Annotated in this window: 80 protein-coding genes, 1 tRNA gene and 2 pseudogenes (1 of these 83 running past the window's edge); 42 read left to right on the forward strand and 41 right to left on the reverse strand. The window is 71.4% G+C overall.

The genetic code is table 11. The features are described from left to right. Positions 1–411 precede the first annotated feature (411 nt). Genes ACIBU0_RS24405 through ACIBU0_RS24420 form a run of 4 tightly spaced genes read right to left on the reverse strand, consistent with a single transcriptional unit; the run spans position 412 to position 5474 of the window. Complete coding sequence (locus ACIBU0_RS24405) at positions 412–1638, reverse strand: MDR family MFS transporter (protein WP_398821762.1); 1227 nt, start codon at positions 1636–1638, stop codon at positions 412–414. Next, entirely contained in the window at positions 1635–3431 is a 1797-nt protein-coding gene (locus ACIBU0_RS24410) for an ABC transporter permease subunit (protein ID WP_398821764.1), read from the reverse strand. The genes ACIBU0_RS24405 and ACIBU0_RS24410 overlap by 4 nt, the downstream gene beginning before the upstream one ends. Before the next feature lie 3 nt (positions 3432–3434). After that, the gene (locus ACIBU0_RS24415; RefSeq protein WP_398821766.1) at positions 3435–4934 is read right to left on the reverse strand and encodes an ABC transporter substrate-binding protein; all 1500 of its coding nucleotides are present in this window, start codon (positions 4932–4934) and stop codon (positions 3435–3437) included. A 3-nt stretch (positions 4935–4937) separates the two neighbouring features. After that, entirely contained in the window at positions 4938–5474 is a 537-nt protein-coding gene (locus tag ACIBU0_RS24420; protein WP_398821768.1) for a GNAT family N-acetyltransferase, read from the reverse strand. Positions 5475–5644: 170 nt separating this feature from the next. Here ACIBU0_RS24420 and ACIBU0_RS24425 point away from each other — a divergent pair, with 170 nt between their 5' ends. From ACIBU0_RS24425 to ACIBU0_RS24440, 4 genes are all read left to right on the forward strand, one after another. Beyond that, positions 5645–6592: an ATP-binding protein gene (locus ACIBU0_RS24425; RefSeq protein ID WP_398821770.1), complete on the forward strand. Its 948-nt coding sequence runs from the start codon at positions 5645–5647 to the stop codon at positions 6590–6592. A gap of 64 nt (positions 6593–6656) precedes the next feature. Further along, a complete protein-coding gene (locus ACIBU0_RS24430) occupies positions 6657–7049 on the forward strand; it encodes an SCO5389 family protein (protein ID WP_398821772.1) in 393 nt (130 codons plus the stop codon). A gap of 63 nt (positions 7050–7112) precedes the next feature. Then, on the forward strand, positions 7113–7598 hold the full coding sequence (locus tag ACIBU0_RS24435; RefSeq protein ID WP_398821774.1) for a DUF3592 domain-containing protein: 486 nt from the start codon (positions 7113–7115) through the stop codon (positions 7596–7598). After that, positions 7595–8167 (forward strand): SMI1/KNR4 family protein, encoded by a 573-nt coding sequence (locus tag ACIBU0_RS24440; RefSeq protein ID WP_398821776.1) that lies wholly within the window; start codon positions 7595–7597, stop codon positions 8165–8167. The genes ACIBU0_RS24435 and ACIBU0_RS24440 overlap by 4 nt, the downstream gene beginning before the upstream one ends. A 76-nt stretch (positions 8168–8243) precedes the next feature. Here the strand turns inward: ACIBU0_RS24440 and ACIBU0_RS24445 are convergent, their stop codons facing one another. The 5 genes from ACIBU0_RS24445 to fusA all read right to left on the reverse strand — a co-directional run bounded on the left by ACIBU0_RS24445 (position 8244) and on the right by fusA (position 15028). Beyond that, positions 8244–9608 (reverse strand): GH1 family beta-glucosidase, encoded by a 1365-nt coding sequence (locus ACIBU0_RS24445; RefSeq protein WP_398821778.1) that lies wholly within the window; start codon positions 9606–9608, stop codon positions 8244–8246. Positions 9609–9655: 47 nt separating this feature from the next. After that, a complete protein-coding gene (locus tag ACIBU0_RS24450; RefSeq protein ID WP_398822753.1) occupies positions 9656–10495 on the reverse strand; it encodes a carbohydrate ABC transporter permease in 840 nt (279 codons plus the stop codon). Between the two features lie 7 nt (positions 10496–10502). Beyond that, positions 10503–11492: a carbohydrate ABC transporter permease gene (locus tag ACIBU0_RS24455; RefSeq protein ID WP_398821780.1), complete on the reverse strand. Its 990-nt coding sequence runs from the start codon at positions 11490–11492 to the stop codon at positions 10503–10505. A 5-nt stretch (positions 11493–11497) separates the two neighbouring features. Next, positions 11498–12817 carry an ABC transporter substrate-binding protein gene (locus ACIBU0_RS24460; protein ID WP_398821782.1) on the reverse strand — a complete coding sequence of 440 codons (1320 nt, stop codon included), beginning with the start codon at positions 12815–12817 and terminating at the stop codon, positions 11498–11500. Positions 12818–12961: 144 nt separating this feature from the next. After that, positions 12962–15028, reverse strand: a complete 2067-nt coding sequence (gene fusA / locus ACIBU0_RS24465; RefSeq protein WP_398821784.1) for an elongation factor G — start codon at positions 15026–15028, stop codon at positions 12962–12964. Between the two features lie 753 nt (positions 15029–15781). Between fusA and fabG the strand changes: the two genes are divergently transcribed. From fabG to ACIBU0_RS24555, 18 genes are all read left to right on the forward strand, one after another. Then, a complete protein-coding gene (gene fabG, locus ACIBU0_RS24470) occupies positions 15782–16528 on the forward strand; it encodes a 3-oxoacyl-[acyl-carrier-protein] reductase (RefSeq protein WP_398821786.1) in 747 nt (248 codons plus the stop codon). Further along, positions 16525–17292, forward strand: coding sequence for a thioesterase II family protein (locus tag ACIBU0_RS24475; protein WP_398821788.1), 768 nt, complete (start codon positions 16525–16527; stop codon positions 17290–17292). Before fabG ends, ACIBU0_RS24475 begins: the two co-directional genes overlap by 4 nt. Before the next feature lie 51 nt (positions 17293–17343). After that, positions 17344–18279 (forward strand): TauD/TfdA family dioxygenase, encoded by a 936-nt coding sequence (locus ACIBU0_RS24480; RefSeq protein WP_398821790.1) that lies wholly within the window; start codon positions 17344–17346, stop codon positions 18277–18279. 65 nt (positions 18280–18344) lie between these two features. Then, positions 18345–19319 carry a TauD/TfdA family dioxygenase gene (locus tag ACIBU0_RS24485; protein ID WP_398821792.1) on the forward strand — a complete coding sequence of 325 codons (975 nt, stop codon included), beginning with the start codon at positions 18345–18347 and terminating at the stop codon, positions 19317–19319. A 72-nt stretch (positions 19320–19391) separates the two neighbouring features. Further along, entirely contained in the window at positions 19392–20348 is a 957-nt protein-coding gene (locus tag ACIBU0_RS24490; protein ID WP_394729057.1) for a beta-ketoacyl-ACP synthase III, read from the forward strand. 88 nt (positions 20349–20436) lie between these two features. After that, positions 20437–20682 (forward strand): acyl carrier protein, encoded by a 246-nt coding sequence (locus tag ACIBU0_RS24495; protein WP_380861979.1) that lies wholly within the window; start codon positions 20437–20439, stop codon positions 20680–20682. Positions 20683–20685: 3 nt separating this feature from the next. Then, the gene (locus ACIBU0_RS24500) at positions 20686–22083 is read left to right on the forward strand and encodes a condensation domain-containing protein (RefSeq protein WP_398821795.1); all 1398 of its coding nucleotides are present in this window, start codon (positions 20686–20688) and stop codon (positions 22081–22083) included. Further along, the gene (gene sbnA, locus ACIBU0_RS24505; RefSeq protein ID WP_398821797.1) at positions 22080–23093 is read left to right on the forward strand and encodes a 2,3-diaminopropionate biosynthesis protein SbnA; all 1014 of its coding nucleotides are present in this window, start codon (positions 22080–22082) and stop codon (positions 23091–23093) included. Before ACIBU0_RS24500 ends, sbnA begins: the two co-directional genes overlap by 4 nt. Continuing rightward, positions 23087–24109, forward strand: a complete 1023-nt coding sequence (gene sbnB / locus ACIBU0_RS24510) for a 2,3-diaminopropionate biosynthesis protein SbnB (protein WP_398821799.1) — start codon at positions 23087–23089, stop codon at positions 24107–24109. Before sbnA ends, sbnB begins: the two co-directional genes overlap by 7 nt. Before the next feature lie 67 nt (positions 24110–24176). Continuing rightward, positions 24177–29045, forward strand: coding sequence for an amino acid adenylation domain-containing protein (locus tag ACIBU0_RS24515; protein ID WP_398821801.1), 4869 nt, complete (start codon positions 24177–24179; stop codon positions 29043–29045). 22 nt (positions 29046–29067) lie between these two features. Continuing rightward, the gene (locus ACIBU0_RS24520) at positions 29068–29985 is read left to right on the forward strand and encodes an ornithine carbamoyltransferase (protein ID WP_398821803.1); all 918 of its coding nucleotides are present in this window, start codon (positions 29068–29070) and stop codon (positions 29983–29985) included. After that, positions 29982–31382 (forward strand): MFS transporter, encoded by a 1401-nt coding sequence (locus ACIBU0_RS24525; RefSeq protein ID WP_398821805.1) that lies wholly within the window; start codon positions 29982–29984, stop codon positions 31380–31382. Before ACIBU0_RS24520 ends, ACIBU0_RS24525 begins: the two co-directional genes overlap by 4 nt. After that, complete coding sequence (locus ACIBU0_RS24530) at positions 31375–32136, forward strand: ABC transporter ATP-binding protein (protein ID WP_398821807.1); 762 nt, start codon at positions 31375–31377, stop codon at positions 32134–32136. The genes ACIBU0_RS24525 and ACIBU0_RS24530 overlap by 8 nt, the downstream gene beginning before the upstream one ends. After that, positions 32133–34622 (forward strand): FtsX-like permease family protein, encoded by a 2490-nt coding sequence (locus ACIBU0_RS24535; protein WP_398821809.1) that lies wholly within the window; start codon positions 32133–32135, stop codon positions 34620–34622. The genes ACIBU0_RS24530 and ACIBU0_RS24535 overlap by 4 nt, the downstream gene beginning before the upstream one ends. A 239-nt stretch (positions 34623–34861) precedes the next feature. Beyond that, complete coding sequence (locus tag ACIBU0_RS24540) at positions 34862–35077, forward strand: MbtH family protein (RefSeq protein ID WP_398821811.1); 216 nt, start codon at positions 34862–34864, stop codon at positions 35075–35077. Positions 35078–35192: 115 nt separating this feature from the next. Then, positions 35193–46136, forward strand: coding sequence for an amino acid adenylation domain-containing protein (locus ACIBU0_RS24545; RefSeq protein ID WP_398821813.1), 10944 nt, complete (start codon positions 35193–35195; stop codon positions 46134–46136). Beyond that, positions 46133–48976, forward strand: coding sequence for an amino acid adenylation domain-containing protein (locus ACIBU0_RS24550; protein WP_398821815.1), 2844 nt, complete (start codon positions 46133–46135; stop codon positions 48974–48976). The genes ACIBU0_RS24545 and ACIBU0_RS24550 overlap by 4 nt, the downstream gene beginning before the upstream one ends. A 165-nt stretch (positions 48977–49141) precedes the next feature. After that, a complete protein-coding gene (locus tag ACIBU0_RS24555) occupies positions 49142–50995 on the forward strand; it encodes a BTAD domain-containing putative transcriptional regulator (protein WP_398821816.1) in 1854 nt (617 codons plus the stop codon). Positions 50996–51240: 245 nt separating this feature from the next. Here ACIBU0_RS24555 and ACIBU0_RS24560 read toward each other — a convergent pair whose 3' ends face one another. The 5 genes from ACIBU0_RS24560 to sucC all read right to left on the reverse strand — a co-directional run bounded on the left by ACIBU0_RS24560 (position 51241) and on the right by sucC (position 58871). Continuing rightward, a complete protein-coding gene (locus tag ACIBU0_RS24560) occupies positions 51241–54207 on the reverse strand; it encodes an AfsR/SARP family transcriptional regulator (protein WP_398821818.1) in 2967 nt (988 codons plus the stop codon). Between the two features lie 620 nt (positions 54208–54827). Then, positions 54828–54912: transfer RNA gene (locus ACIBU0_RS24565), tRNA-Leu, on the reverse strand. A gap of 218 nt (positions 54913–55130) precedes the next feature. Beyond that, entirely contained in the window at positions 55131–56672 is a 1542-nt protein-coding gene (locus ACIBU0_RS24570) for an aldehyde dehydrogenase family protein (protein ID WP_398821820.1), read from the reverse strand. 166 nt (positions 56673–56838) lie between these two features. Next, positions 56839–57723: a succinate--CoA ligase subunit alpha gene (sucD, locus tag ACIBU0_RS24575; protein ID WP_398821822.1), complete on the reverse strand. Its 885-nt coding sequence runs from the start codon at positions 57721–57723 to the stop codon at positions 56839–56841. A 14-nt stretch (positions 57724–57737) separates the two neighbouring features. Further along, complete coding sequence (gene sucC / locus ACIBU0_RS24580) at positions 57738–58871, reverse strand: ADP-forming succinate--CoA ligase subunit beta (protein ID WP_398821824.1); 1134 nt, start codon at positions 58869–58871, stop codon at positions 57738–57740. A gap of 167 nt (positions 58872–59038) precedes the next feature. Between sucC and ACIBU0_RS24585 the strand changes: the two genes are divergently transcribed. The 5 genes from ACIBU0_RS24585 (at position 59039) to ACIBU0_RS24605 (ending at position 67054) form a co-directional block, all read left to right on the forward strand. Continuing rightward, positions 59039–60721, forward strand: a complete 1683-nt coding sequence (locus ACIBU0_RS24585) for a thiamine pyrophosphate-binding protein (RefSeq protein ID WP_398821826.1) — start codon at positions 59039–59041, stop codon at positions 60719–60721. A gap of 9 nt (positions 60722–60730) precedes the next feature. Next, complete coding sequence (gene frc / locus ACIBU0_RS24590) at positions 60731–62005, forward strand: formyl-CoA transferase (protein ID WP_398821828.1); 1275 nt, start codon at positions 60731–60733, stop codon at positions 62003–62005. A 4-nt stretch (positions 62006–62009) separates the two neighbouring features. Beyond that, positions 62010–64154, forward strand: coding sequence for an acetate--CoA ligase family protein (locus ACIBU0_RS24595; RefSeq protein WP_398822756.1), 2145 nt, complete (start codon positions 62010–62012; stop codon positions 64152–64154). A 121-nt stretch (positions 64155–64275) separates the two neighbouring features. Then, on the forward strand, positions 64276–65664 hold the full coding sequence (locus ACIBU0_RS24600) for an OFA family MFS transporter (protein WP_398821830.1): 1389 nt from the start codon (positions 64276–64278) through the stop codon (positions 65662–65664). A 1-nt stretch (position 65665) separates the two neighbouring features. Further along, positions 65666–67054: an OFA family MFS transporter gene (locus tag ACIBU0_RS24605; RefSeq protein ID WP_398821832.1), complete on the forward strand. Its 1389-nt coding sequence runs from the start codon at positions 65666–65668 to the stop codon at positions 67052–67054. 62 nt (positions 67055–67116) lie between these two features. On the opposite strand, the gene ACIBU0_RS24610 is transcribed toward ACIBU0_RS24605, so the two are convergent. From ACIBU0_RS24610 to ACIBU0_RS24685, 16 genes are all read right to left on the reverse strand, one after another. Next, entirely contained in the window at positions 67117–68175 is a 1059-nt protein-coding gene (locus ACIBU0_RS24610; RefSeq protein ID WP_398821834.1) for a sugar phosphate isomerase/epimerase family protein, read from the reverse strand. 115 nt (positions 68176–68290) lie between these two features. Beyond that, positions 68291–69763 carry a nucleotide pyrophosphatase/phosphodiesterase family protein gene (locus tag ACIBU0_RS24615; protein ID WP_398821836.1) on the reverse strand — a complete coding sequence of 491 codons (1473 nt, stop codon included), beginning with the start codon at positions 69761–69763 and terminating at the stop codon, positions 68291–68293. Continuing rightward, entirely contained in the window at positions 69760–70929 is a 1170-nt protein-coding gene (eboE, locus tag ACIBU0_RS24620; RefSeq protein ID WP_398821838.1) for a metabolite traffic protein EboE, read from the reverse strand. The genes ACIBU0_RS24615 and eboE overlap by 4 nt, the downstream gene beginning before the upstream one ends. 3 nt (positions 70930–70932) lie before the next feature. Further along, entirely contained in the window at positions 70933–71853 is a 921-nt protein-coding gene (locus ACIBU0_RS24625) for a TatD family hydrolase (RefSeq protein WP_398821840.1), read from the reverse strand. After that, the gene (locus ACIBU0_RS24630) at positions 71853–72593 is read right to left on the reverse strand and encodes an EboA domain-containing protein (protein ID WP_398821842.1); all 741 of its coding nucleotides are present in this window, start codon (positions 72591–72593) and stop codon (positions 71853–71855) included. Before ACIBU0_RS24630 ends, ACIBU0_RS24625 begins: the two co-directional genes overlap by 1 nt. Beyond that, positions 72590–73648, reverse strand: a complete 1059-nt coding sequence (locus ACIBU0_RS24635) for a sugar phosphate isomerase/epimerase family protein (RefSeq protein WP_398821844.1) — start codon at positions 73646–73648, stop codon at positions 72590–72592. Before ACIBU0_RS24635 ends, ACIBU0_RS24630 begins: the two co-directional genes overlap by 4 nt. Beyond that, positions 73645–74811, reverse strand: a complete 1167-nt coding sequence (locus ACIBU0_RS24640; RefSeq protein ID WP_398821846.1) for an SCO3242 family prenyltransferase — start codon at positions 74809–74811, stop codon at positions 73645–73647. The genes ACIBU0_RS24635 and ACIBU0_RS24640 overlap by 4 nt, the downstream gene beginning before the upstream one ends. Further along, positions 74808–75980 carry an inositol-3-phosphate synthase gene (locus ACIBU0_RS24645; protein WP_398821847.1) on the reverse strand — a complete coding sequence of 391 codons (1173 nt, stop codon included), beginning with the start codon at positions 75978–75980 and terminating at the stop codon, positions 74808–74810. The genes ACIBU0_RS24640 and ACIBU0_RS24645 overlap by 4 nt, the downstream gene beginning before the upstream one ends. An 89-nt stretch (positions 75981–76069) precedes the next feature. Beyond that, complete coding sequence (locus tag ACIBU0_RS24650) at positions 76070–77482, reverse strand: ThuA domain-containing protein (RefSeq protein ID WP_398821849.1); 1413 nt, start codon at positions 77480–77482, stop codon at positions 76070–76072. A 15-nt stretch (positions 77483–77497) separates the two neighbouring features. Next, positions 77498–79999, reverse strand: a complete 2502-nt coding sequence (locus ACIBU0_RS24655; protein WP_398821851.1) for a PQQ-dependent sugar dehydrogenase — start codon at positions 79997–79999, stop codon at positions 77498–77500. Positions 80000–80122: 123 nt separating this feature from the next. Continuing rightward, a complete protein-coding gene (locus ACIBU0_RS24660; RefSeq protein ID WP_398821853.1) occupies positions 80123–81121 on the reverse strand; it encodes a sugar phosphate isomerase/epimerase family protein in 999 nt (332 codons plus the stop codon). Positions 81122–81135: 14 nt separating this feature from the next. Continuing rightward, entirely contained in the window at positions 81136–82347 is a 1212-nt protein-coding gene (locus ACIBU0_RS24665) for a Gfo/Idh/MocA family protein (protein WP_398821855.1), read from the reverse strand. 55 nt (positions 82348–82402) lie between these two features. Then, complete coding sequence (locus ACIBU0_RS24670) at positions 82403–83440, reverse strand: substrate-binding domain-containing protein (protein WP_398821857.1); 1038 nt, start codon at positions 83438–83440, stop codon at positions 82403–82405. 17 nt (positions 83441–83457) lie between these two features. Then, on the reverse strand, positions 83458–84477 hold the full coding sequence (locus tag ACIBU0_RS24675) for an ABC transporter permease (protein ID WP_398821859.1): 1020 nt from the start codon (positions 84475–84477) through the stop codon (positions 83458–83460). After that, positions 84474–85994, reverse strand: coding sequence for a sugar ABC transporter ATP-binding protein (locus ACIBU0_RS24680; protein WP_398821864.1), 1521 nt, complete (start codon positions 85992–85994; stop codon positions 84474–84476). The genes ACIBU0_RS24675 and ACIBU0_RS24680 overlap by 4 nt, the downstream gene beginning before the upstream one ends. Positions 85995–86156: 162 nt before the next feature. After that, positions 86157–87338 carry an ROK family protein gene (locus tag ACIBU0_RS24685; protein ID WP_398822759.1) on the reverse strand — a complete coding sequence of 394 codons (1182 nt, stop codon included), beginning with the start codon at positions 87336–87338 and terminating at the stop codon, positions 86157–86159. 250 nt (positions 87339–87588) lie between these two features. On the opposite strand from ACIBU0_RS24685, the gene ACIBU0_RS24690 reads away from it, so the two are divergent. Next, a complete protein-coding gene (locus tag ACIBU0_RS24690; RefSeq protein ID WP_398821866.1) occupies positions 87589–88416 on the forward strand; it encodes an NAD(P)H-binding protein in 828 nt (275 codons plus the stop codon). Between the two features lie 73 nt (positions 88417–88489). Next, positions 88490–88726 (forward strand): annotated as a pseudogene (locus ACIBU0_RS24695) (PaaI family thioesterase); the annotation flags it as partial. A 14-nt stretch (positions 88727–88740) separates the two neighbouring features. Here the strand turns inward: ACIBU0_RS24695 and ACIBU0_RS24700 are convergent. From ACIBU0_RS24700 to ACIBU0_RS24715, 4 genes are all read right to left on the reverse strand, one after another. Further along, entirely contained in the window at positions 88741–89418 is a 678-nt protein-coding gene (locus ACIBU0_RS24700; protein ID WP_398821868.1) for a GntR family transcriptional regulator, read from the reverse strand. Positions 89419–89586: 168 nt separating this feature from the next. After that, positions 89587–90525: a beta-ketoacyl-ACP synthase III gene (locus tag ACIBU0_RS24705; protein ID WP_398821870.1), complete on the reverse strand. Its 939-nt coding sequence runs from the start codon at positions 90523–90525 to the stop codon at positions 89587–89589. Between the two features lie 151 nt (positions 90526–90676). After that, positions 90677–90811: a hypothetical protein gene (locus ACIBU0_RS24710; RefSeq protein ID WP_398821872.1), complete on the reverse strand. Its 135-nt coding sequence runs from the start codon at positions 90809–90811 to the stop codon at positions 90677–90679. After that, complete coding sequence (locus ACIBU0_RS24715) at positions 90792–92123, reverse strand: OFA family MFS transporter (RefSeq protein WP_398821874.1); 1332 nt, start codon at positions 92121–92123, stop codon at positions 90792–90794. The genes ACIBU0_RS24710 and ACIBU0_RS24715 overlap by 20 nt, the downstream gene beginning before the upstream one ends. A 231-nt stretch (positions 92124–92354) precedes the next feature. On the opposite strand from ACIBU0_RS24715, the gene ACIBU0_RS24720 reads away from it, so the two are divergent. The 5 genes from ACIBU0_RS24720 to fdhD are packed head-to-tail and all read left to right on the forward strand — an operon-like array spanning position 92355 to position 98828. After that, the gene (locus tag ACIBU0_RS24720; RefSeq protein WP_398821876.1) at positions 92355–93326 is read left to right on the forward strand and encodes a 2-dehydropantoate 2-reductase; all 972 of its coding nucleotides are present in this window, start codon (positions 92355–92357) and stop codon (positions 93324–93326) included. A 10-nt stretch (positions 93327–93336) separates the two neighbouring features. Beyond that, positions 93337–95262 (forward strand): molybdopterin oxidoreductase family protein, encoded by a 1926-nt coding sequence (locus ACIBU0_RS24725; RefSeq protein ID WP_398821878.1) that lies wholly within the window; start codon positions 93337–93339, stop codon positions 95260–95262. A gap of 5 nt (positions 95263–95267) precedes the next feature. After that, positions 95268–97091 carry an NADH-ubiquinone oxidoreductase-F iron-sulfur binding region domain-containing protein gene (locus ACIBU0_RS24730; protein WP_398822762.1) on the forward strand — a complete coding sequence of 608 codons (1824 nt, stop codon included), beginning with the start codon at positions 95268–95270 and terminating at the stop codon, positions 97089–97091. Beyond that, positions 97088–97948 (forward strand): 2Fe-2S iron-sulfur cluster-binding protein, encoded by an 861-nt coding sequence (locus tag ACIBU0_RS24735; protein WP_398821880.1) that lies wholly within the window; start codon positions 97088–97090, stop codon positions 97946–97948. The genes ACIBU0_RS24730 and ACIBU0_RS24735 overlap by 4 nt, the downstream gene beginning before the upstream one ends. A 16-nt stretch (positions 97949–97964) precedes the next feature. Beyond that, the gene (gene fdhD / locus ACIBU0_RS24740) at positions 97965–98828 is read left to right on the forward strand and encodes a formate dehydrogenase accessory sulfurtransferase FdhD (RefSeq protein ID WP_398821882.1); all 864 of its coding nucleotides are present in this window, start codon (positions 97965–97967) and stop codon (positions 98826–98828) included. Positions 98829–99058: 230 nt separating this feature from the next. On the opposite strand, the gene ACIBU0_RS24745 is transcribed toward fdhD, so the two are convergent. Continuing rightward, positions 99059–99586, reverse strand: a complete 528-nt coding sequence (locus ACIBU0_RS24745) for an isochorismatase family protein (protein WP_398821884.1) — start codon at positions 99584–99586, stop codon at positions 99059–99061. 19 nt (positions 99587–99605) lie between these two features. After that, a complete protein-coding gene (locus ACIBU0_RS24750) occupies positions 99606–100046 on the reverse strand; it encodes a MarR family winged helix-turn-helix transcriptional regulator (RefSeq protein WP_398821886.1) in 441 nt (146 codons plus the stop codon). A gap of 100 nt (positions 100047–100146) precedes the next feature. Here ACIBU0_RS24750 and ACIBU0_RS24755 point away from each other — a divergent pair, with 100 nt between their 5' ends. The 3 genes from ACIBU0_RS24755 to ACIBU0_RS24765 all read left to right on the forward strand — a co-directional run bounded on the left by ACIBU0_RS24755 (position 100147) and on the right by ACIBU0_RS24765 (position 104341). Next, positions 100147–101064: a zinc-binding alcohol dehydrogenase family protein gene (locus ACIBU0_RS24755; protein ID WP_398821888.1), complete on the forward strand. Its 918-nt coding sequence runs from the start codon at positions 100147–100149 to the stop codon at positions 101062–101064. Between the two features lie 132 nt (positions 101065–101196). Then, on the forward strand, positions 101197–103086 hold the full coding sequence (locus ACIBU0_RS24760; RefSeq protein ID WP_398821890.1) for an exo-alpha-sialidase: 1890 nt from the start codon (positions 101197–101199) through the stop codon (positions 103084–103086). Positions 103087–103105: 19 nt separating this feature from the next. Continuing rightward, positions 103106–104341 (forward strand): DUF4185 domain-containing protein, encoded by a 1236-nt coding sequence (locus tag ACIBU0_RS24765; protein WP_398821892.1) that lies wholly within the window; start codon positions 103106–103108, stop codon positions 104339–104341. On the opposite strand, the gene ACIBU0_RS24770 is transcribed toward ACIBU0_RS24765, so the two are convergent. Continuing rightward, positions 104277–105317, reverse strand: a complete 1041-nt coding sequence (locus tag ACIBU0_RS24770; protein ID WP_398821894.1) for a bile acid:sodium symporter family protein — start codon at positions 105315–105317, stop codon at positions 104277–104279. The genes ACIBU0_RS24765 and ACIBU0_RS24770 overlap by 65 nt on opposite strands. 192 nt (positions 105318–105509) lie before the next feature. On the opposite strand from ACIBU0_RS24770, the gene ACIBU0_RS24775 reads away from it, so the two are divergent. Continuing rightward, the gene (locus ACIBU0_RS24775) at positions 105510–106373 is read left to right on the forward strand and encodes a LysR substrate-binding domain-containing protein (RefSeq protein WP_398821896.1); all 864 of its coding nucleotides are present in this window, start codon (positions 105510–105512) and stop codon (positions 106371–106373) included. Positions 106374–106443: 70 nt separating this feature from the next. Here ACIBU0_RS24775 and ACIBU0_RS24780 read toward each other — a convergent pair whose 3' ends face one another. Next, a complete protein-coding gene (locus ACIBU0_RS24780; RefSeq protein ID WP_398821898.1) occupies positions 106444–107424 on the reverse strand; it encodes an Lrp/AsnC family transcriptional regulator in 981 nt (326 codons plus the stop codon). A gap of 113 nt (positions 107425–107537) precedes the next feature. On the opposite strand from ACIBU0_RS24780, the pseudogene ACIBU0_RS24785 reads away from it, so the two are divergent. The 3 genes and pseudogenes from ACIBU0_RS24785 (at position 107538) to ACIBU0_RS24795 (ending at position 112075) form a co-directional block, all read left to right on the forward strand. Next, positions 107538–109038 (forward strand): annotated as a pseudogene (locus ACIBU0_RS24785) (MFS transporter). A 247-nt stretch (positions 109039–109285) separates the two neighbouring features. Further along, entirely contained in the window at positions 109286–111112 is a 1827-nt protein-coding gene (locus ACIBU0_RS24790; RefSeq protein ID WP_398821900.1) for an AMP-dependent synthetase/ligase, read from the forward strand. Positions 111113–111238: 126 nt separating this feature from the next. Continuing rightward, positions 111239–112075 carry an aldo/keto reductase gene (locus ACIBU0_RS24795; protein ID WP_398821902.1) on the forward strand — a complete coding sequence of 279 codons (837 nt, stop codon included), beginning with the start codon at positions 111239–111241 and terminating at the stop codon, positions 112073–112075. Positions 112076–112146: 71 nt separating this feature from the next. Here ACIBU0_RS24795 and ACIBU0_RS24800 read toward each other — a convergent pair whose 3' ends face one another. Further along, a complete protein-coding gene (locus tag ACIBU0_RS24800; RefSeq protein WP_398821904.1) occupies positions 112147–112758 on the reverse strand; it encodes a hypothetical protein in 612 nt (203 codons plus the stop codon). A gap of 198 nt (positions 112759–112956) precedes the next feature. Between ACIBU0_RS24800 and ACIBU0_RS24805 the strand changes: the two genes are divergently transcribed. Beyond that, entirely contained in the window at positions 112957–113652 is a 696-nt protein-coding gene (locus ACIBU0_RS24805) for a glycoside hydrolase family 75 protein (RefSeq protein WP_398821906.1), read from the forward strand. 13 nt (positions 113653–113665) lie between these two features. On the opposite strand, the gene ACIBU0_RS24810 is transcribed toward ACIBU0_RS24805, so the two are convergent. Continuing rightward, positions 113666–114382, reverse strand: a complete 717-nt coding sequence (locus tag ACIBU0_RS24810) for an SDR family oxidoreductase (protein ID WP_398821908.1) — start codon at positions 114380–114382, stop codon at positions 113666–113668. A gap of 83 nt (positions 114383–114465) precedes the next feature. After that, a protein-coding gene (locus ACIBU0_RS24815; protein ID WP_398821910.1) for a class I SAM-dependent methyltransferase crosses the window boundary here: on the reverse strand, positions 114466–115343 show its 3' portion. 13 nt of this gene lie beyond the right edge of the window; the window shows 878 of its 891 coding nt (coding positions 14–891); its start codon lies beyond the right edge, outside the window — the gene reads right to left on this strand; it ends in the stop codon at positions 114466–114468.

Genomic DNA, 115343 nt, shown 5'->3' on the forward strand with positions numbered 1-115343 from the left:
GGGGGGGGGGGGGGGGGGGGGGGGGGGGGGGGGGGGGGGGGGGGGGGGGGGGGGGGGGGGGGGGGGGGGGGGGGGGGGGGGGGGGGGGGGGGGGCCCGCGCCGGGGGGTGTCCGTCCTCGGTCGGGCGGTTGCCGTTGGGCAGAGAGGTGCCGCGTGTTGACGCCCGCCGCTGCGGGCGGACATCCCCCGGCACGTCCCCTTCCCGCCGTGGGCGACTGCGGGCCCGTGGGGGCTCGCGCCCTGACGCGTGGTGAGCTCGCTTCTCGGCGCCGGGCAGGCAAATTCAGCCCGTCCGGCGTTTGAGGACGAGGCCCCTTCAGGGCCGAAAGCGGGGGTCTGGGGGCCGCAGGCCCCCCAGCAAGGGCCCGCGCCAACGCCGGAGCGCCGCAAAGGCGTGGCATGTCACCCCTTTATCTGCGCGGCAGCAGGGCTGTCGCCGCGAGCGGTACCGCGGCCAGGACCAGCCACGGCACCGCCGTGGGCAGGCCACTGTCGAGCAGGGTGCCCGTCGCTGAGGAGCCGAGCAGGACGATCAGGCCGGAGACCGAGGACAGCGCGCCGGTGTAGAGGCCGAGTCGGCCTTCCTCGGCGAGGTCGGGGATCCAGGCGCGGGCGACGGGTGCCACGAGCATCTGGCCGAGGGTGAGCAGGACGACGAAACCGGCCGCGGGCAGCAGACCTGCCGTACCGGTCCGGTCGGCGGGCCGAGCCGCGGCCACGACCGCGAAACCCGCTGCGATCAGCAGCAGTCCGGCCACCATGGACCGGCGCAGGGTGAGCCGCTCCCCCACCCAGCGCGTGACGGGGAGCTGCGTGGTGACCACCAGCAGCGAGGACAGGGCGAACAGCCAGGCCAGCGCCGACTGCGAGCCCGTGGCGCGCTCCACCTCGTCGGGGAGGGCCAGGTAGAGCTGGTTGTAGGCGAGCAGGTAGGCGCCGTACGCGCAGCACAGGGCGAGGAAGCGGCGGTTGCGCAGCAACGTTCCCGTGCCGCCGCGGAACCGGACGCCGCCACGTCCGGGGATGTGCTGCGGCAGCAGCCATGCGTGTCCGGCGAGGACGAGGACGAAGATTCCGGCGCCGGCCAGGCAGACCGTGCGGAAGTCCGCCGACAGGAGCAGGGCGCCGAGCAGCGGTCCCACGAACGCACCCGCCTGTCCTGCCACGGTGAGCAGCGCGAGGACGCGGGTGCGGGAACCGTTGCCCGACTCCTCCCACAGCACGGCCTGCCGGGCGACCTCCGACTCCACGGCGGGCGAGAACAGTGCGGCGGCGAACCCGATCAGCAGCACCGCTCCGACGACCGCCCAGGTCTCCTCCGCGTACCCGAGCCACGCGAACCCGGCGATCCGCAGCGCGCAGCCGGTGAGCACGACCGGCCGGATGCCGTACCGGTCGGCCAGCGCCCCGCCCACCACGAACAGCCCCTGCTGGCTGAAGGTCCTGAGCCCCAGCACGAAGCCGACCAGCCAGCCGGCCATGCCGATGGCCTGACCCAGGTGCTCGGCGAGGAAGGGCAGCACGGCGAAGAAGCCGATGTTGAAGGCGAGTTGGGTGAGGATGAGCAGCCGGAGGAGAGGGGAGAGACGGGGGCGGTCCGGTGCCCTGCGGAGGTCGCGTGACAGCAGCGACGTCATCCGGATTTCACCGACTTCCGGGTGGGTGACTGTGGTTCGGGCACGAGCGGGACGGGCCCGGCCGTCCCGTCCCGACGGCGGTTCCACCGCACTCCTCCTGCCGCTGTCACCGCCAGCGCACCCAGCAGGGCGAGTACGCCGGCGGGGGCGAGGACCGCCCAGGGGGCGCGTTCGGCGTACGGCTGGTTCTCGGCGAGGAGCAGGCCCCATTCCGGGGCGGGCGGCTGGGCGCCCAGGCCGAGGAAGGCGAGCGAGGCGAGCGCCAGGGCGATGCCGGGCAGGCGGAGCAGGGCGTGGCGGGTGACGGGTGGCACCACTGCGGGCAGCAGGCCGCGGCGGAGCAGGTACCAGGGGCCGGCGCCCAGGGCGCGGGTCGCGGTCAGATGGAGGGCGGCGCGTTCCTGGCGCAGCAGGGCCGAGGTGTGGGCCGCGAGTGGCGCCCAGGCGACGGCGGCCACGGCCAACGCGGGCGTGGCTGACCCGCTGCCGACGACCGCGGTGACGAGCAGGGCGACGAGGACCGGTGGCAGCGCGGTGACGGTGTCGACGAGCGGGCCGGACAGCCGGGGCAGCAGGCCGAGCGCCACTGCGGTGAACAGCGTGACGGCGGTGATCGCGAGGGCGAGCAGCAGGGTGTCGAGGGCGCCGTGCGCGACCCGGGCGAGGACGTCCCGGCCGAGGGCGTCGGTGCCGAACGGGTGCGCGGGGGACGGTGCCGCGAGCCGCTCGGTGGTGTCGAGGGCCAGGGGGTCGCGGGGCAGGCCGACGGCGATGACGGCGGTCAGCAGTCCGCCGTGTGCGAGAGGGAGCATCCTGCGGGCGGGCGGCTGCGGGCGGTGCAGGGACGGCAGTGCGCCGTCGCGCAGAGCCGGGCCGATCAGCAGGCGGGCGAGGAGGTGGGCGGCCCCGGCCGCGGTCGCGGCGAGCAGGACGAGGGCGAGCGTGCCGGCCTGCAGGACGGGCAGGTCCTGGGCGAGGGCTGCCTGGAGGGTGGTGCGGCCCAGGCCGGGGATGTCGAAGGTCTGCTCGACCGTGACCGATCCGCCGGTCATTCCTACGACGAACAGGCCGGTGTTGGGCAGGAGTCCGGGCAGGCAGCGGCGCAGGGCATGGCGGGCGACCGCGCGGCCGGGCAGTCCGCGTGCCGTGGCGGCAAGCGCCCAGGGTTCGGCGAACGCGCAGGGCAGCAGGTCGTCGAGGAGCCGGCCGAGCACGGCTCCGGCGGGCAGGCCGAGGGAGAGTGCGGGCAGGACCGTCCACTGGGGGCCGTACCAGCCGAGGGCCGGGAGCCAGCCGAGTTGGACGCCGACGACCGTGGCGAGTACGGAGGCGGTGAGGAACTCGGGCAGTGCGGCGAGCGCCGCCGCGGCGCTTCCGGCCGGTCGTCGCCTGGCGAGCTGCCGGTGTGCCCCGAGCCATAGGGTGCGGGCGCAGATCAGGGCGGCGGTGACGGCGGCCACCGCGAGGGCCGCCGCCATCAGCAGGAGGGACGCACCCAGGGCTTCGAGCACGGCGGGCGTGACCTCGCTGCCGGAGATCCAGGAACGGCCGGCGTCCCCGCGCCAGAGTCCGCCCAGCCAGTCACCGAGCAGGTGGAACGGGCCGTCGTCCAGGCCGAGTCGGGCGCGGATGTCCGCGAGCACCTCGGGGGTGGGGTCGCGGTCGGCCGAGCGGGCCTTGAGGACGGTGCGTGCCGGGTCGGTGTGCGAGAGCCAGGGGAGCAGCCCTGTGGCGGTGACGAGGGCGGCCGTGATCCCGGCCCGCCACAGGAAGGTGGCCGTGTGCTGCCGCACGGTTCAGCGCCGGGTGCCGGTGCCGACGAGGGTGCGCTCGTACGGGTCGAGGAGCGCGCCCCGGACGGAGGCCGCCACGCCGGTGATGATGCGCTGGTGGACCAGCGGTACGACGGCGTCCGTGCCGAGGATGCGGGCCTCGGCCGCCATGGCCGCGTCCTGCCGGTCGGCGGTGTCGGCGGCGTCCTCGGCCTCGGCCACGGCCCGGTCGACGTCCTTGTCGCACAGCTGGGCGATGTTGTAGCCGCCGTCGCAGGTGTAGTCACCGGCCAGGACGGAGACGGGGTCGCCGGTGTCGACGAGGGTGTTGCGGGCGAGGACGAACGCGTCGAACCTGCCGTCCAGTGCGTCGCTCTCCAGCCGTGAGTACTCGCGCACTTCCAGCGTGACCTCGAACCCGGCGTTCTCCAGCTGCTGCTTCAGCACCTGGGCGGCTTCCGGGAGTTCGGGGCGGTTGTCGTACGTGGCGAGCGTGATCCGGGCCCCGTCGGGCCTGCCCGCCTTCGCGCGCCCGGCCGGCTCGGTCCGCTTGCCGGCGGCCCAGGTGACGGCGGGGCCGTAGATGCCGGTGCCGGCGTCGGCGTATCCCTCGTAGACGCCCTTGGCGAACGCGGAGGTGTCGACGGCCTGTCGGGCGGCGGCCCGCAGCGCGGCGTCCTTGAAGGGGCCCTTCCGGGTGTTGAGGAGCAGGCTCGTGGTGCGGGTCGTGGCGGTCGCCTCGCGGGTGGCCGGGTCGAGGGTGGCGGCCTGGGCGACGGGGAGCGCCTCGGCGAGGTCGACCTGGTGCGTGCGCAGGGCGTTCGCGCGGGCGGTGCCGTCGGCGACGAACTTGACGTCGATGCCGCTCGCCTGGGCACGGCCGCCCCAGTAGTCGTCGTAGCGGTCGAGGGTGGCCGCGGTGGCGCCCATGACCTTGGTGAGCCGGAAGGGCCCGGTGGCGGTGCCCACCGGGTCGGCCATGCCCTTCGAGTCGTACGCCTTGGTGGCGAGGACGGCGAGGGAGGGGCTGGACAGGCGCTGCGGCAGGACGGGGTCGGGGTCCTGCGTGGTGATGCGGACGCCGGTGCGGCCCTCGGCCCTCGCGGTGAGGGTGACGCCGGTGAGGGCGGCGGGGACGGGCTCGGCCTGCGTGGCGTGGGTGAGGGCGGCGGTGACGGCGGCCGGGGTGACCTCGGAGCCGTCCTGGAAGGTGGCCTCGCGCAGGGTGAACAGCCAGGTGCGGTCGTTCACCCGACGCCAGGAGGTGGCGAGCGCGGGGGTGGCGGCGCCGTTGGCGTCGAGCGCGGTCAGGCCCTCGGTGACGCCGAGGCGGCTGAGGATGGTGGCGTCGGCGCCGTACGGCGAGAGGTCCTCGGCGGGCGGGAAGGCGAGGGCGACGCGCAGGCGGGAGCCGTCCTGGGCGCCGTCCGCGGCGTCGGTGCCGCCGCCGGAGGCGAAGCAGCCGACGAGGGCGGGGGCCAGCAGGAGGGCGAGGAGCGGGCGAAGTCGGTGTCGGCGTCGCACGGTCTATCGCTCCATCGGTATCTCGAAGTGGACGACGCCGCCTGCGCCGTCGGTGTCCTCGCGTTCGTCGTGCACGACCTTGCCGAGCGAGCGCCAGAAGCCCTCGGCGCCGGGCACCTCGGGGTCGGTGTGCAGATAGACGGCGCGGTAGCCGCCGTCCGCGGCCGCGAAGGCGAGCAGTTCCTCGACGAGGCGCCGGGCGAGGCCGCGCCTGCGGTGTGCGGGGCGGACGTAGACCCGGCGCAGCTGCGCGGTCTCGCCGGAGGGGTAGCGCTCGGCGAGGCGGCGCGGGTTCGGCGGGTGGGCCGGGCCGCGGGAGTCGAGGGCGGCCGTGGCCACGACAGCGTTGTCGCCCGGGTCGAGTGCGACGAGGAGGGTGTGGCGGGGCGGGGCGAGGTAGGCGGCGGCCGGGTCGATGATGTCCGCGTGCCAGCGGGGCACATAGCCGGTGCCGAAGTCGCGGTAGACGGTGTCGAGCATCAGGGCTCGCGCACCGTCCAGGTCGTCCGGGCTCGCCGCCCTGATGCTGTAGTCGTGCACTTGCACATCATATGCATTAAGGAAGGAGGGTGATCACGACAGCCCGTCCGCCCCTCACAACACTCCTACAGAGCAAGCGATTTGACAGTGATCGCGAGTCGCGGACACCCTAGCCACATGACATCCATTTTCAACAAGGGTATCCTGGCCGCGAAGGCGGGCGGCTGCTGATGCGTATCGCGTTCGTCGGCAAGGGCGGCAGCGGCAAGACGACCTTGTCGGCGCTCTTCTCCCGCCACCTGGCCCACTCCGGCGCGCCCGTGCTGGCCATCGACGGCGACATCAACCAGCACCTCGCCGAGGCGCTCGGCCACGACGGGGACACCCTGGGCGCGCCGCCGCTCGGCGCCCACCTGCGGGACATCAAGGAGTACCTGCGCGGCACCAACCCGCGCATCCCCTCGGCCGACGCCATGATGAAGACCACCCCGCCCGGCAGGGGCTCGCGCCTGCTGACCCTGCTCGGCGACGACGAACTGCACGCGCGGCACGTCCGGCGCGTGGGGGACGTGCCGCTGATGGTGACGGGTGAGTTCGACGAGAGCGACCTCGGGGTGGCCTGCTACCACTCCAAGCTCGGCGGGGTCGAGCTCTACCTCGGCCACCTGGTCGACGGCCCCGGCGAGTACGTGGTGGTCGACATGACGGCCGGCGCGGACGCCTTCGCGTCGGGCCTGTTCACCCGCTTCGACATGACCTTCCTGGTGGCGGAACCCACACGGAAGGGCGTCTCGGTGTACCGCCAGTACCGGGACCACGCCCGCGAGTTCGGCATCCGCATCGCGGTCGTCGGCAACATGGTGACGAGCGAGGACGACCTGCTCTTCCTCAAGGAGGAGGTGGGCGACGACCTCCTCACCCACCTGGTCCACTCCCCCTGGGTCCGCGCGGCCGAACAGGGCCGGGAGCAGGGTGAGTTGGAGTCCCACAACATCCACGCCCTGAACGTCCTGCGCGAGGCCGTGGACTCCCGCCCCAAGGACTGGCCCACGATGCACGCCCACGCCGTCGAGTTCCATCTGCGCAACGCCCGCGCGTGGGGCGACGAGCGGACGGGCCAGGACCTGGCCGCACAGGTGGACCCGGAGTTCGTGCCGGGACCGACGGCACCGGCCTGACGACCACGCACCGCATCCCCGCGGCTCGCCCGCATCACCCTCCTCTGAACAGGAACACACGCACATGTCTCTCGACGTCTCCCCGAAGCTCCTCGCCGAGGCCGAACACGGTGACATCCGCGAGGAGGACTTCGTGGACACGGTCCGCACCTCCCTGCCGTACGCCTACGACCTGATCGCCTCCCTCGCCGCCGAACTCCAGGGCGGCACCGCCGAGTTCACCGACAACCAGACCCCTCCCCCGTCCGAGCAGGAACGCGGCCAACTCCTGCGCGCCCTCGCGAGCGACGCGATCCGCACCAGCCTGGAGCGGCACTTCGGCATCACCCTCGCCTTCCAGAACTGCCACCGGGTGGCGGCGTTCCGGCCCGGGGCGCGGGGCGGGGAGACGTATGCGCGGTTCACCTCGGTGCGGTCGCAGGTGCTGAACCAGTCGCCGGAGTTCCGGGACTGCTGACCGAGGACGACCGGACCACCTGAGATAGCCTCCCTCTCACTCCGGACGAGTGAGAGGGACGTCGTGCAGGTTCAGGTACGTGGTGGGCGGGGTGCCCGCCGGTGGATCGCCTTCGGGTTGATGGCGTTCGGGGCGGTGTTCCTGGTCATCGGCTTGGTCCTGGCGGGACAGTCGGTCTCGTTCCTGACGGATGCGAAGCGTGCCCCGGGCACCGTGGTGGCGCTGGAGTGGCGGAACGACAGCAGCGGCGCATCCCGCAGGACGAGGCAGAGCGATCAGCCTGCGGCGTACCCGGTGGTGGAGTTCACGTCGGCGGACGGCACGGCCAGGACGTTCCGGAGCTCCACGGGTTCCAATCCGCCGTCGTACGACGAGGGCGACCGGGTGGAGGTGCTGTACCGCGCCGATTCCCCCGGGGACGCGCGGATCAACGGGTTCGCCTCGCTGTGGCTGTTGCCGCTGATCTTCGGTGGGATCGGGCTGGTGATCGCGGGGGTCGGGACTGTCGTCGCCCTGGTGGGACGGCGGCGTTCCCAGGCCCCGCGTTGAGCAGCCGGCTGCGAGGTGCGCAGGGCTGGGACGCGGCCGAGGTCCGCGCCCGGGTGCGGGAGATGGCGGCACGGGATCGGGAGCGGGCGCGCTTCGGGGCGGACACCCACCGGTATGAGCTGACGCCTGCGCTGCCGGAGGCGGAGATCGGGGCGTTCGAGGTGGAGCACGGCATCGATCTGCCCGCGGCGTACCGGTCCTTCGTCGCGGAGGTGAGCAGCGGTCCGGCCGGCCCCGGCTACGGGCTGATGCCGTTGACCGCCCCTCGGGCCGAGGCCGCAGAGGGCTGGGCCGTGGACGAGGAGTGGGCAGAGGACCGGCTGCCGGGCCGGCTCGCCGCCCCCTTCCCTCTCCTCGAACCCCGGCCGGGTCGAATCGGCCCGTCGAACGACGAACTGACCCGGGGCACGCTCATGCTGGCCGACGAAGGCTGCGGCATCCACCTCCGACTGATCCTGACGGGTCCGCGAGCGGGCGAGGTCTGGCGGATCGACCCGGACTGGGGGGGCTTCGTGCCGGTGAGTCCCGACTTCCGCGCCTGGTACACCGAGTGGCTGCAGTGCCCCTGACATCCGTCGGCGGTCTCCGGGCGGAGCAGGACGGTCCGGTCCGTGCCACACCTGGAGACCGCGTCGGCGAAGGGGATCAGGCGGCCCGTCGCGCCGCGTCCCCGTGGCTGCGGATGATCTCCGCGTAGCGTCGGCCCGTGCCCTTGATCGTGCGCAGCTGCGTCCCGTAGTCGACGTGGACCAGGCCGAAGCGCTTGGCATAGCCGTACGCCCACTCGAAGTTGTCGAGCAGCGACCACGCGAAGTACCCCGCCAGCGGGGCGCCCTTGCGGGCCGCGGAGGCGCAGGCGGCGAGGTGCCGGCTCAGGTAGTCCTGCCGCTCGGGGTCGTCGACGGTGCCGTCCGGGCGTACGACGTCCTGGTAGGCGGAGCCGTTCTCGGTGACGTACAGCTTGCGGGCGCCGTACTCGTCGGTCAGGCGGAGCAGCAGCGCCTCGATGCCGCTCGCGTCGACCTCCCAGTCCATGTGGGTGCGCGGGACGCCGGGGCGGCGGACGGCGCGGGCGTGCGGGGCGGGGCCCGTGGGGTCGTCGGCGACGGTCGCCGGGAAGTAGTAGTTCAGGCCGAGCCAGTCGAGGGGGGTCGCGATCGTCTCCATGTCGCCCGCTCGCTCGGGGAGTTCCACGCCGTACAGCTCGCGCATGTCCGAGGGGAAGCCGCGGCCGTGCACCGGGTCCAGCCACCAGCGGTTGGTGTGGCCGTCCATGCGGCGCGCGGCGGCCAGGTCCTCAGGGTGGTCGCTCGCGGGGTGGACGGTGGAGAGGTTGTTGACGATGCCCACCTGGGCGTCCGCCGCCGCGGAACGGATGGCCTGCGCGGCCAGACCGTGGCCGAGGAGCAGGTGGTGGGAAGCGCGGACCGCTGCCGTGAGGTCGGTGAGGCCGGGGGCCATCCTGCCCTCGAAGTGGCCGATCCACGCCGAGCACAGTGGTTCGTTGAGGGTCGCCCAGTGCTTGACGCGGTCCCCGAGGCGTTCGGCGACGGCCGAGGCGTACGCCGCGAAGTGCTCGGCGGTCGTCCGCTCGGGCCAGCCGCCGCGGTCCTGGAGCGTCTGTGGCAGGTCCCAGTGGTAGAGGGTGACGGAGGGGGTGATGCCCGCCGCCAGCAGACCGTCGATCAGCTCGTCGTAGAAGGCGAGGCCCTTCGGGTTCACCGGGCCGTCGCCGCCCGGCACGACGCGCGGCCACGCGATCGACAACCGGTAGGCGTTGGTGCCCAGTTGGCGCATCAGGCCGATGTCCTCGCGCCAGCGGTGGTAGTGGTCGCAGGCGACGTCGCCGTGGTCGTCGTTGTCGATCTTTCCTGGGGTGTGCGAGAAGGTGTCCCAGATCGAGGGGGAACGGCCGTCCTCCGCCACGGCTCCCTCGATCTGGTACGCCGATGTGGCCGTGCCCCACAGGAAGTCGTGCGGGAGTGCGGCGAGGTCGATGCGGTCGGACACAGAAATCCCTTCGGAACGGGGGGCGTGGGTCGGCCGACGAGGGCGGGTCACTTCACCGCGCCCGCCGTCAGGCCGGCGACCAGATAGCGCTGGAGGAGGAGGAAGCCCGCCACCACGGGCACGCTGACGACCAGCGAGGCGGCCATGATCTGGTTCCAGTACACGTCGTTGAGCGTGGAGTAGCCCTGGAGGCCGACGGCGAGGGTGCGGGTGGTGTCGTTGGTCATCACCGACGCGAACAGCACCTCGCCCCAGGCGGTCATGAAGGCGTAGACGGCGACCGCGACGATGCCGGGGATCGCGGCCGGCACGACCACCCGGAACAGCGCGCCGAGCGGGCCGCAGCCGTCGACCAGGGCCGCCTCGTCCAGATCGCGCGGCACCGAGTCGAAGTACCCGATCAGCATCCAGATCGAGAACGGCAGCGAGAAGGTCAGGTACGTCAGGATCAGGCCGCCGCGCGAGCCGAACAGGGCGATGCCGGTGGCGTTGCCGATGTTGACGTAGAGGAGGAAGAGCGGGAGCAGGAAGAGGATGCCCGGGAACATCTGCGTGGACAGGACGGTGACCGTGAAGACGCGTTTGCCGCGGAAGGAGTAGCGGCTGACCGCGTAGGCCGCGAAGACCGCGATCACCACCGAGCAGGCAGTCGCCGCAGTGGCCACGATGAGGGAGTTCACGAAGTACTTCGCGAGCGGCACCGTCGACCAGATGTCGATGTACGGGCGGATGGTCAGCTCGCTCGGCAGCCAGCGGAACGTGCCCGTGACGTCCGCGAGCGGCTTCAGCGAGCTGGAGACCATGACGTGGACGGGGACCAGGACGAAGCCGGTGAGCAGGGTCAGGAAGATGCGCCGGGACCAGAGGAAGGACCGGGGCGGCGCCATCGGGGAGCTAGACATCGGAAGTCCTCCGTCCGCGCGAGGTCAGCCAGAGGTATCCGCCGGTCACCAGGAGCAGGAACAGCAGCAGGAGTACGGACATCGCCGAGCCCGTGCCGAAGTTCCAGGTGACGAAACTGGCCTGGTAGATGTGCACCGAGATCAGGTCGGCGGCCTGCGGGGCGGTCCTGCCGAACAGGACGTACGGCGTGTTGAAGTCGTTGAAGGTCCACAGGAACAGCACCAGGACGAGGACCTGGTTCACCGGACGCAGCGACGGGAGCGTGATGCGGCGCAGCCGCTGCCACAGGCCGGCGCCGTCCAGGGCCGCCGCTTCGTACAGCTCCTTCGGGATGTTCTGCAGGCCGGCCATGACGATGAGGAAGGCGAAGGGCCAGCCCTTCCACACCGACACCGTCAGCAGGGCGAGGAAGCTGTTGTCGCCGATCAGCCAGAAGGAGGGCTTGTCGGTCAGGCCGAGCTGGTCGTGCAGGACGTGGTTCACCAGGCCGTTGTCGTGCTGGAACATGAAGACCCAGGTGATGACGGCCGTGTAGACGGGCAGCGCGTACGGGACGAGGAACAGGGCCCGCAGCAGGCCCCGGCCGCGGAAGGTGTCCTGCATGTAGATCGCGGCGGCCGTGCCGATCAGCCAGCACAGGGCCACCGAGAGCAGGGTGAAGGCGATCGTGACCAGGAAGGAGTGGAGCAGTGCCTCGCCGACCGGGGCGTTGAAGTCCACCGACATCCGGTAGTTGCCGAGGCCGTTCCAAGGGGCCGTGGTCCAGTCACGGATGTAGAACTGCGTGAGTTCCTTGAAGCTCATGACGATGCCGATGACCATCGGCACCAGGTGGACCAGGAGTTCGAGCAGGAGGGCGGGCAGCAGGAGCAGGTACGGCAGTCCGATGCGGCGGATCCGCCCGGGACGGCGGCGGGGGCCGTCCGCAGTCCCGGGGGAACTCCGACGCACGGCGGCCTCGGTGGGGACCGTGGTCGTCATCGTGCTCACTTCGCCGGCATCTGCTGCTGCGCCTTCTCCAGGGCCGCCTTCACCGACGCCTCGGTCACCGGGCGTCCGGCGGCCGCGTCGGCCCACAGCTCCTTGACGGCCGTACCGACCGCCGTCTCGAACTGGGACTCGTCGGCGACCTGTGGTGCCGCTACGGCGCTCTTCGCGAGGGTGTCCTTGAGGACGGCGTTCGCCGGGGTGTCGAAGGCCGCGTCCGACTGGGCGCCCTTGACCGGCGGGATGGAGCTGTAGGCGGTGTTGAGGATCTTCTGTTCCTCGTCGCTCGTCATGAACTTCACGAACTCCGTGGCGCCGTCGAGGTTGTCGGTGTTCTTGAAGACGGCCAGGTTGATGCCCATGACCATCGAGTTGACGCCGGGGCCGGGGCCGGGGGTGCCCGACTGCACGGGCACGGGGGCGACGCCGTAGGCGTCCTCGCTCATGCCCTGGGACTTGAGGTTGGCGGAGGCGGACTGCCACAGCAGCATCGCCGTCCTGCCCTTGGCGAAGTCGCTCACGGACTGGTTCTGCGCGTACTCGGCGTTGCCCGGCGCGATGATCTTGTCCTTGGCCATCAGGTCGACGAACTGCTTGACCCCGGCGACGGCTCCGTCGTTGGTGAAGTCGGGCTTGCCGTCGGCGGTGAAGAAGTCGCCGCCGTGCTGCTCGGCGAGGACGACGGCGTGGTGAATGTTCTCCGAGGGGTTCGAACCCTCCGTTCCCAGGCCCCACTTGCCGCCCTTCGACAGCTTCTTGCCGTCGGCTGTGAGCTCGTCCCAGGTGGCCGGCGGCTTCTCGATGCCCGCCTCGGCGAACCTCTTCTTGTTGTAGTAGAGCGCGTACGCCATCGAGTACAGCGGCACCGCGGCCGGGTCCTGTCCCTCGGCGCCCGTAGAGCCGAGCGCGGACTCGACGAACCTGTCCCTGCCGCCGATCCTCTCGAAGTTCTCGGCGTCCCACGGCAGCAGCGCCCCGGTGGCCTGGAGGGAGGCGCTCCAGGTGTTGCCGATGTTGAGGACGTCGGGGCCCTGGCCGGAGGTGGTCGCGGTGAGGATCCGGTTCAGCAGATCCGACCAGGGCACGACCTCCAGCTTCACCTCGATGCCCGTCTGCTTCTCGAACTTGTCGAGTTCGGGCCGGAGGACCTTCTGGTCGACCTCGATACTGGCGCCCTGGTTGGAGGCCCAGTAGGTGAGGGTCCTCGGTGAGTCGTTGGACCCCCCGCCATCGGTCGACGAACCGCCTCCGCAGGCCGTTGCGGCCAGGGCGAGAGACAGGGTGACGGCAGCTACGGCCGCGGCTCGCGTGGTGCGCATGGCTCCTGGGTCCCTTCCGGGAGTACTGCTGCTTAATTTAGAGCGTGAGTTAAGCCTTGAGCGACGGTCGCGTCAAGGCTTTTGACACGGTCGCCGATGAGACGGGGGCGGCCCCTCCCGCGCGAGGGAGGGGCCGCCGGTCGGTCACCGGGCCGGCGTCGCGGCCGGCGCGGGTGCGTAGCCGGTGGGCCGGGCGGTGAACGTGCCGCGGCCCTGGGTCCGGCTGCGCAACCGGGTCGCGTAGCCGAAGAGTTCGGCCAGCGGCACGGTGGCCGTCAGGACCGCCGAGCCGCCGCGCGCGGCCGAGCCGGAGACCCGGCCCCGTCGCGCCGCGAGGTCGCCGAGGACGGTGCCGACGGCGTCCTCGGGCACGGTGACCGTGACCTCGGCGACCGGCTCCAGCAGGACCAACGCGCAGGTGCGCAGGGCCTCGCGGAGACCGAGCCGGCCGGCGGTGCGGAAGGCCGTGTCGGAGGAGTCCTTCACGTGGGTCGACCCGTCGGTGAGGGTGACGCGCAGCCCGGTCACCGGGTGACCGCCGAGCGGCCCTTCGGCGAGGGCGTCCCGGCAGCCGGCCTCGACGGCGCGGACGTACTCCTGCGGTACCCGGCCGCCGACGACGGCCGAGCGGAACGCGAAGCCGGACTCCGCCTCCGCGGGTTCCACGTCGAGGACGACATGCGCGAACTGCCCTGCGCCGCCGTCCTGTTTGACGTGCCGGAAGACGAAGCCGGACACCCCGCGGCCGACCGTCTCCCGATACGACACGCGGGGTCGGCCGACGTTGACGTCCAGCCCGGCATCGCGCCGGATCTTCTCCACCGCGACCTCCAGATGCAGTTCGCCCATGCCGGACAGCACCGTCTGCCCGGTCTCGGCGTCGGTCCGTACGACCAGCGACGGGTCCTCCTCGGCCAGCCGGGCCAGCGCGGCGGCCAGCCGGCCGGTCCCGGTCGCCGTGCGGGCCTCGACCGCCACGGACACCACCGGGTCGGCCACGCTCGGGGGTTCCAGGACGAGCGGGGCGTCCGGTGCGCAGAGGGTGGCGCCCGGGCGGGCCGACTTCAGGCCGACCACGGCCACGATGTCCCCGGCGGTCGCGCGGTCCACCTGGGCGTGCCGGTCGGCCCGGACCCGCAGGATCCGCCCGATCCGCTCGGTGCGGCGTGCGCCCGCGTCGAGCACGGTGTCTCCCTTCTCGATGGTTCCCGAGTACACCCGGAGGTAGGTCAGCCGCCCCGTCGGGGTGGCGCTCACCTTGAACGCCAGCGCCGCGAACGGTGCCCGGGGGTCGGCCGGCCGTTCTTCGTCGGCCCCCTCGCGCACACCGCACACGGGCGGCACGTCGAGCGGCGACGGCAGATACGCCACGACCGCGTCGAGCAGCGGCTCGATCCCGCGGTTGCGGTAGGCCGAGCCGCACAGGACGACCACGCCGTCACCGCTGTGGGTGAGGTCGCGCAGGGCGGTGACGAGCGTTGACGAGGACATCGTCGACTGTGCACAGAATTCCTCCAGGGCTCCGGTATGGAGTTCGGCCACCGCCTCCTCCAGCAGCCGCCGACGCCGCTGCGCCTCCTCCCGCAGACCCTCCGGAACGGGCTCCTGTACGGCCGTGTCCGCGCCGTCCGCCCACACCAGCGCCCGCATGCGGACGAGGTCCACGACGCCGCGGAACCCGTCCTCCGCTCCGATGGGCAGCTGCACGACCAGCGGCGCCGGATGCAGCCGTTCCCGGATCGAGGCCACCGCCGTGTCGAGGTCGGCCCCGGCACGGTCCAGCTTGTTGACGAACGCGATCCTCGGCACACCGTGCCGGTCGGCCTGCCGCCACACCGACTCGCTCTGCGGCTCGACGCCCGCGACGGCGTCGAACACCGCGACCGCGCCGTCGAGGACGCGCAGCGAACGCTCCACCTCGTCGGCGAAGTCGACGTGACCGGGGGTGTCGATCAGGTTGATCCGGTGACCGTCCCAGGCGCAGCTGACCGCCGCCGCGAAGATGGTGATGCCGCGATCGCGCTCCTGCGGGTCGAAGTCGGTGACGGTGGTGCCGTCGTGGACCTCGCCGCGCTTGTGGGTGGTTCCGGTGGTGTACAGGATCCGCTCGGTGACGGTGGTCTTGCCGGCGTCGACGTGGGCGAGGATGCCGAGGTTGCGGACGACGGCGAGGGGGTCGAGGTGGGTGCGGGGGTCGAGGTGGGTGCGCACGGCCCTTGGCCTTTCGGATGATCCGGAAGTGAAAACAGGTCAGCGCGATTCCCTGACGAGGCACACACGTGCCCGGACATGGCCTGTCGACCTGCGCGAACGGCAGGCTTCAGAACAGGAGTCGGCGGTGCTCAGACGCTCGTCACGGGCATCCGGTGCCGGCCGCGCAGCGGGCACCGGACGGACGAGGACACGAGGATCACCTCGTACCGGCACAGGGAGACGACGGCAGCGGTGCGGTCACACACGGCCCGGCTCCCTTCGACTGGTCACGACGACGCGCCGCCGAGCGGTGGGCGGCGCGTGATTGCGTGGTGAGTTTAGGGAACCGGGCGCGGTCGGAGCACGCGCTTTTCCGGTGGTGCGGCCGGAGTGTGAGGCATCCGCGAAGGCGGCCACCCCCTGTGTGCTGTACGGCAGTTGCGCGGAACATCGGATTCAGCCACGGGTCGCGGATGTGCGGCGCCCTCGGGTGCGGACTCGGGGGGACTGACCGCGGACGGCGGGCGGTCGATCACAACTCCGCCTCGCACGGGACTCCGCAATCGGACACGGCCGCTGCGACCAGCGGGAATGCGGGCGTCCATGGCGCACCCGGCGCGAAGGGCGGGTGTGCACGCCGGTGTGTGGCGGCGTACGCGGGGCGTGGGCGGGGGCCGGATGCAGGGTGCCGTATAGGCCAGATATAGCCCGCGAACACACGCTCGACCCATCCGAACGGATGGGGGAGAGATGCCGGAGCTTGGGGAAAAGATGCCGGAACAGTCCGGGCAGGTGGCGCTGGTGACCGGAGGGTCGCGGGGGATCGGGCGTGCGGTCGCCACCCGGCTCGCGAACGACGGTTTCGACGTCGCGATCTGCTACCGGTCCGACGAGGCCGCGGCCGAACAGGTCGCCAAGGAGATCCGGGCCGCGGGCCGCCGCGTGCTGACCCGCCGCGTGGACGTCGCCGACCGGGTCGGGGTGCGGGCCTTCGTCGCCGACGTCGAGTCGGGCCTCGGCCCGGTGACGGCGGTCGTGACGTCTGCCGGCATCACCCGCGACCGGCCGCTGGCGCTGATGCAGGACGACGAGTGGGACTCCGTGCTGCGCACCAACCTCGACGGGACGTACAACCTGCTGCGCTCCGTGGTCAGGTCGATGATCCGCCGCCGTGAGGGCACCGTGGTGACGCTGTCCTCGGTGGCCGGCGTGGTCGGCAACGCCGGGCAGACCAACTACTCGGCGTCGAAGGCCGGCATCATCGGCCTCACCCAGGCGCTGGCCAAGGAGTTCGGCCGGTACGGCGTGCGGGCCAACGCGGTCGCCCCCGGATTCATCGACACCGAGATGGTCGCCGGGGTCCCCGAGTCGGTCGCCAAGGACGCCATGGGCCGCATCCCGCTGGCCCGCTTCGGCACCCCCGACGAGGTCGCCTCCCTCGTCTCCTACCTGGTCTCGCCGCAGGCCGCGTACATCACCGGCCAGGTGGTGCGGATCGACGGCGGCATGGCGCTGTGACCGGACCGGAGATCTGGTTCCGGCGCTATCCGGGAGCGGCGGCACCTCGCATGCGCCTGGTGTGCTTCCCGCACGCCGGCGGAAACGCCCGGCTCTTCCACGGCTGGGCGTCCCGGCTGCCCGCCGACGTCGAACTCCTCGCGGTGCGCTACCCGGGCCGCCAGGAGCGGATGGACGAGCCGTGCGCGGAGACGATGGACGAACTGGCCGGCCGCATCTCCGAGGCGCTCGGCCCCGAACGTGACCTGCCGCTGGTCCTCTTCGGCCACAGCATGGGCGCGGCGGTGGCCTACGAGGTCGCGGTACGCCTGGAAGGCCCCGCGGCCGACGGCCCCGGACCGGCCCTGCTGCTGCTCTCCGGCCGTGGCGCGCCGCACCGCACCAGGCCCACCGCACTGCATCGGGCGGCGGACGACGTGCTGGTGGCGGGCGTGACCCGGCTGGGCACCCTCGGCGGCGACGCCTACGCCGTACCGGAGCTGCGGGAGCTGCTGCTGCCGGTGCTGCGGGCCGACTACCGGCTCATCGAGACGTACGACAGGCAGCGGCCACCGGTCCTGCGGGCCCCGATCGTGGCGTACCTCGGCGACCGCGACCCGGGGATCACGCGGCCGGGCATCGAGGCCTGGTCGGAGCTGACCGAGGGCGACTTCACCGTGCGCTCCTTTCCCGGCGACCACTTCTACCTCGCGCCCCGGGAGGCGGAGCTGACCGCGGACATCTCGGGGCGGCTGGCCCGTCTCCCGGTGGCCCGGCCGGCCTGAGCCGCCGCCCCCGTAATCACCGCACCGACATGACAGGAAAGGAGAGGTGACATGGCGAGTACCACGGCCTGGGCACCGACGGAGATCAAGGCGGCCGAGGGCGGCGGCCCCGAGGAGCTGCTGCGGCACGTGGACGCCCTGGAAGGAGGGCTGACCGGTGCGCTGACACGGGAGAAGGCGCTGGTGTTCCGCGGCTTCGGCATCACGCCCGAGACCCTGGACCCGGTGCTGGACCGGCTGCTGCCGAACCGCCTGGCCTACGTGCACGGCAACTCGCCGCGCACCAAGGTCGGGGGCAACGTCTACACCTCGACGGAGTACCCGCAGGAGTACACCATCTCGATGCACAACGAGATGAGCTACGCCCACGCCTGGCCCGCCCGTCTGGCGTTCTTCTGCCAGATCACCCCCGGTGGAGGCGGCGCCACCCCCGTGCTCGACGCGGCGCTGTGGCTTCGGTCGCTGGACCCGGAGGTGCGGGACGCCTTCGCGGGCGGGGTGCGCTACGTCCAGAACCTGCACGACGGCTACGGCCTCGGCAAGAGCTGGCAGGACACCTTCGAGACGTCCGACCGGGGCGCGGTGGAGTCGTTCCTGAAGGGCGCGGGCGCCGACTGGACCTGGCGGCGCGACGGCAGCCTGCGCGTCGAGTCGCTGCGCCCCTCCACCACCGTCCACCCGGTGGCCGGCACCGAGGTGTGGTTCAACCAGGCCGACCAGTGGCACCCGGCCGGCCTCGGCGACGAGACCGCGAAGGAACTCGCCCAGATCCTCTCCGAGGACGAGCTGCCGCAGTCGGTGACCTTCGCCGACGGCAGCCCCATCCCCGCCGAGTACGTGGTGCAGATCCGCGACCGGGGCCTGGAGCACGCGGTCGACGTCGACTGGCACGCCGGCGACCTGCTGCTCATCGACAACCTGCTGCTGGCGCACGGCCGACGCCCCTACACGGGCGACCGGCGGGTGCTGGTGGCGATGTCCGACTGACCGTCCACGGTCCACGAACCGGGCCTGCCCGGTCCCAGACGCCGCGACGACCAAGCGAGTTGACCATGACCATCACCTCGGAAGAGACCCCTGCCGGCTGGCTGGGAAGCGGAACCGTGCCCGGTGTGTGCCGGCCGGACGCCCCCGGCACCGGCATCCACGCCTACCTCACCGAGCACCGCGCCGAACTGCGCGCCACTCTCGCGGAGCGCGGGGCGCTGCTGCTGCGCGGCTTCGACGTGGGCGGTGTCGACGGCTTCGACCAGACCGTGCGCGCCTTCTCCGGCACTCCCCCGCTGGCCTACGCCGAACGCTCTTCGCCCCGCTCCACCATCAAGGGCCAGGTCTACACGTCGACGGACTACCCGCCGGCCGAGGAGATCTTCCTGCACAACGAGAACTCCTACCAGGCGGTGTGGCCCCGCACGCTGTACTTCTACTGCGTGGAGCCGCCCACCACCCAGGGCGCGACGCCGCTCGCCGACATCCGGCGGGTCCTCGCGGCGATCGACCCGCAGGTGCGGGCCGAGTTCGAGGCGCGTGGCTGGCAGGTGGTGCGCAACTTCCACACCGGGTTCGGCGTGCCCTGGCAGGAGGCGTTCAACACCTCCGACCGGGACGCCGTGGTCGCGTACTGCGCGGAGCGGCGCATCGAGGCCGAGTGGCGGCCCGACGGAGGGCTGCGCACCACCGCGGTCCGCCGCGCGGTGCACCGGCACCCGGTCAGCGGCGAGGAGGTGTGGTTCAACCACGCCACGTTCTTCCACACCAGCACGCTGCCCGCGGAGGTCGGCGCCGGACTGCGCGCGATCTTCGACGACGAGGACCTGCCCACGCACACGTTCTACGGCGACGGCGGCACCATCCCCGACGACGTACTGGATCACCTGCGCGGCTGCTACCGCGGGGCGTCCGTCCGCTTCGACTGGCAGCGCGACGACGTCCTGATCGTCGACAACATGCTCGCCGCGCACGCCCGCGAGCCGTTCACCGGGCCCCGGCGGATCGCCGTGGCCATGGCGGAGCCGTCCGAGGCCTGAGCGGCCGTACACACGTCCGCCGCAGTACGACCCGCACAAGTCCGTCCAGCCGACCCGCAGTTGGGAAGAGAGATGCTCACCACACACGGATCACGCATAGCCGCTCTCGCGGTCTACCGGCCCGCCCGCCTCGTGGCCAACGAGGAACTGTCGCAGCGGACCACCGTCTCCCCGGAGTGGATCGAGAGCCGCACCGGCATCAAGACCCGCCATCACGCGGACGAGCAGGAGACCATCGCCGCGATGGCGGCGGCGGCCGGGGAGAAGGCGGTGGTCGAGGCCGACATCGACCCGGCCGAGGTGGACCTCACGATCGTGGCCAGCGCCACCCGCCGCGTCCGCATGCCCGGTGTGGCGCCCGAGGTCGCCAGCCGCATCGGCCTGCCGAACTCCGGTGCCTACGACCTGAACGCGGTCTGCGCCGGCTTCACCTACTCCCTGGCCATGGCCTCCAACGCGGTACGGCTCGGCGAAGCGCGGCACGCGCTGGTCATCGGCGCCGAGCGGACCAGCGAGTGGATCGACCCCAACGACCCGGACACCTTCGTCATCTTCGGTGACGGCGCCGGCGCCGCCGTGGTGTCCCGCTCCGAGACGGCCGGCATCGGCCCGGCGGTGTGGGGCAGCGACGGTGCGCGGCACGAGGTGCTCGGCATCACGGAGAAGGCCGACGGCCGCGAGTACGTCACCATGAACGGCCCCCTGGTCTACAAGTGGTCGACGGCCACGATGCCGGACGTGGCCCACCGGGCGTGCGCGGCCGCCGGTGTCTCCCTGGAGGACATCGCCTGGTTCGTGCCGCACCAGGCCAACAACCGGATCATCCGCACCCTGACGGACAACCTGGGCCTGCCGCAGGACCGCGTCGTCAACGACGTCGTCGACACCGGCAACACCTCGGCGGCCTCCGTGCCGCTGGCGCTCAACCGCCTCAAGGAGAGCGGCCGTGCCACCCCCGGCGAGAAGGTACTGCTGCTCGGCTTCGGCGCCGGCCTGACCTACGCCGGCCAGGTCGTCGACATGCCCTGACGGGCCTGACTGCTCACTGCTCCCCCACGCCTCACCGCCCCCCACGCCTCACTGCTCACTGCTCACTGCTCACAGAGACGGAACAACCATGACCCGAGACGAAATGATCGTCGAGATCATCAACCTCACCCTGCGCACCGCCCCCGACCTGGAGGGCGAGGTCACCGCCGACGCCAGCTTCGAGAACCTCGGCATGGACTCCCTGACCCGCATCGACCTGCTGGCGGCGGTGGAAAAAAACTTCGGTCTGTCGGTGCCCGACGACAAGGTCGGCGACCTGCTGAGGGTCAGTGACGTCGCCGACTTCCTCATGGCGTACAAGGCGGGAGTCTGACCCATGACCCACACGGACCCCGGGAACGGGGCGCTGCCCCTCTCGGTGGGCCAGGAAGGACTGTGGCTCCTCCACAGCCTGGCCCCCGACAGCTCCACCTACCACCTCGCGGGAGGTGTCCGCATGGAGCCGGCGCCCGATCCCGAGATCCTGGCGCGGGCCGTCGACGCGGTCAGCGAGCGGCACCCCATGCTCCGCTCGGTGTACGCGGACACCGAGGACGGCCCGCGGCGCCGCGTCCTGCCGCCCGGTGAGATCGGGCGCCTCACGGTGCGCGAGGTGCCCGGCGCCGATGACGAGGAGCTGCGCCGGATGGTGGACGCGGAGGTCGCCGCGCCGTTCCGGCTGACCGACGAGGGCCCGTTCCGGGCCGTACTGCTGCGGCGCGGCGCGGATGCCGTGGTGCTCGTCGTCACCCACCACATCGCCACCGACGCCCTGTCCCAGTGGCTGCTCTGGCGCGACCTGCTCTCCGCCTATGCGGCCCTCGCCGAGGGCAAGGACCCCCGACTGGAGCCGCCGGCCACCGACTTCGACCACTTCGTGGCGGCCGAACGCACCCTGCTGGACTCCTCGCGCGGCTCCCGCCAGGCCGACTTCTGGCGGGAGCAGTGCGCCGGATCGCAAGCCGCCGAACTTCCCACCGACCGGCCCCGTCCGGCTGTACCGGCGAGCAAGGGCGCGAGCCTGGTGCGCAGGCTGCCCGACGCGCTCTCGGAGCGCATCCGGCGTGCCGCGGCCGACCGCGAGGTCTCCCAGTTCGCGGTGGCGCTCGGCGCGCTCCAGGCCCTGGTGAACCGCTGGACCGGCCTGCGGGACTTCCTCATCGCCTGCCCGGCGTCCGTGCGCCGCTCCGCGGCCCGCGAGGTCGTCGGCTATTACGTCAACCCGGTGCTGGTGCGGGCGGAGATCACCAGGAACGCCACCCTGGGCGAGGTCATCGACCGCGCCGCGGACCGGATACGGCAGGCCACCGCACGCGCCACGTATCCGTTCCCGCTGGTCGCCCAGGACGCCGGGGACGGCGGGCCGCTGTACCGGATCGCCATGACCATGGTCTCCACCGAACGCTTCGACGGCGGCATGGAGGTCGCCGCCGCCGGGGTGCCGATGCTGGTGGGCGGCCTCACCGTCACCTATCTGGAGATCCCGCATCTGGAGGGCCAGTGCGACGTGTCGCTGGAGGTGACCCGTGACGCCAACGGCCTCACGATCGCCCTGCGCTACGACACGGCGCTGTTCGAACGGTCCACCATGGAGCGGCTGTTCGACCAGTACATACGGTTCCTCACCGCCGCCGTCGACGAGGCGGACCGTCCCGTCGGCCGCATCCAGCTCACCGACGGCGACGACAAGCGGGCCCTGCTCGCCCTCGGCGGCCACCCCGGCGCCGTCTCATGAGCGCTCCCGTGCTCCACGGCATCCTCGACGGCGTCGGCAACACGCCGCTGGTGGAACTCACCGGCCTGCTGCCCCGGTTCGGCTCCCGCGTCTTCGCCAAGCTGGAGGCGTTCAACCCGGGCGGCAGCGTCAAGGACCGGTCCGCGCTCTCCATGCTGCTGGGCCGCATCCGCAGCGGTGACCTGGTGCCGGGCCGGTCCACGGTGGTGGAGTCCAGCTCCGGCAACCTCGCCATCGGCATGGCCCAGATCTGCCGGTACTTCGGCATCGACTTCATCTGTGTCGTCGACCCGAAGACCACCGAGCAGAACCTGGCCATCCTGCGGGCCTACCGCGTCACCGTCGACATGGTCACCGAGGTCGACCCCGAGACGCGGGCCTACCTGCCGACGCGCCTGAAGCGGGTACGGGAGCTCGTCGCGACCATCCCCGGTGCCTACTGGCCCAACCAGTACGCCAATCCGCGCAACCCGCTGGCGCACGAGCGGACCATGCGGGAGATCGCCGAGGCCCTCGACGGCCGCGTCGACTACCTGTTCTGCTCCACCGGAACCGGCGGCACCCTCACCGGCTGCGCCCGCTACATCCGCGAACACCGGCTGGCCACGACCCTGGTGGGCGTGGACGCACTGGGCAGCGTGCTGTTCGGCGGGGCGTCCGGACCGCGGCTGCTGCCCGGACACGGCGCGGCGGTACGGCCCGCGCTCTTCGATCCGACGCTGGCCGACGAGGTGGTGCACGTCTCGGACCTGGAGTGCGTGGTCGGGTGCCGGACCCTGACCGACCGCGAGGCCATCCTCGCCGGCGGCTCCTCCGGCGCGGTCACCGCCGCGCTCGGCAAGTTCGCGGCCCGCATCCCGGCCGGCCGCAACGTCGTGCTGATCTTCCCCGACCGGGGCGACCGGTACCTCGACTCGATCTACTCCGACGACTGGGTGCGCGCCCACTTCGGAGAGGTCTCCCATCTGTGGCAGGAACCCGATCTCTTCATGGCGGTGAGCGCATGCTGATCATCGAACACGGGCAAGTGGCCGGGCTTCTGACCGGGCGTGAGAAGGAGATCGTGGACCTCGTCGCCGAGGCCTACGAACGCCACGACGAGGGGCGCACCGTACTGCCGCACTCCGTCTTCCTGCGCTTTCCCGACCGCCCCCGAGACCGCATCATCGGCCTCCCCGGCTACCTCGGCGCGGCGGCCGGCGACGGGACACCGGGCGGTGAGGTCGCCGGCATGAAGTGGATCTCGTCCTTCCCGGGCAACATCGCAGGCGGTCATGAGCGCGCCAGCGCCGCGATCCTGCTCAACTCCCTGGAGACCGGGCACCCCGAGGCGCTCATCGAGGGTTCCCTCATCTCCGCCCGGCGCACCGCCGCCTCCGCCGCGCTCGCCTCCCGGCTCCTGCTCGACGGGCGCCGGCCCACCGGCGTCACCCTCATCGGCACCGGCGTCATCAACCGCGAGGTGCTCCGCTTCCTCGCGGTGGTCCACCCCCACCTCGACTCGCTGGCCGTGTACGACACGGACCCGGAGCGCGCCGCCCGTTTCACCGCCGACCACGCCCGGCTGCTGCCCGGCGCCCGGGTACGGCACTGCGGCAGCCTCGACGAGGCCCTCGCCGCACACGACCTGGTGTCCTTCGCGACCACCGCCGCCGTCCCGCACACCGGCCTCGACGCCTGCCCGCCCGGCACCGTGGTGCTGCACGTCTCGCTGCGGGACCTGACCGTGCCCGCGATCCTCGGCGCCCACAACGTCGTCGACGATGCGGACCATGTGTGCCGCGAGAAGACCTCACCACACCTGGCACAGGAGCACACCGGCGGCCGGGACTTCATCCACGCCTCCATCGGCGCGCTGCTGAGGGGCACCGCCGCACCCGTCCCCCAGGACGGCCGGCCGGTGGTGTTCTCCCCGTTCGGTCTCGGCGTACTGGACCTGGCGCTGGCCCGGTTCGTCCGCGACGAGGCACGCACGCGGGGGATCGGCACCTTCATCGAGGGCTTCCTGCCCGGCCGTACGCCGTAGGGACGGTCCTGCCCGAGGCCGTCCCCGCACCGCAGACCCGCACCTGATCAACACCTCTGGAGAAGAGATGTCTGTCCCGCTGCACGAACTGATCGCCCGTCAAGCCGTCCGTACCCCCCACGCCATCGCGGTCGACGACGCACAGGGGACGATGACGTACGAGCAGCTGGACCGGCACGCGAACCGCGTCGCGCGGCTGCTCCGCGCCCGGGGCGTCGCCCCGGAGGAGCGGGTCGCGGTCAGCCTCCCCCGCCGGCGCGACCTGCCCGCCGTCCTCCTCGGCGTGTGGAAGGCGGGCGCCGCCTACGTACCGCTGGACGCCGCCCACCCCGCGGAGCGGACCGCGTGGATGGTCGAGGACAGCGGCGCCCGGCTGGTCCTGGCGGTGCGCGGTACGGCACCCGAGGGGCTGGACGACAGCGCCGTACTGCTCCTGGACGCCCCGGAGACCGGCCTCGACGCCCAGCCGGACACCGCCCCCGAGCCGCCCGCCGCCGATCCCGCCAACGCCGCCTACCTCACCTACACATCCGGCTCCACAGGCCTCCCCAAGGGGGTGCTGGTGGAGCACGCCGGCATCGCCAACCGGGTGTCCTGGACGGTGACGCGGCAGGGCCTCGGCGCGGACGACCGGATGGTGCTGAAGACGGTCCTCACCTTCGACGCCGCCGCCCTGGAGCTGTTCGCGCCGCTCGTCGCCGGCGGCACCGTGGTGATGGCACCGCAGGGCGCCGAGTCCGATCCGGCACTGCTGGTGCGCACCGTCGCCGAGCAGCGCGTGACCGTCCTGCAGGGCGTCCCGTCGGTGCTGCGGCTGCTCACCGAGGAGCCCGGCTGGGCCCAGTGCACCGGACTGCGGATGGTGTTCTCCGCCGGTGAGGCCCTCGACGCCGAGCTGTGCCGCCGGCTGAGCGAGCCGACCGGCGCCACGGTGTGGAACACGTACGGGCCCACCGAGTGCTCCGTCGACGTCACCGCCCAGGAGTTCGACCCGGCACGCCACACGGAGGCCGTGCCCATCGGCCGTCCCCTCGACGGACTGCGCGTCTACGTGCTGGACGAGGAGTTCGACCCCGTGCCCATCGGCGTCGTCGGCGAGGTGTACGCCGCGGGCACGGGCCTCGCCCGAGGCTACGCCGGGCGCCCGGCACAGACCGCGGAGCGCTTCCTGCCCGACCCGCACAGCGGCGACGGCAGCCGCATGTACCGCACCGGCGACCTGGCCCGCTGGCGCTCCGACGGCAGCCTCGCCTACCTGGGCCGCGTCGACCATCAGGTGAAGGTCAACGGCGTCCGCATCGAACCGGCCGAGGTCGAGGCCGCCCTGCACGCCCACCCCGAGGTGCGGGGAGCCGTCGTCGGGGCGTACACCGCCGCCGCGGGCACCCGGCTCGTGGCCCACCTCGTGGCGGGCCGCCGCATCCCCCGCGACGAACTGCGCAGCTTCCTGCGGCGCCGGCTGCCCGAGTCGATGATCCCCGCCCAGTTCGTGCCCATGGACGCCTTCCCGCTGACCGCCAACGGCAAGGTCGACCGGTCCGCCCTGCCCGACCCGGCGGCCCCCGAGACGGTCGCGCCCGGCGACACCCCCGCGTCGGTGGCGCCCCGCACTCCCGCGGAACGGCTCGTCGCCGACGTGTGGGAGCAGCTCCTCCAGGTGGAGAACGTCGGCGTGCACGACGACTTCTTCGCCCTCGGCGGCTCCTCCCTCGTCCTGACCCGCCTCGCCGTCGCCCTCACCAAGGCGTCCGGCGACGACGTCCAGCTCCGCGGCCTGTTCGGCGCGTCCACCGTGGAGGCGCAGGCCCGCCTCATCGAGGAGTCCCGGCCCGCCGTGCCCGAGGTGGTCCCGGTCGACCGCGGCGTACCGCTGCCGCTCTCCTTCGGCCAGCACCGCCTGTGGTTCCTGGACCGCATGCACCCCGGCAGCCCCGAATGGGTCGCCCCGCTCTTCCTGCGGCTGCCCGCCGGCACCACCGAGGCCACCGTCCGCACCGCCCTCGACGCCCTGGAGCAGCGCCACGAGGCCCTGCGCACCCGCTACGTCCTCGAGGGCGAGGAACCCCGCCAGGTCGTCGTCGACGCACAGCCCGTCGAACTGCGCGTGGAGGACGCGGGCGAGCCCGAGCTGGAGCGGCTCTTCGACGAACAGTTCCGCCGCGGCTTCGACCTGACCGACGGCCCCCTGTGGCGTGCCCTGCTGGTGCGGGTCCCGCTCGGCGGCCCCGTCCTCCTGGTCACCGTCCACCACATCGCCAGCGACGGCTGGTCCACGGTCGTCCTGGAGCGGGAGATCCGCGAGCTGTGCGCGGCGGCCGAGGAGGGCCGCACCCCCGAACTGCCCGCACCCGCCGTGCAGTACGCCGACTACGCGGCCTGGCAGGCGGCCCGCTCCGACGACGCCGTCCTGGACCGCGAACTCGACTACTGGAAGTCCGCGCTGCGCGGCATGCCCGAACTCCAGCTGCACACGGACCGGCCCCGCCCGGCCCACCGCGACGGACACGGCCAGGGCGTACGGTTCTCCGTGCCCGCCGGCCTGGCGGACGCCCTCAGCGGCATCGGCCGGCAGCACGGGGCCACGCCGTACGCCGCCCTGCTCGCCGCCTTCGCGGCGCTGCTGGCCCGCTACAGCGGCCAGGAGGACTTCGGCGTCGGCAGCCCCGTGACCGGCCGGCTGCGCCCGGAGACCCAGGACACCGTGGGCTTCTTCCTCAACTCCCTCGTCCTGCGCTGCGACCTGGCCGGCGACCCCACCTTCGCCGACCTGCTCGTCCGCACCAAGGACACCGTGCTCTCCGGCTTCGCCCACCAGGAACTGCCCTTCGAACGGCTGGTGGACGAACTCCAGCCGGTCCGCGACCTGTCCCGCACCCCGCTCTACCAGGTGGCCTTCGACCTCCAGGACGAGGGCGCGACCATGGTGGCCACCGACGGTGTCCTCATGGACGCCTTCCAGGGGGCCTGGCGGGTGGCCAAGACCGACCTCACGCTGTTCGTCTGGCGCCACGCCGACGGATCGCTCACCGGGGCCTTCGAGTACGCGACCTCGCTCTTCGAGCACACCACCGTGGAGCGCATGGCCGACCACTTCGTCCGCCTCGTCCAGGCCGTCGTCGACGCCCCCGGCACACCGCTCTCCGCGATCGACCTCACCACCGTCCACGAACACCGGCTCCTCCGCCTCTGGAACGACTCCGGGGTGCCGGTGAGCGAGGTCTCGGTGCCGGAGTTGATCGCGGAGCAGGTGGCGCGGCGGCCGGACGCGGTGGCGGTGGAGTCGGGCGGTACGACGCTGTCGTTCGCCGAGTTGGATGTCCGGGCGAATCGCCTGGCGCACCGGCTGCGTGCGGCAGGGGTCGGTGCCGAGTCGTCGGTGGCGGTCCTGCTGGACCGGTCGGTCGAACTGGTGGTGGCGCTGCTGGCAGTGTGGCGCGCGGGGGCCGGCTATGTCCCCATGGACCCGGTGCTGCCGGCCGGGCGGATCGCCGGGATGATCACGGACGCCGCGGTGCAGGTGGCGGTCACTTCCGCCGCGTACGCGGACCGGTTCGAAGTACCGGTGATACGGGTGGACGAGGATCTGTCGCACCTGCCGGACAGCGCGCCCGAGGTGCCAGTCGATCTGGACTCGGTGGCCTACACGGTGTTCACCTCCGGCTCGACAGGCCGCCCCAAGGGCGTGCAGGTCTCGCACCGCAGCCTGGTCAACCACGTCGACTGGGCCGTACGGGAATTGACGTCGGCCGGCACCGGTGGCGCACCGGTGTTCTCCTCCGTGGCCTTCGACCTGGTCGTGCCGAACGTGTGGGCGCCATTGGCGGCCGGGCAGCGCACCTGGCTGTTCAACGGTGAACTGACCGAGCTGGGCACCGCATTGACGGACGCTCGCCCGTTCTCCTTCGTCAAGCTCACCCCCGGCCACCTCGAGGTGCTCTCGAGTCAGCTGCCGGACGACGACATCGCCGCGCTCGCCGGCAAGGTCGTCGTAGCCGGCGAAGCACTGCCCGGCGCCCTCGTCGAGCGCTGGCGCCGTATCCTCGGCGACGGAGCGGTCCTCAACGAATACGGACCCACCGAAGCCACCGTCGGCACCTGCGTGTTCCCCCTGGTGGAAGCGTTCGACGGCGTAGTGCCGATCGGCCGGCCACTGCCCAATGTGGCGATGCACATCCTGGACGCCCACCTGCGTCCGGTACCGGTGGGTGCGGTCGGTGAGCTGTTCGTCGGTGGCGCAGGCGTGGCCCGCGGCTACGTGGGCGACCCGACCCGTACCGCCGAGAAGTTCGTCCCCGACATATACGGACCGGCGGGCAGCCGGATGTACCGCACCGGGGACCTCGCGCGGTGGCGTTCGGACGGCGCGGTGGAGTTCCTCGGCCGCATCGACGACCAGGTCAAGGTGCGCGGCTACCGCATCGAACTGGGCGAGGTACGCGCCGCGCTCGTCGCCCAGCCACAGGTCACCGACGCGGCCGTGATCGTCTCGGAGCAGGACCAGCGCCTGATCGCCTACATCGTCGGCGAGATTCCCGACCTCACCGACATCCTGCCCGAGTACATGACCCCGTCCGTCTACGTCCAGTTGGACGCGATCCCCCTCACCGCCAACGGCAAACTCGACCGCCGCGCCCTCCCCGACCCCGACGACACCACGACCGACTCCTACATCGCCCCCCGCACCCCCGCCGAGGAGCGCATCGCCGCGATCTGGGCCGATCTGCTCGGCAAGAACGCCAGTGTGTACGACAGCTTCTTCGACATCGGCGGGCATTCCATCCTCGCGGTGCGCCTCGTCTCGCGGTTGCAGCAGGACTTCGACCTCGACCTGCCGATACGGGTCGTCTTCGAGCGGCCCACCATCGCGCAGCTCGGCGTGGAGATCGAGGACCGCGTCCGGGCGGAGATCGACGCGCAGCTCGCCGAATCCCGCTGACCAACGAGCGAAGGACATCCGCATGCGTCACCTCATCTCACTGACCGATCTGACCGACGACGATCTGCGCGCGCTGGTCGCCCGCGGGGCGGAATTCGCCGCCGGGGCGGTCGCCAAGCCGCTGCGGGACGAGGTGGTCGGCATCTACTTCCGGCGCACCTCGACCCGTACCCGTACCGCCTTCACCACCGGGGCGCTGCGGCTCGGCGCGCAGACGGTGACCTTCGGTCCCGGCGACCTCCAGCTGAACACGGGGGAAACCACCGAGGACACCGGCCGGGTACTGGCCGGCATGCTGGACATGCTGGTCGCCAGGACGTCGGACGCGACGGCGGAACTGCGGTCCTGGGCGGCGGCCGGGCCGATGTCGGTGGTGAACGCGATGACCGCGGAGGAGCACCCCACCCAGGGACTGACCGATCTCACCACCCTGCACTGTCACTTCGGCCGCGTCGAGGGCCTGCGGGTGCTGTACGTGGGCGAGGGCAACAACAGTGCCGCCGCGCTGGCCCTGGCCCTGACCCGCTTCCCGGGCACCGAGCTGGAGCTGCGCACCCCGCCCGGGTACGGCCTGACGGCGGACATCCTCGCCACCGCCGGCGAGCAGGCGGCGCGCAGCGGGGCGAAGCTGTCCGAGCAGCACGACATGGCGTCCCTGCCCACCGGGTTCGACGTCGTGTACACCACCCGCTGGCAGACCACCGGCACCAGCAAGCCGGACGCGGACTGGCGCACGGTGTTCGCGCCGTTCCAGGTGTCCGGTGCCCTGTGGGAGAGCAGCCCGGACGCGGTGTTCCTGCACGACCTGCCCGCCCACCGGGGCGAGGAGGTCACCGCGGAGGTGCTGGACGGCCCGGCCAGCCTGGCGTTCAGCCAGGCCACGCACAAGCTGCACAGCGCGATGGCGGTCCTCGAATGGTGCCGGGCCGTACGTTCATGATCAGAAAGCGCAGAGCCCGCCCCCACGGAAAGGGCAGGCACAAGCTGCCGTCGCTGCGCAGCTACCGCGACTTCCGGCTGCTGTGGACCGGCTCGGCGATGTCGGTGATGGCGGAGCGCTGCTCCGGGATGGCCTTCACCCTGCTGGTGCTCTGGCACACCAGGTCGGAGAGCGCGGCGGGCATCGTCGGGTTCGCGGGGCTGCTGCCGGCGCTGCTCGTGCAGCTGCCGGCAGGCGTCCTGGTGGACCGGCTGAACCGGCGGCGCGTCATGATGACGTGCATCGTGGTGCGGATGGTCGCCGTGGCGACGGTCGCCCTCTCCCTGCTGGGGGATTCGGTGTGGGTGTGGCACATCGCCCTGGTGGCGTTCGTGCAGAGCAGCATGACCGTCTTCTACCAGCTGTCGGAACGGGCCATGGTGCGTAACGTGGTGCCCTCGCAGCAGCTGGGCGCGGCGATGGCCACCAACGAGGCCCGCTCCCGCGGCGTCAACTTCGTCGGGCACCCGGCGAGCGGGGCGATGTTCGGTCTGTCGGCGTGGGTGCCGTTCCTGACCAGCGTGGGGCTCTACCTGGCGTCGCTGGTCACCCTGGTGAAGCTGAGGGGCGAACCGCAGCCGACGCGTCCGCCGCGCACGGGACGCCGGATGCGTTCCGAGGTCGCGGCCGGATTCAACTGGGTGTGGGGGCGGGCCTACTTCAGGACGGCGCTGCTGGTCATCTCGGTCAGCAACCTGGTGTTCCAGGGGCTGATCCTGACGGTGGCCGTGGTGATCAGGGAGGACGGAGGGGCCGCCGGCACCATCGGGTTGATCATGGCGGCGGGTGGCATGGGCGGGCTGTGCGGGGCGCTGTCGGGCGGCTGGCTGAACCGGCGGCTGGCCATGCGGCAGATCATGATCCTCGCGCACACCGCGTGGGCCGTGGTCATGCCCACAGCGGTGTTTTTCCGGCAAGCAGCGGCACTTGGGGCGCTCTTCTACATAACGTCGTTTATAGGAGCCGCTGTTACCGTCTCCGGTATGTCTTATCAGGTGCGCATCACCCCCAACGACATGCAGGGGCGGGTCGGCAGTGTCGTCATGCTCCTGGTGTCCGGGGCGAGTTCGCTCGGCGCGCTCGGTACCGGATACCTGCTGGAGGCAGTCGGCAGCCGCCACACCCTCGTGGCGCTGTCGGCGGTGATGGCGGTGCTGGCCCTGGTGGCGGCCGTCGTCTTCAGCAGGGCCGGAGCGGCCCGGGAGGACCGCGCGGACAGCATCGAACCCCTCGACGCGGTGCACACCCCGTCGGAGCCGGCGGCGCTGCCGGCCCCGGACGTGCCCGCGCCGGCCTCCGTCGTGGACGGGACGCCGGCCGATCCCCTCACCCACGAAGCGCGGAGAACCGATGGATGACGCAGTACGGCTGGAGTCGCTCACCAAGACCTACGGGTCCGGCGACAGCGCGGTGAGCGCCTTGCGCGAGACCAGCTTGTCCTTCCCCAGGGGTAGCTTCACCGCGATCATGGGGCCCTCGGGGTCCGGCAAGTCCACCCTGTTGCAGTGCGCGGCCGGGCTCGACCGGCCCACATCGGGCCGGGTCTTCATCGACGGCCAGGACACCTCGGGCCTGAACGAGACCCGGCTGACCGAACTCCGCCGCGCCTCCACCGGGTTCATCTTCCAGTCCTTCAACCTGCTGCCGTCGCTGACGGCCGAGCAGAACGTGGCGCTGCCGATGCGGCTGGCGGGCCGCAGGCCCCCGCGCGGCGCGGTCCGGCAGGCGCTCGCCCAGGTCGGCCTCGACAAGAAGGCCGGCAGCCGGCCCAGCCAGCTCTCCGGCGGACAGCAGCAGCGGGTGGCCATCGCCCGTGCTCTGGTGTCCCGCCCCGCCGTGCTCTTCGCGGACGAGCCGACCGGCGCTCTCGACCTGTCCACCGGCCGTGAACTCCTCGTCACCCTACGGGCGTTGGCGGGACCGGGCGGCGACGCCCCCGGTGCCGAGGACCGCGTGACCACCACCATCGTGATGGTCACCCACGACCCGAACGTCGCCGCCTACGCGGACCGGGTGCTGTTCCTCGCCGACGGCAGCCTCGTCGGAGAGCTGCTCCAGCCGACCGCCGACGACGTCGCCGCCCGCATGACGCACCTGGCGGTGTCGTCGTGATCAGGGTGGCCTTCCAGACCCTGCGGGCGCGCTGGGTCTCCTTCCTCGGCACGGTGGTCGCCCTGGTCCTCGGCGTGGCGCAGGTCGCGGCCATGGGGCTGCTCGTGACGACGGCGTTCGACCTGCCCGACCGGCCGGTGGAGCGCTTCGCCGGCGCCGACACCGTCGTACGCCCGCCGTCGGACGGCTGGGACCCGGCCCACCACGATCTGGGCGTCCGCTCTCCGGAGGCGGCCCGCGGGCTGAGCACCGAACTGCGCGACCAGGTCGCCGCGACCGGCGAGACCATCGTCGACCGCGCCTTCTACGCGCAGTTGCGCGGCGGTCCCGAGGACCAGGTCGGGCACCCGTGGGCGGTGGCCCGCTTCGGCGGCTACCGCCTCACCGACGGCGCAGCGCCGGCTTCGGACGGGCAGATCGTGGTCCCCTCCGACCGGGCCCGCACCGGCGACGAGGTGACCGTGCTGACGGCGTCCACCGTGCGGAAGTACACCGTCAGCGGAACCGTCGCCCCCGTCGGCTACGAGGACGCCGTCTTCTTCTCCGAGGCGGAGGCCGCGCGGCTCTCCCCGCGGATCGACTCGCTGGTGGCGCTCGGCCCCGCTGACGCGGTCCGGGACGCCGTCGGCGAGAAGGCCGACGTCCTCACCGGCCAGGACCGGCACAAGGCCGACGCCAGCGAGGCCGAGGACCGCGAGACCCTGGACAACACGATCACGCTGGTGCCGGTGATGGCGAGCGTCGCCGGGACCACCGCCATTTTCGTGGTGGCGTCCACCTTCGCCTTCGCCGTCGTCCAGCGCCGCAGGGAGGTCGCCCTGCTCCGAGCGGTCGGCGCCACCCCCAGGCAGGTGCGGAAGATGGTCCGCAACGAGGCCCTCCTGGTGGGCGGCGTGGCCGCGGCGGTGGGCACCGTCCTCGGTCTGTTCGGGGCGCAGCTCCTCGCCGACATGCTGATCTCCATGGGGGTGTCGCCGGACTGGTTCACCGTCACCCCGTCCCTGCACTGGACCGTGCTCGTGCCGCTCGTCGGCGCCTTCCTGGTCGGGTTGCTGGTGTCGGTCGGCGGTGCGGCCGCCGCGGCCCGCCGCGCCGGCTCCATCCAGCCCGTCGAAGCGCTGCGGGAAGCCGCCGTGGACGACACGGGCGTCACCCCGGGCCGCGCCCTGCTCGGTGCCGTGGCCCTCCTCGGAGGCGTCGGCTGGACCGCCTGGATCGCCACCGGCTCCCCGGTGACGGTGCTCTCGCCGACGGTGTACGTGGTTTCGCTGATGGTGCCGGTGCTGGCGGCGGCCGTCCTCGCCCCGCTGGCGGTGGGCCCGCTGGCCCGGCTGCTGATGTGGCCGTGGCGCCGCGCGAACGGCCCCACCGCGATGCTGGTCCGGGAGAGCGCGCTGACCGCCCGCCGCCGGACCGCGGCGACGGCCGCGCCGGTGCTGCTCACCGTCGGCCTTGCGTTCTCCCTGCTCGCCGCCACGGACTCGCTGGGTGCGGCCCGGGACAGCGGCCTGCACAACCGGATCGTCTCCGACTACGCCCTCGCCCCCGACGACACGCCCGGCATCAGCACCGAGGTGGTCGACCGGGTCGCCGAGGTGCCCGGCGTGCAGATCGCCGCGCCGCTGCTCACCACGGTCTACTGGAAGGACGAGGACCGCTACGACGAGAACGACGGCCTGGTCGTCGACCCCGAGGCGTTGAAGCGGACCATGGACCTCAAGGTCGTCGAGGGCTCCCTCGACGACCTCGACGACAACAGCATGGCCGTCGCCGACCTGTGGCACATGGACGTCGGCTCCACACAGACCGTGCTGATGGCCGACGGCAGCACCCAGAAGCTGAAGGTGGCCGCCGTGTACAAGGCGCTGCGCGGCGAGGACGTGGCCTACCTGCCGTCCCGGTTCGCCGACACCGCGCTGTTCGCGCGCGACGGCCTGGCCCGCCGCGCGTACATCACCCTGGACAAGGGCACCGACGTGCAGGCCGCGACCGCCGCCATCCGCAAGGCGGTCGACGGCAGCGGCGCCAAGTTCATGACGCGGGACGAACTGGTCGCCTCCGAGGCCGCCTACGCCCGGCACCTGAACGAGGTCCGGCAGCGCTCCACCGCGGTGATCATCATGCTGTTCTGCTTCATCGCGATCCTGAACACGCTGCTGATGGCCACCGCGGACCGCCGGCGCGACCTGGCGGTCCTGCGGACCGCGGGCGCCACCCCGAGGCAGGTGCTGCGGTTCTTCGTCGCCGAGTCGCTCCTGGTGTCCGCGATCGGTGTGGTGCTGGCGCTGGCCGCCACCGCCGTCAACCTGGCCGGGCTGTGGGGAGCCCTGTTGCAGCTCTTCGGCACCACCCCGATCGTCGTGCCGTACGCGGTGGTCGCGGGCGTCGCGGTGGTCTCCACCCTGCTGGCGCTCCTCGGCACGGTCCTGCCGGTCGGAGCGGCGCTGCGGGCCCGAGCCGTGCAGCTGATCGGAGCCCGCGAGTAGGACACTCCGGTACGTCCCCGCACCCCCCGGACCCACACGGCCCGGTCCCGAACTCCCCCGTCGGGACCGGGCCGTGTGCCGTCTCCGCGGGGGCTTGTGCCTTTCCGTGATCGGGCGACGCGGTCCCGTCGCGGCAGCCCGACAGATCCCCGCTGGAGCCATAAGAGAGCCGATAAGAGCCCCGGTATAGGTCCCCGTCGGACGCTGGGCGAGCATCCGACCACCGAAGGGACACCGTCATGGCTGACGAGCAGACCGACCACCGCACCTACCGGGTCGTCCTGAACGACGAGGAGCAGTACTCGATCTGGGACGCGGACCGGGAGCTGCCGGCCGGCTGGCACGCCGAGGGCACCGAAGGCTCGAAGCAGGACTGCCTCCAGCGCATCGAGGAGGTCTGGACGGACCTGCGGCCGGCCAGTCTGCGCCGGCGCATGGAGCAGGCCGGCGCCTGAGCGCGCCGCACGGCCCGCGGTGCCGGCAGCGGCACCACACCGCACAGCAGCCGGCACCACGCAGGCACCACACGAGACACGTCGTACGGAACGAAGGTCGGGAGGGGCGCTCAGCATGACCACGGGCGAAGTCCGCACGGGCGGACAGGTCGACGGCAGGGGAACGGCCGACGACAGCGGATCGGTCGACAGCAGGCGTGAGGAGCTGGTGCGGGCCAGGCTCGCCGGGGGCCGCGGCGGCCGGCGAGCCGCCGTCACCCCCGTCGACCGCGGCGGCCGGCTCGCCCTCTCCCACGGGCAGCAGCAGATGTGGTTCCTCAGCCGGCTCGACCCGGACAGCTGGGAGTACAGCGTCCCCGTGGCGCTGCGGCTGCGCGGGCGGCTCTCCACGGAGCTGCTGCGCCGGGGCTTCGAGGAACTGGTGGCCCGCCACGAGATCCTGCGCACCCGCTACCGCCTCGACGGCACCGAGCCGGTCCAGTTGATCGACCCTCCCGGCCCCTTCGACCTCCCCGTCGACGACCTCACCGGCACCGGCACCCGCGCGGAACGGGAGGAGCGGGCCCGCCGGCTGGCCGAGGCCGAACCGGGCCGCCCGTTCGACCTGGCGGACGGCGCACCGCTGCGGGCGCGGCTGATCCGCGTCGCGGAGGACGACCACCTGTTGGTCGTCGTCTTCCACCACGTGGCGTGCGACGAGTGGTCCGTGGGTCTGTTCCTCGGTGAACTGGCCGCCCTCTACGAGGCGTTCGGCCGCGACGAGCCCTCACCTCTGGCCCCGCTCCCCGTGCAGTACGCCGACTACGCGGCCTGGCAGCGCCGCCGCCTCGACAGCGGGGAACTCGACCGGCAGCTCGACCACTGGCGGGAACGGCTCGCCGGCCTCACCCCGCTGGAGGTGCCGACCGACCGCAGGCGGCCCTCCACCCGCTCCTACGCCGGGGACGCGGTCCCCGTCCACCTGCCGGCCCCGCTGGCCGGCCGGTTGCGCGAGCTGGGCGCCGCGCACGGAGCGACCCTCTTCCACACCCTCCTCGCCGGCTACCAGGGCCTGCTCTCCCGCTACACCGGCCGTGACGACATCGCCGTGGGCACCGTGGTCTCCGGCCGCAACCGGCCCGAACTGGAAGGGCTCATCGGCTACGGCATCAACACCCTGGTCCTGCGCGGCCGGTGGCAGGGCGACCCGACCTTCCGGCAGCTCCTCACCGGCGCCCGGGAGACCGTCCTGGACGCCTTCGACCACCAGGAGTTCCCCTTCGCCCGCCTGGTCGACGAGCTGGCCCCGGCACGGGACATGTCCCGCACCCCGCTGTGCCAGGTCGCGTTCACCATGCACCGTGAACGCACCACCGGCTTCGCCCTGTCCGGCGTCGACACCGAGACCCTGACCGCCACCTCCCGGGTGTCCCGCTTCGACCTCACCCTCCAGCTCCGCGAGGCCGACGACGGCTCGGTCACCGGCACCCTGGAGTACAGCACCGCCCTCTACGACCGGACCACCGTCGAGCGCATCGCACGGCACCTGGAACGGCTCCTGGCGTCCGCCGCGGCCGACCCCGACCGCCGCCTGTCCCGCCTGGACATGCTCGACGACACCGACCTCGCCGTCCTGCTGCCCGAGATCCACACCCTCGACGCGCCCACCCGCTGCATCCACCAGCTCGTCGAGGAACGCGCCGCCGCCACCCCCGACGCGGTGGCCGTGGTCTGCGGCACCGAACGCCTCACCTACGCCGAGCTCAACAGCCGCGCCAACCGCCTCGCGCACCACCTGCGGACCCTCGGCGCCCGTCCCGGCCACCTCGTCGGCGTCGGCCTCGACCGCGGCCCGCACCTGGTGCCCGCCCTGCTCGGCGTCCTCAAGTCCGGTGCCGGCTACCTTCCCCTGGACCCCGAGCACCCCACCGACCGCATCGCCTACACCCTCCGCGACGCGGGCGCCGACCTCGTCGTCACCTCCACCGGGCACGCCGCCCATCTGCGCGACGCCTCCGACGGCCGGCTCGTCGTCCTCGACGACCCCGACGAGGCCGCGGCGCTGGCCGCCGCCCCCGGTCACGACCCGGACTCCGGCGTCACCCCCGACGACCTGATCTACACGATCTACACCTCCGGCTCCACCGGCCGGCCCAAGGGCGTCGGTCTCAGCCACACCAACGTGCTGCGCCTGTTCACCGCCACCGAGGAGCACTTCGGCTTCGACGAGCACGACGTGTGGACGCTCTTCCACTCCTACGCCTTCGACATGTCGGTGTGGGAGATCTGGGGCGCCCTCACCTACGGCGGCCGGCTGGTCGTCGTACCGCCGGACATCTCCCGGTCCCCCGAGGACTTCCTGCGCGTGCTCGCCGACGAGCGGGTCACCGTCCTCAACCAGACCCCGTCCGCCTTCCGCAGCCTGGTCTCCCTGGCCGCCGAGGACCACCCCCTGATCGGCGAACTCGCCGTGCGGGTCGTGTCGTTCGGCGGCGAGCGGCTCGACATCCCGGCCCTGCGGCCCTGGGTGGAGCGCCGCGGCCTCGACGTCACCGCGATCGCCAACCTGTACGGCATCACCGAGACCTGCGTGCACACCACGTTCCACCTCGTCACCGAGGCCGACCTGGACGCCGAGACCGGCAACCCGGTCGGCGTGCCGATTCGCGATCTCCAGGTCCACCTGCTCGGCCCGCACGGCGAACTCGTGCCCGTCGGCGTGCCCGGCGAGATCCACGTCGGCGGTCCCGGCGTCGCCCTCATGTACCTGGGCCGCCCCGCCCTCACCGCGGAACGCTTCGTACCCGACCCCTACGGCACCCCCGGCACCCGCCTCTACCGCAGCGGCGACCTCGCCTCCAGGCGTCCCGACGGCAGCCTGGACTACCTGGGCCGCATCGACCACCAGGTCAAGATCCGCGGCCACCGCATCGAACTCGGCGAGATCAAGGCCGCGCTCACCACGCATCCCCGGGTCCGCGACGCCGTGGTCGTCGCCCGCGAGGACACCCCCGGCGACCGGCGCCTCATCGCCTACGTCGTCCCCACCGGCGACGCCGTCGCCGCGCCCAGCGAACTGCGCGCCCTGCTCGCCCGCACCCTGCCCGACTACATGATCCCGGCCGCGTTCCTCGTCGTCGGCCGCATCCCGCTCACCGTCAACGGCAAGCTCGACCAGGCCGCCCTGCCGGCCCCCGACCGCAGCGCCCTCGGCGTCGACGCCGTGCACGTCGCACCGCGCACGCCCGCCGAGGAGGAGATGGTCGCCGTCTGGCGTGAGGTCCTCGGGGTGGAGACCGTCGGCGTCGAGGACAACTTCTTCGACCTGGGCGGCGACTCACTGCGCGCCGTCGCCCTGGTCGGGGCCCTGCGGGGCAGCGAGTACGACGTCACCGTCCGCGATGTCTTCGAGCACCGTACGCCCGCGGAACTCGTGGCCTTCGTCACCGGCCGCCCCGCCCCCGCCACCCCCCGGCAGCCCGTCGCCCCCTTCACCCTGCTCGGCGACGACGACCGCGGCCGCCTCCCCGAAGGACTGGTGGACGCCTACCCGCTGGCTCAGGTACAGCTCGGCATGGTCGTGGAGATGCTCGCCGACGACGGCCGCAACCACTACCACAACTCCACCTGCTTCCGGATCCTCGACGAACGGCCCCTGGACCCGGACGTCCTCCAGCGGACCGTCGACACCGTGCTGGCCCGCCACGAGATCCTCCGTTCCAGCTTCGCCATCGAGGGCTACTCCGTCCCGCTCCAGCTCGTGCACCCCGCAACGGACGTGACGTCACCCGTCGCCGCGCGGGACCTCACCGGGCTGGACGCCGACGCCGTCGAAGCGTCGCTGCGCGCCTACATGGCCGAGGAGCGCACCCGGCTCTTCGACCTCACGCGCGCCCCGCTGATCCGCTTCACCGGCCACGCCTGCGACGACGGCTCCTGGTGGCTGACCCTCACCGAATGCCACGCCGTCCTCGAAGGATGGAGCCACCACTCCCTCCTGATGGAACTCGTCACCACCTACCACGCCCTGCGCGCCGGCGAGCCCCTCCCGGACCCGGACACCCCCGACATCCGGTACGCGGACTTCGTCGCCGCCGAACTGGAGTCCCTCGCCGCCGACGAGGACCGCGCCTACTGGAAGGGCATCCTCGACGAGCACACACCCTTCGAGATCCCCTCCGGCCTCGGCGACGACCCGGCGACCACCCCCGGCGGCCTCAACCGCTCCTGGGTGCCCTACCACGACCTGGAGGCCGGCCTGCGCACCCTCGCCACCCAGGCCAAGGTGCCGATCAAGAGCGTCCTGCACGCCGCGCACCTCAAGGTGATGAGCCAACTCACCCCCGAGGAGGCGTTCTTCACCGGCCTCGTCACCAACGCCCGCCCGGAGGCGGTCGGCGCGGAACGCGTCTACGGCGTGTATCTCAACCCGCTGCCCTTCGCCCACCGCCGCGGCGCGCGCACCTGGCGCGAACTGGTCCGGCAGGTCTTCGACCAGGAGATCGACGTCTGGCCGCACCGCCGCTACCCCCTCGGCGCCATGCAGCGCGAACTCGCCGACAGCGAACGGCTCGTCAACGTCCGCTTCAGCTACCAGAACTTCCGCCAGGTCGACCAGGACCTCGTCGACTACCCGGCCACGATCGACGACAGCCCCACCGAGTTCCCGCTCGGCGTCTCCACCCGCGCCGGCTTCATGGTGATCACCGCCCACCGGCACCACTTCGGCCGCGCGGCGGTGGACCGCCTGGCGGCGATGTACCGGGCGGTGCTGGAGTCCATGGCCGCCGACGTGGACGGCGACGCCCGCGAGACCTTCCTGCCGGCCGGCGAACGCGAGCGGGTGCTGACCGCTTGGAACGACTCCGGGGTGCCGGTGAGCGAGGTCTCGGTGCCGGAGTTGATCGCGGAGCAGGTGGCGCGGCGGCCGGACGCGGTGGCGGTGGAGTCGGGCGGTACGACGCTGTCGTTCGCCGAGTTGGATGTCCGGGCGAATCGCCTGGCGCACCGGCTGCGTGCGGCAGGGGTCGGTGCCGAGTCGTCGGTGGCGGTCCTGCTGGACCGGTCGGTCGACCTGGTGGTGGCGCTGCTGGCAGTGTGGCGCGCAGGCGCTGGCTATGTCCCCACGGACCCGGTGCTGCCGGCCGGGCGGATCGCCGGGATGATCACGGACGCCGGGGTGCAGGTGGCGGTCACTTCCGCCGCGTACGCGGACCGGTTCGAAGTCCCGGTGATACGGATGGACGAGGACCTGTCGCACCTGCCGGACAGCGCGCTCGACGTGCCAGTGGATCTGGACTCGGTGGCCTACACCGTGTTCACCTCCGGCTCGACGGGCCGCCCCAAGGGCGTGCAGGTCTCGCACCGCAGCCTGGTCAACCACGTCGACTGGGCAGTACGGGAATTGACGTCGGCCGGCACCGGTGGCGCACCGGTGTTCTCCTCCGTGGCCTTCGACCTGGTCGTGCCGAACGTGTGGGCGCCATTGGCCGCCGGGCAGCGCACCTGGCTGTTCAACGGTGAACTGACCGACCTGGGCGCCGCGTTGACGGACGCTCGCCCGTTCTCCTTCGTCAAGCTCACCCCCGGCCACCTCGAGGTGCTCTCGAGTCAGCTGCCGGACGACGACATCGCCGCGCTCGCCGGCAAGGTCGTCGTAGCAGGCGAGGCGCTCCCCGGCGCCCTCGTCGAGCGCTGGAGCCGCATCCTCGGCGACGGAACGGTCCTCAACGAATACGGACCCACCGAAGCCACCGTCGGCACCTGCGTGTTCCCGCTGGTAGAGGCATTCGACGGCGTAGTGCCGATCGGCCGGCCACTGCCCAACATGACCATGCGCATCCTCGACACCCACCTCCAACCCGTCCCCGTCGGCGCGGTCGGTGAGCTGTTCGTAGGCGGCACAGGCGTGGCCCGCGGCTATGTCGGGGACGCGGCCCGTACTGCGGAGCGCTTCCTCCCCGACTTGTACGGACCGGCGGGCAGCCGGATGTACCGCACCGGGGACCTCGCACGGTGGCGTTCGGACGGCGCGGTGGAGTTCCTCGGCCGCATCGACGACCAGGTCAAGGTGCGCGGCTACCGCATCGAACTGGGCGAAGTGCGTGCCGCGCTCATCGCCCAGCCACAGGTCACCGACGCGGCCGTGATCGTGTCGGAGCCGGACCAGCGCCTGATCGCCTACATCGTCGGCGAGGTTCCCGAGTTGGCCGACGTCCTGCCCGAGTACATGATCCCCTCTGCCTTCGTGCAGTTGGACGCGATCCCGCTCACCGCCAACGGCAAACTCGACCGTCGCGCCCTTCCCGTTCCGGACCAGGCCGCGACCGACTCCTACGTGGCCCCTAGCACCCCCGCCGAGGAGCGCATCGCCGCGATCTGGAGCAAGGTGCTCGGCGTGGAGCGGGTCGGTGTCGAGGACAACTTCTTCGACCTCGGCGGACACTCGATCAAGGCGATCGCCCTGGTCGGCGCCCTGCGCGCGGAAGGCTTCGAGGCCGCCGTGCGGGACGTCTTCCAGCACCGTACGATCGCGGGCCTCGCCGCCACTCTCACCGACGGCGGTGAATCCGCCGACGCCTACCGGCCGGTGGAGCCGTTCACCCTGATCGGCGACGAGGACCGCAACCGCCTGCCGGACGGGATCGTCGACGCCTACCCGTTGGCGCAGGTCCAGCTCGGCATGCTGGTCGAAATGCTCGCCGACGACGGGCGGAACAAGTACCACAACACGACGACGTTCCGGATCAAGGACGGCCGTCCGTTCGACGTGGACGCCCTGCGCCGCGCCGGACAGGCCGTGGTGGAGCGGCACGAGATGCTGCGGGCCTCCTTCGACCTCGACGCCTTCTCGGTACCCCTGCAACTGATCCACGCGACGGCGGAACTCCCCGTCACCGTGCTCGACCTCCGTGGCAAGAGCTTCGAGCAGCAGGCCGAGGCACGCCGGGCCCACATCATCACCGAGCGGGCCACCGCCTTCCAGCTCGACCGGGCGCCGCTGCTCCGCGTCTCGGCGCTGATCGAGTCCGACGAGGCGTGGTGGCTGTCGGTCAGCGTCTGCCACCCGATCACGGAGGGCTGGAGCCACCGCACCCTCCTCAGCGACATCGTCGAGGGCTACCTGCGCCTGCGCGCCGGTGAGGAGCTGCGCGAGGTCACGGTTCCCGGCGTCCGGTACGCGGACTTCGTCGCGGCCGAGCAGGCGTCCCTCGACTCCGAGGAGGACCGTGCCTACTGGCGCGACCTCCTCACCGACCACGCCAAGTTCGAACTCCCGACCGGCTGGGGCGACGCCGAGCCCGCCGACCGGGCGGTGACCGTCCAGGTACCGCTCGGCGACCTCACCGCGGCACTGCGGTCCGCGGCACGCACCACGAGCACCTCCCTCAAGGCGGTCCTGCACGCGGCCCACCTCAAAGTGATGAGCCAGCTCACCGTGGAGGACGCCTTCTGCACCGGCCTCGTCTCCAGCGGCCGGCCCGAGGTCGAGGGCGCCGAGCGGGTCTACGGCATGTACCTCAACACGGTGCCCTTCGCCCACCGGCGCGGCGCCCGCACCTGGGCCGAACTCATCCATCAGGTCTTCGACCGGGAGACGGAGCTCTGGCCGCACCGCCGCTTCCCGATGCCGGTGATGCAGCGGGAGCTGGGTGACGGTACACGCCTTCTCGACGTCCGCTTCAGCTACCTCGACCTCTCCGACGCCCAGGCCGACAGCGACCTCGTCGACACGGACTCCGGGGACGGCGAGGGCGCCACCGAGTTCGGCCTGGCCGTCGCCGCCCGCGGCAGCGGACTGCTGCTCACGGCGGACCCGGCGGTCCTCGGCCGCGCGGCGGTGGACCGCCTGGCGGCGATGTACCGGGCGGTGCTGGAGTCCATGGCCGCCGACGTGGACGGCGACGCCCTCGAGACCTTCCTGCCGGCCGGCGAGCTCGAACGCGTGCTCATGGCCTGGAACGACTCCACGGCGCCGGTGCTGCCGAACTCGGTGCCGGAGTTGATCGCGGAGCAGGTGGCGCGGCGGCCGGACGCGGTGGCGGTGGAGTCGGGCGGTACGACGCTGTCGTTCGCCGAGTTGGATGTCCGCGCCAATCGCCTGGCGCACCGGCTGCGTGCGGCAGGGGTCGGTGCCGAGTCGTCGGTGGCGGTCCTGCTGGACCGGTCGGTCGACCTGGTGGTGGCGCTGCTGGCAGTGTGGCGCGCGGGGGCCGGCTATGTGCCCATGGATCCGGTGCTGCCGGCCGGGCGGATCGCCGGGATGATCACGGACGCCGCGGTGCAGGTCGCGGTGACGTCGCAGGCGTATGCCGACCGGTTCGAAGTACCGGTGATACAGGTGGAGGACGACCTCTCCGGTCTCCCGGACACCACGCTCGACGTGCCAGTCGATCTGGACTCGGTGGCGTACACCGTGTTCACCTCCGGGTCGACGGGCCGCCCCAAGGGCGTGCAGGTCTCGCACCGCAACCTGGTCAACCACGTCGACTGGGCCGTACGGGAATTGACGTCGGCCGGCACCGGTGGCGCACCGGTGTTCTCCTCCGTGGCCTTCGACCTGGTCGTGCCGAACGTGTGGGCACCGCTGGCGGCCGGGCAGCGCACCTGGCTGTTCAACGGTGAACTGACCGACCTGGGCGCCGCATTGACCAAGGCAGGGCCCTTCTCCTTCATCAAGTTGACGCCCGGCCACCTTGAAGTGCTCTCCGGTCAGCTCACCGACGACAAGATCGCCGCTCTGGCAGGCAAGGTCGTCGTAGCCGGCGAAGCACTGCCCGGCGCTCTCGTCGAGCGCTGGCGCCGCATCCTCGGCGACGGCAAGGTCCTCAACGAATACGGACCCACCGAGACCACCGTCGGCACCTGCGTGTTCCCGCTGGTGGAGGCATTCGACGGCGTAGTGCCGATCGGCCGGCCACTGCCCAACATGACCATGCGCATCCTCGACACCCACCTCCAACCCGTCCCCGTCGGCGCCGTGGGCGAACTGTTCGTCGGTGGCGCAGGCGTGGCCCGAGGCTACGTGGGCGACCCGACCCGCACCGCCGAGAAGTTCGTCCCCGACATATACGGACCGGCGGGCAGCCGGATGTACCGCACCGGGGACCTCGCGCGGTGGCGTTCGGACGGCGCGGTGGAGTTCCTCGGCCGCATCGACGACCAGGTCAAGGTGCGCGGCTACCGCATCGAACTGGGCGAAGTACGTGCCGCACTCATCGCCCAGCCACAGGTCACCGACGCGGCCGTGATCGTGTCGGAGCAGGACCAGCGCCTGATCGCCTACATCGTCGGCGAGGCTCCCGACCTCACCGACATCCTGCCCGAGTACATGACGCCGTCCGTCTACGTCCAGTTGGACGCGATCCCCCTCACCGCCAACGGCAAACTCGACCGCCGCGCCCTCCCCGACCCCGACGACACCACGACCGACTCCTACATCGCCCCCCGCACCCCCGCCGAGGAGCGCATCGCCGCGATCTGGAGCAAGGTGCTCGGCGTGGAGCGGGTCGGTGTCGAGGACAACTTCTTCGACCTCGGCGGACACTCGATCAAGGCGATCGCCCTGGTCGGCGCCCTGCGCGCGGAAGGCTTCGAGGCCGCCGTGCGGGACGTCTTCCAGCACCGTACGGTGGCCCACCTCGCCGCTACCCTCACGAACGGTGAATCCGCCGACGCCTACCGGCCGGTGGAGCCGTTCGCCCTGATCGGCGACGAGGACCGCGACCGCCTGCCGGACGGGATCGTCGACGCGTATCCGGTCGCCAAGGTGCAGCTCGGCATGCTGGTGGAGATGCTCGCGGGCGACGGGCTGAACAAGTACCACAACACGGCGACCTTCCGGATCAACGACGGCCGTCCGTTCGACGCCGAGGCCTTGCGCCGCGCGGCCCGGACGGTGGTCGAGCGGCACGAGATGCTGCGGACCTCCTTCGACCTGGAGGGCTTCTCGGTGCCGTTGCAGCTGGTGCATCCGGCCGCCGAACCGCGGGTCGTGGTGCGGGACCTGCGCGGCACGGACGCCGAGCGGTTCACCGCGGCGCGGCAGGAGCACATCGCCGCCGAGCGGGCCGCGCTGTTCGACCTGGACCGGCCGCCGCTGCTGCGGTTCGCCGCGTTGGTCGAGTCGGAAGAGGCATGGCACCTGGGCTTCACCCACTGCCACGCCATCACGGAGGGCTGGAGCCAGCAGTCGCTGCTGCGGGAGGTCCTCGACCTGTACCAGGTGTACGCGGCCGGTGAACTGCCCGGTGAACCGGAGCCGGTGGCAGTGCGATACGCCGACTTCGTCGCCGCCGAGCAGGAGTCCCTCGCCTCCGACGAGGACCGCTCCTACTGGCAGGGCGTCGTAGACAGGTACGCGCCGTGCCGGCTGCCGCAGGAGTGGGGCGCGGGGAACACCGCTCCGCGGGAGGACTTCAAGCTGTCAGTGGACTTCCGCGACATCGAGCCGGCGCTGCGCGAGCTGGCCCGGTCCACCGACACCTCGTTCAAGGCGGTCCTGCTCGCCACCCACCTGAAGGTGCTCTCCGCGGTCAGCGGCGAGAACGCCTTCCACACCGGTGTGGTCTACAGCGCCCGTCCCGAGGCGCCGGGCGCGGAGCGCGTGTTCGGTATGTACCTGAACACGTTGCCCTTCGCGCACGACCGGACCGCGCGCACCTGGCGCGAGCTGGTGCGCCAGGTCTTCGACCGGGAGGCCGAGGTGTATCCGCACCGCCGGTATCCGCTGCCGGCCGTTCAGCAACTGGCGGGCGGACGGCGGCTGTTCGACGTGATGTACCGCTACCAGGACTTCCACCAGACCGCCGGCAGCGCGGTGGACGTGCAGGCCGGCGCGGGCGACAGTTCGAACGAGTTCACGCTGTCCGTGGCGAACGTGCCGGGCCGCCTGGTGCTGCGCGCGGTCAGCACCGGGCTCGACCGGGCCAACGCCGAGCGCGTGGCGGGGATGTACCGGGCGGTACTGGAGGCGATGGCCGCCGACCCGGACGGCGACGTGCACGCCTCGCTGCTGTCCGTGACGGAACTGGCCCAGGTCCTGGACGACTTCAACGACACCGAGGTGGAGTGGGGATGAGGCGCTACGTCCACGAGGTGATCGAGGGGCAGGCCGCGGCCACCCCCGACGCCGTCGCCGTGCAGGTAGGCGGGCACACGGTCACGTACCGCGAGCTCGATGAGCGGGCCAACCAGATCGCCCACCGGCTGCGGGAGGCCGGGGTCGGTCCCGAGTCGGTGGTGGGGGTGCTGCTGCGCCGAGGCCCCGACACCCTGCCGGCGCTGCTCGGCATCTGGAAGGCGGGCGGATCCCATCTGCCGCTGGACACCGCGCTCCCCGCCGAACGGCTGCGGTACATGCGGCAGACGGCGGGCGCCCGGCTGACGGTGACGCACGGCGTGAGCGCCGCACTGCTCGGCTCCGAATACCGGGGTGAGACCATCGACCTGGACGCGGAGCGCGAGCGGATCGCGGCCTGTCCGGTGACGCCGCCCGACCGGTCCGCCGACCGCGACCCTGACGATCCCGCGCGCACCCACCGGCTGGCGTACACCTTGTTCACCTCCGGCTCCACGGGCCGCCCCAAGGGCGTGCAGATCGGCCAGTACGCGCTGCTGAACATGCTCTTCTCGATGCGGCAGTGGCATCGTTCGGGGCCGGAGCACCGCTGGCTGGCCATCACCTCGCTCGCCTTCGACGTGTCCACCGCCGAGCTGTACCTGCCCCTGGTCACCGGCGGCCGGGTGGTGCTCGCCGACGACGACGAGGTCCGCGACCCGGCGGCTCAACTGCGGCTCGTGGAGAGCGCGGGGATCACTCATGTGCAGGCCACCCCGGCCGGGTGGAAGCTGCTGCTGGCCGCGGGGATGGAGCGGCTCCCGGTCGCCGCGGTCACCACCGGGGAGGAGTGCCCGCCCGGACTGGCCGGACAGCTCGTGGGCCGCGTCGACCGGCTGAGCAACCTGTACGGGCCCACCGAGGCCACCGTCTGGTGCACCGGCACCGACCTGGCGGAGGACGCGGAGTCGGTGCCGATCGGCCGTCCTCTGCCCAACTACCGTGCCTATGTGCTCGACTCGGAGCAGCGACCGGTGCCGGTCGGGGTGACCGGCGAGCTGTACGTCGCGGGCGCGGGCATGGCCCGCGGCTATGTGGGCCGGCCGGGACTCACCGCGGAACGGTTCCTGCCGGAGCCGTACGGCGGCCCGCCCGGGTCCCGCATGTACCGGACCGGGGACCTGGCCAGGTTCCGGGCCGACGGGCAGCTGGAGTGCCTCGGGCGCATCGACAACCAGGTCAAGATCCGTGGCTTCCGCATCGAACTCGGCGAGATCGAGGAGGTGCTGCGCGGCGGACCGGACGTCCACGACGCCGCCGTGGTGGCCCGCGACGACGACCAGGGCGAGAAGTGGCTGGTGGCCTACGTGGTCGGCGCCGACGGCGTGGAGCCGGACCCGGCGGCGCTGCGGGACCGGCTGGCCGCGACCCTGCCCTCTTACATGGTGCCCGCGGCCGTGGTGCCGCTGCCGGCTCTGCCGCTGAACCCGGCCGGCAAGGTCGACCGGGCCGCGCTGCCCGTCCCTGGCCGGGCGGCGCTCGCCGGGGACCGCGCCTATGTGGCGCCCCGCACCGCCACCGAGCGGCAACTGGTGGAGATCTGCGCCGAGGTGCTGGGCGTGACCGACGTCGGCGTACGGGACCGGCTGCAGGACCTGGGCGCCGACTCCATGCGGATCGTGCACGTGATGGCCGCCGCGCGGCGGGCCGGGCTCGGTCTGACCCTGCGGATGCTGCTGGACAGCGAGACCGTGGAGGACCTCGCGCAGGCCCTCGACGGCACCCCGCCCGAGGGGACCGGAACGGAAGAGAAGCGAGAAGGCGAGGAATCGGCCATGACGTCGGTGGCACCGGCAGGCGGGCCCGCCGACCCGACCCGGACCATGGCCGCGCACCGGGTGCCGGGCGCCGCCGTGGCCCTGCTGCGGGACGGGCGGCTGGTGGGCGTGCAGGCATACGGGGTGCGGTCCGCGGAGAGCGGGCTCCCGGTGACGCTGCGCACCCGCTTCCAGGCCGGGTCCATCAGCAAACAGGTCACCGCGTTCGCCGCGCTGCGCCTCGTCGCCCGTGGCGAACTCGGCCTCGACACAGACCTGGACCGGTATCTGAGCGGGCGGCGCGCACCCCGCACCGCCACCGGAGCCTCCGTGACCCTGCGCCACCTGCTGTCGAACACGGCGGGCTTCTCCAGTGCCGCCGCCACCTGGTGGCGGCCCGGCGAGCCGATGCCGAAGCTCGACACCGTGCTGGACGAGGTGAGCGCCGAGCACGAACCGGGCACCCGGTTCCGCAAGGCGGGCAGCCAGTGGGCGCTGGCCGAACGGCTCCTCACCGACGTCACCGGTCAGGACTTCGCCGACCTGGCGGCGGACCTGGTCTTCACGCCGCTCGGTATGGCGGACAGCTCCTTCACACCGCCCGCCGAAGGGCTCGCCGCCCGGGACGACTGGGCCGCGGGGCACGACCAGCACGGCCGGCCGCTGCTCGACGGCTTCCGGGTGCGGCCGGTGCGGGCCGGCAGCGGACTGTGGTCCACCGCCGCCGACATCGCCCAGTTGGCCGCGGAGATCCGCCAGGCCCACCTGGGCTGCTCCGAGCTGCTGCCGGCATCGCTCGCCACGCAGATGCTCACCGAGGCGTTCCCCGGCAGCTTCTACGGTCTGGGCACGGTCGTCGACAGTTCCCTGGGCGAGCCGGAGTTCGGCCACGGCGGGCAGACGGCCGGGTTCCGGGCGCTGGTCTCCCTGCGCTTGCGTTCCGGCAGCGGCTGCGTCGTACTGACCAACGGCGACGGCGGCAAGCACGTGCACAAGACGGTCGCTGCGTCCCTCGGCCGTGAGCTGACCGTCGACGACGACTGACCGGTGGCGATCGGCCGGTCGAGACTGGCCGATTTCCGACCGTCGGATCCCGGACATCACCGCCGCGAGTCGGTGGTGTTACCGAACGGATAACACGAGAATAGGCCTCCCGCATAGCTTCGTCGCGAACACATCGTTCGTACATGCCAGACGGGGGGGTGTCGCATGGACTTCCGAGTCCTCGGCCCGGTGGAAGCGCACAGGGGCGGTTTAAGGATTCCGCTCTCCGGCTCCAAGGTGCACACGGTACTGGCGGCTCTGCTGCTCGCCAAGGGCCGTGTGGTGTCGGACAGCAGACTCAACTTCCTGCTGTGGGGCTGGGAACCGCCGGCCACATCCGGCGCGCAGATCTACACGTACATGTCGCGCCTGCGCAAGCTCCTCGGCGACGAGGTGCGCATCGAGCGCAGGCCGCCCGGCTACCTGCTCCAGGCCCCGAACAGCGGGGTGGACCTGCTGGAGTTCGAGCGGCTGGACCGGCTCGGGCGGGCGGCGCTGGCCCAGCGCCGCCACCGGGAGGCGGGCGCGCTGCTCGCCGAGGCCCTCGGGCACTGGCGCGGCACCGCCCTCGCCAACGTCACCGAGCACCTCGCCGACGCGGAGCTGCCGCAGTTGGAGGAGGCTCGGATGCACACCTTGGAGAACCGCATCGAGGCCGACCTCGCGCTGGGCCGGCACGAGCAGCTCACCGCCGAACTCACCGGCCTCGTCGCCCAGCACCCGCTGCGGGAGAAGCTCCGGGCACAGCTGATGACCGCCCTCTACCGCAGCGGTCGGCAGAGCGACGCCCTGCAGAGCTATCACGAGGGCCGCACCCTCCTCGCCGACCAGCTCGGCATCGACCCCGGTGAGGCTCTCGGCTCGACCTACACGGCCGTCCTCAAGGGCACCCGCGGCCCGGGCCCCGGTGGCGCCACCCGGCCCGCGCGGGAAGTGCCGGGTCCCGTCGCACCGTCCACGCTGCCGCCGGTCGTAGACGAACTCGCCGGCCGGGACGCCGAGATCCGGATGCTCCGCACCCAGCTGGCGGAGTCGGTCGCCGGGCGAGGACCGCGCCATCTGCTGATCACCGGAATGGCCGGCGTCGGCAAGACCGCCCTCGCGCTGCACGTCGCGCACGCGGCCGCCGGGGACTTCCCCGACGGCCGGCTCTTCGCCGAGTTGTCGGAGGCGAACGGCCGCCCCCGTCGGCCCCGTGACGTCCTCGCCGCGCTCCTGCGCGATCTCGGGGAGCCGCTCGAGGAGAGTGATGTGACGCTGCCGGTCGCCGGTGCGCAGGGCGACCGCAGGGAGTGCGAGGATCTCGTGCGGCTGCTCCGCGCCCGCACCGCGGGCCGTCAACTGCTGGTGGTGCTGGACGGCGCGGCCGAGGGAAGGCTGCTCGACCCGGTACTGGCGGGCCTCCAGGGCGTCGTGGTGCTGATCACCGGGCGCACGAGGCTCACCCAGGTCATCGGCGCCCGTACCACGGCACTCGCGCCGCTCGGGGATGCTGCGGCACTCCACCTGCTGGCCGCCGTCACGGGCCGGGCCCGGCTGGTCGCCGAACCCGACGCCACGGACGACCTGCTCGGCTACTGCGGCGGACTGCCGCTCGCGATCCGCATCGCCGGGAGCCGCCTCCTCGCCCGCCCGTTCTGGCCCGTGGCCCGCCTCGCCCAGCGCATGGCCGCCCCGGAGAACCGGCTGCGGGAGCTCTCCTACGGCAGCATGGACGTCGGCGCGGCCCTGCTGCCGTCGCTGTACGCCCTGCCGTCGCCCGCACGGTCGGTGCTGGTACGGCTCGCCGATATGGGCACCGAGCCCTTCCCCGCGGACCGGGCGGCCGAGGCCCTCGGCACGACGGAGGCCACCGCGGAACAGTGGCTCGAGCAACTCGTGGACGGTGCGCTGCTCGACCTGTGCGGCGTGGACCTGATGGGCCGGCCCTTCTACCGCTTCCACGAACTGGTGCTGCTCTTCGCCGCCGGCCTGCCCGCGCCGCACCGCACCGGCCGGAGGTCGCCGGCCGCCCGGTGAACCAGCGGAAACGACAGTGGCCCCGCCCCGAGCCGAGCTCGGGGCGGGGCCAGTGTCGTGGGCTCAGTGCCAGCTCTCGTCGTCGGAGCCGGTGGCCGCAGCGGCGTGCCGGTGGGTGACACGGACGTCCATCATTTCTTCCCCCATGTATCGACAGTGATGTCGTGGAAATTGTGATCCGCACACTAGTACGGCCGGTTTTCCCCTCATTATCGAACGGCTTACCGTCGACTTTTTCCCTTCCGCTAGATCTCCTCCGGCAGTTCGGCGAGCGCGGCCCGGGTCCGCTGTATCCACGCCTCCACGCCAATTCGTTGAAAATTGGCCAATGCCCCTAGATAATTGCGCCGGGCCTCCTGCAAATCACCGCATTGCCGACCGGCCGTGCCGAGCGCGAGTTTGATGCGTCCCTCGACGAGCGCACTGCCCACCAGAGCCGCCGCCTCCAGCGCCTGGCGCAGCGTGGCCCGCGCCTGTTCCCATCGTCCGGCGCCCATCCGGGCCTCACCGAGCGCCAGCAGCCCATGGGCCAGCCCCAGCATGTCCATCTGATCCCGCACGATGCGGATCACCCGGAGCAGGGCCTCCTCGGCGAGGTCGTACTCCTGGCGGGCCAGATGCACCCGGGCCAGCCGGTGGGTGCCCAGCGCCAGGCTGCGGGCGCCGCCCTCGCCGATCGCAGCGGAGACCCGTACCGACTCCACGCTCAGCCGCTGTGCCTCGTCGACGTCGTCCCGGTCCAGGCAGATCTGCGCCATGTTGTTCAGCACGTGGGCCTCCGAAGAGCGGTCGCCGACCGCCCGGAAGACCTCGAGCGCCTCGGTGCTGTAGCGCATCGCGGTGTCCAGTTCGCCGCGCATCTCGTCGATCATCGCCATGTTCCGCAGCACCAGGGCCCCGCCGTGTTGCTCCCCGGCCCGTTCGTGCAGCTCAAGTGCCCGCGTGAACAGGCCGTACGCCGTCGTGAAGTCCCGCTGGCGCATCTCCAGTGCGCCGAGAACGTGCAGCATCGCGGCCTCGCCGCGCGCATTGCCCGCGGCGCGGGCCGCGGTCAGGGAGCGCTCCGCGCACTCGCGCCAGTCGTCGAGGTAATTGCGGGTCTCGAAGAGCACCAGGACGCAGAGGGTGAGGTCCCAGGCGAACTCGTCCATGCCGTCGGCGGCAGCCCGGGCCACGACCGCGCTCAGTGAGAGCCGCTCGGCCTCCAGCCAGTCCAGCGGCCGGGCCAGCAGGGTGTCGGTCAGCTCCGGCGGAAGCCGGATCGGGAGGACCGTGCCGTGGATGATGCTGAAGTCACCGCCGAAGGAACGCCGGTGGGCCTCGGCCGCCAGGAACAGGTAGGTGCGGAACACCCTGTCCAGCACGGCGCGCCGGTCCTCGGCGCTCTCCTCCTCCGCGCGCTCCCTGGCGAACAGCCGCAGCAGGTTCTGGAACCGGTAGCGGGTGTGCCCTGACCGGTCCTGGCCGATCACATCGAGGAACTGCGCGTCGACCAGCTCCTCGATGAGCCGTTCCCCGGTGTAGAGGTCGGTGTCGAGCAGGGCGGCGGCCACCCAGGAGGAGAAGTCCGGCACGTCCAGCAGCCCGAGTCTTCGGTAGAGCCGGGCGGTCTGCGCGGACAGGCCCCGGTAGGTCAGCGCGAAGCTGGCCCGTACCTGCGACTCGCCCTGGCTCAGTTCGTCCAGCCGTAGCCGCTCGTCGCTGAGCCGGCGCACCAGGTGCTCGACGGTCCAGTGCGGTTTCGAGGCGAGCCGGGCCCCGGCGATGCGCAGTGCCAGCGGCAGCAGGTCGCACAGCTCGGCGAGGGTGGCGGCGGCGACCGGTTCGGCGGCGAGGCGCTCCTCGCCGACGATGCCGCCCAGCAGTTCGATCGCCTCGTACGTGGACAGCGGCCCGAGCCGAACCCAGGCGCGCGGCGGCCAGGCCACCAGCTCCGGTATCTGCTCACGTCCCGTGATCAGCACGCAGCAGCCGCCGCCGCTCGGCAGCAGCGGGCGCACCTGTGCGTAACTGCGCACGTTGTCCAGCACGACGAGCACCCGGCGGTCGGCGAGCAGGCTCCGGTAGAGGGCGGCCCGCTCCTCCGGCTCGGCGGGTATCTGGCCCACCGGCACGGACAGGGACCGCAGGAAGCGGCTGAGGACCTCGTCGGCGCTGGTCGGCTCCAACTGTTCGTCATAGCCGTGCAGGTCGGCGAAGAGCTGGCCGTCGGGGAAGAGGTCCGCGACGCTGTGCGCCCAGTGGATCGCAAGTCCCGTCTTGCCGACCCCGGCGACGCCGGTGATCAGGCCGGTGGCCGGGCCGCGGGTGGCGCCGCCCGTGTCGAGCAGTTCGCCCAGCAGGGCCAGTTCCTCCTTGCGGCCGGCCAGTCTCGGCACGTCCGGCGGAAGCTCCAGCGGGTCGCCGACCGGGTTCGGCCGGGGCACCGGCTCGCCGTCCGGGTCGGGCGCCGACAGCGACCGTTCGTCCTGGAGGATCGCGTCGCGCAGCTCGGTCAGGGCGGGGCCCGGCTCGATGCCGAGCTCCTCCATCAGTGCCCGTCGCCCTTCCTGGAAGGTCTCCAGCGCCTCGGCCCGCCGGCCGGAACGGTATTGCGCGGTGATCAGCTGGTGTCGGGCGCGCTCGCGCAGCGGATGGCGCCTGACCATCGCCGCCAGATCGGGCAGCACCCGTTGGTGATCGCCCAGTTGCAGCCGCACCGCGGTGGCGTCCTCGAAGACGTTGAGGCGCAGCTCCTCCAGCCGCTGGGCCTCGTCCTCCACGCGCAGGCCGATGACGCCGGCCAGCGGGCGTCCGCGCCACAGCCGCAGCGCCTCCGCGTAGGCGCGGGACGCCTCCGGCAGCCGCTCCTCGCGCACCGCCGTCTCGGCCAGGGTGACCAGCTCGGTGAACTCGGCCGTGTCCAGCGTGTGACGGCCCAGCCGCAGGAGGTACCCGGGGTGGGCCGTGACGATGATCTCCTCGGGAAAGCCTGCGTTCTTGAACGCCTTGCGCAACGCCGCGATGCAGATGGATACCTGGGTGCGCGCGGTGGCGGGCGGGTGCTCGTTCCACACCGAGTCGATCAGCGCGTCGACCGGGACGACACGGCCCGGAGTGAGCAGCAGGAGGGTGAGAATCGTGCGGTGCCGTGGTCCCCCCAACGGCACCTGGACATCACCGACGCGTACTTCCGGTGGTCCCAGGATTCGGAATTCCAGCCGCTTCTCCATGCTCCCCTTGATCCCCGTGCATCGCGGACAGGTGGGAGCAGTGTCCCTGTTGCCACCAGAATTCGACGGCTTGCCCCCAGGCACACGATACGACGGAGGATGAAGCTACTGTCCAGTAGAAAGGCGCTAACCGGCAGTAACAAAACGGAGTTCAGGCAAAAAGGGTCTCTCCCGAACGTTCCGAGAATGAAGATGAGTACTGCTCAGTTTCTCGACAGCGACGGGAACAGGCCACCTGCCGTGGCGGCCAGGAGCCCGATCCCGCACAAATGGGAGAGGTCGATAATCGGGGCGCACCAAGGTGCCGGCCGGGCCGCCACACCCGTCGATGCCGTCGCTGTGCACCGTCAACGCCGCTGCCGCCACCCGAAGGAATACGCACAGGCCAACCGGGATCTTCGCCCCCCCCGCATCAAGGAGTCACTCACCGCCATGGAACACGCACGGTCCGCACCTGATCCGCGGCGCGGTGCCGCCCAGCCTCCCATCGAGCCGTGCGACTGCCCGGACCGAGGGCAAGGCGGAGCTCTACCGCCGACTGGGACTCCGGCTGATGTATGACCACGAAACGCAGAAGGCGCCGACCCGAGTCGGGCCAGCACCTTCTGTCGCAAATGTTGTGTCCGAGGGGGGACTTGAACCCCCACGCCCGATAAAGGGCACTAGCACCTCAAGCTAGCGCGTCTGCCATTCCGCCACCCGGACCAGGTGTCTGCCGCCTTGCCGGAGGTGTTCCCCGCGGCGACATGGACAACAATACCAAGGTTTCGGAGTGCCCTTCACCTGCATATCCGTCCGTCGGACCGCCCTCGCCAGCCGGGAGGCGAGGCGGTCCGGCAGCCCTTCACCTGCTGTGATCCGGCAGTCACGTATGGGTGAGATCACCCGGTGGCGCCCCACGGGTGGGCGTCACCGGGAGCCCGTCACGGCATGAGGTGGTAGTCCGGGAAGTTCCCGGGCAGCCGCTCCCCCGCCGCCCCCTGGGTCACCGCGCGCACCAGCAGCTCGCCTCCGACGAACGCCCCGCGCCACGACGCGCCGAAGCCGCCGAACAGCTCGTCGCGGTCGCCGCGGGAGCGCGGCTTGCCGTGGCCCACCTTGAACGCCCGGATCTGCGGGGCCAGGCGGTCGTACGTCGACCGGTCGTCCGTGGACAGGGTGGCGACCAGCGCGCCGTTGGACGCGTTCATCGCTGCCAGCAGCTCGGCCTCCGTGTCGACCAGGACGATCGTGTCGACCGGGCCGAACGGCTCCGCGTGGTGGAGGGGTGAGGACGGGGGCGGGTTCAGCAGCGTGACCGGCTGGACGTACGCCGAGGTGTCCTGGCCGGGCAGGAAGCGGGCGTGGGACGGCTTGCCCCGGTGCAGCGGGACGGCGCCGCGGTCGATCGCCTCGGCGACCTGGTCCTGCAGTTCCTTGGCCTTGGCCGCGTTGATCACCGGTCCGAAGTCCAGCTGCGGGTAGGGGTCGTCCCGCTCCTCGACCGCCAAGGGGTGTCCGACCTTCAGCGTGCGCACCGCCGGCAGGTACGCCGCGAGGAACTCGTCGAACAGCTCACGCTGGACGACGAAGCGCGGGTACGCCGTGCAGCGCTGCTTGCCGTAGTCGAAGAGCTTGGGGATGACCGCCGTGAGCGCGTCCCAGTCGGTGTGGTTCCAGATGCCCCAGGTGTTGAGTCCTTCCTGTTCGAGTACATGCCGTTTGCCGAGGTCGGCGACGGCCGTGGCCACCGCGGCGCCGGTGTCGCGGCCGCCGACGAAGGAGACGCAGCCGATCTCGGGCGCCCGCACCAGCGCCTGGGACAGCTCGCCTCCGCTGCCGCTGACGAGGGTGACGGGGATCCCCTCGCGGGCGGCGAGCGCGCAGGCCAGGGTCAGACAGGCGACACCGCCGTCGGTCGGGGTCTTGGCGATGACCGCGTTGCCTGCCAGTGCCTGTACCAACACTGCGTGAACGAGCACGCTCATCGGGTAGTTCCAGCTCGCGATGTTGGATACCGGCCCGTCCAACGGGGTCCGGTCGGCGAGCATCGGTTCGATGCCGTCGACGTACCAGCGCACGCCGTCGATGGCGCGGTCGACGTCGGCCTGGGCGAGCCGCCAGGGCTTGCCGATCTCCCAGACGAGGAGGAGGGCGAGCAGCTCCCGGTGCTGGGTCAGCGCGTCGAGCGTGGCCGCGACGCGGGCCCGGCGCTCGTCCAGGGAGACGTGGCGCCATGCCCGGTGCTGGTCGAGTGAGGCGCGTACGGCCTGCTGGGCGGTGGCCCGGTCCAGGCGTGGCGGCCCGGCGATCGGGCTGCCGTCGACAGGGCTGGTGGCGGGCAGGGCCCGCCCGTCGGCCTGCCAGGTGGAGTCCCAGAGGTTGAGGACGCGGTCGTCCCGGAACGCCTCCGGGGCGACCGCGAGGCAGCGCTGCCAGGCATCGGACCAGGAAGTGCCGGATTTGAGGGTGAGGGTGGTTGCCATCGGATCTCCGCTCTCGGTGCACAGTCGAGAGGAAAAGGGGCCCGTAGGACCCTTCCTTGGAAGGGTGGTGGTGGGAGACGGGTGGGCGGCTTCTTGCATGGCTACGGCGGACGCTAGCGAGGTGCGGCAACTCCTGAAAGCGACCTCGCTCTGACTATGAGTGAGGTCACGCCCCGGCTCCCAGGCGGTCCAGCACCAGACGCGCGGTCTCGGTGGGCGTGCCACCGACCCGTACACCCACTGCCTCCAGCGCCTCCTTCTTCGCCGCCGCCGTACCGGACGCGCCGGACACGATCGCGCCCGCGTGGCCCATCGTCTTGCCCTCGGGTGCGGTGAATCCGGCGATGTAGCCGACGACCGGCTTGCTGACGTGGTCGCGGATGTACGCGGCCGCGCGCTCCTCGGCGTCGCCGCCGATCTCTCCGATCAGGACGATCAGTTCGGTGTCGGGGTCGTCCTGGAAGGCGGCCAGGCAGTCGATGTGGGTCGTGCCGACGACCGGGTCACCGCCGATGCCGACGCAGGTCGAGAATCCGACGTCGCGCAGCTCGTACATGAGTTGGTAGGTGAGCGTGCCGGACTTGGAGACCAGACCGATGCGGCCGGGCTTGGCGATGTCGGCCGGGATGATGCCGGCGTTGGACTGGCCGGGGGTGATCAGGCCGGGGCAGTTGGGGCCGATGATGCGGGTGCCGCGCGCCTTGGCGTATGCGGTGAAGGCGACGGAGTCGTGGACCGGGATGCCCTCGGTGATCACGACGGCGAGTCCGATGCCGGCGTCGGCAGCCTCGATGACGGCCGCCTTCGTGAAGGCGGGCGGGACGAACACGACGGTCACATCGGCGCCGGTCGACTGTATGCCCTCGGCGACCGAGCCGAAGACGGGGACGCCGCGGTCGTCGAAGTCGACGGTGCGGCCCGCCTTGCGGGGGTTGACGCCGCCGACGACGTTCGTGCCGGCGGCGAGCATCCGCCGGGTGTGCTTCATGCCCTCGCCGCCGGTCATGCCCTGGACGAGGACCTTGCTCTCCTTGGTGAGATGGATGGCCATGTCGTCGTGTCTCCTCAGGCTGTGGCGGCGGCGAGTCGGGCGGCCCGGAGTGCGGCGCCGTCCATGGTGGTGGCCTGCTGGACCAGAGGGTGTGCGCGGTCGTCGAGGATGGCGCGGCCGCGGGCGGCGTTGTTGCCGTCGAGGCGCACGACGAGCGGCTTGGTCAACTGGACGGAGTCCAGGGCCCGCACGATGCCGTCGGCGACCGCGTCGCAGGCGGTGATCCCGCCGAAGACATTGACGAAGACCGACTTCACGGCGGGGTCGGAGAGGATGACGGACAGGCCGTCGGCCATGATCTGGGCCGATGCGCCGCCGCCGATGTCGAGGAAGTTGGCGGGGCGGGCGCCGCACCCCGCGACGACGTCGAGGGTGGACATGACGAGGCCGGCTCCGTTGCCGATGATGCCGACCTCGCCGTCGAGCTTGACGTAGTTGAGGCCCTTGGCGGCGGCCGCCGCTTCCAGTGCGTCGTCGTGTTCGACGTCGTCGGCACCCCAACGCGCCTGCCGGAAGCGGGCGTTGTCGTCGAGGGTCACCTTGCCGTCGAGGGCGAGGATCTGCCCCTGCCCGGTGCGCACCAGCGGATTGACCTCGACGAGGAGGGCGTCCTCACGGACCAGTACCTCCCAGAGCCGTACGAGGACGTCGACGGTCTGCGGCGGTAGTCCGCCCGCCTCGGCGATCTCGCCCGCCTTCGCTGAGGTGACGCCCTCGGCGGGGTCGACGTGGACGCGCGCCACGGCCTCGGGGCGACTGGCGGCGACCTCCTCGATCTCCATGCCGCCCTCCGCGGAAGCGATCGCGAGGAAGCGGCCGGCCGCGCGGTCGAGGACATAGGAGACGTAGAACTCGGTCTCGATGTCCACGGGTTGGGCCAGCATCACCTTGCCGACCGTGTGGCCCTTGATGTCCATGCCGAGGATCTGGCGTGCGGTGAGCTCCGCGGCTGCCGGGTCGGCGGCGAGCTTCACCCCGCCCGCCTTGCCGCGGCCGCCGGTCTTCACCTGCGCCTTGACGACTACACGGCCGCCGAGCCGGCGTGCGATCTCGCGGGCTTCCTTGGGTGAGTCCGTCACCTCGGCCCGCGGCACCAAGATGCCGTGCTCCTCGAAGAGTTCCCTTGCCTGGTGTTCGTACAGGTCCATTCCGGCTCCTGTCTTAAAAGTGCCGCACGCCCCCTGGACACCACCCACCGGATGCGGGATAACAAGCTTCATACAGTATTCGTCGACTGTATGCAATGTACTGCGGACGGTCGGCGGCATACCGCTGAGTGCGTTCCCAACCCCCTACGAAGGGACAGGACTTCGCCATGCCCGACGACACCCAGGACGTGATTTCCGGTGGTCATCTCGTAGCCAAGGCGCTGAAGGCCGAGGGGGTCGACCGCATCTACACGTTGTGCGGCGGCCACATCATCGACATCTACGACGGCTGCGTCGACGAGGGCATCGAGGTCGTCGACGTCCGCCACGAGCAGGTCGCCGCGCACGCCGCCGACGGTTACGCCCGCATCACCGGCAAGCCCGGCTGCGCGGTCGTCACCGCCGGCCCCGGCACCACCGACGCCGTCACCGGGGTCGCCAACGCCTTCCGCGCCGAGTCCCCGATGTTGCTCATCGGCGGTCAGGGCGCCCTCACCCAGCACAAGATGGGGTCCCTGCAGGACCTGCCACACGTCGACATGATGACGCCGATCACCAAGTTCGCGGCGGCCGTGCCGGACACGGCGCGCGCGGCGGACATGGTGTCGATGGCGTTCCGCGAGTGCTACCACGGCGCACCCGGGCCCTCCTTCCTGGAGATCCCGCGCGACGTCCTCGACGCCAAGGTGCCGGTGGCCAAGGCCCGCGTGCCGAAGACCGGCGCCTACCGTGCCTCCACCCGCTCGGCCGGCGACCCCGAGGCGATCGAGAAGCTCGCCGACCTGCTGGTCCACGCCGAGAAGCCGGCCATCCTGCTCGGCAGCCAGGTGTGGACGACACGCGGCACCGAGGCGGCCATCGAACTCGTCCGCACCCTGAACGTCCCCGCCTACATGAACGGCGCGGGACGCGGCACCCTCCCACCCGGCGACCCGCACCACTTCCAGCTCTCCCGGCGGTACGCCTTCTCCAACGCCGACGTCATCGTCATCGTCGGCACGCCCTTCGACTTCCGCATGGGCTACGGCAAGCGGCTGTCGCCGGACGCGACCGTCGTGCAGATCGACCTCGACTACCGCACCGTCGGCAAGAACCGCGACATCGACCTCGGCATCGTCGGGGACGCCGGGCTGGTGCTGAAGTCGGTGACCGAGGCCGCCTCGGGCCCCGTCAACGGCGGTGCGTCCAAGCGCAAGGAGTGGCTCGACGAGCTGCGCGCCGCCGAGCAGACCGCCATCGAGAAGCGGCTGCCGAGCCTTAGGTCGGACGCCTCACCGATCCACCCGTACCGGCTGGTCAGCGAGATCAACGACTTCCTCACCGAGGACTCGATCTACATCGGCGACGGCGGCGACATCGTCACCTTCTCCGGGCAGGTCGTGCAGCCCAAGTCGCCCGGGCACTGGATGGACCCGGGTCCCCTCGGCACGCTCGGCGTCGGCGTCCCCTTCGTGCTCGCGGCCAAGCAGGCGCGGCCCGACAAGGAGGTCGTCGCGCTCTTCGGCGACGGCGCGTTCTCCCTCACCGGCTGGGACTTCGAGACTCTCGTCCGCTACAACCTCCCCTTCGTCGGCATCGTCGGCAACAACTCCTCCATGAACCAGATCCGCTACGGCCAGGCCCAGAAGTACGGCCTGGCGCGCGAGCGGGTCGGCAACACGCTCGGCGACGTCCACTACGACAAGTTCGCGCAGATGCTGGGCGGTTACGGCGAGGAGGTCCGCGACCCCGCCGACATCGGCCCCGCGCTCAGGCGCGCCCGCGAGTCCGGGAAGCCGTCGCTGATCAACGTCTGGGTCGACCCCGACGCGTACGCCCCCGGAACCATGAACCAGACCATGTACAAGTGAGGTGACCTGGTGACCACCGAGACCATCTCGACCTCGCAGCCCGCCGACCCGCGGCCGGCCAAGGCTCTCGAAGGCATCCGCGTCCTGGACATGACCCACGTCCAGTCCGGGCCCTCCGCGACCCAGCTGCTCGCCTGGCTCGGCGCGGACGTCGTCAAGCTGGAGGCGCCGACCGGTGACATCACGCGGGCGCAGCTGCGTGACCTCCCGGACGTCGACTCCCTCTACTTCACGATGCTCAACTGCAACAAGCGGAGCATCACCCTCAACACCAAGACCGAGCGCGGCAAGGAGATCCTCACCGAGCTGATCCGGCGCTCCGACGTCATGGTCGAGAACTTCGGACCGGGCGCGGTCGACCGCATGGGCTTCACCTGGGACCGCATCCAGGAGATCAATCCGCGTATCGTCTATGCCTCCATCAAGGGGTTCGGCGAGGGCCCGTACACCAATTTCAAGGCGTACGAGGTCGTCGCTCAGGCCATGGGCGGGTCGATGTCGACCACCGGCTTCGAGGACGGGCCGCCGCTGGCGACGGGGGCCCAGATCGGGGACTCGGGTACGGGTGTGCACGCCGTGGCGGGGATTCTCGCGGCGCTGTTCCAGCGCGAGAACACCGGGCGTGGGCAGCGGGTCAACGTGGCCATGCAGCACGCTGTACTCAACCTGTGCCGGGTGAAGCTGAGGGACCAGCAACGCCTGGCACACGGGCCGCTCGCTGAATATCCCAACGACGACTTCGGCACCGAAGTTCCCCGCTCGGGAAACGCGTCCGGCGGCGGTCAGCCCGGCTGGGCGGTCAAGTGCGCGCCGGGCGGCCCGAACGACTACGTGTACGTCATCGTGCAGCCCGTCGGCTGGCAGCCGATCAGCAGGCTCATCGGCCGGCCGGAGCTGGCGGACGATCCCGAGTGGGCGACTCCCGGAGCCCGGCTGCCCAAGCTCAACAAGATGTTCCAGCTGATCGAGGAGTGGTCCTCGACCCTGCCCAAGTGGGAGGTGCTGGAGAAGCTCAACGCGCACAACATCCCGTGCGGACCGATTCTGTCCACCAAGGAGATCATCGAGGACTCGTCGCTGGTCGCCAACGAGATGGTCGTCACCGTGCCGCACCCCCAGCGGGGCGAGTTCGTGACCGTGGGCAGCCCGCTGAAGCTGTCCGACTCCCCCGTCGAGGTGACCAGTTCACCGCTGCTCGGCGAGCACAACGAAGAGGTCTACATCGGTGAGCTCGGCCTCGGCGACGAGGAGCTGCGCCTGCTCAAGTCGAACGGAGTGATCTGACGTGATGGCCGAAGACCGGGTGCTGAGGGTGCGGTCGCTCCTCGACACCGTGCGGGCCGAGGGACGTACCGCACTGACCGCGCCCGAGGGCAAGGTGATCGCCGACGCGTACGGGATCGCCGTGCCGGGCGAGGAGCTGGCGACGGACGTCGACGAGGCGGTGGCGTACGCGGCACGCTTCGGCGGGCCCGTCGTGATGAAGATCGTCTCGCCGGACATCCTGCACAAGACCGATGCCGGAGGGGTGATCGTCGGCGTCGAGGGCGCGGCGGACGTACGGGCCGCGTTCCACACCATCATCGACAACGCGCGCGCGTACAACGCGGATGCCCGTATCGAGGGCGTCCAGGTCCAGGAGCTGCTGCCGCAGGGACAGGAAGTCATCGTCGGAGCGGTCACCGACCCCACGTTCGGGAAGGTCGTCGCCTTCGGACTCGGCGGGGTGCTCGTCGAGGTCCTCAAGGACGTCACCTTCCGGCTCGCCCCCGTGGACGCCGACGAGGCGCTGTCCATGCTGGACTCGATCCGGGCGGCGGAGATCCTGCGCGGGGTGCGCGGGCAGGCGGCCGTGGACCGGTGGGCGGTCGCCGAGCAGATCCGCCGGGTGTCCCAACTGGTCGCGGACTTCCCGGAGATCGCCGAGGTGGACCTCAATCCGGTGATCGCGACGGCGGAGGGGGCTGTCGCGGCCGACATCCGGGTGATCCTCTCCGAGGCACCTGTGAAGCCGCGCCGCCGCTACACGCGTGACGAGATCCTCACCTCCATGCGCCGGTTGATGCAGCCGTCGTCGGTCGCCGTCATCGGGGCCTCCAACGAGCCGGGCAAAATCGGCAACTCGGTGATGCGCAACCTCATCGACGGCGGTTTCGCCGGGGACATCCATCCGGTGAACCCCAAGGCCGATGACATTCAGGGCCGCAAGGCGTACAAGAGTGTCACGGACGTTCCCGGTGAGGTGGATGTGGCGGTCTTCGCTATCCCCGCCAAATTCGTGGCCTCGGCCCTGGAGGAGGTGGGACGCAAGAAGATCCCGAACGCCGTGCTGATTCCCTCCGGGTTCGCGGAGACCGGTGAGCACGAACTCCAGGAGGAGATCGTGGCAATCGCCGAGCGGCACGGCATCCGGCTGCTCGGGCCCAACATCTACGGCTACTACTCGACGTGGCAGGACCTGTGCGCCACGTTCTGCACACCGTACGACGTCAAGGGCGGGGTGGCGCTGACCTCGCAGTCCGGCGGCATCGGGATGGCCATCCTGGGCTTCGCGCGGACCACGAAGACGGGTGTGTCGGCGATCGTCGGCCTCGGCAACAAGTCGGACCTGGACGAGGACGATCTGCTGACCTGGTTCGGCGAGGACCCGAACACCGAGTGCATCGCGATGCACCTGGAGGACCTCAAGGACGGGCGCGCCTTCGTCGAGGCCGCGCGGGCGACCGTACCGAAGAAGCCTGTGGTAGTGCTGAAGGCGGGCCGCACCGCGGCGGGCGCCAAGGCCGCCGGTTCGCACACGGGTGCGCTCGCCGGCGACGACGCCGTGTACGACGACATCCTCAAGCAGGCCGGAGTCATCCGGGCGCCCGGGCTGAACGAAATGCTGGAGTACGCGCGCGCGTTGCCGGTGCTTCCCGCTCCCCAGGGCGACAACGTCGTGATCATCACCGGGGCCGGCGGCAGCGGCGTACTGCTCTCGGACGCGGTGACCGACAACGGTCTGTCCCTGATGGAGATCCCACCGGACCTCGACGAGGCCTTCCGGAAGTTCATCCCGCCCTTCGGGGCGGCCGGCAACCCGGTGGACATCACAGGTGGCGAGCCGCCGTCGACGTACGAGGCGACGATCCGGCTCGGCCTGGAGGATCCGCGCATCCACGCGCTGGTCCTGGGCTACTGGCACACGATCGTCACTCCCCCGATGGTCTTCGCGGAGCTCACCGCGCGCGTGGTGGCCGAGTTCCGGGAGCGCGGCATCGAGAAGCCCGTTGTCGCGTCGCTCGCGGGTGACGTCGAGGTCGAGGAGGCCTGCCAGTACCTCTACGAGCGGGGGGTCGTGGCGTACCCGTACACGACCGAGAAGCCGGTGGCCGTGCTGGGCGCCAAATACCGGTGGGCGCGGGCGGCAGGTGTGTTGGGGGGCGGTTCATGAGGTGAGGCAGCGGGGGGCCGGCCGACGGTGCGCGTCGGCCGGCCCCGGGACCCGCGCGCGCACGAAAGGCATTGGACAGGGGGCGCTGGCCAGAACTTTCGACGCAAGGGGTGCAACCAACGTGACAACCACCGACGTTCCACGGGCCGCCGGCTATCGCGAGGTGACCGACAAGAACGGACGCGTCTATCGCATCGGCGAGTCCGACATCGACATCATGGGGCGCAAGCGCAAGTGGATGGTGATCCTGCCCTGGATAGGCATGATGGGCATCTCCTCCGCCGAGTACGCGTTCGCGTCCGCCGAGGACACGTTGCACACGGCGCACCATTGGAACAGCATGCACATCTTCTGGATGATGACCGTGTGGGTCTTCTTCCAGGCCGCGGTGGCCTTCCCCGCGGGCAAACTGCGTGAGAGCGGAAAGCTGCCGGCCCGCTGGGCGATGATGCTCGGCGCGACGGGCACATTGCTGGGCTATCTGTCGCTGGCCTTCGCGCCGCACGTCGTCTTCGCCTACATCGGCTTCAGCATGTTCAGCGGCATGGGCGCGGGCATGGTGTACGCCACCTGCGTCAACATGGTGGGCAAGTGGTATCCGGAGCGCAAGGGCGGCAAGACCGGCTTCGTCAACGGTGGTTTCGCCTACGGCTCGGTGCCCTTCGTCTTCCTCTTCAACGGCTACATGGACCTGACCAACTTCCGCTGGGTGCTGGTCTCGGTGGGCGTGTTCCTGGCCGGGCTCGTGGCGTTCTCCGGCTACTTCTTCAAGGACCCGCCGAAGAACTGGTGGCCCGCCGCGGTCGACCCGCTCAACCCGCCGAACGACCCGCGCGCGGCCCGCTCGCTGCGGATGAACCCGCCGGCGGTCCGTCAGTACTCCCCCTCGGAGGCGTGGAAGACCGGCCGGGTGGCACTGATGTGGTTCTGTCTGGCGTGCACGTCCGGCGTGAACATCTTCGGCATCGCCTTCCAGGTGGACATCGGCGAGGAAGCCGGGTTCGCGGGCGGGATCGTGGCGACGGCCATGTCCCTGAAGGCGGTCGTCAACGGCACCGGCCGCGGCGTCATCGGCTGGCTCTCGGACCTCTACGGCCGCAAGCGGTGTCTGCTCGCCGTCTGCGTCATCCTGGGCCTCGCGCAGTACGGCATCCTCTGGTCGGCCGAGAGCAAGAACCTCACGCTGTTCCTGATCTTCTCCGCGATCTCCGGCTTCGGGGGCGGCGCCATCTTCCCGATGTTCGCGGCGCTCACCGCCGACTACTTCGGCGAGAACAACAACGCGTCCAACTACGGCATGGTCTACAGCGCCAAGCTCGTCTCCGGTCTGGGTGCCGGCATGGGTGCCGTGGTCGTCAGCGCCTGGGGACACTCCGGTGCCTTCATCCTGGCCGGTTCCATCTCGCTGTTCGCCGGCTGCGTGGCACTGTTCCTCAGCCCGCCGGGACGCGACAAGGAAGGGCGCCGCATCGTTGCCAACCCCCAACCGCTCGGCGAGGACATGGCCTGACATGACGGCAGATCCGTACGCAGCCAGCAGCCCGTCCGCACCCTCCGACGCCGCACACCGTCCCTACCGCGAAGTGACCGACGCGCGAGGCCGCGTCTACCGCATCGGCGAGACCGACCGCGACATCCTCGGCCACTCCCGCAAGCTCATGGTGTATCTGCCGTGGATCGCCATGATGGCCATCAGCGTCTTCGAATACGCGTACGGCTCAGCTGAGGACACCCTGTCCCACGCGCACGGCTGGACGCAGAGCAACACCTTCTGGATCCTCAGCGTCTGGGTCTTCTTCCAGGCCGGCATCGCCTTCCCGGCGGGCTGGCTGCGGGAGAAGGGCATCCTGACCGCCCGAAGGGCCATGTACGCCGGCTCGGGAATGTGCCTCTTGGGTTTCCTCGCCCTGTCGCACCTGAGCAACGTCTGGCTGGCGATCGTGGGCTTCGGCGTCGTCGGCGGCCTCGGCGCCGGCCTGGTCTACGCGACCTGCATCAACATGGTCGGCAAGTGGTTCCCCGAGCGGCGCGGTGCCCGGACGGGGTTCGTCAACGGCGGGTTCGCGTACGGGTCGCTGCCGTTCATCTTCATCTTCAACTACGGGTTCGACACCGCCAACTACCACCGGGTGCTGGACCTGATCGGCTGCTACATCGTGATCGTCGTCTTCGGATGCGCGTTCTACTTCAAGGACCCGCCGAAGAACTGGTGGCCCGCGGACATCGATCCGCTGACGTACGCGGGCGACCGCAAGAACGCGACGAGCCTGGTCAGGAACCCTCCCGCCGTGAAGCAGTTCACGCCCCGCGAGGCCATCAGGACGGGCATGCTGCCGCTGATGTGGCTGTCCGTGGTGCTGACGGCCGGGGTGTCGATCTTCGGCATCTCCTTCCAGGTCGACTACGCCAAGGAAGTGGGCTTCGGTCCGCTGGTGGCGGCGTCCTCGATGGGTGTGATGGCGGTCATCAACGGCATCGGCCGCGGTGTCGTGGGCTGGCTGTCCGACCGGTGGGGCCGCAAGTCGACGCTGGTGTTCGTGATCGTCGTCCTGGGGCTCGCCCAGTTCGGCGTGATCTGGGCGGGCGATGTCAGGAGCGAATGGCTGTTCCTGTTCTTCGCCTTCCTCTCCGGTTTCGGCGGCGGCGCGTTCTACCCGCTGTTCGCCGCGCTCACCCCGGACTACTTCGGCGAGAACTACAACGCCACCAACTACGGACTGGTCTACAGCGGAAAGCTGATCAGCGGCCTGTTCGGCGGCGGCCTGGGCTCCATGGTGGTCGCGGCCTGGGGCTACGACGGCGCGTACGCGCTGGCCGGCGGCGTGTCGATGGTGGCCGCGGCGATCGCGTTGCTGCTGCGGCAGCCGGGGCGGAGGGCGGCGGCGCAGCCCGCGGGCTGACGCTCGCGAACATGAGGAGGCCCTCCCCGCTGCGGGGAGGGCCTCCTCATGTCGTCAGGCCGTCAGCACTTCTCCCGCAGCGAGTGCAGGTGCTCGCTCGAGCGGCGCGCGAAGGTGAAGGACTCCGTCGGGTTGTCGTGTTCCGCCTGCCAGTGGTGCGCCAATCGCTGCCCGCGCAGCCTTGTCACGGCGGAGATGAACCGCTGGTAGTCGATGTCGCCGTCCCCGACGTCGACCATGCGGTAGCCGTAGGTGTTGGCCGGGTCGCTGACGCCGTCCTTGACATGGAAGAGCGGGTAGCGGTGCGGCTGCTTCAGTACGTAGTCCAGCGGCTCGAAGGGGGCGGGGGTGCCGTCGGGCCGCTTCGAGAAGCGGAACTGGCCCGAGTACGCCCAGAAGATGTCCATCTCCAGGTAGACGAGGTCGGGGTCGGTCTCGGCGAGCAGCACGTCGTAGAGGCGGACCCTGGGGTTGTCGGTGGCGAAGGAGAACTCCTCGGAGTGGTTGTGCTGGTAGAACTTCATGCCGCGCGCCTTCGCGGCCGCCCCGTAGGTGTTGAACTCCTCGGCGGCCCGCTTCCAGGCGTCGACGGTGGAGCCGTAGCGGAACGGCCCGGAGGCGGTTCCTATGTGCTTGAGGCCGAGGGCCTCGGCGTCGTCGAGGACCTTGGTGAGGTTCTGGGCGAAGGTGTAGGCATTGGGGTCGTCGGAGTAGTAGCCGACGTGGCTGCCGATCGGGTTCAGACCGTGGTTGCGGGCCAGCCGCTTGAGCTGGGCGAGGGTGATCGGACCGGCCGAACCCTGTGTGTATCCGGCGAACTCGACTTCGTCGTAGCCGTACTTCTCCAGTTCGGCGAAGACGGGGGCGAAGCCGAGCGTGGAGACCTTGTCGCGCAGGCTGTAGAGCTGGATGCCGAGCCGGCCGGGCGGCAGGACGGGACGGCCGCGGCCGGCGGCACCGGAGGCCGTGCCGGTGGTGGACGCGGTGCCGGGGGCGGCCGCCGCGGGGGACGCGGCGGTGCCCAGCAGCGCGGCGGCGGTGGCGCCCGCGGCCACGCCGAGCATGCCTCGTCTGGTGAGGCGGTGGGTGAGTTCGGGGTCGGGCTGGGAAAAGCGGCTCATGCCTGGAACTCCTCGAGGTCGGAGGCCGTTGTCAGTGGTGAGTGCTTCACTTGTGACCAGTCGGAAGAGACGGGTCGGTGGGGCCGGCGAGCCGGTGCTTGCCGGTCGTGGCCGGTCAGGTGAGACCGGCGAGTTGGAGCAGTAGTGACTTCACGTCGGTGGCCGCGACGCGGTCGCCGACAGCGCGGGGGGTGGAGCAGATGAGGAGCGGACCTTCGTCGTCGCTCGTGGGAAGGCGGCCGTGGCTGCCGCGAATAGGTGACGGATCCAGGGGCACGACCGCCATGCGGTAACGCATGCCGAGTTTCTTGCGGGCGAGCGCGGTCGCCGCCTTGACCTTGACGTAGGGGTCGAGGGGATCCATGAAGAGTTCGACCGGGTCGTAGCCGGGTTTGCGGTGGATCTCGACCAGGCGTGCGAAGTCGGGTGCGCGGGCGTCGTCGAGCCAGTAGTAGTACGTGAACCAGGCGTCCGGCTCCGCGACGGCGACGAGCTCGCCCGAGCGCGGATGGTCGAGGTGTTGGGCCTTCTTGCCCTCGTCGTCGAGGAGTTGCTCGATGCCGGGCAGCCCGTCGAGGGCGGCCCGGGTCGCATCGAGATCTTCCGGTCGGCGTACGTAGACGTGGGCGATCTGGTGGTCGGCGACAGCGAAGGCACGTGACGCCATCGGGTCGAGGTACTCCATGCCGTCCTGGGTGTGCACCTCGAGCAGGCCTGCCCGCCGCAGGGCGCGGTTGATGTCGACGGGCCGGTTGACGCGGGTGATGCCGTATTCGGAGAGCGCGACGACGGTACGGCCCTCGGCCCGGGCGTCGCCCAGCAGCGGGGCCAGGGCGGCGTCCAGGTCGGCGGCCGCCTTCCGGGAGCGTGGGTCGTCGGGGCCGAAGCGCTGCAGGTCGTAGTCGAGGTGAGGGAGGTAGCAGAGGGTCAGGTCGGGGTGCCGGGTGCGGATGATGTGGCGGGTCGCGTCGATGATCCAGCGGCTGGAGACGAGGTCCGCACCGGGCCCCCAGAAGTGGAAGAGCGGGAAGGTACCGAGTTTCCCGGTGAGTTCGTCGTGCAGGGCGGGCGGCCGGGTGTAGCAGTCGGGTTCCTTCCGGCCGTCGGAGTAGTAGATCGGACGGGGGGTGACGGTGATGTCGGTGTCGGCGCCCATGGCGTACCACCAGCAGACATTGGCGACGGTGTAGCCGGGGTGGGCGCGGCGGGCGGCGTCCCAGAGTTTGTCGCCGGCGACCAGGCCGTTGTGCTGGCGCCACAGCAGTACGTCGCCGAGGTCGCGGAAGTACCAGCCGTTGCCGACGATGCCGTGCTCCGACGGGTGGGTGCCGGTGAGGAAGGTGGACTGGGCGGCGCAGGTGACGGCGGGCAGGACGGTGCCGAGCGGTGCGTGGGAGCCGGACCGGGCGAGTGTTCTGAGGTGGGGCATGTGGTCGAGAAGACGGGGGGTGAGGCCGACGACGTCGAGGACGAGGAGAGGGGTGGGACTGCGCGTGACGGCGGTATCCGCGGTGGCGGCGTCCGCGGAGGCCTCCGGTCGGGGCGCCGGGCGGCCGGCCCCGCCTGCCGGGTCCGGTAGTTCGGTCATGGCAGCTCCTTCAGGCCGAGTTCCGTCAACAGGTCGCGGGCGAGGGTGAGTTCGGCGGCGATTCCGTCGGCCAGCTGGCTGCGGGCGCGGGGGCGCAGTTCGGCCGGGAGGGCCTGCCAGGTGTACGTCTCGACCTCGAGGTGGTGGGTGAGCGGGTGCGGGCCGCCGACGAGGCGGGTCAGTGCGGCCTTGAGCACAGGAAGTGTGGAGGTGAGGGGCGCGGCGGGCGCCGCATGGAGCGGGACATGGAAGTGGGCGCGCCACGGAGAGGCGTCGGGCAGGGTGTCGCCCTTGAGGGCCTCCCCCAGGTCGTCGGTGCCGCGCAGGCCGGCGGCGATGGAGGTGCGGGTCTGGTGCAGGAAGCGGGGTTCGTCGAAGGCGGCGAGGGCCTCGCGGACCTCGGGAAGGTGGGGGTGTTCGGCGTGCAGGGCGGCTGAGAGCTGGGACTTGGCAAGGGGGACGCCGGCTGCGGTGAGCGCGTCCAGGGCGGTGTGCGGATCTTCGAAGGAGGTGGCGAGGTGACAGGTGTCGACACAGATGCCGATGCGGTCGTGGCCGATCGCGGTGAGCGGGGCGATGGCGTCGGCGGTGGTCTCGACGGTGCAGCCGGGTTCGGGTTCGAGGCCGATGCGGATGTCTCGGCCGGTCAGCTCCTGCAGGGCGTCGAGGCGTTCGGCGAGGGTGAGCAGGGCGGTGCGGGCGGTCTCGGCGCGGCCGTCGTCGTAGGCGGTGCGCCAGGCGAGGGGCAGGGTGGAGATGCTGCCTCGGGCGACGTCGTCGGGGAGGAGGCCGGCGAGGACGCGGGCCAGGGCGGTGGTGTGGTCGAGGCGTTCGGGGTCGGCCCAGTCCGGCCTGTAGACGCGGTACTTGACCTCTTCGGCACCGAAGCCCTCATACGGGAAGCCGTTGAGGGTGACGACCTCCAGACCGCGCCGGTCGAGTTCGGTGCGCAGGCCGCGCAGGGCGGACGGATCGGAGACGAGGGCGTGGGCGGCATCCCTGGCGAGCCACAGGCCGATGCCGAGGCGGTCACGGCCGAGGCGCCGGCGGACGGGTTCGCAGTGGTCACGGAGTTGGGCGAGGACACCGTCGAGGGTCTCTGCCGGGTGGACATTGGTGCAGTAGGCGAGATGCACGGTGGAGCCGTCCGGGTGGCGGAAGCGCATGGCTCACGCCCCCGGAGCCGGGGCGGTGGTCGCCTCGTCCGACTCTCTCGGTGGGCCGGCCGGTCCCTCGTCGTCCTTCGGGGCGCCGCGCAGGATGGAGTTGCCCTCGTGGGTCGCCTCGGGGGCCGCGACGTCGAGGGTGAGACGGCCGCTGAGCCCGTAGAAGGCGACGGGGTTGCGCCACAGCACGCGGTCGACGTCGTCCTCGTCGAAGCCTTCGGCCAGCATCAGGTCGGCCACCTTGCGCGTCTTGAGGGGATCGCTTCTGCCCCAGTCGGCGGCGGAGTTCACCAGCACCTGGTCGGGCCCGTACTCGCGGAGGATCGCGACCATCCGCTCCTCGTCCATCTTGGTGTCGGGATAGACGGAGAAGCCGAGCCAGCAGCCGCTGTCCTTGGCCTCCTTGACCGTCGTCTCGTTGAGGTGGTCGACCAGGACGCGCTGCGGCGGCAGTGCGGACTCCCGGACGACGTCGAGGGTGCGGCGCAGGCCCGCCAGCTTGTCGCGGTGCGGGGTGTGGACGAGCGCGGGCAGTTCGTGGTCGGCGGCGAGCTGGAGCTGGGCGGCGAGGGCGGTGTCCTCGGCGGGGGTCATCGAGTCGTAGCCGATCTCCCCGACGGCGACGACCTGGTCCTTGACCAGATACCGGGGCAGTTGGTCGAGGACGGGGACACAGCGCGGGTCGTTCGCCTCCTTGGGATTGAGGGCGAGCGTGCAGTGGTGGGCGATGCCGTACTGGGCGGCACGGAAGGGTTCCCAGCCGAGGAGGGAGTCGAAGTAGTCGAGGAAGGAGGCGGGAGAGGTGCGGGGCTGGCCTAGCCAGAAGGAGGGCTCGACGACGGCGCGGACGCCGACGGCGTGCATGGCCTCGTAGTCGTCGGTGGTGCGCGACGTCATGTGGATGTGGGGGTCGAAGAGGCGCATCAGGACTCCTTGCCGTCGGTGCCGCGGATGCCGCACTCGGCGGCGGGCGCGGGTGGGGTGGCCGTGGGGTCGGTCAGGGTCAGGACGCGGTGCAGGTCTTCGGGCACAGGGCGGCCCGCGGCGGTGCGTTCGGCGGCGTAGTCGCCGAGCATGCGGGCGAGTTCGGCGTCGCGGTGGGCGCGGCGGTCCAGGTCGGCCACCGTGCCGACGGGGACACCGGTGAACAGGCACTTCAGCACGGCGTGCCGCCACTGGTGGGGGTCGAGGTGCCGGGCGGCGTAGGGGCCGACGGCGGCGGCGAGGAGCCGGGTGTCGTTGGTGCGCAGGGCGTCCTCGACGAGAGGAAGGGCTTCCGGGCCGGCCACGAGGTGGGGCAGGGCCTGCAGGACGGCGCGGCGTTCGGCGGCGGTGCCCTGGGAGTAGACCCGGGTGAGGGCGTCCGCGTCGGCGCGGGCCGCGTGCAGGATGAGGACGCGGGCGGCGTCGGCATGCTCGGGGCCACAGCGGCGCCCGGCCTCGGCGATGCGCAGCTCCCAGACGGAGATGGGTCCGTGGGTGCCGGGGTGGTCGGCGGCCTCGTCGAGAGCCTGGTGGAGCCAGGCGCGGGCCGTGCCGCCGAGGTGGGCGGTGAGGTGGCCGCGCAGCTCGGTGGGCGGGGTGTGGGCAAGGGTCGTACCCCCGGTTTCCGTCCGCCCGGTGTCCGCGCCCGGGGTGGCCGGGCTGGTGCGGGGCTGTGTCATGAGGTGCTCCCTTCAGGGGTGGCGGAGGGATCGCCATGAGGTGGGACGAGGACGGGTGAGCGGGTCGCCGTCGCTGCTGCGGCCGCGGCGCGGCGGAGGAACGGGAGGGAGAGTTCGGCGAAGTGAGGGCCCGCGTGGGAGTGGCGGGGCAGTTCGACGACGGTCAGGCCCTGGTAGCCGGTGGCGGAGAGGGCGGCGAGGACGGGTGGGAAGTCGATCTCGCCGTCGCCGAAAGGGAGGTGTTCATGGATGCCGCGGCGCATGTCCTCGATCTGGACGTGGCGCAGCCAGGGAGCGGCGGCGCGTACGCAGTCGGCCGGAGGAAGGGGTTCGAGGCACTGACAGTGCCCGATGTCGAGGGTCAGGCCGAGGGCGTGCGGGTCGCCGAGTGCGTGGCGGAGCCGGTGGAAGTCGGCGAGGGTGGCGAGGAGGTGGCCGGGTTCGGGTTCGACGGCGAGGGGGACACCGGCCGTGGTGGCAGCCTCCAGGACCGGAGTGAGGGCGTCGCCCAAGCGGTGCCAGGCGATGTCCGGGTCCGTTCCCGGCGGTGTGGTTCCGCTGAAGCAGTGGACGGCGTGGGCGCCGAGGTCTGCGGCGACCCGGACGGCGCGGATGAGCAGGTCGACGCGGCGGGCGCGGTCGTCGGGGTCGGGGTCCAGGAGGGAGGGGCCGTGCTTGCGCCGCGGGTCGAGCACATAGCGGGCGCCCGTCTCCACGGTGACGTCCAGACCGAGCGCGTCCAGCCGCTGTGCGAGGCGGCGGGTGCGGACGGCGAGGTCCGGGGCGAGCGGGTCGAGGTGCATGTGGTCGAGCGTCAGACCCACACCGTCGTAGCCGAGGTCGGCGAGCAGGGCCAGGGCGTCGTCGAGGCGGAGGTCGGCGAGGCCGTTCGTGCCGTAGCCGAAGCGGAGGGGGGCGACAGCCGGCGCTTGGGAGGTGGCGGTGGCGTGCTCGGCACTGGTGGCGTGCGCGCCGCCGCCGGCCCCCGGACCCGCCCCCGACGCCGGCCCCGGAACCTCGGTGGACCGGCTCGGGACGGTCGTCGCGCGCCTCATGTGACGCTCACCTTCCGTCCGAACCGCCGGCCGAGCGGGGCGAGTCCCGCGACGAACAGGGCGGTGAGACCCGCCCCGGACCGGGCGGTGAGCGCGGCTTGGAGGGGGATCGTGGCGCGGATGCCGCCGGCGACCGCGCGTTGGGTGAGGGGAGGTGACGGATTGAGGGCGGCATGGAAGTAGGGGCGGGCAGCGGTCGCGGCGTAGGCAGCAGCGAGGGCTGAGCGCACGGTGCTTGCGGTCGGGCGCACCCAGGCGGGCCTCTTCGACCAGCTCCGAGCAACTGCGGTCGCAGGGGCGGGAGTCGGGCGCGCGCTTGGGCTTTGCGGCACGTCGCGGCCGACGGCAGGCGCGGCGTGGGCGGCCGCGAAAGCCGACGGGACGGAGACTACGGACGGGCGCACCCAGGCGGGCCTCTTCAGCCCACGCCCGGCGGAAGCTGACGCCAGCAGGCGGCCGAGCACGACCGTGGTGGCCAAGGCCGCCAGGGGTGGCAGGGGTGAACCGCCCCGGGTCTCCTGGCGGGACACCGTGGTGACCGCGAGGGTGTGGGTGCCGAGCAGGGCGGCGGACGGGAGCGCCTCGCGGGTGTGGCCGGTGGTGGCCGCGGCACCGAGGAGGAGATCCAGGGCGCGGGCCGTGGCCATGGCTGCGGGGCCGGCCGGGGTGTGCTTCAGGGCGAGGTCATAGGCCCAGACGGTGGCCGCGAGAGGCGCGGCCACCGTGAGGGCGGGGCGGCCGGCGCGGGCCGCGAGGGCCAGGCCCGCGCAGGTCAGGGCGCAGGCCGCGGTGAGGGCGGCGGCGGGGCGGACGCGGCCGGACGGGAGAGGGCGATGGGGGCGCTCCGTGGCGTCCTCCTCGAGGTCCGCCCAGTCGTTGAGGGCCATGCCGGCCTCGTACAGGCAGAGGGAGGAACCGATGGCGAGCAGGGTGCGGGAGTTGGGGTGTGCGGCGGTCGCGGCGGCGCCGGCCAGGGCGTCACCGGGGACGGTGAACAGGGCGGGGAGGCGGAGGAGTTCGGCCCAGGCGCGTGCGGCATCACGGTTCTGTGCCCGGGCGGCGAGTGCAACATCGCGCTGCGATGCCCGGGCGCGTGCAGGATCCCGCGGCACCGAGGTCGTGGCGATCGTCGGCGATGGGTCTTGCTTCCGGTGCCGGTTCACTGCCGCTCCTCGTCGGCATCGGCGCACCGCGCGGTTTCTTCCGGGCGTGCGGCTGCCAGGCGTTCGGCGAATTCCGTCAGTGCCGCGTACTGCTCCCCCAGCGCTGCCGGCCCGTGCCCCACCGGGTCCTTGAAGTAGAAGCCCAGTTCGCCGAGCGGTCCGGACAGGCCTGCTTCATGGGCGCGTGCCGTCAGGCGCGCGAGGTCGAGGATCAGCGGTGCCGCGAGGGACGAGTCGCAGCCCTGCCAGATGGTCTGGAGGATCATGCGGGTGCCGAGGAAGCCGTCGAAGGCGATGTGGTCCCAGGCGGTCTTCCAGTCGCCGAGCGCGGGGACGTCGTCGATGTGGACCTCGCCTTCGGGCACCTCGCCGAGCACGTCCGCCAGCGCCCTCTCCTTGCCGGCGTTCTTCGCCGCCGCGGCGGCCGGATCGGCCAGGGAGGCGCCGTCGCCGCCGCCGAGCAGATTCGTGCCGGACCAGGCGCGGACCGTCAGCGCTCGTTGGGTGAACATCGGGCCCAGGACCGAGCGGAGCAGTGTCTGTCCCGTCTTGCCGTCGCGGCCCGCGTAGGGCAGGCCGCTTGCTGTCGCGAGGGCCGTCAGTGCGGGGTGGTGCAGCCCGGCCGAGGGGGTGAAGTTCACGTACGGGCAGCCCGCGTGCAGGGCGGCCGCCGCGTAGAGGGAGCTCGGGGGCAGCGCATCGCCGGTGGGGGCCGGCTCCGTGGAAGCCACGTTCACCACCACCGCCCGGGCGAGCCCGTGCCGGCGTACGAAGTCCCGTATGTCTGCCGCGAAGGCCGCGATCAGTTCCGTCTCGCTCCGTGTGTCCCCGGCGAGCGGGCCGCCGGGCCTGATCTCCTGGTCGGCGGCGGTCAGTTCGGCGTGTACGGCGGCGGGAAGTCCCGGGGGCAGCACGCCACCCGCGGCCAGCGCCTCCGCGCGTTTGGGCAGCGGACAGTCCACTGTGTCGTGGCCGCCGAAGACGAGGGAGGACAAGGCGGGCAGGCCGGATGCGGCGAGGACCGGCGTCTCGGTGACCATGCCCGTCGGCGGGTGCAGGCCGGCGGTCACGGCGGCGCATCCGGCGACGGCCGTCGTGGCGACGGAGCCGCGCGCTCCGATCAGCCATACGCCGACACGCGGTACGGACGGGGAAACGGACGCGGACATGGCAGCCTCCTTGTCGAGCGCGTCGTATGCGGACCCCGGGAGGGGAAAAGACGGCGGGCGGGAGTCCGGCGTCCCCCGCCCGCCGCCGCTCAGTCGCCCTGCGAAGCCTTGAGTCCGGCGGACTCGGCGAACTCCGCTGACTCCGCTGACTTCGAGGGCAGTTCCTTGATCCGGATGTCACGGAAGGACACCTCGTCGTCGGCTCCGTGGTTCTGGATGCCGATGTGTCCGTCGGTGAGGCTCCGGGCCGGGTCGGTGTTGGTGAAATCGTTGATCTTCACGCCGTTGAGCCAGACGCGGAGGCGTTCGCCCTCCACGCGGATCTCGTAGGTGTTCCACTCCCCCGGCGGGTTCAGCGCACGGTCGCGCTTCTTGAGGTCGGCGGACTGGAAGCCGTACACGGCCCCGGTGGTGCGGTCGGGGGCGTCGGTCGCGTCGATCTGGATCTCGTAGCCGTTGTCGACGGCCGACCACGGGTCGTCCGAGGGCGGGAAGCCCACGAACACACCGGAGTTGTCGTCGCCGGCCATCTTCCAGTCGAGCTTCAGGGAGTACGACCCGAAGTCCGACTGGGCGTACCAGAGCATCCCCATGCCGCCGGTCGACGTGAGCGTGCCGTCGTCGGACAGGGTGAAGGAGCCCGGGCCCGCCTGCCGCCAGCCGTTCAGCGAGGCCGGTGTGCCGTCGAAGAGCGGACGGTATCCGTTCTCCGGTCGGCAGTCGGCCTGCACATCGCCGACTGCGTACAGGATTCCACCCAGCAGGTGCTGACGGAACAAGGGCTCGGCGTACGACTCCTTGGTGTGGCCGCCCCCGGTGTAGAAGGCGCGGCCGCCCTGGTAGTTCTGGCACCAGGCGATCGGGTGGTCGCCGTTCATGGTGCCGCCGGTGTACGAGGACTCGTCGAGGGAGGCGAGGATGTGTGCCCTCTCCCGCGGATTGGAGCGGTAGTTGTACCACTCGTCCGTGCGGTTCCACGTCTCGGCGAGGCCCGATGTCGCCGGGTGGGCGTGGTCCTCGACGTCCACGGTCGCCGGCTGGATCGCCGGGTGCGACTGGAAGTAGGCGCCGGCGAGGCCGCCGTAGAACGCCCAGTCGTACTCGGTGTCGGCGGCCGCGTGGATGCCGACGTAGCCTCCGCCGCGCCGGATGTAGCCCTCGAAGGCCGTCTGCTGGGCGGCGTTCAGGACGTCTCCGGTCGTCGACAGGAAGACGACCGCGGCGTAGCGGCGCAGGTTGGCGGCGGTGAAGGCGCCGGCATCCTCCGTCGCGTCGACGGTGAAGCCGCCCTGCTCGCCGAGCTGTTTCACGGCGGCGACGCCCTCGGGGATGGAGTCGTGGCGGAAGCCGGCCGTCTTGGAGAAGACCAGCAGCCGCTTGCCGTCGGCCCCGGCGCGGGAGTCCTCCGAGGCCTGTGACGCGGCCGGTCCCGAGACGCAGCCGAGGAGTACGGCGGCTCCCACAACTGCCGTGGTCAGTCGTCCGGTTGGACGTATGCGCATCGTCGGTTCCTCCTCTCAGCCCGTCGTGAAGGTGAAGTCGTCCACGTCGTACAGGGCGCCCGAGCCGCTTCCCTTGAAGACGAGGTAGAGCGTGGTCGTGCCCCTGGGCGCGCGGGACAGATCGGCGGTGACGTCCTGGAAGGTCTCCCAGCCGCCGGTCACCGGCACGGTCGTCCGGCCGAGCAGGGTGCCCGTCGAGGACCCCGCACGGACCTCGAGGGTGCCGCCCGCTCCGCCGGAGGAGATGCGCGCGGTGATCTTCTTGGCGTTGCTCAGGGCGTAGGGCGTGAAGGAGATCCAGTCGCCGTTGTTGATGTCGCCCACCGTCCTGCCGCCGTGCGCGGTGTCCTTGGTGATGATCGAGACGCCGGATCCGTTGCCGAAGTGCTCGGCCTGGCGGTGCCTGGGCTGGGTGACGTTCTGGTCGTGTGTGGTGAGCGGGGCCTGCCCGCCGCCTCCGCCGTCGGTGTACTCGGCGTCCATCACGCCGAAGATGTTGGCGTCCTCGTCGTGGCCGCCGTCGGCGCTGGTCTGAATGGTGCCGGTGCAGCCGTTGGCGGAGGTCACCGGGTGGCCGTGGCTGTCGTGGCCGAGGATGAAGGTGACCTTGACCTTGGAGCAGTCGATCGCCGCGCCGTCCTCCGGATCGGTGACCTTCACCTTGAACGGTATGGCGTCACCGAAGCTGAACAGCTGCCCGTCCTGCGGGAGTTCCAGCGTCACCCTGGGTGCGGTGTTGCCGACCACGATCTGCACGCTCGCGCTGCCGGTGCGGCCCGAGGGGTCCTTGGCGGTGAGGGTCGCGGTGTAGGTGCCGTTCTTCTTGTAGCGGTACGCCGGGTTCGCCGCCGTCGACTTGCCGCCGTCACCGAAGTCCCAGCTGTACGTGAGCGCGTCGCCGTCCTGGTCACTCGTGCCCTCGGACGAGAACTGCACCTTCAGCGGCGCCTGCCCCGAGGTCTTGCTCGCCGCGGCCTGGGCGACCGGCGAGTGGCCGTCGGTGGCGTTCTCGATGCGGTACAGCCCGGAGTTCTCGTCGCCGCCGAACCACGCGGTGCCGTAGTCGAGGACGTACAGCGCGCCGTCCGGGCCGAAGGCCATGTCCATGATCTGGGTGCCGGTCCAGGGCACGTCGTTGATCGACTGCACGGTCCCGGCGTCGTCGCTGACGATCCGCTTGATCCAGCGGCGGCCGAACTCCCCGGCGAAGAAGTTCCCGTCGTAGGCCTCGGGGAACTTCACGGGCGAGTCGAGCGCGGCGTCGTAGTGGTAGACCGGGCCGCCCATCGGCGACTCCGAGCCGGTGCCGAACTCGGGCACGGATCCGCCGTCGTACGGGATCCAGGCGGGCTGGGCCGGGGGAAGGTCGGTCAGGCCCGTGTTGTGGGGCGAGGTGTTCTTCGGCGCGGCGCAGTCGAAGGCCGCGCCCGACTGGCCGGTGGCGAAGTCGTAGTCGACGTAGGCGTCGTTGTCGCCCGTGCAGTACGGCCACCCGAAGTTGCCGGGGCCGGTGACGCGGGCGAACTCGACCTGGCCGGCCGGGCCGCGCGCCGGGTCGGCGGCGCCGGCGTCGGGGCCGTAGTCACCGACGTAGAGAATCCCGGTCTTCTTGTCGACGCTGAAGCGGAAGGGGTTGCGGAAGCCCATCGCGTAGATCTCGGGCCGCGTCTTGTCGGTGCCGGGCGCGAAGAGGTTGCCGTCGGGGATCGAGTAGGAGCCGTCGGCGTTCACCTTGATGCGCAGGATCTTGCCGCGCAGGTCGTTGGTGTTGCCGGCGGAGCGCTGGGCGTCGAAGGCCGGGTTGCGGTTCGAGCGCTCGTCGATCGGGGTGAAGCCGTCCGACTGGAACGGATTGGTGTCGTCGCCCGTTGAGAGATACAGGTTGCCCGCCGCGTCGAAGTCGATGTCGCCGCCGACATGGCAGCACAGACCGCGCGAGGCGGGGACGTCGATGATCTTCGTCTCGCTGGCCGTGTCGAGGGTGCCGTCGGTCTTCAGGACGAAGCGGGACAGGCGGTTGACGCCGTCGAAGGGGGCGAAGTCGGCAGCGGTGCCGGTTTCGGGGGCGTCGCCCGCGGGAGTGTTCAGCGGGGGCGCGTAGTAGAGATAGATGAAACGGTTCGCCGAGAAGTTCGGGTCGACGCCGATGCCCTGGAGGCCCTCTTCGTCGTGCGAGTAGACGGCGAGCTTGCCGGCGAGCTTCGTGTTCCCCGCCGCGTCGGTGAGACGGAGTTCGCCGTCGCGGGAGGTGTGCAGGACCGAGCGGTCCGGAAGGACGGCGAGCGACATGGGCTCGCCGACCTCCGGCTCGCCCTTGGCGAGCGTGACCTGCTGGAAGTCCTCGGCCGCCACGGCTTCCTGGTCGGCTACGGCTGCGCCGGCCTGGGGTGCGGTGAAGGTGAGAGTGGCGCCCGCCAGCAGCGCGCCGCTCAGCAGCGCCACCGCCTTGCGGAAGGACGGGCGTCGTCTGTGGGTCTCGTTTCTGTCGGTGCTGGTGGTGCGGTCGTTCCCGTGCACGAGTGCCTCCAGAAAGGGGCCGGTTGTACGGGCGGGTGCGTACGCCGGGATGCGCCGTCATCCCGGAGAGCGAAGGCAGGGCTCAACGAGCCCTCAGAACAGCTCAGTTGCTTTCGGACCAGGTCAGTTGCCGAACGCCGCGTCGAAGGAGGCCGACGGCGGCTCGAAGTCGTACGCCTTCAGACGGGTCAGCGCCTCGGGGGCGCCCTGGAGCCGGTCCATGCCGGCGTCCTCCCACTCCACGGAGATGGGCCCCTGGTAGCCGATGGAGCGCAGCATGCGGAAGACGTCCTCCCAGGGGACGTCGCCGTGCCCGGCCGACACGAAGTCCCAGCCTCGGCGCGGGTCGCCCCACGGCAGGTGGGAGCCGAGGCGGCCGTTGCGTCCGTCGAGGCGCTTGCGGGCCTCCTTGCAGTCGACGTGGTAGATGCGGTCGCGGAAGTCCCAGAGGAAACCGACCGGATCGAGGTCCTGCCACACGAAGTGCGAGGGGTCGAAGTTCAGGCCGAAGGCGGGACGGTTCCCCACGGCCTCCAGCGCGCGCCGAGTCGTCCAGTAGTCGTACGCGATCTCGCTGGGGTGGACCTCGTGCGCGAACCGCACGCCCTGGGCGTCGAAGACGTCGAGGATCGGGTTCCAGCGCGCGGCGAAGTCCTCGTAGCCGCGTTCGATCATCGACTCGGGTGCGGGCGGGAACATGGCGACCAGGTGCCAGATGGCGGAGCCGGTGAAGCCGATCACCGTGTCGACGCCGAAGGCGGCCGCGGCACGTGCCGTGTCCTTCATACGGTCCGCGGCCCGCCGCCGGACCCCTTCCGGGTCCCCGTCGCCCCACACTTCGCCCGGCAGGATGGCCTGGTGGCGTTCGTCGATGATGGCGTCGCAGACGGCCTGGCCGACCAGGTGGTTGGAGACGGCCCAGCACTTGAGGCCGTACTTGTCGAGGAGCTGATGCCTCGATTCCACGTACGAGGGATCGCTCAGCGCCTTGTCGACCTCGAAGTGGTCGCCCCAGCAGGCGAGTTCCAGCCCGTCGTAGCCGAAGTCTCGGGCGAGCCGGCAGACCTCCTCCAGCGGCAGGTCGGCCCACTGGCCGGTGAACAGCGTGAACGTACGCGGCATGCGCGTCAGCCTCCTCAGACCGCGATGGGTGTGTAGACGGAGTTCTTCTCGGCGCTCTCCTCCACGGCCGCCAGGACGCGCTGCACCTGCAGCCCGTCGGCGAAGGAGGGTTCGGGCTGCCTGCCCTGCGCGACGGCGTGGACGAGGTCGCGGGCCTGGTGGACGAAGGTGTGCTCGTAGCCGAGGCCGTGGCCCGGGGGCCACCAGGCGTCCAGATAGGGGTGGTCGGGTTCGGTGACGAGGATGCGGCGGAAGCCGGCGTGCGCGCCGGGCTCCCTGCCGTCGTGGTAGTCGAGTTCGTTGAGCCGCTCCAGGTCGAAGGCGATCGAGCCGTGTTCGCCGTTGAGTTCGATGCACAGGGCGTTCTTGCGGCCCGTGGCGTAGCGGGTGGCCTCGAAGGAGGCGAGGGCGCCGGAGGGGAAGCGGGCCGTGAACAGGGCGGCGTCGTCGACGGTGACCTGCCCGGTGCCGGCGGCCGAGACGGCGGACAGCCCGCTGGTGGCACCGCTGGGCAGGGGCCGCTGCCGTACGAAGGTCTCCGTCATCGCGGAGACGCCCGCCAGGTGCTCCCCCACCAGGTACTGCGCGAGGTCGACGATGTGCGCGCCCAGGTCACCGAGCGAACCCGAACCGGCCTGCTCCTTGCGCAGCCGCCAGGTCAGCGGGAAGCCGGGGTCGACGAGCCAGTCCTGGAGGTACGTCACGCGCACGTGCCGCAGCGCGCCCAGGCGGCCCTCGGCGACCATCCGGCGGGCCAGGGCGGTGGCCGGCAGCCGGCGGTAGTTGAAGCCGACCATGGCCAGCCGGCCCCGCGTGTACGCCTCTTCGGCGGCCCGCGCCATCGACGCGGCCTCCTCGACGGTGTTGGCGAGCGGCTTCTCGCACAGGACGTGCTTGCCGGCGGCCAGGGCGGCCAGCGCGATCTCGGCGTGGCTGTCGCCGGGGGTGCAGATGTCGACGAGGTCGACGTCGTCCCGTGCGACGAGGGCCCGCCAGTCGGTCTCGACGGACGCCCAGCCGTGCCGGTCGGCCGCCCCCTGTACGGCCGACCGGTCCCGGCCGCAGATCACGGCCTGCACGGGGTTCAGCGGCAGGTCGAAGACGCGGCCCGCGGTACGCCAGCCCTGGGAGTGGGCGGCGCCCATGAAGGCGTAGCCCACCATCCCCACGCGCAGGGGTGGCTTGCCTGCCTCGGTCCCGTCTGACTGCTGCTGCGGCTGTCCCATGAGGGAGTCCTCCTCGTCCTGGTCGGGGTGGCGCACGTGGGGGGTGCGGGCGGAATCACTTGAAGCCGGTGGACATGTACTGGTCGACGTTGGCCTTGTCGACGACCGCCGAGTAGAGCGTGATCGAGGCCGGGATCTCGAACTCGGCCATGCCGCCGACGCCCTTGCCCTGGCCCAGCGCACGGGCCAGGTCGATCGCGGAGGCGGCCATGGTCGGCGGGTACAGGACGGTGGCCTTGAGGACGCCGTTGTCCTGCTTGATGGCCTGGAAGGCAGACAGGGCACCCGCGCCGCCGACCATCAGGAAGTCGTCGCGCCCCGCCTGTTCGATGGCGCGCAGCGCGCCCACGCCCTGGTCGTCGTCGTGGTTCCACAGCGCGTCGAACGTCGACTGGGCCTGCAGGAGCTGGGCCATCTTGGCCTGACCGGACTCGACGGTGAACTCGGCGGCCTGGCGGGCCACCTTCTTGATGTTGGGGTAGTTCTTCAGCGCGTCGTCGAAGCCCTGGGTGCGCTGCTTGGTCAGCTCCAGGTTGTCGAGTCCAGCCAGCTCGATGACCTTGGCGTTCGACTTTCCCTTGAGCTTCTCGCCGATGTAGTGGCCGGCGTTGAGGCCCATGCCGTAGTTGTCGCCGCCGATCCAGCAGCGGTACGCCTGCGGGGTGTTGAAGATCCGGTCGAGGTTGATGACCGGGATGCCGGCGCGCATCGCCTTCAGGCCGACCTGGGTGAGCGCCTTGCCGTCGGCGGGCAGCACCACCAGCACGTCGACCTTCTTGTTGATCAGCGTCTCGATCTGGCCGATCTGCGCGGCGGTGTCGTTGGAGCCCTCCGTGATCTCCAGCGTCACGTCGGAGTACTTCTTCGCCCGGTTCTTGGCGTTGTCGTTGATCGCGTTGAGCCAGCCGTGGTCGGCCTGCGGTCCGGCGAAGCCGATGGTGACCGGCTTGCCGGGCTTGTCGTCGGCGGCGGGCTGGTCGTTCGCGGCGGGTTCGTCCTTGGACTCGTTGCTCGTGCAACCCGTGAGGAGGGCACCCGCTCCTATGGCGGCGGTACCGAAGAGCAGCCCTCTGCGACTGGTGAGCTCTGACATGGCGGTGAACCCTTTCCTCAGGTCGTGCTCGCGGTACGGCGCTGGACCAGCACGGCGGCGACGATGATCGCGCCCTTGGCGATCTGCTGGACGTCGCTCTGCAGGTTGTTCAGGGCGAAGATGTTGGTGATCGTGGTGAAGATCAGAACGCCGAGCACGGAGCCGGTGATGGTGCCGCGACCCCCGCTGAGCAGGGTGCCGCCGATGATCGCGGCCGCGATGGCGTCGAGTTCGTAGAGGTTGCCGTTGGTGTTCTGGCCGGAGCCGGACAGGATGATCAGCAGGAAGGCGGCGATGCCGCAGCACAGCCCGGACAGCAGGTAGAGGTAGAGCCGCTGCCGGCGTACGTCGATGCCGGCGAGCCGGGCCGCCTCCGCGTTGCCGCCGACGGCGACCGTGCGCCGCCCGAAGGTGGTGCGGTTCAGGATGAGCCAGCCGATGATCGTCACGACCGCGAACACCATGACCAGTGGCGGGATGCCGAGCACGTACGCGTCCCGCTCGCCGAGGTCCAGCACGGAGGGCACGGTGACGATCTGCGTCTTGCCGTCGGTGATCTGCAGCGCCAGTCCTCGTGCGGAGGCGAGCATGGCGAGCGTGGCGATGAACGGGACCATCCCGCCGTACGCGATGAGCATCCCGTTGACCAGCCCGCACCCCACGCCGACGATCACCGCCGTGAAGAGGATGCCACCGAAGCCGTACTCCTGGGTGGCGACCGTCGTCGCCCACACCGAGGCGAGGGCGACGATCGCGCCGACGGACAGGTCGATGCCGCCGGAGGTGATGACGAAGGTCATGCCGACGGTGACGACGCCGATCACGGACGCCTGGGTGAGGACGAGTTGGAGGTTGCGGGTGTCCAGGAACTCGTCCGGCTTGGTGATGCCGCCGATGACGATCAGCGCGGCGAGGACGCCGAGCAGGGAGAGGGTGCGTACGTCGGCGCGGGCCATCAGGCCGCGCCAGGCGGGCGGTGCGCCGGCCGACGGCACCTTGCCGGTGCTGTCCCGGGGCGGGGAGGCGTGCTGCGTCATGACGCCGGGCTTCCTTCCATGACGAGGTCGAGGACACGGTGTTCGTCGAGTTCGCGGGCCGGTGCGGTGTGCACGACGCGGCCTTCGCGGAGCACCAGCACGCGGTCGGCGAGGCCCAGCACTTCGGGTACTTCGCTGGAGACGAGCAGGACGGCGAGGCCTTCGTCGGCCAGCCGGCGGACGACCGCGTACAGCTCGGCGCGGGCGCCCACGTCCACACCGCGGGTGGGTTCGTCGAGCAGCAGGACGCGGCAGCCGCGCAGCAGCCAGCGGGCCAGGACGGCCTTCTGCTGGTTGCCGCCGGAGAGCGTGCGCACGGGCACGGACGGGTTGTCGGGCCGCAGGGACAGCTCGCGCGTCGCGGCCCGGGCCGCCCGCAGTTCGGCGCCGCGGTCGATCCAGCCGCCGCGGGAGAAGCGGGACATGGACGACACCGACACATTGCGGGTGACGGACTCCAGCATCAGCAGCGCCTGCGCCTTGCGCTCCTCGGGGGCGAGCCCGAGTCCGGCGCGGACGGCGGCACGTACGCTGCCGGGCTTCAACGGCCGTCCGCCGACCAGCACCTGACCGGCTGTCGGCTTCCGCGCACCGTATACGGTCTCCAGAATCTCGGATCGCCCGGAGCCCACCAGTCCGGCCAGCCCGACGATCTCGCCGGGCCGCACGGTCAGGTCGAAGGGCTCGAACTCGCCGTCCCGCGCGAGACCCCGGACCTCCAGCAGCGGCTCCCCGGCCGTCACCTCCCCGCTCGGCCGCTCGGGGAAGACGTACTCCACGTTGCGGCCCGTCATCAGCGCCACGACCTCGCGCGTCGGTGTCGTCTTCGCCGGCAGCCCGCCGGCCACGGCCCGCCCGTCCTTCAGCACGGTCACCCGGTCGCCGATGCGGCGGATCTCCTCCAGCCGGTGCGAGATGTAGACGACGGCGACGCCGTCGGCGGTGAGGTCGCCGACGATGCGGAAGAGGTTGTCGACCTCGTCCGGGTCGAGAGCGGCGGACGGCTCGTCCATGACGATGAGCCGTACGTCGTGGGAGAGCGCCCGCGCCATGGACACGATCTGCTGCTGCGCCGCCGACAACTCGCCGACCAAGCGCGCCGGAGCGATCTCCGGATGGCCAAGTCGCCTGAGAAGCTCGGCCGTTGATGCCCGTGCCGTCTTTCCGCGTACGACGAAACCGGCGGCCGTGGGCTCATGGCCGAGGTGGACGTTCTCGGCCACCGACAGGTGCTCGACGAGGTCGAGTTCCTGGTAGATGGTGGCGATGCCCAGGCGCATCGCGGCGATCGGCGAGCGGAGGGTGACCTCCTCACCGCGCCAGTGGAGGCGGCCGGTGTCGGGCTGGTGGACGCCGGCCAGGACCTTGATGAGGGTGGACTTGCCGGCCCCGTTCTGGCCGAGCAGGCAGTGCACTTCACCGGCCTGGACGTCGAGGTCGACGCCGTCGAGTGCGCGGACTCCGGGGAACGACTTGGTGATGCCGGACATGCTGAGCAGCGGTGGTTCTGGTGCCATGAGGTCCCCTTGGCGGGCGTGCGGGCCGGTTTCAGGGCAGGGCGAAGCTGGGCGCGGTGCTGGTACGCCGTACTGAGCTGGGTGCTTGCGCGGGTGAGAAGCGGTGAGCGCTTACGCGGGTGGAACAGGTGGTCGCTTACGCGGGTGGAACGAGGTGGTCGCTTACGCGGGTGAGAACAGGTGGTCGCTGATGAGCCGCGCCGCGCCGATGACTCCGGCGGTGGGGCCCAGCTCCCCCAGGACGATGGGCAGGTTGCCGGTCGCCAGCGGCAGCGACTGGCGGTAGACCTGGGTGCGGATCGCGGCGAGCAGGGTGTGGCCGAGGCCGGTCACCCCGCCGCCGATCACCACGAGGCCGGGGTTGAAGAAGCTGACGAGTCCGGCGATGACCTGGCCGACGCGGTTGCCGCCCTCGCGGATCAGGGCGAGGGAGGTGGTGTCGCCCGCGGCGGCCGCGGCGGCGACGTCGACGGCGGTGAGCGTGCCGTTCGCCGCCAGCCGCGAGGCGAGTTCCTCCGACCGTCCCTGCTGGGCCGCCTCCACGGCGTCCCGGGCGAGGGCCGCCCCGCTGAAGTGGGCCTCGAGGCAGCCCCGGTTGCCGCAGTTGCATGGGCGGCCGTCGGGCACGGCCTGGATGTGCCCGATGTCGCCCGCGCTGCCGGTGACACCGCGGTGCACGTCACCGCCTGCGACGATGCCGCAGCCGATGCCGGTGCCGATCTTGACGCAGAGGAAGTCGCCCACGGAGCGTGCGACGCCCGCGTGCTGCTCCCCCATCGCCATGAGGTTCACGTCGTTGTCGACCATGACCGGGCAGCCGAGTTCCTGGCTGAGTGCCTCCCGTACGGGGAAGCCGTCCCAGCCCGGCATGATCGGCGGAGCCACCGGGACGCCTTCGGGGAAGCGGACGGGGCCCGGGACGCCGATGCCGGCGCCGTCGTAGCCCTCCGCGAGCCCCGAGGCCCTCAACTTCGCTGCCATGGACAGGACTTGCTCGAAGACCGCGACCGGGCCCTCGCGGACGTCCATGGGCTGGTTGAGGTGTCCGAGGATCTCCAGTTCGGCGTTGGTGACGGCGACGTCGACCGAGGTCGCGCCGATGTCGACGCCGAGGAAGCGCAGGTCCGGGTTGAGCCGGATGTTGTGGGAGCGCCGGCCACCGCGCGAGGCGGCGAGTCCGTCGGCCACGACCAGGCCCGTCTCCAGCAGGCGGTCCACCTCCACGGCCAGCTTGGACCGTGAGAGGTCGATCTGATCGCCGAGCTGGGCCCGGGAGTTGGGACCCCCGTCGCGCAACAGCTTGAGCAGCCGGGCCTGATGGGCGTTCGCGGGTCGCGCCGTCATCCGTCTCACGAGCCCCTCCCCGCCTCGATCGGCCTGTGCGCGCCGGGTTTCGGCCACTTCTGTGGCCTGCTTTCGAGGGGAACGTAGCAGTGGGCGCCGGGACTGGGAAGAAGTTGCGCATAGATTGCCGTCAACTTTCTCCACTCACAGGACAAAGATCTGCGGTGCCCTGGCGCCGTCGGCCCCGGCCCCGCAGGATGGGCACGACGCCGGGCCTGCCGTGGCCCGGCACGGGGAGAGGGGGAACCGGATGTTTCTGGTGACGGGTGCCACGGGGAACGTGGGGGCCGAACTCGTCCGGGCTCTGGCGGAAGCGGGGCAGCCCACGCTGGCGATGAGCCGCTCCGGCCGGGCGGACGGGCTTCCCGCGGGGGTGACGGCCGTGGCGGGCGACCTCAACCGGCCGGAGACGGTGCGCGATGCCCTCGACGGCGTACGCGCCATGTTCCTGATGCCGGGGTACGGCGGGCAGCGGCAGATCCTCGCGGACGCGCGGGCGGCGGGAGTGGAACGGATCGTGCTGCTGTCCGGGAAGTCGGCCGGGACCGGCGCCACGGGCAACGCGGTCGCCGGCTATCTGATCGACGCCGAGACCGCCGTACGCGAGTCCGGGCTGCCGTGGACGTCGGTGCGGCCGACCAGCTTCATGTCGAACGCGCTCCAACTCGCCGACCAGATCCGCAAGGGCGACGAGGTGCGGGTGCCGTTCCCCGACGTCCGCACGGCCGACATCGACCCGTACGACATCGCGCAGGTCGCCCTGCGTGCCCTGCTCTCGGACGAGTACACGGGCCGGGCCCTGGAAGTGACCGGCCCCGAGGCGCTGTTGCCCGCCGACCGCGTCCGCGTCCTCGGCGAGGTCCTGGGCCGCGACCTGCGTACCGTCGGCCTCACCCCCGAGGAGGCACGCACCGAGCTGGAGGCCCGCATGCCGAAGCCTTACGTCGACGCCTTCTTCAGCTTCTTCGTCGACGGCACCCTGGACGAGTCGGTGGTGCTGCCGACGGTGCGGGAGGTGACGGGACGGGAGCCGCGCACCTTCGCGGAGTGGGCTCGGACACACTCGAACGCGTTCTGAGGGGCCTTGCCCCTGAGGCGACCGGGGCGGTGGACGCGGACAAGGCGGTGACTGCGCGTCTTCCGGGCCCGGCGCGCCCCTGCGGGCCTTCCTCGCCCGGGATCCACGCCTGTGTACCGCGGGCGGCGCCCCGCACGGCGGGGCGCCAATGGCACTCACCGACACGGTGGGCGCGGTGTGTGCGTTCCTCGATCTGCCGCCAGGCGCGACGACATCGAATGTCTAGCCGAAGACCAACTTCTTCCGCGCCGTGCGCTCACGCACAGTCGACGCCGTGGCACGGCCACTGCACGTGGGCCGGTCCTTCATCGGCAGGCCGCGGGGCTATGACCGCGGTCGGTCGTGGTAGGAGCGCCGTGTGTGCTCGGTGTGTTCGCGCATGAGCTGGGTGGCCCGCTGTTCGTCGCGGTCCATGATCGCGGCGATCAGCTCCCGGTGCTCGATCCAGGACTGCCGGCCGCGCTGACGGGCGACCGGTGTGTAGTACCAGCGCACGCGCCGGTCGACCTGCGCGGCCAGTTCGGACAGGACGGCGTTGCCGGCGAGTTCCATGATCTTGGCGTGGAAGCGGGCGTTCATGGCGACGGCCCCGTCCACGTCGTCGGCGGCGACGGCCTTCTCGCCGTCTGCGCACAGCTGTTCCAGGGCCGCGATGCCGGCGCTGTCGGCGTGGGCGGCGGCGAGCCGGGCGGCCTCGGCCTCGAGAAGGGTGCGGACGGTGAGGAGCTGGTCGGCCTCCTCCTCGGTCGGCTCGTGCACGAACGCGCCCTGCGCGGGCCGCAGATCGACCCAGCCCTCGGTGTTCAGCCGCTGCAGCGCCTCGCGCACCGGCTGGCGTGACACGCCGAGGTGACCTGCCAGCTCGCTCTCGACCAGGTGCTGACCGGGCTGAAGCGCGCGGGTGGTGATGAGCTCGAGCAGCGCCTCGTAGACGCGGTCGCGCAGCGGGCCGGGCCGTTCGAGCTTGGGCACCGCGCCCTGTGGCAGTCCTGTCGACAACATCGGTCCCCCTCCTGGGCGAACACCGGGGCGACTGCATCCGGTAGCCGGCCGTCACTGAAAGCCAGTATCGATTGTCTTTCGTCTACAGTCTACGGCGCACAAAGGCCAGGGGAGCGGGGAGTTGGCCTCGTCACAGGAAGGTGTGCGTACCGGGGTCGGCACCAGCGGTCACGGACAGCGGACGACCTGCCCGGCGTACGACAGGTTCCCGCCGAACCCGAAGAGCAGGACCGGGTCCCCGCTGGAGATCCTCCCCTGCTCCACGAGCTTGGAGAACGCGAGCGGGATGCTCGCCGCCGAGGTGTTCCCGGACTCGGCGACATCCCGCGCGACCACGGCGTTGACCGCACCGAGCTTGACGGCGAGGGGCTCGATGATGCGCAGGTTGGCCTGGTGCAGGACGACTCCGGCGAGGTCCTCGGGCACGAGCCCCGCCCGCTCGCACGCCCTGCGGGCGATGGCCGGCAACTGCGTGGTCGCCCAGCGGTAGACGCTCTGCCCCTCCTGCGCGAACCGCGCGGGCTGACCCTCGATGCGCACCGCGTGCCCCATCTCGGGCACCGAACCCCACAGCACCGGCCCGATGCCGGCCTCCTCGGACGCCTCCACGACGGCCGCGCCCGCCCCGTCGCCGACCAGCACACAGGTCGTGCGGTCGCCCCAGTCGGTCACGTCGGACATCTTGTCGGCGCCGATCACCAGCGCCCGGGCCGCGGCACCCGCACAGACGGCGTGGTCGGCGGTGGCGAGGGCGTGGGTGAAGCCCGCGCAGACGACGTTGACGTCCATCGCGGCGGGCGAGGGGATGCCGAGCCGGGCCGCGACCCGGGCGGCCATGTTCGGGGAGCGGTCGATGGCGGTGGAGGTGGCGACCAGGACCAGGTCGATGTCACCGGGTGCCAGACCGGCCGCCGCGAGCGCCTTGGCGGCGGCGTGCCCGGCCAGTTCGTCGACCGGCTCGTCGGGCCCGGCGATGTGCCGCGTGCGGATGCCCACCCGGCTCCTGATCCACTCGTCACTGGTGTCGACCATGCCCGCCAGCTCCTCGTTGGTGAGCACCTTGGCGGGCTGGTAGTGGCCGACGGCGGCGATGCGCGAGCCGTTCATCGTGGGTGATCCCCCTCGGAGCCTCGGGTAGCGGGATTCACCAGTCTGATCAGTGACTCACGGGTACGGCGGCACGTGATGCCACAGGAATCGGGCGCCCGCGTTGTCGGCTTCCCTCAGACCGTCGGACGCCCGAACACCTTCCGAACGCCTAGCCGGTGAACAGCTGCGTCGCCTTTTGTACGAGTTCGTACAGCCCGTAGGCGAGCGGCACCCCCACCCACACCCAGGCGAAGGCGATCAGCCCCCGTCGACCGGGCGGAGTGCTACTGCTGTCGCTGGACATCCGCGGCCTCCTTCTCGTTCGACGCCGGGGCGGGGATGTGATGGCGGGGATGGACGGGCCGGACGAGTTCGTTGGCGACGAAGCCGACGGCGAGCAGCCCGATCATGATGAAGAGGGACAGCGTGTACAGCGAGGAGCCGCTCTTGCCCGCCTCCTCCTGCCGGTCGGCGATCCAGTTCACGATCAGCGGCCCCAGGACACCGGCCGTGGACCAGGCGGTGAGCAGCCGCCCGTGGATGGCGCCGACCTGGTAGGTCCCGAAGAGGTCCTTCAGATAGGCGGGGATCGTGGCGAAGCCGCCGCCGTAGAAGGAAAGGATCACCAGGGCGCAGAGGATGAACAGCGGCTTCGAGGAGTCGCCGGCCAGCGCGATCAGCCCGTACATGAGCGCGCCCGTGCCCAGGTACACGCGGTAGATGTTCTTGCGCCCGATCAGGTCGGAGGTCGACGACCAGCCGATCCGGCCCGCCATGTTGGCGGCGGACAGCAGGGCGACGAAGCCGGCCGCGGCCGACGCCGACACCGTTGTCGAGGTGTTCGCGAAGAAGTCCGTGATCATCGGCGCGGCCTTCTCCAGGATCCCGATGCCGGCGGTCACGTTCATGCAGAGCACGATCCACAGACACCAGAACTGCGGTGTGCGCACGGCGTTGCGGGCGGACACCTGCGGCCCGTCGAAGGCGCTCGGACCGTCACCGACCGGCTTCTCGGTGCGCGGCACCCGCACCAGCAGCACGCCGAGCAGCATGAAGACGGCGTACGACAACCCGTGCACCAGGAACGCCATGGCGATCCCGGAGCTGTCGGAGCCGAACGACTCCAGCATCTGCGCCGACCAGGGCGAGGCGATGAGCGCGCCGCCGCCGAAGCCCATGATGGCGATGCCGGTGGCCATGCCGGGCCGGTCGGGGAACCACTTGATCAGTGTCGACACCGGCGAGATGTACCCGATGCCGAGGCCGATCCCGCCGACGAAGCCGTAGCCGAGGACGATCAGCCAGTACTGCTCGGTCGCCGCGCCGAGAGCGGAGAGCAGGAAGCCGGACGAGAAGCAGCACAGGGCGACCGTCATGGCCCAGCGCGGCCCGTTGCGCTCCACCAGCGTGCCGCCGAACGCGGCCGACAGTCCGAGCATGACGATGCCGAGCTGGAACGGCAGCGCGCTCTGCGTGCCGCTGAGGCCGAGTGCGGATTCGAGCGGGGGCTTGAACACGCTCCAGGCGTAGGCCTGGCCGATGGAGAGGTGAACAGCGAGGGCGGCGGGGGGAACGAGCCAGCGGCTCCAGCCGGCCGGTGCGACAGGGGGACTCATGATCCCGAACGGTAGGCAGGAGCAAGGAAGTTGAAAAGGCGGCGCGTCGACCGTATGCGATGAACGGTATGCCGGACGCGACGAACGGTCGAACGCCGTGCGCGAACCCTTGCTGACCCTCCATCCATACTGTAGACAATATTCAGTCGACAGGATTCGGCCCCGCTGGCCGGTCCGACAGCTTCCCAGCCACCTCCGCGGTACTCCCTCGACCGAACGGAGCGTTTTGAAGTGAAAGTTGCAGTCCTCGGTGCCGGTGCGATCGGCGCCTACGTCGGCGCCGCACTCCATCGCGCGGGCGCCGATGTGCATCTCGTCGCCCGTGGACCGCACCTGGCGGCCATGAGGCAGCACGGAGTACGGGTGCTCAGCCCGCGCGGCGACTTCACCGCCCGCGCCCACGCCACCGACGACCCGGCCGAGATCGGCCCGGTCGACCATGTCTTCCTGGGTCTGAAGGCCAACTCGTACGCGGCGTGCGGGCCGCTGATCGAGCCGCTGCTGCACGACACCACAGCGATCGTGGCCGCCCAGAACGGCATCCCATGGTGGTACTTCCACCGGCACGGCGGCCCGCACGACGGCCACCGCGTCGAGAGCGTGGACCCGGACGGCGCGGTCAGTGCGGTGCTCGCGCCCTCAAGGGCCGTCGGCTGCGTCGTGTACGCGGCAACAGAGCTGGCGGAGCCCGGAGTCGTACGACATCTCGAAGGCACCCGGTTCTCCGTCGGCGAGCCGGACCGCAGCGTGTCCGAGCGGTGCCTCGCCTTCAGCGAGGCCATGCAGGCCGGCGGTCTGAAGTGCCCGGTGGAGCCGGACCTGCGCAACGACATCTGGCTCAAGCTGCTCGGCAACATCTCCTTCAACCCGATCAGCGCGCTGGCCCGCGCCACCATGCGGCAGATGTGCCTGCACGGCGGCACCCGCAAGGTCATCGAGACCATGATGACCGAGACGCTCGCGGTCGCCGAGGCCCTCGGCTGCGAGGTCGGCGTCTCCATCGAACGCCGGCTCGCGGGCGCCGAGCGGGTCGGCGACCACCGCACCTCCACGCTCCAGGACCTGGAGCGCGGCAAGCCGCTCGAACTCGACGTACTCCTCGCGGCGGTCGTCGAGTTGGCGGAGATCACCGACGTGCCGGTGCCCACCCTGCGCACCGTGCACGCCATCTCGGACCTGCTCGCGCTGAGGAGCGCCGCATGAGGAGTGTCGTATGAGGAAACGCGACCGGACCCCGAAGACCTACACGCGGCTGACCCATCCACTCGTCCGCGACTCCCGCGACGAGCCCTTCCGGCGGGCGAGCTGGGAGGAGGCCCTGGACCGGGCGGCCCGCGGCCTGGCCCGCAACCGCGACGCGTTCGGCATGTTCTCCTGCGCCCGCGCCACCAACGAGATGAACTACGTGGCGCAGAAGTTCGCCCGGGTGGTGATGGGCACCAACAACGTCGACTCCTGCAACCGCACGTGTCACGCACCGAGCGTCGCCGGGCTGTCGGCCGCCTTCGGATCGGGCGGAGGCACCTCCTCGTACGAGGAGATCGAGCACACCGACGTCATCGTCATGTGGGGCTCCAACGCCCGTTTCGCGCACCCGATCTTCTTCCAGCACGTGCTGAAGGGGATCAGGAACGGCGCCCGCATGTACGCCGTCGATCCGCGCCGCACCTCCACCGCCGAGTGGGCGGAGAGCTGGCTCGGGCTGAACGTCGGCACCGACATCCCGATGGCGCACGCGGTCGGCCGCGAGATCATCCACGCGGGCCTGGCGAACGAGGCGTTCATCGAGCGGGCGACGACCGGGTTCGAGGAGTACAAGGCGCTGGTCGAGCCGTGGACGCTGTCCCTCGCCGAGAAGGTGACGGGCGTACCGGCAGCGGCGATCAGGGAGTTGGCGCACGCCTACGCCCGCGCCGAGCGCGCCCAGCTGTGCTGGACCCTCGGCATCACCGAGCACCACAACGGCACCGACAACGTCCGCGCGCTGATCAACCTGTCCCTGCTGACCGGGCACGTGGGCCGGTACGGCAGCGGGCTGCAGCCCCTGCGCGGCCAGAACAACGTGCAGGGCGGCGGTGACATGGGCGCGATCCCCAACCGGCTCCCCGGGTTCCAGGACATCCTCGACCCGGACTCCCGCCTGAAGTTCGAGTCGGCCTGGGACACGGTCATCCAGCCGCACTACGGGCTCAACCTCACCCAGATGTTCGAGGCGATGGAGGAGGGCACGCTCAAGGCCGTCTACTGCATCGGCGAGAACCCGGCGCAGTCGGAGGCGGACAGCGAACAGGCCGTACGGCGCATGCGGCAGCTGGACTTCCTCGTCGTCCAGGACATCTTCCTGACGAAGACGGCCGAGCTGGCGGACGTCGTCCTGCCCGCGACCGCCGGGTGGGCCGAGACCGAGGGCACCACCACCAACAGCGAGCGGCGCGTGCAGCGGGTGCGACGGGCGGTCACCCCGCCCGGTGAGGCGCGCGAGGACATCGACATCATCTGCGAGCTGGCGGCACGGCTCGGCCACGACTGGAAGTACGCCGATGCCGAGGCCGTCTGGAACGAGCTCCGGTCGGTCTCCCCGGACCACTACGGGATGACGTACGAACGCCTGGAGCGGTACCAGGGCATCCAGTGGCCCTGCCCGAGCACCGACGGGCTCGAACCGACCTATCTGCACGGCCGGTTGTGGGAGACCGACCCGGCCAGGCGCGGCATGCCGGCCCCCTTCGGGCTCGTCCAGCACGATCCGCCGGTCGATCTCACCGACGAGGAGTACCCGATCCGGCTCACCACGGGACGGCGGCTCGACTCCTACAACACCGGTGTGCAGAGCGGGAGTTTCGCCTCCCCGCTGCGACGCGGCGAGTACGTCGAGCTGTGCCCGGAGGACGCCGAGCGGTACGGGGTCGTGGTCGGCGAGCAGGTCCGGGTGACCTCGCGGCGCGGAGCGGTCGTCGCGCCGGTGTGGATCGACACGGCGCTGCGGCCCGGGCTCGCCTTCATGACCATGCACTTTCCCGACGAGGTGGACACCAACCAGCTGACGATCGAGGCGAACTGCCCGATCGCGGGGACGGCGGAGTTCAAGGCGTCGGCGATCCGGATCGAGAAGCTCCCCGTCGCGACCATCGTGAGGTGACGCAAGTGGACCTGCACTTCGGCGACAGCAAACCGACGGACGACGAACGGGCGGCCGTGGACGCGTTGTTGGGCCCGCCCGAGTCCTCCTGGGAAGGCGCCGACCGGTCCGACGCCGACCTCAGGTGGGCGCGTGGCGGGCGCGAGGCCCGGGACCGCCGCGACCTGCTGTTGCCGGGGCTGCACGCGATCAACGACCGGATCGGCTGGATCAGCGAGGGTGCCCTCGACTACCTGTGCCGGCGGCTGACGGTGCCGCCGGCGGAGGCGTACGGCGTCGCCACCTTCTACGCCATGTTCTCGGTCAGGCCCCGGCCCGCGACCGTGCTGCACGTGTGCACCGACCTCGCGTGCGCGGCCGCCGGGGCGAGCGAGCTGTGCGCCGGGATCGAGGCACGGCTCGGGCCCGGGAGCGGTGTGTCGGTCGAGCGCGGTCCCTGCCTGGGGTTGTGCGAGCGGGCTCCGGCGGCGCTCGCGGTCAGGGCCGGGGATCCGGTGCGTACGGCGGTCTCGGCGCCGACCACCGTGCACGACGCCGTGCTCGCCGCGAGCACGCCGGACGCGGCGCCCGAGGAACCGCCGGCCGTGGCGGCCGTACCGCAGGCGGGGGATCCCTCGCTGACGCTGCTGCGGCGCGTCGGCGTCGTCGACCCGTCGTCGCTGGACGACTACCGCGCCCACGGCGGCTACACCGCCCTGCGGCGGGCCTTCGAGCTGGGCCCCGCCGGAGTCATCCGCGAGGTCACCGACTCCGGACTGGTCGGGCGCGGTGGCGCCGCCTTCCCCACCGGCCGCAAATGGCAGGCCACGGCGTCCCAGCCCGACCACCCGCACTACCTCGTCTGCAACGCCGACGAATCCGAGCCGGGCACCTTCAAGGACCGCGTGATCATGGAGGGCGACCCGTACGCGCTGGTCGAGGCGATGACGATCGCCGCGTACGCGACGGGCGCCCACCAGGGATACCTGTATCTGCGCGGCGAGTACCCCCGTGCCCTGCGCCGCCTGGAGCACGCGATCGCGCAGGCACGCGCGCGTGGCCTGCTCGGGGACGACATCCTCGGGCAGGGATACGCCTTCGACATCGAGATCCGGCGGGGCGCGGGAGCGTACATCTGCGGTGAGGAGACGGCCCTCTTCAACTCCATCGAGGGCTACCGGGGCGAGCCCCGCTCGAAGCCGCCGTTCCCCGTGGAGAAGGGGCTGTTCGGCAAACCGACGGTGGAGAACAACGTCGAGACGCTGGTCAACGTACTGCCGATCCTGACCATGGGCGCGCCTGCGTACGCGGCGATCGGCACCGGGAAGTCCACGGGGCCGAAGCTGTTCTGCGTCTCCGGGAGCGTGGAGCGGCCCGGCATCTACGAACTCCCCTTCGGCGCGACACTCGGCGAGCTGCTGGAGCCGGCCGGCGTACGGGACGGGCTGCGGGCGGTGCTGCTGGGCGGTGCGGCGGGCGGCTTCGTACGCGCCGACGAGCTGGACATCCCGCTCACCTTCGAGGGCACGCGGGAGGCGGGGACGACGCTCGGCTCGGGCGTGGTCATGGCCTTCGACGACACGGTGCCGCTGCCCCGGCTGCTGCTGCGCATCGCCGAGTTCTTCCGTGACGAGTCGTGCGGGCAGTGCGTGCCGTGCCGGGTCGGCACCGTGCGGCAGGAGGAGGCGCTGCACCGGATCGCGGAGCGCAAGGGTGCGGCGGCCGCCGACGACATCGCCCTGCTCAGAGAGGTCGGCCGCGCGATGCGCGACGCCTCGATCTGCGGTCTGGGACAGACCGCGTGGAACGCCGTGGAATCCGCCATCGACCGTCTGGGAGCGTACGAATGACCGTGATACCGCTGGGAGTGCCGCGGCGCCTGCTGGAGTTCACCGTCGACGGCGAGGAGGCGAGGGCCCCGGAGGGCTCGACCATCCTCGACGCCTGCCGGGCGGCCGGGAAGGACATCCCGACCCTGTGCCAGGGGGACACGCTGCGGCCCAAGAACGCCTGCCGGGTCTGCGTCGTCGAGGTCGAGGGGTCCCGCACTCTGGTCCCGGCCTGCTCCCGCAAGGCGGAGCCGGGCATGGTCGTCAGGACCGGCACGGAACGCGCACGGCACAGCCGGAAGATCGTCCTGGAGCTGCTGGCGTCCTCGGTCGACTTGTCGACGACACCGCAGGTCGCCGACTGGATCAAGGAGTACGACGCGAAACCGGACCGCTTCGGCCCGGACGCGGCCCGCATCGACGACGAACCGAAGGTCGACAACGACCTGTATGTGCGGGACTACGACAAGTGCATCCTTTGCTACAAGTGCGTCGACGCCTGCGGCGACCAGTGGCAGAACACCTTCGCGATCTCGGTCGCCGGGCGCGGCTTCGACGCGCGGATCGCGGTGGAGCACGACGCTCCACTGACCGATTCGGCGTGCGTGTACTGCGGGAACTGCATCGAGGTGTGTCCGACGGGGGCGCTGTCCTTCAAGTCCGAGTTCGACATGCGGGCGGCGGGCACCTGGGACGAGTCCCGGCAGACCGAGACGACCACCGTGTGCGCGTACTGCGGTGTGGGCTGCAACCTCACGCTCCACGTGCAGGACAATGAGATCGTGAAGGTCACCTCGCCGCACGACAACCCGGTGACCCACGGCAACCTGTGCATCAAGGGCCGCTTCGGCTATCAGCACGTACAGAACCGGGACTGACGGGACTGATCGGGACATGGGACGAGTCACGGAACGACGCAAAGTGATCCGCATCCGGGACGGGGCCGTCTCCTCGCGCCCGGACACACTCGTCGCCGAGGAACCCCTGGAGATCCGGCTGAACGGCAAGCCGCTCGCGATCACCATGCGCACCCCGGGCGACGACTTCGCGCTGGCCGCGGGCTTCCTCGTCAGTGAGGGGGTGCTGGGCGGGCAGGACGATCTGCAGAACATCGTGTACTGCGCGGGGGCCACGGTCGACGGCTCGAACACGTACAACGTGGTCGATGTGAAGACGGCCCCTGGCGTGGCGATTCCCGAGATCACGCTTGAGCGGAACGTCTACACGACCTCGTCCTGCGGCCTGTGCGGCAAGGCGAGCCTCGACGCGGTGCGTACGACGGCCCGGTGGCCCATCGACGACACCCACGGCGGCGACACTCCCCCCGTCCGCCTCGACCCCGACCTGCTCGCGGGCCTCCCCGACCGGCTCCGCGCCGCCCAGCCGGTCTTCGACCGGACCGGGGGCCTGCACGCGGCGGCCCTGTTCACCGAGGACGGCGAACTGCTCGACATACGCGAGGACGTGGGCCGGCACAACGCGGTCGACAAACTGGTCGGGCGTGCGCTGCAGAACGGCGACCTGCCGCTGTCCCGGACCGTCCTGCTGGTCTCGGGGCGGGCCAGCTTCGAGCTCGCGCAGAAGGCGGTCATGGCGGGGATTCCGGTGCTGGCTGCCGTCTCCGCCCCGTCGTCGCTGGCCGTGGACCTGGCCGCGGAGACGGGGCTGACGCTGGTGGGCTTCCTGCGGGGCAGCTCCATGAACGTGTACGCGGGCGAACACCGGCTCGCCCTGCGGACCGCGGCCGCCCAGGCCTGACCGGCTCCCCGCGACACGGCGGCGGGGCCCCGAACCGGCGGGGAGCGCCCCCTGCGCCGTGGAGGGGTCCCGCTGTTTCCTCGCTTGGTTTCTTGCTTGCCCACCAAGACCTTGCAGCTGGCGTGCCGAATATCTGGCTCGGTCGCCTACGGGGCGCCACATGCCGGTGTCGTCGGCACAGTGGCTGTTGGTGGGCCGTTGCTCGGCGTTGGTGGGGGCTGGTTGGCCGGTCAGCCGCTCGTGACGGCCACCTCCGCCGCCTGTACCACCGTGCCCAGCCTCGGGAAGTCCAGCCGTACCGATGCCTCGTGCTCTGCCGCCGTGAACGCCGTCATCGCGTCCTCGACGAAGATCAGGTCGTAGCCGAGGTCGGCGGCTGCGCGGGCCGTCGACTCGACGCCGAGGTTGGTGGCGATTCCGCCGAACACCAGGGTGGTGACGCCCCGTTCGCGGAGGCGGTCGTGGAGCCCTGTGTCCTGGAAGCCGCCGATCGTCCGCTTCACGATCTCGATGTCGCCGTCCCTGCGCAGCCCTGCCGACAGTCCGCTGCCCGGCGGCTGCTCGGTGACGGCGGGGCGTTCGACGCGGACGAGGACGACGGGCGCCCCCGCGGAGCGGAACGTGGCCGCCAACTCCTCGCAGGTCGCGAGGGCTTCGGTGCCCTTTCGGGGCTCCAGGGGCAGCGCGACGATGCGGTCCATCAGGTCGACCAGGATGAGAGCGGTGTGTGCGGGGTCGAGCGCGACTGGTGCGGTCATGACGGAACGCTATCCGCCGTCAGCGTTGTGTACCGGAAATCCGGATCAACAGGTCCATGAACTGGTCGCGTTCGGCCGCGGTGAGCGGGGCGAGCAGCGCGTCGTTGGCCTCGCGCGCCGCCTTTTCGCAGCGTTTCAGCAGGCTCGCGCCCTCGTCGGTGAGGGAGACCGCGTTCTTGCGGCGGTCGTTCGGATCCGGCTCGCGGACGACGAGGCCGGCCGACTGCAGGTCGTTGAGGATTCCGACCAGGTCCTTGGGGTCGAGCTGGACACCGCGGCCGAGATCCGCCTGCGCGACGGGCGCGAGGTCCCGGACGGCGGAGAGCACGACGTGGTGCCACATCCTCATGCCTTCCGCGGCCAAGGCCTCGGCCACCAGGGCCCGGCCGCGGGCGGCCGCGCGGCCCAGCAGCCAGCTGGGGAGGGAGCGGATCGCGGGGAGGGGCGCTTCGGGCGGCATGCGTGCAGTCTATCGAGAATTCGTTGGACTTCCCAACGGCTTTGCGGGTACGGTCGACCCCGTTGAACCGTTGGTAATCCCAATGACTCATGGAGGTGCGATGCGCCGCGTGCGCTACGAGTCCACCGGCGGACCCCTGTTCCTGGAGGACGCCCCCGTCCCGGAGCCGGGCCCCGGTGAGCTCCTCGTCCACTGCGAGGCGATCGGCGTCACGCTGCCCGTCGTCCGCAAGGTCACCGAGGCCCCCGAGCCGATCCCGCTGGGCGGCGAGATCGCGGGCCGGGTGGTGGCCGTGGGTGCCGGAGTCACCCGGTTCCGGACCGGCGACCGGGTGACGGGCCTGTGCTTCGGGCACGGGTACGCCGAGTACGCCCTTCTGCACGAAGCCATGGCCTCGCCGATCCCCGGCGCCGCGACCGCCACCGACGCGGTCGCCCTCGTCCGCAGCGGCCTGGTCGCGCTCGGTGCGCTGGAGGCCGCCCGGCCCGGACCCGGGGAGGCGGCGCTGGTCACCGCGGCGGCGAGCGGCGTCGGGCACCTCGCCGTGCAGCTCGCGCGGACGCGGGGAGCCGCGCGGGTCGTGGGCGCCGTGTCGGGTCCGGGCAAGGCGGACTTCGTGCGGTCGCTCGGCGCCGATGACGTCGTCGTCTACCGGGAGGAGGAGTGGGGCGAGCCCGTCGACTATGTCCTCGACGCGGTCGGCGGCGACCTGCTCGGGCCGGCCGTCGCGGCCCTCGCCCCGGGCGGGCGGCTCGTGGCGTACAGCTCGGGCGGGGGCACGATCCAGGCGTACGACCTTCTCGTGGGCGCCAAGTCCGTCATCGGGTTCCAGATGGCGCGGATCGCCCGCGGGGCGCCGGAGTTGTACGAGCGGTGGCGGCACGAGCTGTGGAGGTTGTTCCAGGAGGGGGCCGTGAAGCCCGCCGTGCACGGGGAGTTCGCGCTGGAGGAGGCCGCCGAGGCGCATGCGGCGATCGAGTCGCGGATCAACCGGGGGAAAGTGGTACTCCATCCGTGATGTGACACGTGCACGGTTCTTGTGATGCCCGCGAGAGCCCAACTAACGTCTGTAATGCGCACCTTGGACGTGGGATGTCCGAATGTTCAGATGCCTGGACCTGTGACCAGACGACGAAGGGCGGGCCGCACCATGCCATCAAGAGTTCGCGCACGTCTCAGAGCTGTTCTCGTTGCGGCCGTCGCCACTTCGGCGACGGCCGCGGCGTTGAGTCCGGCAAGTCCTGCCGATTCCCAACCGAGCGCCCGGACGCCCTTGTTCGAGCAGCAGGTGCTGTTCAGGGCCGATCAGGAGACCGGCTACGCCTGCTTCCGCATCCCCGCGATCGTCAAGAGCAAGGACGGCACGTTGCTGGCGTTCGCCGAGGGGCGGGTACTCAACTGCGGTGACGCCGCCGACATCGACATCGTCCTCAAGCGGTCCACGGACGGCGGCCGCACCTGGGGGCCGCTCCAGGTCGTCAACGACGGCGGCGGCGACACGCACGGCAACCCGGCGCCGGTCGTGGACCGCGAAACCGGCCGCATCCTGCTGGCGGAGACGTACAACACGGGCCGTACGGACAGCGGGAGTTGTTCCGTCCCGTGTGATCGCACCCCGCATCTGCAGTACAGCGACGACGACGGCCGGACCTGGTCCGCACCGCGCGATCTGAGCGACCAGATACTGCCCGCCGACTGGAACTCCTGGTACGCCACCGGTCCCGTGCACGGCATCCAGCTCACCAAGGGCAAGCACGCCGGACGCCTCGTCTTCGGCGTCAACACCGAGACCTGGGACGGCGGTCGGGTCACCGCCAACCATGCCGCGCTCATCGTCAGCGACGACGGCGGCGACACCTGGCGGGCCGGCGCCACCGACTCCTGGCCCATCGCCGCCGCCGACGGCACCTTCCGGCAGAAGCCGTCCGAGGTGACGCTCACCGAGCGTGCGGACGGCACGATCCTCATCAGCGGCCGGGAACAGGACGGCACGGACCTCGGCCACCGCTCCCAGACGTACAGCCGTGACGGCGGCGACAGCTTCACCGGCCCGTTCCGTGGCCTGCCGGACCTCTACACGCCCCAGGTGCAGGGCGCCACGCTGCGGATGGGCAGCCGGATACTGCTGTCCGCCCCCGCCGACCCCGACCGCCGCCGGACCATGATGGTCCGCTCCTCCTACGACAGCGGCGCGACCTGGGAGAGCGTGGACCGCGGCAAGGTCGTCACCACGGACTGGTCGGGCTACTCCGACATGGTGGGCATCGACACGTCCACGGTGGGCCTGATGTACGAGGGCGGCGCCGTCGACGCACGCGACGAGATCCGCTTCGCCCGCTTCAACGAGGCCTGGCTCGGCCCACGCCGCGCCCCCGACCCGACCACCCCCGACCTCGCCCCGAGCGCCCCCCGGGCGACCGTTCTCGGCGGCGCGCACACGACGGACGGCGTGTTCGGCAACGCCCTGGAGTTCGACGGCACCGACGACGCGGTGCGGCTGCCGTACCGCTCCCGACTCCCGCTCGGTACGGGGGAGTTCACGGCATCGCTGTTCTTCCGCTACTCCGCCGCCTCGGGCGAGCAGCCGTTCCTGTGGATGGGCGGGATCGGCAGCACCCAGCCGCAGATCTGGCTGCGCGGCGAGCCCGACAACGACCGGGTGCGCGCCCTGATCACCACCCGGGAAGGGTTCCGGACCGTGCGCACCGCGGCCGTGTGGTTCAACGGCGCCCGCAACGACGGGCAGTGGCACCACCTGGCCCTGCGGCGGGGCGGCGGGCAGCTGACGCTCTTCCTGGACGGCGAGGCGATCAGCACCGCTGACGTGGCGGGCTCGGTCAGCCGCAACTCGCCGTTCGGAGTGCACGTCGGCCAGCGCATGGACAGCCGGGCCTTTTTCACCGGCGCGATCGACGACGTCCACGTGTGGAACCGGGCGCTCGGCGACGCCGAGGTCAAGGCCGCGGCACAGGTCACCGGCCGCAGGACTTCGGCCACCGGCGACACCGTCCTGTGGCTGCCCATGGACCAGGTGCGCTGAGGCCACTAACGTCCCTGCCGTGCCCGACGACGCACGAGCACGGCAGCGCACCGGAGCCGGCCTCGGACTCCTGCTGGCCCTGGTGCTGGCGGCCGTGCTGCTCACCGCCCTCCCGGACGACGGCGAACGGGAGGGCGGTGACGCGTGCGCACCGCGGAGGGTCGCGTCCTGGTCGGCCGACGCCGGTCTCACCGCCGAGTTCGCCCGCTACGGCGACGACCCCGCCCGCAGCGACGACTGGACCGGCGGGGACGGCACGCACTCGGTGCGGCTGCCGGACGGGCGCCTGCTGTGGCTGTTCTCGGACACCTACCTGGGCCGGGTGCACCCCCCGCCCAACCCCTACGGCGAGTCCTCCACCTGGCGGGAGGCGACCGCCCCCCTGGTGCGCAACTCGGCGGTCGTCATGCGCGACGGACGCCTGGAGAGCACCCTGCCCGCCCCACTCTTTCCCGACCCAGCCCCGAACCAGTGGCGCTGGCCGGTCGCGGCCCGCGTCGAGCCCCGCTCCCCCGGCTCCTCCGAGCAGGTCGTCCGGGTGCTGCTGTGGGTGCGCACGGCCGGGCAGGCCCCCTGGATCTACGGTGTGCCGACGGCTACCGAGGTAGCCACTCTCTCGCTGCCCGACCTGCGGGTGGAGTCGGTGCAGAAGGTTCTCGACCAGCAGCTCGTGCCCGATCCCTCCCGGCGGGTCCTGTTCGGCACGACGCTGGTCGAGGAGGGAGGCTGGACGTACGTCTTCGGGGGTGACGACCGCCAGGCCGCGTCGCAGCCCGCCTCGCGGGCGTACGTCGCGCGTGTGCCGGAGGGCAGGCTCGCCGAGCCCGGAGCCTGGCAGTACTGGAACGGCTCCGCTTGGGCCGGGGCGGGCGCCCGGCCGCGTGCGGTGCTGGGGGACGGGCAGCGCACCGGAGTGGGCAGCGCGTTCTCGGTGGTGCGGACGCACGGGACGTACGTGCTGTTCACGATGGCCGCGGGGACCGAGGGGCTGACGACCGTGACGTCGTACTGGGCCTGCTCCCCCACCGGTCCCTGGCACGGGCCGACGAAGGACTTCAGCCCGTCGCTGCCGCGGGGCGGGCAGGTCGCCGCCTACAACCCGCAGGCCCACCCCGAGCTGAGCGACGACGGACGCCTCGTCCTGAGCTACGACGTCAACTGGCTGGAGACGGCCGGCGCCGCGGCGCAGCTCAACCGGAACGTGTCCCTGTACCGACCGCGGTTCGTGACGCTTCGGCTGGCGCCTGCGCGGTGACCGGGTCGGGGGCGCCCCCTTCGGCGTCGCGGGCCTCGGCGTCGCGGGAGCGGCGCTTGGCGATGACCGCGCACACCATCAGCTGCATCTGGTGGAAGAGCATCAACGGCAGCACGGCCAGCGAGGCGTGCGCGCCGAACAGGACGCTCGCCATGGGCAGACCGGAGGCGAGCGACTTCTTGGAGCCGGCGAACTGGATCGCGATGCGGTCCTCGCGGCCGAAGCGCAGCGCCTTGGCGCCGTACCAGGTCAGGGCGAGCATCACGGCCAGCAGCACGGCCTCGACGGCGAGCAGACCGGCCAGCCGGACCGGGCTCACCTGGTGCCAGATGCCCTGGACCATGCCCTCACTGAACGCGGTGTAGACGACCAGCAGGATCGAGCCGCGGTCCACGAGCCCGAGGGCCTTCTTGTGCCGGGCGACGAAGGCGCCGATCCAGCGGCGCAGCACCTGCCCGGCGAGGAACGGCACCAGCAGCTGCAGCACGATCTTCAGCACCGAGTCGGCGGAGAAGCCGCCCCCGCTGCCGCCCAGGAGGGAGGCCGCGAGCAGCGGGGTGACGACGATGCCGACGAGTGAGGAGAAGGAGCCCGCGCAGATCGCGGCGGGCACGTTGCCGCGGGCCATCGAGGTGAAGGCGATCGACGACTGGATGGTGGACGGGACGAGGGTGAGGAAGAGCAGGCCCTGGTAGAGCGGATGGGTCAGGAACACCGGGACCAGACCGCGGGCGGCCAGACCCAGCAGCGGGAAGACGACGAAGGTGCAGGCCAGCACCGTGACGTGGAGCCGCCAGTGCTTCAGCCCGTCCACCGCCTCACGGGTGGACAGCCGGGCGCCGTAGAGGAAGAACAGGAAGGCGATCGCGGCCGTGGAGGCACCGGACGCCACGTCGGAGGCCGTCCCGCGCGCCGGGAAGAGGGCCGCGAGGCCCACGGTCCCGAGCAGCAGCAGGATGTACGGGTCGATCGGCATCCAACGGGGCCATTGCAGGCGTTTCACTGTGCTCCACTACTTCGCTGTCGTTCGTTGTCGCATCGCTGAACTTCCGGCTGAGGGCACGGACGTGCCCTCTCCATCGTCCTCCGGCGACCAGCGATCGGGAATCCGGCATACCACTCTGACTGTCATCACGTTTCGCGATGACCGCGGGGTAGTCTGGCGGGCGTGTACGACCCGTCCCATCTGCGTACGTTCCTCGCGGTGGCCCAGACGCTGAGCTTCACCCAGGCCGCCCGGCGGCTCGGTCTGCGCCAGTCGACCGTCAGCCAGCACGTACGGCGTCTGGAGGACGCCACCGGGCGGCCGCTGTTCAGCCGGGACACGCACTCCGTGGAGCTGACCGAGGACGGTGAGGCGATGCTCGGCTTCGCCCGCCGGATCCTGGACGTGCACGAGCAGGCGACGGCGTTCTTCACCGGCACTCGGCTGCGCGGCCGGCTCCGCTTCGGCGCCTCCGAGGACTTCGTCCTGACCCGTCTGCCGGAGATCCTGGAGGGCTTCCGCTACGACCACCCCGAGGTCGACCTGGAGCTGACGGTCGAGCTCTCGGGCACCCTGCACGAGCAGCTGGCCGCCGGGAAGCTCGACCTGGTACTGGCCAAGCGGCGGCCCGAGGATCCCCGGGGCGAGCTGGTGTGGCACGACCGGCTGGTGTGGATCGGCGCGGAGAGGCTCCGCCCGGAGGCGGAACGTCCGGTGCCGTTGATTGTCTATCCGCCGCCGGGCATCACACGGGCGCTTGCACTGGAGGCGCTGGAGCGGCAGGGACGCGAGTGGCGGATCGTGTGCACGAGCGGCAGCCTCAACGGGCTGATCGCGGCGGCTCGGGCGGGGCTCGGGGTGATGGCGCACTCCCGGGGGCTCATCCCGCCGGGGCTGGCGCGAGTGCCCGAGCGGTTCGGGCTGCCGGAACTGGGGCGGGTGGACTTCGTACTGGTCCACGGTCGGCGCCATACGGCCGCACAGGGTGCTGCGGACGCGCTGGCAGCGGCGATTTTGGCGGGGGGCGACCGATTGCACCGGCGCTAGAAGCGCCCTCAAGGGGTGCGGGGAACCGCGCGACCAGCCACGACCGTGCCCGCAGCGGATCGACAAGCTGTTACCTCGACGAACGCTGATACGTCAGCTGCTTCACCCGCCGCAGGAACACCGACGACTCCACATGCTGCACCCCCTCCAACCGGCCCAGCGGCCCGCTGAGGTAGGCGTAAAGGTGCGCCGCGTCCCGCACCACCGCCGTCGCCACGATGCTGCACGGCCCCGCCGTCGCCGCGGCGTGGGCGATCTCGTCGTGCTTGGCCAGGGCCTCCCCCACGGAGTGCAGCGCGGCCGGGGTGGTGGTGATCCACAGGACGGCGGCGACGGGGTAGCCGATGGTCTCCGAGTGGTACTCCACGTCCATGTACACGGCGCCCGACGCGAGCAGCGCGGCGAGGCGGCGCTTGACCGAGGACTCGGAGCGGCCGGTGGCGCGCTGGAGTTCCGGGTAGGTGGCGCGTCCGTCGCGTTCCAGGGCGGCCACCAGAGGCTCGTCCTCCGGGTCGATGCGGGCCGGCCCCGAGGAGGAGACGACGCCGTGCCGCAACGCGGCCTTCTGGTCGTCGGTGAGCACCCTGAACTTGCTGAGCCAGCCCGATGGCCCGCCGTAGAAGCGGTGCAGCATCTGGTGGGCCCGGATCTCCAGGACGCGCGGGGTCCGCGGGAGTTTGCCGAGGAGCAGGTCGTCGCGGTCGGCCGGGCTGCGCGGCCGCGTACCGAAGATGACCTCGGTGCCGCCGGAGGCGATGCCGATCCAGTTGGTGTCGGGCCGTTTCGCGAGCGCGTCCGCGATGGCCTGGGCGCTGTCCGGGACGCAGCGCAGCCGGAGCGTCCACTGGTCCTGCCCCAGGCGTTCGGCGTCGCGTACGGCGACCACCCTGAGGCCGCCCTCGGCGCACAGCCGGCGGTAGCGGCGCGCGACGGTCTGGTCGGAGACGCCGAGCACCTCCCCGAGCCGGGCGAAGGACGCCCGGGCGTTGACCTCGAGCGCGTCGAGCAGTTGCAGATCGAGCTCGTCGAAGATGTCGGATTCCATCTCCATGGCGGCGCCCCCTGTCGGATCTCCGCGACCAGACGCCCGATACGGCTGTGATCGGCCGCGCGGCGGCCATCGTACGCAGGCATACGCATCCCACACAGGAGGACGGAGAGGACATGCGCACATGGGGGCCGCTCACGGCGGTGTGCCTGGGCACGTTCATGTTGTTGCTCGACGTGACGATCGCGATCGTCGCGCTGCCGGACATGGCACGGGCGCTGGACGCGTCGCTGAGCGATCTGCAGTGGGTGATGGACGGGTACGCGCTGGCGCTGGCGGCGCTGCTGCTCGGGGTGGGGGCCGCGGCCGACGTGCTGGGGCGGCGGCGCGTCAATGTCGCCGGTGTCGTCGTCTTCGCGGGGGCTTCGCTGCTGTGCGGGCTCGCGACCGGGCCGGGGATCCTGGTCGCCGCCCGGGTGCTGCAGGGCGTCGGCGCGGCGGCCATGTTCGCCACGACGCTGCCGCTGCTCGGCTCCGTCTACCAGGGCAGGCGGCGCTCGATCGCGCTCGGCGTGTGGAGTGCGGTCAACGGGGCGGCGGCCGCGGTGGGACCGATCGTCGGCGGGCTGCTCACCGAGGGGCCGGGCTGGCGGTGGATCTTCTACGTCAATCTGCCGGTGAGCGTGGCCGCGGTGTGGCTGACGCTGCGCGTCGTGCCGGAGTCGCGGGGTGCGGGCGGGCGCCGGGTCGACTGGGCGGGCACGGTGACGTTCGCGGCGTTCGCGGGGGCCGTGACGTACGGGGCGGTGCGGGCCGGGAGTCACGGGTGGAGCGCGACGGGGACCCTGGTGTGGTTCGCGGGGGCTGCCGCGGCCCTGGTCTGCTTCGTCGCCGTGGAGCGGCGGGTCGCCGATCCGCTGCTGGACCTGCGGCTGTTTCTGCGACCCGCGTTCTGCGGTGTGACGGTGGGGGCGCTTGCCGTCAACGCGGCGGCGTTCGCGGCCATGGCGTACACCTCGATCTGGCTGCAGAGCGTGCTGGGGATGAGTCCGGTGCGCGGCGGTGCGGTCTTCCTGTGGCTTGTCGCTCGCGGCGTTCACGGTCGCGGCGGTCGGCGGGCGGCTGCTGCACGGGGTGCCGGCGCGGTTCACCGTCGGGGGCGGGCTGCTGCTGATCGGCGCCGGCCAGTACTGCATGGCCGTCCTGGACGCCGGGTCGACGGCGGGCGCCCTGATACCGGGGCTGGTGCTGGTGGGCGTCGGTGTGGGGCTGGTGTCGCCCGGCATCGCGGGCGCCGCGCTGGCCGCCGTACCGCAGGAGCGGTCGGGCATGGCGGGCGGTGCGGTGAACACCTTCCAGCAGCTCGGGTACGCGCTCGGCATCGCGCTGTGCGGCACGGTGCTCACCTCGCGGATGGGGGACACGCTGCCGCAGGAGGCGGCCCATGTCCTGGCCGGCGGCGGCGCCGGTGCGCTGCGGAGGGTGTTCGGCGAGGAGACGTTGCGTGCCGCCTTCGCCGACGGTCTGAATTCGGTCGCGGTGACTGCGGGCTCGACGGGCATCGCGGCCGGGGTTGTGGTGCTTGGCCTGGTCAGGAGGCCGCCCGCGAAGCGGACCGGAGTGACGGATTCGGCCACGCGGACGCTGACAGAAGAGACGACGGCGCACCGCGGATGACATGATCGACGGGGTCTGCGGCGCGTAATCGGGTCGTACAGATTCGGTGGAGATTACGGGTCCGAAACTTACTCAACCGTCAGTTTTCTGTCCGACCCTTCCCCATGTGAGCGCATTTTCCGGCGCTGACCAGTGCATACCTGAGCACCCGTCGATTTCCGGCCCCCTCCCGCCTCACCGGCGGGTGGGGTAGCTTTCACGGCGCTGAGCGGAGCGTCAGCGAGGCAATCGGAGCGGGGAGCGGGGTTTGCGCGAGTTCACCAACCCTCCGTTGGCGTTGGCACCGCCCGTGGGCGGCCTGGCCGACGTCGTTTTCGAGCATGCCCAGGAGGATCCGCTGCATGTCGCCCTCGGCCGCAAGGACGAGAGCGGGCAGTGGCGGGACGTCACCGCCGCCGAGTTCCGGGACGAGGTGCTCGCCCTGGCCAAGGGCCTGCTCGCCCGGGGCATCCGGTTCGGCGACCGGGTCGCGATCATGTCCCGCACCCGGTACGAGTGGACGCTCTTCGACTACGCGCTGTGGACCATCGGCGCCCAGGTCGTCCCGATCTATCCGACCTCCTCGGCCGAGCAGTGCTTCTGGACGCTGTACGACGCCGAGTGCTCGGCGGCGATCGTGGAGCACGAGGACCACGCGATGACGATCGCCACCGTCATCGACCGGCTGCCGCGGCTGCACCAGCTGTGGCAGCTGGACTCGGGCGCCGTGCAGGAGCTGTACGACGCCGGCGCCCCCCTCGACGACGAGGTGGTGCACAGGCACCGGCAGGCGGTCACCCCCGACTCGGTGGCGACGATCATCTACACCTCGGGCACGACGGGGCGCCCCAAGGGCTGTGTCATCTCGCACGGCAACTTCATGTACGAGACGGACACCGTCATCCAGCGCTGGGAGCCGGTGTTCCACTCCAAGAAGGGCGACGAGGCGGCGACCCTGCTGTTCCTGCCGCTCGCGCACGTGTTCGGGCGAATGGTGCAGGTCGCCGCGATCCGCGGCAAGGTCCGGTTCGGCCACCAGCCGCAGATGAACGCGGCCGCCCTGCTGCCGGACCTGGCGGCGTTCAAACCGACGTTCTTCCTCGCCGTGCCGTACATCTTCGAGAAGGTCTTCAACGCCGCCCGCCGCAAGGCCGAGAAGGAGGGCCGGGCCGGCGCCTTCGAGAAGGCCGTCGAGGTCGCCGTGAAGTACGCGGACGCCATGGAGGCCAAGGCGTGGGGCATCGGCCCCGGCCCGTCGGCCGGCCTGCGCATGCAGCACCAGCTCTTCGACAAGCTCGTCTACTCCAAGATGCGGGCCGCGATGGGTGGCCGTATCAAACAGGCGATGACCGGCGGCTCTGCGATGGACCGGCGCCTCGGTCTGTTCTTCGCGGGCGCCGGCGTCCATGTGTACGAGGGATACGGCCTCACCGAGACCACGGCGGCCGCGACCGCCAACCCGCCCTACCGCACCCGCTACGGCACCGTCGGCCAGCCCATCCCGGGCATGACCGTGCACATCGCGGACGACGGCGAGATCTGGCTGCACGGCGCCAACGTCTTCCAGGGCTACCTCAACAACCAGAAGGCGACCGACGAGGCCCTGCACGACGGCTGGCTCGCCACGGGCGACCTGGGCTCGCTCGACGAGGACGGCTACCTCACCATCACCGGCCGCAAGAAGGAGATCCTGGTCACGTCCGGCGGCAAGAGCGTCTCCCCGGGCCTGCTGGAGGAGCGCGTCCGCGACCACCCGCTGGTCGCCCAGTGCATCGTCGTCGGCAACGACCGCCCGTACATCGCGGCGCTGGTCACGCTCGATCAGGAGGCCGTCGAGCACTGGCTGATGATGCGCGACAAACCGCAGATGACACCGGCCCAGCTGGTGCGCGACCCCGACCTGGAGACCGAGGTGCGCCGCGCGGTCGTCGCCGCCAACACCCTTGTGTCCCAGGCCGAGTCGATCCGTACGTTCCGTATCCTCGCCCAGCCGTTCACCGAGGAGCACGGGCTGCTCACGCCGTCACTGAAGTTGAAGCGCAAGGCGATCGAGAACGCCTACGCGGGCGAGGTCGAGGCGCTGTACCAGGCCTGAGGCCGGCCCTTCGGTCCTGCGGCCTGTTTCCGTCGCGGCGGATTCTCCGGTCAGGAATGCATCACGGCTCGTGATCGTTGACGATGGTGAGTACCACCTGACGACAACCGTAAGGATCAAGAGCTCGTGAGCAGCAAGGTCCCCCCGATCATCCTCAACAACGGCGTCGAGATGCCCCAGCTGGGCTTCGGCGTCTGGCAGGTGCCGGACGACGAGGCGGAGCAGGCGGTCACCACGGCGCTGGAGGCCGGGTACCGCAGCATCGACACAGCGGCGATCTACGGCAATGAAGAGGGCACCGGCAAGGCCATCGCGGCCTCCGGCCTCCCCCGCGAGGACGTCTTCGTCACCACCAAGCTGTGGAACAGCGAGCAGGGGTACGACTCCACGCTGCGCGCCTTCGACGCCTCGCTGGACAAGCTCGGCCTGGACTATGTGGACCTGTACCTGATCCACTGGCCCACCCCGTCCCGCGACCTGTACGTCGACACGTACAAGGCGTTCGAGAAGCTCCACGCCGACGGCCGGATCAAGGCGATCGGTGTCTCCAACTTCCTTCCGGAGCACCTTCAGCGGCTCATCGCCGAGACGTCGGTGATCCCTGCGGTCAACCAGATCGAGCTGCACCCGCACCTGCAGCAGCACGCGTCCCGCGAGTACCACGCGCAGCAGGGCATCGCCACCGAGGCCTGGTCGCCGCTCGGCTCCGGCAAGGGCCTGCTGGAGGTCCCGGCGATCGTCGCCATCGCGCAGAAGCACGGCCGCACCCCGGCCCAGATCGTGCTGCGCTGGCACCTCCAGCTGGGCAACATCGTGATCCCGAAGTCCGTGACGCCGTCGCGGATCAAGGAGAACATCGAGGTGTTCGACTTCAGCCTGGACACCGAGGACCTGGCGGCGATCAGCGCGCTGAACGAGGACCGGCGCCTCGGCCCGGACCCGGCCGCGTTCGACATGGCCTGAGCCCCTCCGGTACGGCCGTCCCGCCCGCCGCTCGCCTGCGTGAGCGGCGGGCGGGACGCGTGCAGGCGGCCTCAGTCGCCGCGTACGTCGCTGAAGACGATCTCGAACTCCTCCAGCCCGGTCACGGTCACATGCGCCTTGGCGGCACCTTCATGCCGGGCCGCGGCCTGGCCGGCCCGGGATGCCGCCAGGGAGGCCTGGTCGACGAAGGTGACCCCGACCAGCCCGCGCCCCCGCTCCCGGTCGACGAGCAGAACCGCCCTGGCCAGCCCCGAGAACGTCTCCAACTTGGGAACCACCGTCCCCCGGAACGTGTCGGCGAGCAGGTCCGCGTCCATGGGGTCCAGCTCCAGCCTGGTGAGGCGCAGTCCGCCTCCCGCCTGTGGCTGCTGGGCCTGGTGGAAGACCAAGGCCTCGTAGTTGTCGACCGCCAGGGTCCCCGCGAACGGCTCCAGCATCGCCGCCCGCCGCTCCCGCAGTACCTCGTCGCTGTTGCGCCGGGCCTCCTCCGTCTCCCACCAGCTCGCCGCCAGCAGCTTTCCGAGTGTCCGGTCCGCGAAGACACTTGCCCCGCGGTAGCCCGGCCGGTCCTCCAGCAGGTCCCGCCCCTCCGTGTTCATTGCCCTGATGGCCGTGTCGATCTTCGTGGGATCGCCGGTCGCGTAAACGGCGCGTACGAACATGACACCTCCCAGGAGCCGATCGCATATCCGAAATCTTCGGCACGTCCAGTGTTCTACCGAGGTCATGGCGCCGCAATCAGCGCAGAATCCCCGAGGTCACGCCGCGGGTCACGCCAGAGGTCTTGACGAGTCCATGCAAAGAGGGCCACCTTGTACGGCACCTGATAGGAAACTTTCCTAATAGAAGGGTCCCCCACAGTGCGCATCCGAACACTGACCCTCGCCGCGGCCTCCGGCGCAGCGCTGCTCGCCGCCGGGCTGCTCCCCACGAGCGCCTCCGGCACCACCGGCCCGACGTCCGCGCGGGAAGGCTCGGTCGGCGCGGCCGAGCTGCTCGCGAAGGTGACGTCCTGCTCGCAGATCTCGAACGGCAAGTACCGCACCGACGAGGAGACCTCGGCCACCGTTCCCGTGTGCGGCAAGAACGGCGCGGTCTTCTGGAAGGCCGACATGGACATCGACTGCGACGGCCGGCGCACCGACAAGTGCAACGAGAACACCGACCCCTGGTTCCAGGACGACACGGCGTTCCACCAGTCCGACGGCAGGCCCCTGCGGGCGGACTCCCTGCCCTACGTCGTCGTACCCAGCTCCAGCGGCATCTGGAACTACGCGGGCGCGGGCATCAAGGGCGGCGGCGTGGTCGCCGTCGTCTACGACAACAAGGTCCAGTACGCCGTCGTCGGCGACACCGGACCCTCGAAGATCATCGGCGAGGCGTCGTACGCCACCGCCCAGGCCCTCGGCATCGATCCCGACCCGGCCAGCGGCGGCACGGACTCCGGCGTCACCTACATCCTCTTCAAGAACTCCCAGGTCTCCCCCATCGAGAGCCACGGCGCGGCGGTCTCGCTGGGAGAGCGGCTGGCGAAGGAGTTCATCCGTAACAACTAGCCGAAGCTGTACGTCAGTTGGGCTGTCCGAGCGGCCGTACGACGACGGTGTTGACGTCGACGCCGTGGGGCTGCCGGATGGCCCACACGACCGAGTCGGCGATCTGGTCGGCGGTCAGCAGGTGCCCCGGCGGCAGGCTGCCGTAGCTGTCCCAGAAGGGGGTCTCCACGCGGCCCGGCGCGATGTGGGTCACGCCCACCCCCCACTCGGTGACCTGCCGCCGGGTGTTCTCGGCGAGCCCGGTCACCGCCCACTTCGTCGCCCCGTAGAGGTTGCCCGGCCCCGGTACGAAGCCGGCGACGCTGCCCACCAGCACGATCCGGCCGCGGGTCTCGTTGAGGGCGTCGATCGAGGCGCGGATCAGCAGGGCCGGGCCGAGGACGTTGGTCAGCACCATCTCGGTCCAGCCGGAAGGGTCGCCCTCGGCGACCGTGTCGTGGGTGGCGAAACCGGCGTTGGCGACGACCGTGTCCAGCCGCCCGAAGGCCTTGAGTGTCGTGTCGACGGCCGCCTGGACGTCCCCGTACTCGGCCGCGCTGCCGACGACCGTCAGCAGGCCGTCCGGATTCCCGAGTTCCTCGGCGAAGCCCCGCAACCGCGCCTCGCCGCGGCCGGTGACGGTGACCCGGTGTCCCGCGTCCAGCAACTGCCGCGCGACCGCGGCGCCGATGCCGCTGCCGCCACCGGTGATGAGTGCGACCGGAGAGTCGGTCGCGAATGAGCCCGTCATGGTGATCCCCCTGTGTTTCGTTCGGACGACGGGGAGTCCATCACTTGAAGAGCTCTCGAAGTCAAGTCCCGCCGGCGGAGCGGCTATGTGCGCACCGCCGTGTACACCGTCTGCGCCGCCAGCACGAACACATCCGGCCGGTGGTACACGCTCCCCTTGTCGTCAGGATCCAGGAGCCGGTCGAGCGTCTCCCGGTCCTCAGCGTCGAGTTGGTCCCCCATGCCCTCGCGGACGCGCGTCAGCGACGCGGCGACGTAAGCACGGGCCCGGTCCGTGGTCGGGGCCGGCAGATCCAGCAGGAAGGTACGGGTGCCGCTCGGCCGGAGGCCCGCCGCGGTGAGCAGCGCGGGCCAGTCCTCGGTCTCGGCGACGGAGCCGGGCAGGTCCGCCCGCATCGCCGCGAACCACTCCTCCTCCAGGACGTCGAGACGGGCCTGCAGCCCGGGCCGCCCGAAGCCGAGGTCGCGGGGCAGGAACCGGGCCGGGAGGCCGCCCTCCTGCAGCGCGAGCGTGCCGCCGCGCGTGAGGCGTGCGGCGAAGGCCGCGAGGGCGCTGCGCTGGTCACCCAGGTGGTGCAGGCTGCGGCTCGCCCACAGCAGATCGGCGGGGTAGTCCAAGTCGTCCAGTACGTCCGGAAGTTCACCGGTGAGGGTGCTGAAGCGGTCGGCGACGCCGAGCCGCTCGGCCCGGGCCCGGGCGCGTTCGAGCAGCGGCCCGGAACCGTCGACGGCGACGATTCGCGCGCCCGGGAAGGTGTCCGCGAGCAGACAGGCGAAGACTCCGGGTCCGCTGCCCGCGTCGACGATCAGCCCCGGCTCCGTCTGTCGTTTGGCCAGCCAGGCCAGGGCGTGCTCGTACAGGGGCGTGAACAGCTCCGCCTGCGCCTCCAGCAGCGGGGCCATCTCGTTCCAGTCGATGTCGGAGTGATCGTGGTGACGGTGGTGCCGGTGATCCCGGTGGT

It is taken from the genome of Streptomyces sp. NPDC049627 (genome assembly GCF_044465645.1).
GTDB lineage: Bacteria > Actinomycetota > Actinomycetes > Streptomycetales > Streptomycetaceae > Streptomyces.

Coding starts and splice junctions, on each gene's coding strand:
- ACIBU0_RS24455 (WP_398821780.1), bottom strand. CDS start 11,492: ATGACGACCACGGTCCCCACCGAGGCCGCCGTGCGTCGGAGTTCCCCC.
- ACIBU0_RS24595 (WP_398822756.1), top strand. CDS start 62,010: ATGGCCGAAGACCGGGTGCTGAGGGTGCGGTCGCTCCTCGACACCGTG.
- ACIBU0_RS24430 (WP_398821772.1), top strand. CDS start 6,657: ATGTCTCTCGACGTCTCCCCGAAGCTCCTCGCCGAGGCCGAACACGGT.
- ACIBU0_RS24760 (WP_398821890.1), top strand. CDS start 101,197: ATGCCATCAAGAGTTCGCGCACGTCTCAGAGCTGTTCTCGTTGCGGCC.
- ACIBU0_RS24810 (WP_398821908.1), bottom strand. CDS start 114,382: ATGACGGGCTCATTCGCGACCGACTCTCCGGTCGCACTCATCACCGGT.
- ACIBU0_RS24690 (WP_398821866.1), top strand. CDS start 87,589: ATGTTTCTGGTGACGGGTGCCACGGGGAACGTGGGGGCCGAACTCGTC.
- ACIBU0_RS24490 (WP_394729057.1), top strand. CDS start 19,392: ATGCTCACCACACACGGATCACGCATAGCCGCTCTCGCGGTCTACCGG.
- ACIBU0_RS24450 (WP_398822753.1), bottom strand. CDS start 10,495: ATGGCGCCGCCCCGGTCCTTCCTCTGGTCCCGGCGCATCTTCCTGACC.
- ACIBU0_RS24525 (WP_398821805.1), top strand. CDS start 29,982: ATGATCAGAAAGCGCAGAGCCCGCCCCCACGGAAAGGGCAGGCACAAG.
- ACIBU0_RS24630 (WP_398821842.1), bottom strand. CDS start 72,593: ATGACACAGCCCCGCACCAGCCCGGCCACCCCGGGCGCGGACACCGGG.
- ACIBU0_RS24610 (WP_398821834.1), bottom strand. CDS start 68,175: ATGAGCCGCTTTTCCCAGCCCGACCCCGAACTCACCCACCGCCTCACC.
- sbnA (WP_398821797.1), top strand. CDS start 22,080: ATGAGCGCTCCCGTGCTCCACGGCATCCTCGACGGCGTCGGCAACACG.
- ACIBU0_RS24625 (WP_398821840.1), bottom strand. CDS start 71,853: ATGCGCCTCTTCGACCCCCACATCCACATGACGTCGCGCACCACCGAC.
- ACIBU0_RS24615 (WP_398821836.1), bottom strand. CDS start 69,763: ATGACCGAACTACCGGACCCGGCAGGCGGGGCCGGCCGCCCGGCGCCC.
- ACIBU0_RS24685 (WP_398822759.1), bottom strand. CDS start 87,338: ATGACGGCGCGACCCGCGAACGCCCATCAGGCCCGGCTGCTCAAGCTG.
- ACIBU0_RS24705 (WP_398821870.1), bottom strand. CDS start 90,525: ATGAACGGCTCGCGCATCGCCGCCGTCGGCCACTACCAGCCCGCCAAG.
- ACIBU0_RS24700 (WP_398821868.1), bottom strand. CDS start 89,418: ATGTTGTCGACAGGACTGCCACAGGGCGCGGTGCCCAAGCTCGAACGG.
- ACIBU0_RS24680 (WP_398821864.1), bottom strand. CDS start 85,994: ATGGCACCAGAACCACCGCTGCTCAGCATGTCCGGCATCACCAAGTCG.
- sbnB (WP_398821799.1), top strand. CDS start 23,087: ATGCTGATCATCGAACACGGGCAAGTGGCCGGGCTTCTGACCGGGCGT.
- ACIBU0_RS24560 (WP_398821818.1), bottom strand. CDS start 54,207: ATGGAGAAGCGGCTGGAATTCCGAATCCTGGGACCACCGGAAGTACGC.
- ACIBU0_RS24545 (WP_398821813.1), top strand. CDS start 35,193: ATGACCACGGGCGAAGTCCGCACGGGCGGACAGGTCGACGGCAGGGGA.
- ACIBU0_RS24480 (WP_398821790.1), top strand. CDS start 17,344: ATGGCGAGTACCACGGCCTGGGCACCGACGGAGATCAAGGCGGCCGAG.
- ACIBU0_RS24485 (WP_398821792.1), top strand. CDS start 18,345: ATGACCATCACCTCGGAAGAGACCCCTGCCGGCTGGCTGGGAAGCGGA.
- ACIBU0_RS24735 (WP_398821880.1), top strand. CDS start 97,088: ATGACCGTGATACCGCTGGGAGTGCCGCGGCGCCTGCTGGAGTTCACC.
- ACIBU0_RS24755 (WP_398821888.1), top strand. CDS start 100,147: ATGCGCCGCGTGCGCTACGAGTCCACCGGCGGACCCCTGTTCCTGGAG.
- ACIBU0_RS24520 (WP_398821803.1), top strand. CDS start 29,068: ATGCGTCACCTCATCTCACTGACCGATCTGACCGACGACGATCTGCGC.
- ACIBU0_RS24425 (WP_398821770.1), top strand. CDS start 5,645: ATGCGTATCGCGTTCGTCGGCAAGGGCGGCAGCGGCAAGACGACCTTG.
- ACIBU0_RS24750 (WP_398821886.1), bottom strand. CDS start 100,046: ATGCCGCCCGAAGCGCCCCTCCCCGCGATCCGCTCCCTCCCCAGCTGG.
- ACIBU0_RS24710 (WP_398821872.1), bottom strand. CDS start 90,811: ATGTCCAGCGACAGCAGTAGCACTCCGCCCGGTCGACGGGGGCTGATC.
- sucD (WP_398821822.1), bottom strand. CDS start 57,723: ATGGCCATCCATCTCACCAAGGAGAGCAAGGTCCTCGTCCAGGGCATG.
- sucC (WP_398821824.1), bottom strand. CDS start 58,871: ATGGACCTGTACGAACACCAGGCAAGGGAACTCTTCGAGGAGCACGGC.
- ACIBU0_RS24515 (WP_398821801.1), top strand. CDS start 24,177: ATGTCTGTCCCGCTGCACGAACTGATCGCCCGTCAAGCCGTCCGTACC.
- ACIBU0_RS24670 (WP_398821857.1), bottom strand. CDS start 83,440: ATGTCAGAGCTCACCAGTCGCAGAGGGCTGCTCTTCGGTACCGCCGCC.
- ACIBU0_RS24530 (WP_398821807.1), top strand. CDS start 31,375: ATGGATGACGCAGTACGGCTGGAGTCGCTCACCAAGACCTACGGGTCC.
- eboE (WP_398821838.1), bottom strand. CDS start 70,929: ATGCGCTTCCGCCACCCGGACGGCTCCACCGTGCATCTCGCCTACTGC.
- ACIBU0_RS24460 (WP_398821782.1), bottom strand. CDS start 12,817: ATGCGCACCACGCGAGCCGCGGCCGTAGCTGCCGTCACCCTGTCTCTC.
- ACIBU0_RS24540 (WP_398821811.1), top strand. CDS start 34,862: ATGGCTGACGAGCAGACCGACCACCGCACCTACCGGGTCGTCCTGAAC.
- fdhD (WP_398821882.1), top strand. CDS start 97,965: ATGGGACGAGTCACGGAACGACGCAAAGTGATCCGCATCCGGGACGGG.
- ACIBU0_RS24780 (WP_398821898.1), bottom strand. CDS start 107,424: ATGGAGATGGAATCCGACATCTTCGACGAGCTCGATCTGCAACTGCTC.
- ACIBU0_RS24550 (WP_398821815.1), top strand. CDS start 46,133: ATGAGGCGCTACGTCCACGAGGTGATCGAGGGGCAGGCCGCGGCCACC.
- ACIBU0_RS24495 (WP_380861979.1), top strand. CDS start 20,437: ATGACCCGAGACGAAATGATCGTCGAGATCATCAACCTCACCCTGCGC.
- ACIBU0_RS24800 (WP_398821904.1), bottom strand. CDS start 112,758: ATGTTCGTACGCGCCGTTTACGCGACCGGCGATCCCACGAAGATCGAC.
- ACIBU0_RS24745 (WP_398821884.1), bottom strand. CDS start 99,586: ATGACCGCACCAGTCGCGCTCGACCCCGCACACACCGCTCTCATCCTG.
- ACIBU0_RS24405 (WP_398821762.1), bottom strand. CDS start 1,638: ATGACGTCGCTGCTGTCACGCGACCTCCGCAGGGCACCGGACCGCCCC.
- ACIBU0_RS24635 (WP_398821844.1), bottom strand. CDS start 73,648: ATGAGGCGCGCGACGACCGTCCCGAGCCGGTCCACCGAGGTTCCGGGG.
- ACIBU0_RS24645 (WP_398821847.1), bottom strand. CDS start 75,980: ATGTCCGCGTCCGTTTCCCCGTCCGTACCGCGTGTCGGCGTATGGCTG.
- ACIBU0_RS24650 (WP_398821849.1), bottom strand. CDS start 77,482: ATGCGCATACGTCCAACCGGACGACTGACCACGGCAGTTGTGGGAGCC.
- ACIBU0_RS24500 (WP_398821795.1), top strand. CDS start 20,686: ATGACCCACACGGACCCCGGGAACGGGGCGCTGCCCCTCTCGGTGGGC.
- ACIBU0_RS24665 (WP_398821855.1), bottom strand. CDS start 82,347: ATGGGACAGCCGCAGCAGCAGTCAGACGGGACCGAGGCAGGCAAGCCA.
- ACIBU0_RS24770 (WP_398821894.1), bottom strand. CDS start 105,317: ATGCCGATCGACCCGTACATCCTGCTGCTGCTCGGGACCGTGGGCCTC.
- ACIBU0_RS24555 (WP_398821816.1), top strand. CDS start 49,142: ATGGACTTCCGAGTCCTCGGCCCGGTGGAAGCGCACAGGGGCGGTTTA.
- ACIBU0_RS24675 (WP_398821859.1), bottom strand. CDS start 84,477: ATGACGCAGCACGCCTCCCCGCCCCGGGACAGCACCGGCAAGGTGCCG.
- ACIBU0_RS24725 (WP_398821878.1), top strand. CDS start 93,337: ATGAGGAAACGCGACCGGACCCCGAAGACCTACACGCGGCTGACCCAT.
- ACIBU0_RS24715 (WP_398821874.1), bottom strand. CDS start 92,123: ATGAGTCCCCCTGTCGCACCGGCCGGCTGGAGCCGCTGGCTCGTTCCC.
- ACIBU0_RS24585 (WP_398821826.1), top strand. CDS start 59,039: ATGCCCGACGACACCCAGGACGTGATTTCCGGTGGTCATCTCGTAGCC.
- ACIBU0_RS24605 (WP_398821832.1), top strand. CDS start 65,666: ATGACGGCAGATCCGTACGCAGCCAGCAGCCCGTCCGCACCCTCCGAC.
- ACIBU0_RS24660 (WP_398821853.1), bottom strand. CDS start 81,121: ATGCCGCGTACGTTCACGCTGTTCACCGGCCAGTGGGCCGACCTGCCG.
- ACIBU0_RS24570 (WP_398821820.1), bottom strand. CDS start 56,672: ATGGCAACCACCCTCACCCTCAAATCCGGCACTTCCTGGTCCGATGCC.
- fabG (WP_398821786.1), top strand. CDS start 15,782: ATGCCGGAACAGTCCGGGCAGGTGGCGCTGGTGACCGGAGGGTCGCGG.